At 68.3% G+C, this 115343-nt stretch carries 109 protein-coding genes, 1 tRNA gene and 1 pseudogene (1 of these 111 running past the window's edge); 42 read left to right on the top strand and 69 right to left on the bottom strand.

The window, feature by feature from the left end; translation table 11 throughout:
- A protein-coding gene (locus tag JVH1_RS32890) for an alpha/beta fold hydrolase (protein ID WP_009473629.1) crosses the window boundary here: on the top strand, window positions 1-552 show its 3' portion. It extends 195 nt beyond the left edge of the window; the window shows 552 of its 747 coding nt (coding positions 196-747); its start codon lies beyond the left edge, outside the window; it ends in the stop codon at window positions 550-552.
- A 6-nt stretch (window positions 553-558) separates the two neighbouring features.
- Here the strand turns inward: JVH1_RS32890 and uvrA are convergent, their stop codons facing one another.
- Window positions 559-3555 carry an excinuclease ABC subunit UvrA gene (gene uvrA, locus JVH1_RS32885; RefSeq protein WP_192817814.1) on the bottom strand — a complete coding sequence of 999 codons (2997 nt, stop codon included), beginning with the start codon at window positions 3553-3555 and terminating at the stop codon, window positions 559-561.
- Window positions 3556-3706: 151 nt separating this feature from the next.
- Between uvrA and JVH1_RS32880 the strand changes: the two genes are divergently transcribed.
- The 4 genes from JVH1_RS32880 to JVH1_RS32865 all read left to right on the top strand — a co-directional run bounded on the left by JVH1_RS32880 (window position 3707) and on the right by JVH1_RS32865 (window position 8351).
- Complete coding sequence (locus JVH1_RS32880) at window positions 3707-4396, top strand: MBL fold metallo-hydrolase (RefSeq protein WP_029537401.1); 690 nt, start codon at window positions 3707-3709, stop codon at window positions 4394-4396.
- 167 nt (window positions 4397-4563) lie between these two features.
- The gene (locus JVH1_RS32875; protein WP_009473632.1) at window positions 4564-5526 is read left to right on the top strand and encodes a DoxX family membrane protein; all 963 of its coding nucleotides are present in this window, start codon (window positions 4564-4566) and stop codon (window positions 5524-5526) included.
- A 159-nt stretch (window positions 5527-5685) separates the two neighbouring features.
- Window positions 5686-7968: an ATP-binding domain-containing protein gene (locus tag JVH1_RS32870; protein WP_009473633.1), complete on the top strand. Its 2283-nt coding sequence runs from the start codon at window positions 5686-5688 to the stop codon at window positions 7966-7968.
- Window positions 7965-8351 carry a DUF732 domain-containing protein gene (locus JVH1_RS32865; protein ID WP_009473634.1) on the top strand — a complete coding sequence of 129 codons (387 nt, stop codon included), beginning with the start codon at window positions 7965-7967 and terminating at the stop codon, window positions 8349-8351. The genes JVH1_RS32870 and JVH1_RS32865 overlap by 4 nt, the downstream gene beginning before the upstream one ends.
- 13 nt (window positions 8352-8364) lie before the next feature.
- On the opposite strand, the gene JVH1_RS32860 is transcribed toward JVH1_RS32865, so the two are convergent.
- The 3 genes from JVH1_RS32860 to uvrB form a co-directional block, all read right to left on the bottom strand.
- Window positions 8365-8817: a universal stress protein gene (locus tag JVH1_RS32860; RefSeq protein WP_005247414.1), complete on the bottom strand. Its 453-nt coding sequence runs from the start codon at window positions 8815-8817 to the stop codon at window positions 8365-8367.
- A 188-nt stretch (window positions 8818-9005) separates the two neighbouring features.
- Entirely contained in the window at window positions 9006-9878 is an 873-nt protein-coding gene (locus tag JVH1_RS32855) for a hypothetical protein (protein WP_009473635.1), read from the bottom strand.
- Between the two features lie 30 nt (window positions 9879-9908).
- Window positions 9909-12071 carry an excinuclease ABC subunit UvrB gene (gene uvrB / locus JVH1_RS32850; RefSeq protein ID WP_007295802.1) on the bottom strand — a complete coding sequence of 721 codons (2163 nt, stop codon included), beginning with the start codon at window positions 12069-12071 and terminating at the stop codon, window positions 9909-9911.
- 77 nt (window positions 12072-12148) lie between these two features.
- Here uvrB and JVH1_RS32845 point away from each other — a divergent pair, with 77 nt between their 5' ends.
- Complete coding sequence (locus JVH1_RS32845) at window positions 12149-12667, top strand: DUF402 domain-containing protein (protein WP_009473637.1); 519 nt, start codon at window positions 12149-12151, stop codon at window positions 12665-12667.
- A gap of 1 nt (window position 12668) precedes the next feature.
- On the opposite strand, the gene coaE is transcribed toward JVH1_RS32845, so the two are convergent.
- Window positions 12669-13883, bottom strand: a complete 1215-nt coding sequence (coaE, locus tag JVH1_RS32840) for a dephospho-CoA kinase (RefSeq protein WP_043778093.1) — start codon at window positions 13881-13883, stop codon at window positions 12669-12671.
- 170 nt (window positions 13884-14053) lie between these two features.
- Here coaE and JVH1_RS32835 point away from each other — a divergent pair, with 170 nt between their 5' ends.
- Complete coding sequence (locus JVH1_RS32835; RefSeq protein ID WP_009473639.1) at window positions 14054-14272, top strand: hypothetical protein; 219 nt, start codon at window positions 14054-14056, stop codon at window positions 14270-14272.
- Between the two features lie 147 nt (window positions 14273-14419).
- Here JVH1_RS32835 and rpsA read toward each other — a convergent pair whose 3' ends face one another.
- The gene (rpsA, locus tag JVH1_RS32830; RefSeq protein ID WP_009473640.1) at window positions 14420-15904 is read right to left on the bottom strand and encodes a 30S ribosomal protein S1; all 1485 of its coding nucleotides are present in this window, start codon (window positions 15902-15904) and stop codon (window positions 14420-14422) included.
- A 250-nt stretch (window positions 15905-16154) separates the two neighbouring features.
- Here rpsA and JVH1_RS32825 point away from each other — a divergent pair, with 250 nt between their 5' ends.
- Window positions 16155-17048 carry a class I SAM-dependent methyltransferase gene (locus JVH1_RS32825; protein WP_009473641.1) on the top strand — a complete coding sequence of 298 codons (894 nt, stop codon included), beginning with the start codon at window positions 16155-16157 and terminating at the stop codon, window positions 17046-17048.
- Between the two features lie 38 nt (window positions 17049-17086).
- Here JVH1_RS32825 and JVH1_RS32820 read toward each other — a convergent pair whose 3' ends face one another.
- The 4 genes from JVH1_RS32820 to JVH1_RS32805 all read right to left on the bottom strand — a co-directional run bounded on the left by JVH1_RS32820 (window position 17087) and on the right by JVH1_RS32805 (window position 21024).
- Window positions 17087-17848 carry an amino acid ABC transporter ATP-binding protein gene (locus JVH1_RS32820; protein ID WP_009473642.1) on the bottom strand — a complete coding sequence of 254 codons (762 nt, stop codon included), beginning with the start codon at window positions 17846-17848 and terminating at the stop codon, window positions 17087-17089.
- On the bottom strand, window positions 17845-18828 hold the full coding sequence (locus JVH1_RS32815) for an amino acid ABC transporter permease (RefSeq protein WP_005571114.1): 984 nt from the start codon (window positions 18826-18828) through the stop codon (window positions 17845-17847). The genes JVH1_RS32820 and JVH1_RS32815 overlap by 4 nt, the downstream gene beginning before the upstream one ends.
- Before the next feature lie 20 nt (window positions 18829-18848).
- A complete protein-coding gene (locus JVH1_RS32810; RefSeq protein WP_050787246.1) occupies window positions 18849-19778 on the bottom strand; it encodes an ABC transporter substrate-binding protein in 930 nt (309 codons plus the stop codon).
- A gap of 148 nt (window positions 19779-19926) precedes the next feature.
- Window positions 19927-21024 carry an isocitrate/isopropylmalate dehydrogenase family protein gene (locus tag JVH1_RS32805; protein WP_009473643.1) on the bottom strand — a complete coding sequence of 366 codons (1098 nt, stop codon included), beginning with the start codon at window positions 21022-21024 and terminating at the stop codon, window positions 19927-19929.
- Between the two features lie 19 nt (window positions 21025-21043).
- Here JVH1_RS32805 and JVH1_RS32800 point away from each other — a divergent pair, with 19 nt between their 5' ends.
- Window positions 21044-21565 (top strand): 2'-5' RNA ligase family protein, encoded by a 522-nt coding sequence (locus JVH1_RS32800; RefSeq protein WP_005571116.1) that lies wholly within the window; start codon window positions 21044-21046, stop codon window positions 21563-21565.
- Here the strand turns inward: JVH1_RS32800 and JVH1_RS32795 are convergent, their stop codons facing one another.
- Window positions 21566-22468 carry a DMT family transporter gene (locus JVH1_RS32795; RefSeq protein ID WP_009473644.1) on the bottom strand — a complete coding sequence of 301 codons (903 nt, stop codon included), beginning with the start codon at window positions 22466-22468 and terminating at the stop codon, window positions 21566-21568.
- Window positions 22469-22659: 191 nt separating this feature from the next.
- On the opposite strand from JVH1_RS32795, the gene JVH1_RS32790 reads away from it, so the two are divergent.
- Both JVH1_RS32790 and trxA read left to right on the top strand, forming a co-directional pair.
- The gene (locus JVH1_RS32790; RefSeq protein WP_009473645.1) at window positions 22660-23661 is read left to right on the top strand and encodes a helix-turn-helix domain-containing protein; all 1002 of its coding nucleotides are present in this window, start codon (window positions 22660-22662) and stop codon (window positions 23659-23661) included.
- Window positions 23662-23734: 73 nt separating this feature from the next.
- Window positions 23735-24103 (top strand): thioredoxin, encoded by a 369-nt coding sequence (trxA, locus tag JVH1_RS32785; RefSeq protein ID WP_005260388.1) that lies wholly within the window; start codon window positions 23735-23737, stop codon window positions 24101-24103.
- Window positions 24104-24122: 19 nt separating this feature from the next.
- Here trxA and polA read toward each other — a convergent pair whose 3' ends face one another.
- Entirely contained in the window at window positions 24123-26867 is a 2745-nt protein-coding gene (polA, locus tag JVH1_RS32780; RefSeq protein ID WP_011594168.1) for a DNA polymerase I, read from the bottom strand.
- A 227-nt stretch (window positions 26868-27094) separates the two neighbouring features.
- On the opposite strand from polA, the gene JVH1_RS32775 reads away from it, so the two are divergent.
- From JVH1_RS32775 to JVH1_RS32760, 4 genes are read left to right on the top strand one after another with little or no spacing between them, the layout of a single operon-like run.
- Window positions 27095-28465 carry a branched-chain amino acid ABC transporter permease gene (locus JVH1_RS32775; RefSeq protein WP_009473648.1) on the top strand — a complete coding sequence of 457 codons (1371 nt, stop codon included), beginning with the start codon at window positions 27095-27097 and terminating at the stop codon, window positions 28463-28465.
- Between the two features lie 4 nt (window positions 28466-28469).
- Window positions 28470-29459, top strand: coding sequence for a branched-chain amino acid ABC transporter permease (locus JVH1_RS32770; RefSeq protein WP_009473649.1), 990 nt, complete (start codon window positions 28470-28472; stop codon window positions 29457-29459).
- Window positions 29452-30471, top strand: coding sequence for an ABC transporter ATP-binding protein (locus JVH1_RS32765; protein ID WP_009473650.1), 1020 nt, complete (start codon window positions 29452-29454; stop codon window positions 30469-30471). Before JVH1_RS32770 ends, JVH1_RS32765 begins: the two co-directional genes overlap by 8 nt.
- Window positions 30468-31262 (top strand): ABC transporter ATP-binding protein, encoded by a 795-nt coding sequence (locus JVH1_RS32760; RefSeq protein WP_005247455.1) that lies wholly within the window; start codon window positions 30468-30470, stop codon window positions 31260-31262. The genes JVH1_RS32765 and JVH1_RS32760 overlap by 4 nt, the downstream gene beginning before the upstream one ends.
- Before the next feature lie 69 nt (window positions 31263-31331).
- Here the strand turns inward: JVH1_RS32760 and JVH1_RS32755 are convergent, their stop codons facing one another.
- Together JVH1_RS32755 and JVH1_RS32750 are read right to left on the bottom strand one after the other, a co-directional pair.
- Window positions 31332-32654, bottom strand: coding sequence for an ABC transporter substrate-binding protein (locus JVH1_RS32755; RefSeq protein ID WP_007295814.1), 1323 nt, complete (start codon window positions 32652-32654; stop codon window positions 31332-31334).
- 166 nt (window positions 32655-32820) lie between these two features.
- A complete protein-coding gene (locus JVH1_RS32750; protein ID WP_009473651.1) occupies window positions 32821-33381 on the bottom strand; it encodes a TetR family transcriptional regulator in 561 nt (186 codons plus the stop codon).
- 111 nt (window positions 33382-33492) lie between these two features.
- On the opposite strand from JVH1_RS32750, the gene JVH1_RS32745 reads away from it, so the two are divergent.
- A complete protein-coding gene (locus JVH1_RS32745; protein WP_009473652.1) occupies window positions 33493-34332 on the top strand; it encodes an oxidoreductase in 840 nt (279 codons plus the stop codon).
- Between the two features lie 42 nt (window positions 34333-34374).
- Here JVH1_RS32745 and JVH1_RS32740 read toward each other — a convergent pair whose 3' ends face one another.
- Entirely contained in the window at window positions 34375-35004 is a 630-nt protein-coding gene (locus tag JVH1_RS32740) for an ANTAR domain-containing response regulator (RefSeq protein ID WP_005260374.1), read from the bottom strand.
- Between the two features lie 100 nt (window positions 35005-35104).
- Here JVH1_RS32740 and JVH1_RS32735 point away from each other — a divergent pair.
- Window positions 35105-35178, top strand: a tRNA-Leu gene (locus JVH1_RS32735).
- 83 nt (window positions 35179-35261) lie between these two features.
- Here JVH1_RS32735 and JVH1_RS32730 read toward each other — a convergent pair.
- On the bottom strand, window positions 35262-35717 hold the full coding sequence (locus JVH1_RS32730; protein ID WP_009473654.1) for a carboxymuconolactone decarboxylase family protein: 456 nt from the start codon (window positions 35715-35717) through the stop codon (window positions 35262-35264).
- A gap of 97 nt (window positions 35718-35814) precedes the next feature.
- Between JVH1_RS32730 and JVH1_RS32725 the strand changes: the two are divergent.
- The 3 genes and pseudogenes from JVH1_RS32725 to JVH1_RS32715 all read left to right on the top strand — a co-directional run bounded on the left by JVH1_RS32725 (window position 35815) and on the right by JVH1_RS32715 (window position 38215).
- Window positions 35815-36545, top strand: a pseudogene (locus tag JVH1_RS32725) (sigma factor).
- A gap of 105 nt (window positions 36546-36650) precedes the next feature.
- Window positions 36651-37154, top strand: a complete 504-nt coding sequence (locus JVH1_RS32720) for an SRPBCC family protein (protein ID WP_005260370.1) — start codon at window positions 36651-36653, stop codon at window positions 37152-37154.
- A gap of 68 nt (window positions 37155-37222) precedes the next feature.
- On the top strand, window positions 37223-38215 hold the full coding sequence (locus JVH1_RS32715; protein WP_009473657.1) for a DUF4185 domain-containing protein: 993 nt from the start codon (window positions 37223-37225) through the stop codon (window positions 38213-38215).
- 13 nt (window positions 38216-38228) lie between these two features.
- Here the strand turns inward: JVH1_RS32715 and JVH1_RS32710 are convergent, their stop codons facing one another.
- The 13 genes from JVH1_RS32710 to JVH1_RS32650 form a co-directional block, all read right to left on the bottom strand.
- Window positions 38229-40016, bottom strand: coding sequence for an ABC transporter ATP-binding protein/permease (locus tag JVH1_RS32710; protein WP_009473658.1), 1788 nt, complete (start codon window positions 40014-40016; stop codon window positions 38229-38231).
- 198 nt (window positions 40017-40214) lie between these two features.
- Window positions 40215-40463, bottom strand: coding sequence for a hypothetical protein (locus JVH1_RS32705; protein WP_009473659.1), 249 nt, complete (start codon window positions 40461-40463; stop codon window positions 40215-40217).
- 105 nt (window positions 40464-40568) lie between these two features.
- Window positions 40569-41447 (bottom strand): acyl-CoA thioesterase II, encoded by an 879-nt coding sequence (locus tag JVH1_RS32700; protein WP_009473660.1) that lies wholly within the window; start codon window positions 41445-41447, stop codon window positions 40569-40571.
- Entirely contained in the window at window positions 41448-42866 is a 1419-nt protein-coding gene (gene pyk, locus JVH1_RS32695; protein WP_009473661.1) for a pyruvate kinase, read from the bottom strand.
- Window positions 42867-42903: 37 nt separating this feature from the next.
- A complete protein-coding gene (locus JVH1_RS32690) occupies window positions 42904-44406 on the bottom strand; it encodes a glutamate synthase subunit beta (protein ID WP_009473662.1) in 1503 nt (500 codons plus the stop codon).
- Entirely contained in the window at window positions 44399-48982 is a 4584-nt protein-coding gene (gltB, locus tag JVH1_RS32685) for a glutamate synthase large subunit (RefSeq protein WP_009473663.1), read from the bottom strand. Before gltB ends, JVH1_RS32690 begins: the two co-directional genes overlap by 8 nt.
- 275 nt (window positions 48983-49257) lie before the next feature.
- Complete coding sequence (locus JVH1_RS32680; protein WP_009473664.1) at window positions 49258-50100, bottom strand: TM2 domain-containing protein; 843 nt, start codon at window positions 50098-50100, stop codon at window positions 49258-49260.
- A complete protein-coding gene (lgt, locus tag JVH1_RS32675) occupies window positions 50093-51172 on the bottom strand; it encodes a prolipoprotein diacylglyceryl transferase (protein WP_016880084.1) in 1080 nt (359 codons plus the stop codon). Before lgt ends, JVH1_RS32680 begins: the two co-directional genes overlap by 8 nt.
- Entirely contained in the window at window positions 51169-51972 is an 804-nt protein-coding gene (gene trpA / locus JVH1_RS32670) for a tryptophan synthase subunit alpha (RefSeq protein ID WP_009473666.1), read from the bottom strand. The genes lgt and trpA overlap by 4 nt, the downstream gene beginning before the upstream one ends.
- The gene (gene trpB, locus JVH1_RS32665; RefSeq protein ID WP_005247488.1) at window positions 51969-53288 is read right to left on the bottom strand and encodes a tryptophan synthase subunit beta; all 1320 of its coding nucleotides are present in this window, start codon (window positions 53286-53288) and stop codon (window positions 51969-51971) included. The genes trpA and trpB overlap by 4 nt, the downstream gene beginning before the upstream one ends.
- A gap of 62 nt (window positions 53289-53350) precedes the next feature.
- Window positions 53351-54160, bottom strand: coding sequence for an indole-3-glycerol phosphate synthase TrpC (gene trpC, locus JVH1_RS32660; RefSeq protein ID WP_005247490.1), 810 nt, complete (start codon window positions 54158-54160; stop codon window positions 53351-53353).
- Window positions 54161-54248: 88 nt separating this feature from the next.
- Complete coding sequence (locus JVH1_RS32655) at window positions 54249-54953, bottom strand: TIGR02234 family membrane protein (protein ID WP_009473667.1); 705 nt, start codon at window positions 54951-54953, stop codon at window positions 54249-54251.
- Complete coding sequence (locus JVH1_RS32650) at window positions 54950-56536, bottom strand: anthranilate synthase component I (RefSeq protein WP_037195478.1); 1587 nt, start codon at window positions 56534-56536, stop codon at window positions 54950-54952. Before JVH1_RS32650 ends, JVH1_RS32655 begins: the two co-directional genes overlap by 4 nt.
- Window positions 56537-56595: 59 nt before the next feature.
- Between JVH1_RS32650 and JVH1_RS32645 the strand changes: the two genes are divergently transcribed.
- A complete protein-coding gene (locus tag JVH1_RS32645) occupies window positions 56596-57060 on the top strand; it encodes a peroxiredoxin (RefSeq protein ID WP_009473669.1) in 465 nt (154 codons plus the stop codon).
- Here the strand turns inward: JVH1_RS32645 and JVH1_RS32640 are convergent.
- The gene (locus tag JVH1_RS32640) at window positions 57048-57827 is read right to left on the bottom strand and encodes a dioxygenase (protein WP_009473670.1); all 780 of its coding nucleotides are present in this window, start codon (window positions 57825-57827) and stop codon (window positions 57048-57050) included. The two genes, JVH1_RS32645 and JVH1_RS32640, sit on opposite strands and share 13 nt — an antisense overlap.
- A 179-nt stretch (window positions 57828-58006) precedes the next feature.
- On the opposite strand from JVH1_RS32640, the gene JVH1_RS32635 reads away from it, so the two are divergent.
- Window positions 58007-58516: a MarR family winged helix-turn-helix transcriptional regulator gene (locus JVH1_RS32635; protein ID WP_009473671.1), complete on the top strand. Its 510-nt coding sequence runs from the start codon at window positions 58007-58009 to the stop codon at window positions 58514-58516.
- Between the two features lie 7 nt (window positions 58517-58523).
- Here JVH1_RS32635 and JVH1_RS32630 read toward each other — a convergent pair whose 3' ends face one another.
- From JVH1_RS32630 to JVH1_RS32565, 14 genes are all read right to left on the bottom strand, one after another.
- A complete protein-coding gene (locus JVH1_RS32630; protein ID WP_005260336.1) occupies window positions 58524-58703 on the bottom strand; it encodes a 2-hydroxymuconate tautomerase family protein in 180 nt (59 codons plus the stop codon).
- Window positions 58704-58802: 99 nt separating this feature from the next.
- Window positions 58803-59147, bottom strand: a complete 345-nt coding sequence (hisI, locus tag JVH1_RS32625) for a phosphoribosyl-AMP cyclohydrolase (RefSeq protein ID WP_009473672.1) — start codon at window positions 59145-59147, stop codon at window positions 58803-58805.
- Complete coding sequence (gene hisF, locus JVH1_RS32620; RefSeq protein ID WP_005247506.1) at window positions 59144-59917, bottom strand: imidazole glycerol phosphate synthase subunit HisF; 774 nt, start codon at window positions 59915-59917, stop codon at window positions 59144-59146. Before hisF ends, hisI begins: the two co-directional genes overlap by 4 nt.
- Window positions 59914-60747, bottom strand: coding sequence for an inositol monophosphatase family protein (locus tag JVH1_RS32615; protein WP_009473673.1), 834 nt, complete (start codon window positions 60745-60747; stop codon window positions 59914-59916). Before JVH1_RS32615 ends, hisF begins: the two co-directional genes overlap by 4 nt.
- Before the next feature lie 9 nt (window positions 60748-60756).
- Window positions 60757-61491: a bifunctional 1-(5-phosphoribosyl)-5-((5-phosphoribosylamino)methylideneamino)imidazole-4-carboxamide isomerase/phosphoribosylanthranilate isomerase PriA gene (priA, locus tag JVH1_RS32610; RefSeq protein ID WP_005247511.1), complete on the bottom strand. Its 735-nt coding sequence runs from the start codon at window positions 61489-61491 to the stop codon at window positions 60757-60759.
- A gap of 19 nt (window positions 61492-61510) precedes the next feature.
- Complete coding sequence (locus tag JVH1_RS32605) at window positions 61511-61768, bottom strand: membrane protein (protein WP_009473676.1); 258 nt, start codon at window positions 61766-61768, stop codon at window positions 61511-61513.
- Window positions 61765-62400 (bottom strand): imidazole glycerol phosphate synthase subunit HisH, encoded by a 636-nt coding sequence (gene hisH / locus JVH1_RS32600; protein ID WP_009473677.1) that lies wholly within the window; start codon window positions 62398-62400, stop codon window positions 61765-61767. The genes JVH1_RS32605 and hisH overlap by 4 nt, the downstream gene beginning before the upstream one ends.
- 9 nt (window positions 62401-62409) lie before the next feature.
- A complete protein-coding gene (locus JVH1_RS32595) occupies window positions 62410-63591 on the bottom strand; it encodes an MFS transporter (protein ID WP_009473678.1) in 1182 nt (393 codons plus the stop codon).
- Window positions 63591-63743: a hypothetical protein gene (locus JVH1_RS32590; RefSeq protein WP_007297398.1), complete on the bottom strand. Its 153-nt coding sequence runs from the start codon at window positions 63741-63743 to the stop codon at window positions 63591-63593. Before JVH1_RS32590 ends, JVH1_RS32595 begins: the two co-directional genes overlap by 1 nt.
- A gap of 13 nt (window positions 63744-63756) precedes the next feature.
- The gene (gene hisB / locus JVH1_RS32585; protein ID WP_009473679.1) at window positions 63757-64371 is read right to left on the bottom strand and encodes an imidazoleglycerol-phosphate dehydratase HisB; all 615 of its coding nucleotides are present in this window, start codon (window positions 64369-64371) and stop codon (window positions 63757-63759) included.
- Window positions 64368-65510: a histidinol-phosphate transaminase gene (locus JVH1_RS32580; protein WP_009473680.1), complete on the bottom strand. Its 1143-nt coding sequence runs from the start codon at window positions 65508-65510 to the stop codon at window positions 64368-64370. Before JVH1_RS32580 ends, hisB begins: the two co-directional genes overlap by 4 nt.
- Complete coding sequence (hisD, locus tag JVH1_RS32575; protein WP_009473681.1) at window positions 65507-66829, bottom strand: histidinol dehydrogenase; 1323 nt, start codon at window positions 66827-66829, stop codon at window positions 65507-65509. Before hisD ends, JVH1_RS32580 begins: the two co-directional genes overlap by 4 nt.
- 106 nt (window positions 66830-66935) lie before the next feature.
- Window positions 66936-67997, bottom strand: a complete 1062-nt coding sequence (locus JVH1_RS32570) for a putative zinc-binding metallopeptidase (protein WP_009473682.1) — start codon at window positions 67995-67997, stop codon at window positions 66936-66938.
- Window positions 67998-68108: 111 nt separating this feature from the next.
- Window positions 68109-70052: an acyl-CoA dehydrogenase family protein gene (locus JVH1_RS32565; RefSeq protein WP_009473683.1), complete on the bottom strand. Its 1944-nt coding sequence runs from the start codon at window positions 70050-70052 to the stop codon at window positions 68109-68111.
- 87 nt (window positions 70053-70139) lie between these two features.
- Between JVH1_RS32565 and JVH1_RS32560 the strand changes: the two genes are divergently transcribed.
- Together JVH1_RS32560 and JVH1_RS32555 are read left to right on the top strand one after the other, a co-directional pair.
- On the top strand, window positions 70140-71417 hold the full coding sequence (locus JVH1_RS32560) for a glycoside hydrolase family 1 protein (RefSeq protein WP_009473684.1): 1278 nt from the start codon (window positions 70140-70142) through the stop codon (window positions 71415-71417).
- Between the two features lie 36 nt (window positions 71418-71453).
- On the top strand, window positions 71454-72083 hold the full coding sequence (locus JVH1_RS32555) for a LysE family transporter (RefSeq protein WP_016880075.1): 630 nt from the start codon (window positions 71454-71456) through the stop codon (window positions 72081-72083).
- A gap of 51 nt (window positions 72084-72134) precedes the next feature.
- Here the strand turns inward: JVH1_RS32555 and nadC are convergent, their stop codons facing one another.
- Genes nadC through nadA form a run of 3 tightly spaced genes read right to left on the bottom strand, consistent with a single transcriptional unit; the run spans window position 72135 to window position 75606 of the window.
- Entirely contained in the window at window positions 72135-73004 is an 870-nt protein-coding gene (nadC, locus tag JVH1_RS32550; RefSeq protein ID WP_009473686.1) for a carboxylating nicotinate-nucleotide diphosphorylase, read from the bottom strand.
- Window positions 73004-74572, bottom strand: a complete 1569-nt coding sequence (locus JVH1_RS32545) for an L-aspartate oxidase (RefSeq protein WP_043778116.1) — start codon at window positions 74570-74572, stop codon at window positions 73004-73006. Before JVH1_RS32545 ends, nadC begins: the two co-directional genes overlap by 1 nt.
- Entirely contained in the window at window positions 74569-75606 is a 1038-nt protein-coding gene (gene nadA / locus JVH1_RS32540; RefSeq protein ID WP_009473688.1) for a quinolinate synthase NadA, read from the bottom strand. Before nadA ends, JVH1_RS32545 begins: the two co-directional genes overlap by 4 nt.
- A 78-nt stretch (window positions 75607-75684) precedes the next feature.
- Here nadA and JVH1_RS32535 point away from each other — a divergent pair, with 78 nt between their 5' ends.
- Entirely contained in the window at window positions 75685-76410 is a 726-nt protein-coding gene (locus tag JVH1_RS32535) for an NUDIX domain-containing protein (protein ID WP_009473689.1), read from the top strand.
- A gap of 19 nt (window positions 76411-76429) precedes the next feature.
- Here JVH1_RS32535 and JVH1_RS32530 read toward each other — a convergent pair whose 3' ends face one another.
- Complete coding sequence (locus JVH1_RS32530) at window positions 76430-77029, bottom strand: TetR/AcrR family transcriptional regulator (protein ID WP_011594193.1); 600 nt, start codon at window positions 77027-77029, stop codon at window positions 76430-76432.
- Window positions 77030-77112: 83 nt separating this feature from the next.
- Here JVH1_RS32530 and JVH1_RS32525 point away from each other — a divergent pair, with 83 nt between their 5' ends.
- Window positions 77113-77925, top strand: coding sequence for an SDR family oxidoreductase (locus JVH1_RS32525; RefSeq protein ID WP_009473691.1), 813 nt, complete (start codon window positions 77113-77115; stop codon window positions 77923-77925).
- On the opposite strand, the gene JVH1_RS32520 is transcribed toward JVH1_RS32525, so the two are convergent.
- The 3 genes from JVH1_RS32520 to bioB are packed head-to-tail and all read right to left on the bottom strand — an operon-like array spanning window position 77915 to window position 79801.
- Entirely contained in the window at window positions 77915-78472 is a 558-nt protein-coding gene (locus JVH1_RS32520; protein ID WP_009473692.1) for a DUF2567 domain-containing protein, read from the bottom strand. The genes JVH1_RS32525 and JVH1_RS32520 overlap by 11 nt on opposite strands.
- 10 nt (window positions 78473-78482) lie before the next feature.
- Window positions 78483-78791 (bottom strand): hypothetical protein, encoded by a 309-nt coding sequence (locus JVH1_RS32515; protein WP_009473693.1) that lies wholly within the window; start codon window positions 78789-78791, stop codon window positions 78483-78485.
- The gene (bioB, locus tag JVH1_RS32510) at window positions 78788-79801 is read right to left on the bottom strand and encodes a biotin synthase BioB (protein WP_005260291.1); all 1014 of its coding nucleotides are present in this window, start codon (window positions 79799-79801) and stop codon (window positions 78788-78790) included. The genes JVH1_RS32515 and bioB overlap by 4 nt, the downstream gene beginning before the upstream one ends.
- A gap of 154 nt (window positions 79802-79955) precedes the next feature.
- Between bioB and JVH1_RS32505 the strand changes: the two genes are divergently transcribed.
- The 4 genes from JVH1_RS32505 (at window position 79956) to JVH1_RS32490 (ending at window position 83260) form a co-directional block, all read left to right on the top strand.
- On the top strand, window positions 79956-80585 hold the full coding sequence (locus JVH1_RS32505) for a TetR/AcrR family transcriptional regulator C-terminal domain-containing protein (protein WP_005260290.1): 630 nt from the start codon (window positions 79956-79958) through the stop codon (window positions 80583-80585).
- A 76-nt stretch (window positions 80586-80661) separates the two neighbouring features.
- Window positions 80662-81795, top strand: a complete 1134-nt coding sequence (locus JVH1_RS32500) for a lipase family protein (protein ID WP_009473694.1) — start codon at window positions 80662-80664, stop codon at window positions 81793-81795.
- 59 nt (window positions 81796-81854) lie between these two features.
- Entirely contained in the window at window positions 81855-82592 is a 738-nt protein-coding gene (locus JVH1_RS32495; RefSeq protein ID WP_192817815.1) for a FadR/GntR family transcriptional regulator, read from the top strand.
- Window positions 82589-83260 (top strand): sterol desaturase family protein, encoded by a 672-nt coding sequence (locus JVH1_RS32490; RefSeq protein WP_009473696.1) that lies wholly within the window; start codon window positions 82589-82591, stop codon window positions 83258-83260. The genes JVH1_RS32495 and JVH1_RS32490 overlap by 4 nt, the downstream gene beginning before the upstream one ends.
- Before the next feature lie 61 nt (window positions 83261-83321).
- On the opposite strand, the gene JVH1_RS32485 is transcribed toward JVH1_RS32490, so the two are convergent.
- The 4 genes from JVH1_RS32485 to JVH1_RS32470 are packed head-to-tail and all read right to left on the bottom strand — an operon-like array spanning window position 83322 to window position 87134.
- Window positions 83322-84071 carry a succinate dehydrogenase/fumarate reductase iron-sulfur subunit gene (locus tag JVH1_RS32485; protein WP_009473697.1) on the bottom strand — a complete coding sequence of 250 codons (750 nt, stop codon included), beginning with the start codon at window positions 84069-84071 and terminating at the stop codon, window positions 83322-83324.
- Between the two features lies 1 nt (window position 84072).
- The gene (locus JVH1_RS32480) at window positions 84073-86007 is read right to left on the bottom strand and encodes a fumarate reductase/succinate dehydrogenase flavoprotein subunit (protein WP_009473698.1); all 1935 of its coding nucleotides are present in this window, start codon (window positions 86005-86007) and stop codon (window positions 84073-84075) included.
- Window positions 86008-86028: 21 nt separating this feature from the next.
- The gene (locus tag JVH1_RS32475) at window positions 86029-86853 is read right to left on the bottom strand and encodes a hypothetical protein (protein ID WP_009473699.1); all 825 of its coding nucleotides are present in this window, start codon (window positions 86851-86853) and stop codon (window positions 86029-86031) included.
- On the bottom strand, window positions 86850-87134 hold the full coding sequence (locus tag JVH1_RS32470; RefSeq protein WP_009473700.1) for a hypothetical protein: 285 nt from the start codon (window positions 87132-87134) through the stop codon (window positions 86850-86852). The genes JVH1_RS32475 and JVH1_RS32470 overlap by 4 nt, the downstream gene beginning before the upstream one ends.
- A gap of 173 nt (window positions 87135-87307) precedes the next feature.
- On the opposite strand from JVH1_RS32470, the gene JVH1_RS32465 reads away from it, so the two are divergent.
- Window positions 87308-87694, top strand: coding sequence for a VOC family protein (locus tag JVH1_RS32465; protein WP_009473701.1), 387 nt, complete (start codon window positions 87308-87310; stop codon window positions 87692-87694).
- Between the two features lie 25 nt (window positions 87695-87719).
- Window positions 87720-88094 (top strand): VOC family protein, encoded by a 375-nt coding sequence (locus tag JVH1_RS32460; protein ID WP_009473702.1) that lies wholly within the window; start codon window positions 87720-87722, stop codon window positions 88092-88094.
- Window positions 88095-88104: 10 nt separating this feature from the next.
- Here the strand turns inward: JVH1_RS32460 and bioD are convergent, their stop codons facing one another.
- Together bioD and JVH1_RS32450 are read right to left on the bottom strand one after the other, a co-directional pair.
- A complete protein-coding gene (gene bioD, locus JVH1_RS32455; protein ID WP_009473703.1) occupies window positions 88105-88800 on the bottom strand; it encodes a dethiobiotin synthase in 696 nt (231 codons plus the stop codon).
- On the bottom strand, window positions 88797-89948 hold the full coding sequence (locus JVH1_RS32450) for an 8-amino-7-oxononanoate synthase (RefSeq protein ID WP_009473704.1): 1152 nt from the start codon (window positions 89946-89948) through the stop codon (window positions 88797-88799). Before JVH1_RS32450 ends, bioD begins: the two co-directional genes overlap by 4 nt.
- Window positions 89949-90016: 68 nt before the next feature.
- On the opposite strand from JVH1_RS32450, the gene JVH1_RS32445 reads away from it, so the two are divergent.
- The 4 genes from JVH1_RS32445 to JVH1_RS32430 are packed head-to-tail and all read left to right on the top strand — an operon-like array spanning window position 90017 to window position 96992.
- Window positions 90017-91312 carry an adenosylmethionine--8-amino-7-oxononanoate transaminase gene (locus JVH1_RS32445; RefSeq protein ID WP_009473705.1) on the top strand — a complete coding sequence of 432 codons (1296 nt, stop codon included), beginning with the start codon at window positions 90017-90019 and terminating at the stop codon, window positions 91310-91312.
- A 51-nt stretch (window positions 91313-91363) separates the two neighbouring features.
- Complete coding sequence (glgX, locus tag JVH1_RS32440) at window positions 91364-93625, top strand: glycogen debranching protein GlgX (RefSeq protein ID WP_009473706.1); 2262 nt, start codon at window positions 91364-91366, stop codon at window positions 93623-93625.
- 13 nt (window positions 93626-93638) lie between these two features.
- Window positions 93639-95996 carry a malto-oligosyltrehalose synthase gene (gene treY, locus JVH1_RS32435; RefSeq protein ID WP_009473707.1) on the top strand — a complete coding sequence of 786 codons (2358 nt, stop codon included), beginning with the start codon at window positions 93639-93641 and terminating at the stop codon, window positions 95994-95996.
- Between the two features lie 54 nt (window positions 95997-96050).
- Window positions 96051-96992 carry an NADP-dependent oxidoreductase gene (locus JVH1_RS32430; RefSeq protein WP_009473708.1) on the top strand — a complete coding sequence of 314 codons (942 nt, stop codon included), beginning with the start codon at window positions 96051-96053 and terminating at the stop codon, window positions 96990-96992.
- Between the two features lie 17 nt (window positions 96993-97009).
- Here JVH1_RS32430 and JVH1_RS32425 read toward each other — a convergent pair whose 3' ends face one another.
- The gene (locus tag JVH1_RS32425) at window positions 97010-97636 is read right to left on the bottom strand and encodes a TetR/AcrR family transcriptional regulator (protein ID WP_009473709.1); all 627 of its coding nucleotides are present in this window, start codon (window positions 97634-97636) and stop codon (window positions 97010-97012) included.
- A gap of 91 nt (window positions 97637-97727) precedes the next feature.
- Window positions 97728-97916 (bottom strand): DUF1918 domain-containing protein, encoded by a 189-nt coding sequence (locus tag JVH1_RS32420; protein WP_005563004.1) that lies wholly within the window; start codon window positions 97914-97916, stop codon window positions 97728-97730.
- Window positions 97917-98025: 109 nt separating this feature from the next.
- Here JVH1_RS32420 and JVH1_RS32415 point away from each other — a divergent pair, with 109 nt between their 5' ends.
- A complete protein-coding gene (locus JVH1_RS32415; protein ID WP_005260252.1) occupies window positions 98026-98175 on the top strand; it encodes a hypothetical protein in 150 nt (49 codons plus the stop codon).
- Window positions 98176-98215: 40 nt separating this feature from the next.
- Entirely contained in the window at window positions 98216-99949 is a 1734-nt protein-coding gene (gene treZ, locus JVH1_RS32410) for a malto-oligosyltrehalose trehalohydrolase (RefSeq protein WP_043778123.1), read from the top strand.
- Here treZ and JVH1_RS32405 read toward each other — a convergent pair.
- On the bottom strand, window positions 99916-101478 hold the full coding sequence (locus JVH1_RS32405) for an MFS transporter (protein WP_009473712.1): 1563 nt from the start codon (window positions 101476-101478) through the stop codon (window positions 99916-99918). The genes treZ and JVH1_RS32405 overlap by 34 nt on opposite strands.
- 125 nt (window positions 101479-101603) lie before the next feature.
- Between JVH1_RS32405 and JVH1_RS32400 the strand changes: the two genes are divergently transcribed.
- Window positions 101604-102128 (top strand): TetR/AcrR family transcriptional regulator, encoded by a 525-nt coding sequence (locus JVH1_RS32400; protein ID WP_009473713.1) that lies wholly within the window; start codon window positions 101604-101606, stop codon window positions 102126-102128.
- Window positions 102129-102132: 4 nt separating this feature from the next.
- Here the strand turns inward: JVH1_RS32400 and ilvA are convergent, their stop codons facing one another.
- From ilvA to JVH1_RS32385, 3 genes are read right to left on the bottom strand one after another with little or no spacing between them, the layout of a single operon-like run.
- The gene (ilvA, locus tag JVH1_RS32395) at window positions 102133-103485 is read right to left on the bottom strand and encodes a threonine ammonia-lyase IlvA (protein WP_009473714.1); all 1353 of its coding nucleotides are present in this window, start codon (window positions 103483-103485) and stop codon (window positions 102133-102135) included.
- A gap of 43 nt (window positions 103486-103528) precedes the next feature.
- Entirely contained in the window at window positions 103529-105304 is a 1776-nt protein-coding gene (locus JVH1_RS32390; protein ID WP_009473715.1) for a pyruvate dehydrogenase, read from the bottom strand.
- A 51-nt stretch (window positions 105305-105355) separates the two neighbouring features.
- The gene (locus JVH1_RS32385; protein ID WP_009473716.1) at window positions 105356-105790 is read right to left on the bottom strand and encodes a nitroreductase family deazaflavin-dependent oxidoreductase; all 435 of its coding nucleotides are present in this window, start codon (window positions 105788-105790) and stop codon (window positions 105356-105358) included.
- Window positions 105791-105959: 169 nt separating this feature from the next.
- On the opposite strand from JVH1_RS32385, the gene JVH1_RS32380 reads away from it, so the two are divergent.
- On the top strand, window positions 105960-106196 hold the full coding sequence (locus JVH1_RS32380; protein WP_009473717.1) for a hypothetical protein: 237 nt from the start codon (window positions 105960-105962) through the stop codon (window positions 106194-106196).
- A gap of 3 nt (window positions 106197-106199) precedes the next feature.
- Here JVH1_RS32380 and dnaE read toward each other — a convergent pair whose 3' ends face one another.
- The 5 genes from dnaE to lspA all read right to left on the bottom strand — a co-directional run bounded on the left by dnaE (window position 106200) and on the right by lspA (window position 112947).
- A complete protein-coding gene (gene dnaE, locus JVH1_RS32375) occupies window positions 106200-109736 on the bottom strand; it encodes a DNA polymerase III subunit alpha (protein WP_009473718.1) in 3537 nt (1178 codons plus the stop codon).
- Window positions 109737-109834: 98 nt separating this feature from the next.
- Window positions 109835-110752, bottom strand: a complete 918-nt coding sequence (rarD, locus tag JVH1_RS32370; RefSeq protein WP_009473719.1) for an EamA family transporter RarD — start codon at window positions 110750-110752, stop codon at window positions 109835-109837.
- Window positions 110749-111426, bottom strand: coding sequence for a hypothetical protein (locus JVH1_RS32365; RefSeq protein ID WP_011594213.1), 678 nt, complete (start codon window positions 111424-111426; stop codon window positions 110749-110751). Before JVH1_RS32365 ends, rarD begins: the two co-directional genes overlap by 4 nt.
- Before the next feature lies 1 nt (window position 111427).
- Complete coding sequence (locus JVH1_RS32360; protein WP_029537355.1) at window positions 111428-112354, bottom strand: RluA family pseudouridine synthase; 927 nt, start codon at window positions 112352-112354, stop codon at window positions 111428-111430.
- Window positions 112351-112947: a signal peptidase II gene (gene lspA / locus JVH1_RS32355; protein ID WP_009473722.1), complete on the bottom strand. Its 597-nt coding sequence runs from the start codon at window positions 112945-112947 to the stop codon at window positions 112351-112353. The genes JVH1_RS32360 and lspA overlap by 4 nt, the downstream gene beginning before the upstream one ends.
- A 51-nt stretch (window positions 112948-112998) precedes the next feature.
- On the opposite strand from lspA, the gene JVH1_RS32350 reads away from it, so the two are divergent.
- Together JVH1_RS32350 and JVH1_RS32345 are read left to right on the top strand one after the other, a co-directional pair.
- Window positions 112999-113952 (top strand): hypothetical protein, encoded by a 954-nt coding sequence (locus tag JVH1_RS32350; protein ID WP_009473723.1) that lies wholly within the window; start codon window positions 112999-113001, stop codon window positions 113950-113952.
- Complete coding sequence (locus JVH1_RS32345) at window positions 113952-114692, top strand: sensor domain-containing protein (protein WP_043778204.1); 741 nt, start codon at window positions 113952-113954, stop codon at window positions 114690-114692. Before JVH1_RS32350 ends, JVH1_RS32345 begins: the two co-directional genes overlap by 1 nt.
- Before the next feature lie 99 nt (window positions 114693-114791).
- On the opposite strand, the gene JVH1_RS32340 is transcribed toward JVH1_RS32345, so the two are convergent.
- On the bottom strand, window positions 114792-115292 hold the full coding sequence (locus tag JVH1_RS32340; protein ID WP_005247603.1) for a hypothetical protein: 501 nt from the start codon (window positions 115290-115292) through the stop codon (window positions 114792-114794).
- Between the last annotated feature and the right edge of the window lie 51 nt (window positions 115293-115343).

Here is a 115343-nt window from a genome sequence, read left to right as displayed (position 1 = left end):
ATCTCCGCCATCGCGGACGTCGTCGCGAACACACCGTCGTCGGAGCGGGTTGTGCTCGTCGCGCACAGCGGTGCGGGACCGGTGGCCTACGCTGCGAGCGATCGGGTGCCCGACCGACTGGCCCGCATCGTCTACGTCGACTCGGGACCATTGCAGAACGGCACCGCACTTCGTGACGATCTCGATGCTTCGGTCACCGAGATCCCGCTCCCGTCGTGGTCCGAACTCGAGGCCGAGGGCAGCAGTCTCGACGGACTCGACGACGTCGCGCTCGAGACGTTCCGCAGCCGCGCGGTGCCGGAACCGGCCGGTCCCGCGAGGGACAGGCTCGAACTCCGCGACAGCGGCCGTCTGGACGTGCCGACCACGGTGATCTGCACCAGTTTCCCGTCGGAGGTCATCCAGCAGATGGCCGGCGCGGGCCATCCGATGGCCGCCGAACTCGCGCAGATCGCGAAGGTCGACTACGTCGATCTGCCGACCGGCCACTGGCCGATGTGGTCGCGGCCCGCAGACCTCGCGACCGCGATCGACACGGCCGCGAGGGACTGACCGAACTCAGCCGACTGCTGCGGCCTTCTTCGGCGCGCGCTTGCGCGGCGTCGCCGTGGCGGCCGCGGCAGTCTTCTTCGCCGACGCAGACTTCCGCGTCGACGACGACTTGGCCGCCTTCGACTTCGCCGCGGCGGGCGGCGCCGGCGCTTCGAGGACGTTTTCGAGGAACCGACCCGTGTAACTCTCCGGAACCTGCGCCACCTCCTCCGGGGTGCCCTGCGCGACGACGGTGCCGCCGCCGGACCCGCCCTCGGGCCCCATGTCGATCACCCAGTCGGACGTCTTGATCACGTCGAGGTTGTGCTCGATCACGATCACCGTGTTGCCCTTGTCGACCAACCCGTTGACGACCCCCAGCAGCTTGCGGATGTCCTCGAAGTGCAGACCCGTGGTGGGCTCGTCGAGGATGTACACCGTGCGGCCCGTCGAACGTTTCTGCAGTTCGGCGGCGAGTTTCACGCGCTGCGCCTCACCACCGGACAGCGTGGGCGCGGGCTGACCGAGCCGCACGTACCCGAGACCGACCTCGACCAGGGTCTTGAGGTAGCGGTGGATCGAGGTGATGGGCTCGAAGAACTCCGCGGCCTCCTCGATCGGCATGTCCAGGACCTCGGCGATGGTCTTGCCCTTGTAGTGGACCTCGAGCGTCTCGCGGTTGTACCGGGCGCCGTGGCAGACCTCGCACGGCACGTACACGTCGGGCAGGAAGTTCATCTCGATCTTCAACGTGCCGTCTCCGGAGCAGGCCTCGCAGCGGCCGCCCTTGACGTTGAACGAGAACCGGCCCGGCTGGTAGCCGCGCACCTTCGACTCGGTGGTGGCGGCGAACAGGGTCCGGATCTTGTCGAACACCCCGGTGTAGGTGGCCGCGTTGGACCGCGGGGTGCGGCCGATCGGCGACTGGTCGACCTGGACGAGCTTGTCCAGCTGGTCGAGCCCGTTGATGCGGGTGTGCCTGCCCGGCACCTGGCGGGCGCCGTTGAGCTTGTTCGCCATCACGGTCGCGAGGATGTCGTTGACGAGCGTCGACTTACCGGACCCGGACACACCGGTGACCGAGGTGAGCACGCCCAGCGGGAAGCTGACGTCGATGCCTCCGAGGTTGTGTTCGCGCGCACCGATGACCGTGACCTGCCGTTTGCGGTCGACCGGCCGGCGGATGGCCGGGATCTCGATGTGACTGCGGCCCGACAGGTAGGCGCCGGTGAGGGATTCCTCGCAGTCGAGCAGTTCCTCGTACGGCCCGCTGTGGACGACCTTGCCTCCGTGCTCGCCTGCGAGCGGTCCGATGTCGACCACCCAGTCGGACGTGCGGATGGTGTCTTCGTCGTGTTCGACCACGATGAGCGTGTTCCCGAGGTCGCGCAGGCGCGTCAGGGTCTCGATGAGACGCCGGTTGTCGCGCTGATGCAGACCGATCGACGGCTCGTCGAGCACGTACAGGACGCCCACCAGGCCCGAGCCGATCTGGGTGGCGAGGCGGATACGCTGCGCCTCACCACCGGACAAGGTGCCGGCGGCGCGGGCGAGCGACAGGTATTCGAGGCCGACGTCGAGCAGGAAGCCGAGACGTGCCTGGACCTCCTTGAGCACCTGGCCGGCGATGGCCTCCTCGCGGCTGCCCAGCGTGAGGCTGTTCAGGAAGTCGGCGCAATCGGAGATCGAGAGTTCGCAGACCTCGGCGATCGACTTCATGCCGAACTTTTCGCTCGCGATCGTGACCGACAGGATCTCGGGGCGCAGCCGCGCACCACCACACGCGGGACAGGGGGTGTCACGCATGTAGCCGTCGTAGCGTTCCTTCATCTGGTCCGACTCGGTCTGCTCGAGGCGGCGGTGCAGGAACGGCATGACGCCCTCGAACTCGGCGTAGTAGGAACGAGTACGCCCGTACCGGTTCTTGTACCGCACGTGGACCTGTTCCTCACTGCCCTCGAGGATCGCGCGGCGTGCCTTCGCGGGCAGCTTGTTCCACGGCGTCTTCATGTCGAAGCCGAGAATGTCGCCGAGACCGGACAGCAGGCGGCCGAAGTATTCGGAACTCTGCCCCATCGACCACGGCGCGATGGCTCCGTCCTCGAGGGACAGCTCGGGGTCGGGGACAACGAGGTCGGGGTCGACCTCCTTACGGATTCCGAGACCGGTGCACTCGGGGCAGGCACCGTACGGGGAGTTGAACGAGAACGACCGCGGTTCGAGGTCGTCGATGGAGAGCGCGTGGCCGTTCGGACACGCCAGCTTCTCCGAGAATCGGCGTTCCCGGTCTGTGGCGTTCTCTTCGCGGTCGACGAAGTCGAGGACGACGATGCCCTCCGCCAACCGCAGCGCGGTCTCGACGGAATCGGTGAGTCGCTGCTTGGAGCTGGCCTTGACGGTGAGGCGGTCGACGACGACCTCGATGTCGTGCTTCTCCTGCTTCTTGAGCTTGGGCGGATCGGAGAGCGGATGCACCACGCCGTCGACTCGCACACGCGAATAGCCCTGCATGTTGAGCTGGTCGAACAGGTCGACGAATTCACCCTTGCGGGTCCGCACGACGGGAGCGAGCACCTGGAAGCGGGTGCCTTCCTCCATGTCGAGGACCTGGTCGACGATCTGCTGCGGCGTCTGCCGCGCGATCTGCTCGCCACACACCGGGCAGTGGGCGGTGCCCGCCCGGGCGTACAGCAGACGGAGGTAGTCGTATACCTCCGTGATGGTGCCGACCGTCGACCGCGGGTTGCGGTTGGTCGACTTCTGGTCGATGGACACCGCCGGCGACAGACCTTCGATGAAGTCGACGTCGGGCTTGTCCATCTGGCCGAGGAATTGGCGCGCGTACGCCGACAGCGACTCGACGTAACGTCGCTGGCCCTCGGCGAAGATCGTGTCGAATGCCAGACTCGACTTGCCCGAGCCCGACAGCCCGGTGAACACGATCAGGCTGTCGCGGGGCAGATCGAGATCGACCCCTCGCAGATTGTGCTCACGGGCACCCCGCACGATAAGGCGATCCGCCACTCCAAGTCCCTTCATTGTTCGACAGCCGAGGGCGCGCATGAACGCTGAGCCCTCTGGCCGTGCCATGGTAAGCCGGGGCACCGACACGTTCTGTGGGACGGATGGCCGCCCTGCCACTCACCTGCCTGTATTCGACGGTAGCCTCCCCATCATGACCGAGCAGCCCATGGTGATAGAAGACTCGTACACCGGCCACGTCTCCCCCGGTTCGGCGCCGCAGCGCCGGACGGTTCCGGGAGCCACGATCACGAAGATGTCCGTCGGCCCCATGGACAACAACGTGTACCTGGTCGTCTGTTCCGCAACCGGAAAATCCGTCCTCATCGACGCCGCCAACGAGGCGGACCGCGTCAACCAACTGATCACCGAACACGCTCCGTCCCTCGAGCTGATCGTCACCACTCACCAGCACGGCGACCACTGGCTGGCACTCGAGGACGTCGCGGCCGCTACCCGCGTGGAGACCGCCGCGCATCCACTCGACGCCGACGCTCTGCCCGTCCGGCCCGACCGTCTCCTCGAAGACGGTGACACGGTCACCGTCGGCGACGTCACCCTCGACGTGATCCATCTCGCAGGCCACACCCCCGGCTCCGTCGCCCTCGCGCTCACCGAGGCCGGCGGCACACGCGTCCACCTCTTCACCGGCGACTCCCTCTTCCCCGGCGGGGTGGGCAAGACCGCCGACGAAGGCAAGTTCGCATCACTGCTCACCGACGTCGAAACCAAGGTCTTCGACCGCTACGGCGACGACACGGTCGTCTATCCCGGCCACGGTGACGACACCACCCTCGGCGCCGAGCGCCCCCACCTCGGGAAGTGGCGCGAGCGCGGCTGGTGAACCGCACCCGATCGCCGATTGCGCGCCGAACGGTCCGCGATTGGCGATCGGCCTCCCTGGGTACTGGTGAATGGGCAGCCCGTCGGTGCGGCAACAGTCGTACGCCGACGACTGCCCAGAACTCTCGTTAGTGTGAGACGGGAGAACTAGAGATTGGGAGGCCAGGAATGCTTGTCCGTCGTATCGCTCGCCCACTGCTGTCCGCAGTCTTCATCAGCGGAGGGATCGATGCACTTCGAAATCCGGCGCAGAGAGCACAGGCCGCCGCACCACTGATCGACAAGTCCACCGAGGCGCTTCCCGGGTCCGTCACGCAGAAGATTCCGTCCGACCCGGAGACGTTGATCAAGATCAATGCCGCCGTGCAGATCGGCGGCGGAGTGCTCCTCGCCACCGGGAAGGCGCCGCGACTCGCATCGCTCGCGCTGGCCGGCAGCCTCGTGCCCACTACCCTTGCCGGGCACGACTTCTGGAACGAGACCGACCCGGCGAAGAAGGCAGCTCAGCGCACTCAGTTCCTCAAGAACGTCAGCCTGCTCGGCGGGCTGCTGATCGCCGCCGTCGACACCGAGGGCAAGCCGTCCCTCGGCTGGCGTGGACGCCGCGCCGCCCGGCACGCCCAGGAGGCCGTGGCCGCAGCTCTGCCGATCGGGTCAGGTCACGACCACCACGGCCCCGAGCTCGGGGAGGCATTGGCCGCGGCGTCGGAGCGTGCACGCATCCTCTCCGGTGAGGCCGCCGAGCGCGGATCCGGTCTCCTCGAGATCGCGAAAGATCGTGGCGCCGAATTCGCGAAGGTCGCGGCGGATCGCGGCCCCGAGTGGGCGGACGTCGCGAAGGAACACGGCACCGAGTGGGCCGAGGTCGCCAAGGAACACGGCACCGAGTGGGCCGAGGTCGCCAAGGAGCGCGGCGCGGAACTCGTCGAACTGGCGAAGGAGCGCGGCGCGGAACTCGTCGACGTCGCGAAGGAACGCGGCCCGGAGTTGGCCGAGGTCGCCCGTGAGAAGGGCGAGGAATGGGCCGGCACCGCCGCGGAACGCGGCGAGGTGCTGAGCAAGCGGGCCCGCAAGCAGGCGGAAGCCGCGCTCGAGAAGGCCCGAGCGAAGCGGGACGAACTGTCCCACTGACCCGAGGCGCGGCGCAGGCAGGCGCCGGATAATCGATCTGATCGGCCCCGGAGATCGCCCCTGACCTGCAATGTCAGCGGGCCGTCTCCGGGGCCGACTAGACTGTCCAGGCACTTTTGCAGCCGATCCGGTTGCAGCCGAACCAGTCAAGGAGACCTCTTGCCCGACGAGGACACGTCACGCGACGAGCGCGAGCTCGAGCAGCAGTACGTGACGATGCTCTACACCCGACTGGACGGCCTTCGCCAGTACGCGGCGAACCGGCTGAGCCGTGTACTGCTCGAAACCGGCGGGACCCCGCAGGCCCGCAGCGAGCGGGAGTCGTTCAACCAGCTCTACACCGAAGACCTCGCCAAGTACGACGCCGCCGAGAACGGACTGTGCTTCGGGCGCATCGATCTCGACGGCGAGCACCGCTACATCGGCCGACTCGGCATCCTCGACGAGGAGAACGACTACGAGACGATGCTCCTCGATTGGCGTGCACCCCTTGCCCGCCCGTTCTACCTTGCCACCCCCGCCGCCCCCGACGGCGTCTCCCGTCGGCGGCACATCCGGACGCGGAGCCGCCGCGTGACGGCCGTCAACGACGAGTATCTGGATCTGGCGGCGGCGGAGGCCGCGGGCACGATCACCGGTTCGGACGGCGTCGCGGGTGAGAGTGCGTTGCTCGCGGCGCTCAACGCGGCCCGCACGGGTCAGATGAACGACATCGTCGAGACGATCCAAGGCGAGCAGGACGCCATCATCCGGTCGGAGCACAAGAGTGTGCTGGTGGTCCAGGGAGGACCGGGAACCGGCAAGACCGCGGTCGCTCTGCACCGCGCCGCCTACCTGCTCTACACCTACCGGCAGCAGCTCGCGAAGGCCGGCGTCCTGATCATCGGCCCCAACGCCACGTTCCTCGACTACATCGGCCAGGTGCTGCCGTCGCTCGGCGAGACCGGTGTGCTGCTCTCGACCATCGGCGACCTCTACCCCGGCGTCCGCGCCACCGTCGAGGACACTCTCGACGCCGGCGAGATCAAGGGCTCGCTCGACATGCTGGACGTCCTCAAGAAGGCGGTCCGGGATCGGCAGGAAGTGCCGTCGCGTCCCGTCGAGCTGACGTTCGACACCTATCGGATCACCCTCGACCGCAAGGTCGTCACCCGCGCACGTGGCCGGGCGAGGTCGTCACGGCGCCCGCACAACCTGGCGCGGCCCATCTTCGTCTCGTCGGTCATCGAGGCACTCGCCCAGCAACTCGCGGACACACTGGGCGCCAACGTCGTCGACGGCGGAAACCTGCTGAGCCGGGACGACATCGCCGACATGCGGGACGAGATGCGTGAAGACCCGGAGATCATGACGGCGATCAGCGCGCTGTGGCCCGAACTGTCGCCGCAGCAGGTCCTCGCCGAGCTGTACGCCTCGCCGAAGCGTCTGACCGATGCCGCGCCGAATCTGACCGAAACGCAACGTGAGTCGCTGCGACGCCCCGTCATGCGCGGCTTCAGTGCCGCCGACGCGCCACTCCTCGACGAGTTGGCGGAACTGCTCGGCGTCGACGACGCCGCCGAACGGGAGCGCGCCCGCCGCCAGTGGCGAGCGCAGATCGCGGATGCCCAGGGCGCTCTGGACATCCTGACCGGTTCGGCGCCACAGGATCTCGAGGACGAGCTGGACCCGGAAATTCTGATGGCCTACGACCTGATCGACGCCAGCCAGCTCGCCGAACGCCACGACGTCGGACAGCACCAGACCACCGCGGAGCGCGCAGCGGGCGACCGAACCTGGACCTACGGCCACGTGATCGTCGACGAGGCGCAGGAGCTCTCGGAGATGGCCTGGCGAATGCTGATGCGGCGCATACCGAATCGCTGGATGACACTCGTCGGCGACACGGCGCAGACCGGCGACCCGGCGGGAACATCGTCGTGGCAGCGGATCCTCGAGCCGTACGTGGCCACCCGGTGGAAGCTCACGGAACTGACCGTCAACTACCGCACTCCGGCGGAGATCATGACGTCGGCACGACGAGTTCTCGCCGAGATCGACGCCGAACAGACCGTGCCGCGGTCGGTGCGCGAATCCGGTTTCGCGCCGTGGGCACTGCAGGTGTCCGAACCTGAGCTGGCGGACACCGTGCGCACGTGTGTGTCGCGGGAAACCGGACCGGGCACGACTGTGGTGATCGGGGGCCACGACCTCGTCGCCGCACTGGCCGATCTGAATTCGGACACCGTCAGCGTCCTGACGGTGCGGGACGTCAAGGGGCTGGAGTTCGACTCGGTGCTCATCGCCGAGCCACAGGACATTCTCGACGAGTCGCCGCGGGGGATGAACGACCTCTACGTCGCCCTGACCCGCGCGACACAACGACTCGGTGTGGTGCACACGAAAACGTTGCCCGCAGTGCTGTCCGAACTCGGTCCGGCTGAGGTCGGGATCCTGTCGTGACACCGGGCGGACGCGGTCGCCTGATCGGGTGTGGTCTCGTCCTCACCACGATCGTGCTGACCGCGTGCTCGGAGGCCACCGTCTCCGACCCGCCGTCGACGGCCTCTGTCGCCTCCACCACTGCCGCATCACACCTCGACGCCCGTGGCCTGCGCTACAAGGAGTCGCTGACCGGGGCCGGCATACCGGCGCTGCCCGACGACACGGTCATGGCTCTCGCCAACGGGATCTGTGGTCAGCTGTCCGAGGGGACGGACGAGGTCACGATCCTCGCGCATCTGACCCCGATGGCGCAGTTCGCCTCGGCGACGTCGGATATCGGCCTCACCACCGAACAGGTGGCGCAGGTCTATCTCGATGCCGCCGAGGCGAATTACTGCTGATCCGACTGGTGCGTCAGCGCACCGTGTGGACAATGAGGACGTCGGACGTCGACTTGCGTGCGGCATCCGACGGAACGGAGCCGAGGAGACGCCCGGTAAGGGTGTTGAGTCCGCGGTTGCCGATCACCAGAAGACCGGCCTCGACCTCGTCGACCAGGTTCAGCAGCGACTCGACGGGCGCACCGACGACGGCGCGTTCCACGACCTCCTTGGCGCCGGCGGCGTGGGCCCGCTCCTTCGCGGTGCGGAGGATCTCGTACGTCGGGGCCGAACCGGTGATCTGGTAGGCCTCGTCACCGAGCGCGTCGGCGGCCTGCCCGACGTCCTTCGGATCGGCCGGGTAGTACGCGCAGGCGATGATCAGCTTGGCACCGGCGTCCCCCGCGATGGCAGCAGCCTTCTCGACGGCCAGAAACGACGACTCGGAGCCATCGGTTCCGACGACAACGGTCCGGTAGGCGCTCATTCATTCCTCCATGTCTGCGGTGGTCAATTGGCTGGGGTCCGGACATACGTCTTGACTGGACCCAGCAGCCACTGCGCTGACCCTAGCTGTATCGGTGCCCGCATAGGTGCATTTGCAACACATGCCACAGGGGATATCCCCAGTGCATGACGGATCACATTCCGGAGGCGCTTCGGCTGTGATCAGCGTCAGCGCGACGTGCCGACCTTGGGACCGAACACGCCGGCGGGGAACACCCCCGCCGCGACGATCGCGTCGCGCCACGGGGTTGCGAGTTCGACGAGCCGGGCCGCCCCGTCCTCCCCCAGCGCGGCCCACGGAGCCAGCGCGAGATCGTCGGTGAGATCCTCGACCAGTTCGCGCAATTCCTTGCCGTCGGCGGTGAGTTCGCCCCGCGCATCCAGGATCTCCCGGTCACGGAGACTCTCGCATGCCGAGTCCCACTGGTCCTGGGTCCAGGCGCGGCGCGTGATCGCGAACTTCTTCTGGAATCCGAACCCGGTCGCGGTGTGCGTGATCAGCGATTCGAGTCCGCTCAGTCCCGCCGTCTGCAGGGCGGCGACGTGACCGTCGCCGCGGTACTCCCGCAGCAATGTGAGGGCATGCCAGAACGCGAGGTGCGGTGCGTCCGGCCACGCCACCTCCGCGTACCCCGCATACAGCGGCCTGCCCTCGACACCCGGGATCCCGCGGGCCGCGATCGACGCGAGTTCGGCGGCCTCGGCCATCTCCGGCGAATTCGCCACCGATTCGCCGAGAAGTCGCACATACGCCTCCCCGACCGCCCGGTACCGCGCGTCGACGACGGCCGCGGGCGTGGCCAGACCCCACGCACGCGGAATGACCGACTCGATCACGGCCGGACTGAAGTTGAAGAAGGTCGCAGTGACGACGCCCGCACCGACCGCGCCCATCGGCGCGGAGCGGCCCGCGAAGTAGCCCATCCGACCCGGCTCGAGGCCCGCCTCGACCAGGCGATCCTCGACCTCGGGAACGAAATAGCTGAGGGAATGAAGCAGCTCCAAGGACCGGGCGGTACGACCTGCGTTGTGTGCATCCATGCTTCAGACCGTACTGCCTCGGCGCGCCCGCTATTTCAGGCCCGCGGCGTCCATCCCGCGCAGTTCCTTCTTCAAGTCGGCGATCTCGTCGCGTAGTCGTCCGGCGAGCTCGAACTGCAGGTCACGGGCGGCGTTCATCATCTGATTGGTCAATTCCTTGACCAGATCTGCCAACTCCGCCCTCGGCATCGACTTCGTGTCGCGGCCCTCGTACACCCCGGCGCTGACCGAGCGCCCGGCCTCGCCCTGGGCGCGGCGCCCGCGGGTGGCGTTGCGGCCCGAACCGCCGACGTCGACTCCGCTGGCCGTGTCCTCGGCTTCCTCGTAGACCTGGTCGAGGATGTCAGCGATCTTCTTCCGCAGCGGCTGCGGATCGACGCCCATCTTCTCGTTGTAGGCGATCTGCTTCTCCCGACGCCGCTCGGTCTCCTCGATCGCGTGCTGCATCGAGTCGGTGATCTTGTCGGCGTACATGTGGACCTGGCCGGAGACGTTACGAGCCGCGCGGCCGATCGTCTGGATGAGACTGGTCGAGCTTCGGAGGAAGCCCTCCTTGTCGGCGTCGAGGATCGCCACCAGCGACACCTCGGGAAGGTCGAGGCCCTCACGCAGCAGGTTGATACCGACCAGCACGTCGTACTCCCCCAACCGGAGTTGCCGGAGCAACTCGACCCGTCGCAGGGTGTCGATGTCCGAGTGGAGATACCGGACCCGGATACCGAGCTCGAGGAGATAGTCGGTGAGATCTTCCGCCATCTTCTTCGTCAGCGTGGTGACGAGGACGCGCTCGTCCCGGTCGGCACGTTCGCGGATCTCGTGCACGAGGTCGTCGATCTGCCCCTTGGTCGGTTTGACGACCACCTGGGGGTCGACCAGACCGGTGGGGCGGATGACCTGCTCGACGAACTCGCCGCCTGCCTGCCCCAGCTCGTACTTGCCGGGTGTGGCCGACAGGTACACCGTCTGCCCGATGCGCTGGGTGAACTCCTCCCACGTCAGCGGACGGTTGTCGGTGGCGGACGGCAACCGGAACCCGAACTCGACGAGATTCCGTTTGCGCGACATATCGCCCTCGTACATCGCGCCGATCTGCGGGACCGTCACGTGGGACTCGTCGATGACGAGGAGGAAGTCCTCCGGGAAGTAGTCGATCAGCGTGGCGGGCGCCGTACCCGGCCCGCGACCGTCGATGTGACGCGAGTAGTTCTCGATGCCGGAGCAGAACCCGACCTGCTTGATCATCTCGAGGTCGTACTGGGTGCGCATCCGCAGCCGCTGCGCCTCGAGCAGCTTGCCCTTGCCCTCGAGGTCGGCGAGCCGTTCCTCGAGTTCGGCCTCGATGTCCTTGACGGCACGTTCCATCCGCTCGGGACCCGCGACATAGTGCGTGGCGGGGAAGATGCGCACCGAGTCGACCTTCCGCACCACGTCCCCGGTGAGGGGGTGCAGGTAGTACAGCGCCTCGATCTCGTCGCCGAAGAACTCGATCCGGACCGCCAACTCCTCGTACGAGGGGATGATCTCGACGGTGTCGCCGCGCACCCGGAAGGATCCGCGGGTGAACGCCAGATCGTTGCGGGTGTACTGCACGTCCACCAGCAGTCGCAGCAGAGCGTCGCGCGGGACCTCCACCCCGACCTCGAGCTGCACTGAGCGGTCGAGGTACGACTGCGGGGTGCCGAGACCGTAGATGCACGACACGGACGCCACCACCACCACGTCGCGCCGCGACAGCAGGCTCGACGTCGCCGAGTGGCGCAGTCGCTCGACGTCGTCGTTGATCGACGAGTCCTTCTCGATGTAGGTGTCGGTCTGCGCGATGTACGCCTCGGGCTGGTAGTAGTCGTAGTACGAGACGAAGTACTCGACAGAGTTGTTGGGCAGCATGTCGCGCAGCTCGTTGGCCAACTGCGCGGCGAGCGTCTTGTTGGGCGCCATCACCAGGGTGGGCCGCTGCACCTTCTCGATCAGCCACGCCGTGGTGGCGGACTTACCGGTACCGGTGGCGCCGAGCAGGACCACGTCCTTCTCGCCGGCGTTGATGCGGCGTTCCAGATCGGCGATCGCGGTGGGCTGATCGCCGGCCGGCTTGTGGTCGCTGACGACCTCGAACCGCGCTTCCGACCGCTCGATCTCCCCGATGGGACGGAACTCGGAATGTGCCACCACGGGGTGCTCGGATGCAAACGCCATGCAACCAGGGTAGGCGCAGGTACCGACAAATTCCCCGACGATCTCCGTCAGCTGAAAAACCCGGTAGGTTCCCCACCATGGCAGGCGCGAGTCACGACATCCACCCACCGAAGGTCGAATACTTCGACCTACGAGATCACACCAACACCGACCCCAAGGGGTTCGTCCGCCACGTCGATCATTACCGCGTCGAACCGTGGGGGCTTTACATGGCGCGCACCTCCGACCACCCGCAATTCCACTACCTGGAGTCGTGGCTGCTCCCCGACCTCGGCCTGCGGGCGTCGATCTTCCACTACCACCCCTACCACCAGCGCGATCAGGACCACTACGTCGACATCGGCACCTTCACCCGGGGTGACGACGTGTGGAAGTCCGAGGACCACTACCTGGACCTGGTCGTCCGCACCGGCCGCGACACCGAACTCCTCGACGTCGACGAGCTGATGGAGGCGCACACCACCGGCCTGCTCGACACCGCGACGGCCGAGCAGGCGATCCTCACCGCCACCACGGCGATCGACGGCATCGCCGCGCACGGCCACGACCTCGGCCGCTGGCTGGCGTCCATCGGGATGCCGATCGACTGGCGGTGACCTACCCGCTCCAGCCGATCCGCTCGGCCCATTCCCACGCCCGGTGATAGGCGCGGTCGAACCACGGGGTCTTCGCGTCCACGTAGGCGGTGATCGCGTCCCGGTAGTCCGTGTGACCGGCCGCCTTCTCCGCCGCACCTTCCTTGACCGCGAGGTACTCGGTCCGGGCCTCGGTGTCGGCGCGGAGCCAGTCGCGGAAGACGAGCGCGAACTGCTGTCCGGGCCACCCGTCGACGCGAAGGTGGATGTTGACGGGCCGTCCCGGATCGGCACCGCCGTGGATTCGCTTGCCCCACAGCGCCGGGTCGGTCTCTCCACCCTGGTACGAGGGCTTCGGGTCGTCGGCGGTGATGTGCTCGATGCGGGGGAACCCGGCGTCGGCGAGTGATTCGGCGAGGTCGTCCGCGGTCTCGAGGTTCGCGACGGTCACCTGGACGTCGATGACGTCCTTGGCGGGCAATCCCTCGACGGCCGTCGACCCGATGTGGTCGACCCGGACGGCGCGGTCGCCGCACACCAGTTTCACGCGAGCGATCAGCCGGTCGGCCTGCGCCGGCCACTGCGAATTCGGCGGAGCGAGTTCGGGCAGGACCCGGACGACGGTCCCCGTGCGGATGTTGGACTCGAAGGGCACGAGACGCTCCGACCACAGTGCCCGGATCTCCGGCTCGAGCGCGCCCGGGGCACCGCTGTTGTCGAGCCAGACGTCCGCCGCCGCCCGCCGCTGATCGTCGTCGGCCTGGGCTGCGATCCGCGCACGCGCATCGGCCTCGGGCATCCCCCGCGATCCGACGAGCCGCTGCACCCGCTCCTCGGCATCGACGAACACGACGACGACCAGGTGGAAGGCCGCGCCCATTCCGCCCTCGACCAGCAACGGAATGTCCTGGACGAGGATGGCGTTCTTGGGCGCCGATTCGATCGTCTCGGCGGTGCGCGCCCCCACGAGCGGGTGAACGATCGCATTCAGCGCGAGCCGCGATTCGTCGTCGGCGAAGGCGCGGGCAGCCAGGGCGGGCCGGTCGAGTGCGCCGTCCTCCGTCAGGATCTCCTCGCCGAACCGGTCGACGAGCGCGGCGAGGCCGGGTGTTCCGGGTTCGACGACCTCCCGCGCAATCAGATCGGCGTCGACGATCACTCCCCCGAGTTCGGCGAGGACCTTCGACACGGTGGACTTACCGGCTCCTATGCCTCCAGTGAGGCCGATTCTCAACACGCCTCCCAGTGTTGCACCCGCCGCGCACCGAGTACGCACGTCCCTCGCCGATCTCCACCCCCTTCTCCCTCTGCAGACTCACCTGCCCCAAATACCACAGATGTCCGACACGGTCGGTTATGTTCTAGCGAACGCACCCGACCTGCACCTTCTCGAAGAAGAGGAACGCCATGCGCGATCACCGCAACCAGTTCGGTCGGCACCGTCTCGGCATTGCGGGCGGGGTGCATTGCATCGAGATCCCCGAGGTGGCCTTCGCGCTCGCCGACCACCGCCGGACCTGGCTCACGGCACTCATCAGCCAGGGCAGGCACAGCTTCGCAACGATGCGCAGGCGCGCCGACGTACAGCCGTCGTCCGGTTACTGGATTCCCGCCACCGCGAACTGAGCACCGGCCTCACCCCCACACCACCGTGGCCCGACCTCCGGAGAGGTTGGGCCACAGTCATGTTCGGACGTCCTGCAACGACGAGACCCCGCCCCTGCAATGCAGGAGCGGGGTCTTCGGCTTTGCCTGACGAGTCAGGCGGACTTGCTAGGCGTTGCCCGACAGCTTCTCGCGCAGAGCGGCGAGCTGTGCGTCGCTGGCCAGCGATCCGCCGGCAGACTCGGACGACGAGGTGCTGGCAGCCGAAGCGGCGTCGGCGTCGCCGGCACCCGACTCGGAGGAGTAGCCGGCAGCAGCGGTGGCAGCCTCGGCGGCCTCGTCTGCAGCGGTCTTCTCCATCTGAGCGGTGTGCATCTTGTGACGACGCTCAGCCTCGGCGTAGCGGTTCTCCCACTCTTCACGCTGCTTGTCGAAGCCCTCGAGCCATTCGTTGGTCTCGGGATCGAAGCCCTCGGGGAAGATGTAGTTGCCCTGCTCGTCGTAGCTGTCCGCCATGCCGTACTTGGACGGATCGAACTCGGCGTTGTAGTCCTCGTTGGCCTGCTTCAGCGACAGCGAGATGCGACGACGCTCGAGGTCGATGTCGATGACCTTGACGAGCGCATCGTCGTTGACGCCGACAACCTGGTCCGGGACCTCCACGTGGCGCTCGGCCAGCTCGGAGATGTGGACGAGGCCTTCGATTCCCTCTTCGACGCGCACGAAGGCACCGAACGGAACCAGCTTCGTGACCTTGCCGGGCACGATCTGGCCGATGGCGTGCGTGCGGGCGAACTGACGCCACGGGTCTTCCTGCGTCGCCTTGAGCGACAGGGAGACGCGCTCGCGGTCCAGGTCGACGTCGAGAACCTCGACGGTGACCTCGGTGCCGACCTCGACAACCTCGGACGGGTGGTCGATGTGCTTCCAGGACAGCTCGGACACGTGCACCAGGCCGTCGACGCCGCCCAGGTCCACGAAGGCACCGAAGTTGACGATGGAGGACACGATGCCCTTGCGGACCTGGCCCTTCTGCAGCTGGTGCAGGAACTCGCTGCGAACCTCGGACTGCGTCTGCTCGAGCCATGCACGGCGCGAGAGGACGACGTTGTTGCGGTTCTTGTCGAGCTCGATGATCTTGGCCTCGATCTCCTTGCCGACATACGGCTGCAGATCGCGGACACGGCGCATCTCGACGAGCGAAGCGGGAAGGAAGCCGCGCAGGCCGATGTCGAGGATCAGGCCGCCCTTGACGACCTCGATGACGGTGCCCTTGACGGCCTCGTCCTTCTCCTTGAGCTCCTCGATGGTGCCCCAGGCACGCTCGTACTGAGCGCGCTTCTTCGACAGGATCAGTCGGCCTTCCTTGTCCTCCTTGGTGAGGACGAGAGCTTCGACCTCATCGCCCACGGAGACAACCTCGTTGGGGTCGACGTCGTGCTTGATGGAGAGCTCACGGGAAGGGATGACGCCTTCGGTCTTGTAACCGATGTCGAGCAGGACCTCGTCGCGATCGACCTTGACGATGGTGCCTTCGACGATGTCGCCATCGTTGAAGTACTTGATCGTTGCGTCGATGGCGGCGAGGAAGTCCTCGGCGGAGCCGATGTCGTTTACGGCTACCTGCGGCGAGGTCACGGTGGTGGAGGGCATGTGTTGAGTTGCTCCGGACGGGTTGTGGTCGGTTGATGGTGTTCTGTCGGACAAAGCAACCTGAACCGACGGAGCATTCCGCCGAATCAGATCACCGCAAGCGCAGTGAACGACACCCGACTGGAACCGAACAAACTCGAACTGAACCGAATCCGATGCCGCACACATAGACACTCGCGTGCAATAGGCTACGCGCCCGTGGGCAAGCTGGGCAAACCCGGGCACGTTCCCACGCTCTACTCTGTTGCCCATGCCCGATCCTCGCCCGTCCGATTCTCCTCTCTCTCCGGAAGACGACCGTCACGGCACCGCCAACAGCGTGCTCGGAACGTCCGGAGTGAGCCGCGTCCGCGTCGATTCCGAGTCCAGCGAACGCGCGAGCCGTGCCTGGTGGGACGCCGATGCGGACGACTACCACCGCACCCACGGCGAGTTCCTCGGCGTGGACTCGTCCGAGGGTGAGTTCGTCTGGTGCCCGGAGGGACTCCACGAAGGCGACTACCACCTTCTCGGTGACGTGGCGGGCAAGGACGTCCTCGAGGTGGGCTGCGGTTCCGCGCCATGCGCGCGGTGGCTCGCCGGCCGGGGCGCCCGGGCAGTCGGGCTCGATCTGTCGATGTCGATGCTGACCCGCGGGGTCGAGGCCATGCGGGCGGGCGGCGCGACCGTGCCGCTCGTTCATGCGGGAGCCGAGCACCTCCCCTTCGCCGACGCGAGCTTCGACATCGCATGTTCGGCTTTTGGGGCGGTTCCGTTCGTGGCGGACTCCCAGCAGGTGATGAGTGAGGTGGCCCGGGTTCTCCGCCCGGGTGGTTTGTGGGTGTTCGCCGTCAACCATCCGATCCGCTGGATCTTCCCGGACGACCCGGGCCCACGAGGGCTCACCGCGTCGCTCCCCTACTTCGACCGCACCCCCTACGTGGAGGTCGACGGCGACGGCGTCCCCACCTACGTCGAGCACCACCGGACCATCGGCGACCGGGTGCGCGAGATCGTGGCGGCGGGACTGGAAGTGCGCGACATCATCGAGCCGGAGTGGCCCGAATGGCTCGACCGGGAATGGGGGCAGTGGAGCCCGCTGCGGGGACAGATCTTCCCCGGCACCGCCATCTTCAGCTGCCGCAAACCCGTGAGTACTTCTTAACCGCCCGCGGTTAAGAAGTACTCACGGGCCGGAGGCCACTACAGCAGCTTCGACAAGAACAACTTGGTGCGGTCGTGTTGCGGATTGGCGAGCAGCTCGCGGGGGTTCCCCGATTCGACGACGACGCCGGCGTCCATGAACACGAGCTGGTCGGCCACCTCGCGTGCGAAGCCCATCTCGTGCGTGACGACGACCATCGTCATGCCGCCGGCCGCGAGATCCTTCATGACGGTCAGCACCTCCCCGACCAGCTCCGGGTCGAGGGCGGACGTCGGCTCGTCGAACAGCATCAGTTTGGGGTCCATCGCCAGCGCGCGGGCGATCGCGACGCGCTGCTGCTGACCACCCGACAGTTGCGCCGGGTACGCGTCCGCCTTCTCGCTCAGGCCCACCTGCTCGAGGAGATCGCGTCCTCGCTCGAGCGCCTTCTTCTTGCTCAGCTTCTTCACCTGGATGGGCGCCTCGATGATGTTCTCGAGAGCAGTCCGGTGCGGGAAGAGGTTGAAGTGCTGGAAGACCATCCCGATGTCGCGGCGCTGCTTCGCGGCCGCCCTGGGATGGAGTTCGTAGAGCTTGCCGCCCCGCTCGGAGTACCCGACGATCTCGCCGTCGACGTACAGCCGCCCGGCGTTGACCTGCTCGAGGTGGTTGATGCACCGCAGGAAGGTCGACTTCCCCGAGCCCGACGGCCCGACCAGGCACAGGACCTGGCCGGGGTCGATCTCCAGAGATACACCCTTGAGTACCTTCAGCGCCCCGAAGTTCTTGCAGACCCGGTCCGCCTTGACCATCGGCGTCATCGTCGTTCCCCTCCGGGTGTGTCGGGCAAGGTCTCGGGCCCGGGTTCGATCACCAGCGGCTTGCCCTGCGCGTCGGCGAGCGCCTGCAGTTGCCGCGGGGTGAGCTTGCGGGACGCACCCTTCGAGTAGTACCGCTCCAGGTAGAACTGGCCGATCATGAGCAGGCTGGTGATCGCGAGGTACCAGGTGGCGGCAACCATCAGCAGCGGGATGGGCTGGAAGTTCGCACCCGAGATGTCTCTGGCACGTCCGTACAACTCCAGGCTGTACGGCACCGCGGTGACCAGCGATGTCGTCTTCAGCATGCTGATCAGCTCGTTGCCCGTGGGCGGGATGATCACCCGCATGGCCTGCGGCAGGACCGTGCGGCGCATGGTCTGCGACCACGTCATGCCGAGCGCCACCGACGCCTCGGTCTGCCCCTCGGCCACCGAGTTCACGCCGGCCCGGACGATCTCGGCCATGTACGCGGCCTCGTTGAGTCCCAGACCGATCACCGCGAACAGGAACGCCGCGTTGATCCCCTGCAGGTCGATGTGCACGAACTGGTGGACGAACGGGATGCCCAGATCCAGCTGCTTGTAGATGGACGGGAACAGTCCCCAGAACACCAACTGCACGTAGACCGGGGTCCCGCGGAAGATCCACAGGTAACCCCACGACGCCGCCTTCAGCACCGGGTTCGGCGACAGCCGCATGACGGCGAGGACGACACCCAGGATGATGGCGATCGCCATCGACAGGATCGTCAGCTGGATGGTGTTCCACGCCGCGGCCGAGATCCGCGCATCGAACAGATAGCGGGCGTAGACGTCCCAGCGGTACGCCTCGTTGGTGCGCGCACCGTTGACGAACAGCGCCAGCAGCAGACCCACGACGATCGCGGCGATCCAGCGGCCGGGCCGCCGCAGCGGGATCGCCTTGATCGGTTCCGGTTCCTGTCCCGTCTCGGTGCCGGACCGGTCCGGAGCCTTCTCCACGTCAGACACTCGTCAACCGCTCAGCTCGTGGCGCCGTTGATCTGGGACGTGGTGATGACGCCCGCCTCGACACCCCAGTTCTCCGCGATCGTCCGGTAGGTGCCGTCGTCGATGAGGTGCTGCAGCGCCTGCTGGAGGGTCTGCGCGAGCGGCGAACCCTTCGCGACGGGCCAGCCGTACGGCGCGGCGTCGAAGACCTCGCCGGCGGCCTCGATCTTGCCGTCGCTCTGCTTGATTGCGTACGCGGTGACGGGCGAGTCGGCGGACATCGCGTCGACCTTGCCGAGTGCGACGGCGTTGGCGGCGTCGTCCTGGCTGTCGAACTTCACGATCTCGATGGGTGGCTTCCCGGCCGCGACGCACGCCGCGCTCTTGGCGGGCACCTCCTCGAGATCCTCGATGGTGGTGGTCTGCACGCCGACCCGCAGGCCGCACGCGTTGGTGGGGTCGACGGACTTACCGGCGGGCTGCGCCCACTGCACTCCGGCACTGAAGTAGGTGGTGAAGTCGACCGACTGCTCGCGTTCCTTGGTGTCCGTGAACGACGACATACCCATGTCGTAGCTGCCGGCCTGGATGGACGGGATGATCTTGTCGAAGTCCGCCTCGGTGTACTCGGGAGTCACGCCGAGCACCTTGCTCACGGCGTCCACGAGGTCGACGTCGAAGCCGACGATCTTGCCGCTCGGATCCTTGAACTCGTTGGGCGAGTAGGGAATATTGACACCGACGATGATCTTGCCGGACGAGGCGATCTTCTCGGGCAGTGTCGCCGCGATGGCATCCACCTTGTCGACTTCCACGGCGACGGTCTCTTCTCCGGAAGGCGTACCGCCGCCCTCGGTATTGCTGGCGCATCCGGCGAGCAGCAGAGCACTGCCGCCCGCCAGTGCACAGATGGTGCGGGCCACTCGGCCTCGCGCGAAGACGGATCGACCAGACACTGGCATGTCCTCCAAGGAAATCGTGGTACACCGAGCGAGCTACGGCGACGGAGAACTCTCGAACTCCGAATAGTCGAACGGTAGGTTACGGCACCCGCATCTGCGGGTGTCGTTACCGAACATTAACGGCCTGTCCCGGCCCGTGGCGGCAGTTTCAGCGACGCAGTGTCCGGGCGAGGACCGTCTCGGTGAATTCACTGGTCGACGCGAGTCCACCCAGGTCAGCCGTGGCGACTCCGGACGCGATCGTCGCACGGACCGCGTCGCGGATCCGGTGTGCCGCGCCGCCCAGATGCCGGTCCGCGCGGCGGTCCCCGAGCCATTCGAGCATCATCGCGGCCGACAGCATCAGCGCCGTGGGATTGGCCCGGTTGTGCCCGGCGATGTCGGGCGCGGCTCCGTGCGCCGCCTGCGCCATCACCTTGGTCTCGGAACTGTTGATCGACGGGGCCGTGCCGAGCGAGCCGGACAGCTCACCCGTCAGGTCCGACAGGATGTCGCCGAACATGTTCTCCGTCACCACGACGTCGAAGTCGCGTCCCCTGCGAACGAGGTGCGCGGTCATGGCGTCGACGTGCTCGTCGTCGATCCGCACGTCCGGGTAGTCGCGCTGCCCCACCTCCCGGCAGACGTCGCGGAACAGTCCGGTCGTCATCGACAGGACGTTGGCCTTGTGCACGATCGTGACGTGCCGGCCGCGCGTGCGCGCCAGCGCGAATGCGGTGTGCGCGATGCGCTCACAGGCCTTCCTCGTCACGACGCCGACCGCCAGTGCCACGTCGGGGGTCGGCATGAACTCGCCGCTGCCGGCGAACATGTTCCGGTCCGCGTACAAGCCTTCGGTGTTCTCCCGGACGATCACCAGGTCCATGTCCGGGACCGTCGAGGCGACGCCCTCGAGCGAGCGGGCGGGGCGGATGTTCGCGAAGAGGTCGAATCTCTTGCGCACCACCCCGCCGGGGGTCAACCGGCCGCGGAACGGTTCCGGGTAGGCGGCGCTGTCGTGCGGACCCAGGATCCACGCGTCGAGTGCGTCCAGCGCGGAGAGCGTGGAGTCGGGGATCGGCGTTCCGTGCGACTCGATGGCGCCCAGGCCGAGGGGCAGTTCCACCCAGTCGACGGCGCCGCCTCCCGCCGCGACCACCGCGGCCGAGACCACCCGCTGGGTTGCCGGGACGATCTCGTGACCGATGCCGTCGCCGAGGAGCATCCCGATCCGGGTATCGGAAATGTTTGCCGTAGCACCGCTCATGAGGCCATCATTGCCTACCATGGTCCAGTCGGTGGAACTGCTGTTCGACGAAGCGACCGACGTTGCCGTGCGCGCGGAGTGGCAACGCCTGTGGGATGCGGGGATGCCCAGCCGCACTCGCGTTCGCGCCGAATCGAATCGGCCCCACATCACCTTGTTCGTGGCACGCCACATCCCACCCGAGATCGACGAACTGCTGGGCCGCCGGATCGCGACGCCCTCGTTCCACATCCGGCTGGGCGGGCTCGTGATGTTCGGCGGCAGGCACGTCACGCTGTCCCGGTTGGTGGTGCCGTCGAAGGCCCTGCTGTCCCTGCACCGCAGCGTGTTCGATCTCGCGGCGCACGCCACGGAGATCACGCCGCACATCCGCCCGGGCGAGTGGACGCCGCACGTGACTCTCGCGCGGCGACTGCCCGCCGATCAGATCGCGGAGGCCGCGCGGCTGCTCGACGGCGGCGACATCATCGGCCGGGCGTCGGTGGTGCGCCGGTGGGACGGGGACGCCAAACGCGAGTGGGTGGTCACGGCACCACCGTGATCACCGTGGTGCCGTGACCGTCTCGGCGGCCTTGCGCGAAGACCGTTGGGTGACGACGATTCCCGCGATCACCGCGAGTGCCCCGACGGGCTGGTTCCAGGAGATCTGCTCGTCGAGTGCGACCGCACCGAGCACGACCCCGACCACCGGCGTCAGGTAGGTGACGGTGGAGGCCGCGGTGGGCCCCCAGCTGCGCACCACGTTCGTGTTCCACACGAACGCCAGCCCGGTGCCGAACGCCCCGAGCCCGATCATCGAGGCGACGATCGCGGGGGTCAGGTGCATCGGCGTGCTCGCGACCCACGGGGCGGCGAGGAGCATGGCGGCCGCGGCGATCGACACCTGCATGAACGCGATGGTGGGTGTTCCGACGCCCCGCGGGAGGATGAACCGCCTCAGGTAGACCAGTGCCACGCCGTACGACGCGGTGGCACCGAGGCACGCGAGCTGGGCGGGGACGCTGCCGATGATCCCCGCCTGCCATGGCGCCAGCACCACGACCACCCCGGTGAATCCGAGCAGGAGGCCGAACAGCTTTGCGTCCGTGAGCTTCTCCCCTGGCAGGAACGCCAGCGCCACCGACATCGTCATGAGCGGTGTGGTCGCGTTGTAGATGCTGGCCAGGCCCGAACTGATGCTCTGCTCGGCCCAGCTGAACAGCAACCACGGCACCACACACTGGGCGACCGCCAATACCGACAGGTGCGCCCATGTCGCCGCTTCGCGCGGCAACCGCGTCCGGGTGAGTCCGAGGACGGCACCGAGGGTAACCGCCCCGAACAAGAGTCGCCACAGCACGACCTGTGTGAAGGACAGGCCCTCGAGCCCGACCTTGATGAAGAGGAAACTCGCGCCCCAGGCGAGCGCCGTGCCCGCGTACTGGACCGCCAGATTCCCCCTCAAAACCGGAAGTCCCCGTGCTGGATGACTTCGTTGTGCGTGTCGGGCGTGCGGCCGGCGAGCGCCAGCGCGTCGAGCGCCAGGAACACGAGGAGTACCACGACCAGGATTGTCATGTCTTCAGCCTCGTAGCACCGGCGTCCGAGAGAAAGTGGCAGAAACGACATTGTTGAGCGTATTTCTGCCATACTGGGATGGTGCTGAAAAAGGTCGTCGTCCCGCTCATGCCGCTCACCGAAGCGTTCGAGCTCGGAGTCGCCTGCGAGGTGTTCGGTTTCGACCGATCCGACGACGGACTCCCCACCTACGACTTCTCCCTCGTCGCCGGCTCACGGGAACCCATCCGCACCCGATTCGGTTACGGCATCGACGTCCCGTACGACCTCGACCGGCTCGACGACGCCGACCTCATCGTGGTTCCCGCGGGCGGAACCTACGCCGAGGCGGACGGCACCTTCGTCTGCGCGAAGGACCCCGACCCGTGCATGGACCCGCTTCTCGACAAACTCCGGGCCGCGGTGGACCGGGGCGCCAAGGTCGCCAGCCTCTGCAGCGGCGCCTTCGTGCTCGGCGCGGCCGGACTGCTGGACGGACGCAAGTGCACCACCCACTGGCGGCACGCCCAGCGGCTCGCCGACCTCCACCCGGCTGCGACGGTCGACCCGAACGTCCTGTACGTCGACGACGATCCCGTCCTGACCAGCGCGGGCACCGCCGCGGGTATCGACCTGTGCCTGCACATCGTGCGCAAGGAACAGGGCAGCCGGGTGGCCAACGGAATCGCACGGCGCATGGTCGTCCCGCCGCACCGGGACGGCGGTCAGGCGCAGTACGTGGCGATGCCGCTGCCGTCGACGACGATCGACACCCTCGGCCCGCTGCTCGACTGGATGACCGAGCACCTCGCCCTCGACCTGTCCGTGACCGCGGTCGCGGCCAAGGCCAACATGTCGCCCCGCACGTTCGCGCGGCGGTTCCAGGCCGAGACCGGGACCACCCCCGCCCGATGGCTCAGCGATCAGCGGGTGCTGGCCGCGCAGCACCTGCTGGAGAACTCGGACCTGTCGGTGGACGTGATCGCCGAACGGGTCGGTTTCGGCGGCGGCGCCGTGCTGCGGCAGCATTTCCTGCGGCTGCGGCACACCACCCCGCAGGCGTACCGCCGCACGTTCCGGGACACGGAGCGCACCGGCTGAGGAAGCCGCAGGGAAGAATCGACAGCGGCGCGGCGTTGCACACGCAAAGCAGTCACCGAACGAAAGGACCCTTGTGGCAACCAAGACTCTGACTCAGCAGAACTTCGACGAGACCGTGACCGGCAACGACGTCGTTCTGGTCGACTTCTGGGCATCGTGGTGCGGTCCGTGCCGCTCCTTCGCCCCCACCTTCGAGGCCTCGTCGGAGCAGCACCCCGACGTCGTGCACGCCAAGGTCGACACCGAAGCGGAACAGGGCATCGCCGCTGCCGCGAACATCCGGTCGATCCCGACCATCATGGCGTTCCGCGAGGGTGTGCTGGTGTTCAGCCAGCCGGGTGCGCTGCCGCCCGCGGCGCTCGAGGATCTTCTCACGCAGGTCAAGGCTCTCGACATGGACGAGGTGCGCAAGCAGATCGCCGAGCAGGCGCCGGCCGAATAGGGCGGAGGACCGCCGCCGCCTAGTGTGCGGCGGCGTCCCAGCTGCGACCGGTGCCGACGGACACGTCGAGCGGCACCGACAGTTCGATAGCCGAGGACATCTTGTCGCGGACCAGCTGTTCGACCTGTTCCCGTTCCGAATCGACGACCTCGAGCACCAGCTCGTCGTGGACCTGCAGCAGCATCCGCGACTTCAGGCCCGCGTCGCGCAGTGACCGCTGCACGTTGATCATCGCGACCTTGATGATGTCGGCGGCCGTGCCCTGGATGGGGGCGTTGAGCGCGGCGCGCTCGGCGACCTCCCGCCGCTGGCGGTTGTCGCTGGTGAGGTCGGGCAGGTAGCGGCGACGCCCGTACAGCGTCGACGTGTAGCCGTCCTTGCGGGCCTGTTCCACGACCTCGTGCAGGTAGTCGCGTACCCCGCCGAACCGGGCGAAGTACGCCTCCATCTGCGATTTGGCCTCTTCGGTCGAGATTTTGAGCTGGGCGGCCAGACCGAACGCGCTCAGCCCGTACGCCAGCCCGTACGACATCGCCTTCACCCGGCGGCGCAGCTCCGGTGTGACCTCCTCGATCGGGACGCCGAACGCACGCGCGCCGACGAAGCTGTGCAGGTCTTCGCCGGTGTTGAACGCCTCGATCAGGCCCTCGTCACCGGACACGTGGGCCATGATCCGCATCTCGATCTGGCTGTAGTCGGCCGTGAGCAGCGAATCGTAGCCCTCGCCGACGACGAAGCCGTCCCGGATCTGCCGGCCCGCATCCGTGCGCACCGGGATGTTCTGGAGGTTCGGCTCGGTCGACGACAGCCGGCCGGTGGCCGCGACGGTCTGGTTGAACGTCGTGTGGATCCGCCCGTCCTCGGCGACCGTCTTCAGCAGACCGTCGACGGTGACCTTCAGCCGCGTCGCGTCGCGGTGCGCGAGCAGGTGCTCGAGGAACGGGTGCGACGTCTTCTCGAACAGGTTCTGCAACGCCTCGGCGTCCGTGGTGTACCCGGTCTTCGTCTTCTTCGTCTTGGGCATCTCCAGCTCGTCGAACAGCACGACCTGCAGCTGCTTGGGCGACCCGAGGTTGATCTGCTTGCCGATGACCCCGTAGGCCGCCTCCGCCGCCGCGGAGACCTCGGCCGCGAACCGGCTCTGCAAGTCGTGCAGGTGGGTGCCGTCGACGGCGATACCGGACGCCTCGATGTCGGCCAGCACCTCCAGCAGCGGCAACTCCATCTCGGACAGCAGCGCCGTCGATTCGATGTTGTCGAGTTCGGTGTCGAGCGCGGCCGCGAGGTCGAGGACGGCGCGGGCGCTGAGAATTTCGGTCTCGGCGGCTTCTGCGTCGACCTGGTCGGCGTCGTCGAGCAGCGACAGCTGCTCTTCGCCGGTCTCCTCCACCCGCAGCTCCCTGCGCAGGTACCGCAGCGACAGGTCGTCGAGGTTGAACGTCCGCTGCCCGGGACGCACCAGGTAGGCCGCCAGCGCGGTGTCGCTGGTGAGACCACCGAGCACCCAGCCGCGTCCGCGCAGTGCGTGCATCGCCCATTTGGCCTCGTGCAGGGCCTTCGGCTGATCGGCGTCCGCGAGCCAGTCGCCGAGCGCCTTCTCGTCCTCCGGGGTGGCGGACGCGGTGGCGATGTAGGCGCCCTCGCCGTCTGCGGCGGCGACGGCGATCGCCGTCACGTCACCGCCGTACGGGGTGCGGGTGCCGACCACCGACACGCCGGATCGCTCGCCCGTCGACGCGTGCGCCGACAGCCAGTCCGCGACCGCCCCGGGATCGAGCGCGCTCCCCCGCACCTCGAAGCCCTCCTCGGCCTCCGCTTCGACGGGGGCCAATGTGGCGAACAGCCGGTCGCGCAGCACCTTGAACTCGAGGTCGTCGAACAGCGCGTGGATCTTCTCCCGATCCCACTGCGCGAGCATCAGCTGGTCCGGGGTGTACGGCAACGGGACGTCGCGCACCATCTCGGTCAGTTCCCGGTTGAGCAGCACGTTCGGCAGGTTCTCCCGCAGCGCGTCACCGACCTTGCCGCGGACCTTGTCGACGTTGTCGACCAGGCCGACGAGATCGCCGTACTCCTTGATCCACTTGGTGGCGGTCTTCTCCCCCACCCCCGGGATGCCCGGCAGGTTGTCGCTCGGGTCGCCGCGCAGCGCCGCGAAGTCGGGGTACTGCGCAGGTGTGAGCCCGTACTTCTCCTCGACGGCCGCCGGCGTGAACCGGGTGAGGTCCGAGACGCCCTTCTTCGGGTAGAGCACCGTGACCCCGTCGGTGACCAACTGGAGCGAGTCCCGGTCGCCGGTCACCACGAGGACGCGGTACCCGAGCGCCTCGGCCTGGGTGGTGAGCGTGGCGATGATGTCGTCGGCCTCGAAGCCTTCCTCGGCCATCACCGGGATGCCGAGGGCCCCGAGGACGTCCTTGGTGATCTCGACCTGCCCCTTGAACTCGTCCGGCGCCTTGCTGCGATTGGCCTTGTACTCCGGGAACTTCTCGGCCCGGAACGTCTGCCTGGACACGTCGAACGCCGCCGCCACGTGGCTGGGCTGTTCGTCGCGCAGCAGGTTGATCAACATCGACGTGAACCCGTAGACGGCGTTGGTGACCTGACCGCTGTGTGTCTTGAAGTTCTCGGCGGGCAGGGCGTAGAACGCACGGAAGGCCAGCGAGTGGCCGTCGAGCAGCATCAGGGTGGGGCGATCGTCGGACGACGCTGCTGCGCCGGACGCGGGGGACGTGGTGGACCGGGGGGTGGTTGCAGGGCTCACGGTTGCCCAGTCTAGGGAGCGGATCCGACACCGATCAGCCGGATGGTTCGATACCCAACCGAAACGTGCCGGAAATCCGAGAACCCCATTTCGCGCGACCGGAGCCGTTAGAGTCCGGAAATTGCGGCACGGGCGGTAGTCGAGTCCGTCGCAAGCACGTTCCTGACCGATCTACACGTCCCCGGAGGACCTGCGTGGCCCCAACCGTGAGGAAGCGACTCCCAGCAGTGAAGACGCGACCGAAATCCGCGAGGAAACGCACGAGGCGAGGGTCGGTCACCCGGCAACTCGGCCGTGCGTTCGTCCTCGTCCTGCTCGGCCTCGTCGCGGCGATCGCCTTCGGCGGTCCCGCTTCGGCGCAGGAACCCACCCCACCGCCCCCACCGCCCGCGACGAGCGGGCAACCGGTGCCCCCGGAGAACGCGGTCCGGGTCAGCGGCAATCTGAACAACGCCGGCGAACGGCTCGCGGACGTCGAGGTGCGCGCTCTCGATTCGTCGGGCAACGAGGTGGCGAAGGCGACGTCGGAGTCCAACGGCCGCTGGGAACTCCAGGTCGCGCCCGGCACGTACACGTTCGAGATCGTGGCGGACTCGCTTCCCGACGACGTCAGCGTGCAGGCCACGGTGCAGCGGGAAGTGGTGGCCGGTCGCACCAACACGGTGATCTTCTCGTTCGGCGAGGCCCGCACCGGTTCCGCGGTCCCGTTCTACGAGAAGCTGATTCGCCAGACCATCGACGGACTCCGATTCGGTCTCGTGATCGCCATCGCCGGCGTCGGGCTGAGCCTGATCTACGGCACCACCGGCCTGACGAACTTCGCGCACGGCGAACTCGTCACCCTCGGCGCGGTGGCGGCGTGGGTGATCAACGTGACGTTCGGTGTGCAACTGATCCCGGCCACGATCCTCGCGGTCTTCGTGGGAATCCTGATCGGACTGCTGAACAATGCCGGGATCTGGAAACCGCTGCGGCGACGCAAGACCGGCCTGATAGCGCAGCTGGTGGTGTCGATCGGGCTCGCGATCTCCCTGCGCTACCTGATCCTGATCTTCTTCTCCGATCGCGCGGAACCGTTCGTCGACTACCAGGCCCAGGTGGAGAGGCACTGGGGTCCGATCGCGATCACCGACGCCAACCTCGTGAGCATCGGCATCAGTCTCGTCGTTCTCGTCGGAGTGGCCCTGCTGCTGCAGAAGACGCGCATCGGCAAGGCCATGCGCGCGGTGTCCGACAACCGTGACCTGGCCGCGTCGTCCGGCATCGACGTCGAACGGGTGATCCGCTTCGTGTGGGGTCTCGGCGGCGGTCTCGCCGCGCTCGGCGGCGTCCTGTTCGGCATCTCCGAACTCGGCGGCCGCGTGCAGTGGGAGATGGGCTTCAAGCTCCTGCTGCTGATGTTCGCCGGCATCACGCTCGGCGGACTCGGCACCGCCTACGGCGCGCTGCTCGGCTGCGTGATCGTCGGTCTGCTCGTCCAGCTGTCGACGCTGGTGATCAACCCCGACCTCAAGTACATCGGAGGACTGCTCATCTTGATCGTCATCCTGGTGGTCCGGCCTCAGGGCATTCTCGGCAGCCGGCAAAGGATCGGGTGAGGGCATGGACATCGCAGGAGCACTCCAGGTCTCGCTCGCCCAGCTGATCGGCCCGTCCGCAATCTTCTACGCGCTGCTGGCGATCGGCCTCAACCTGCACTTCGGCTACGCCGGACTGCTCAACTTCGGTCAGATCGGTTTCGCCCTCCTCGGCGGCTACGGCGTCGGGATCATGACCGTCACCTACCAGCAGCCGCTGTGGGTCGGCATCCTCGTCGGTCTCGCCGCGGCCGGACTGCTGGCCGTCGTCCTCGGTATCCCGACGCTGCGGTTGCGGGCCGACTATCTCGCCATCGTCACGATCGCCGCATCCGAGATCCTGCGGCTGATCTTCCGCTCCACCGCATCGGATTCCATCACCGGATCCACCAACGGGCTGTTCGGCTTCGCGGACCCGTTCACGACGCTCAGCCCGTTCGACTCGGGTAAGCAGTACAACTTCCTCGGCGTCAAGTTCTACGGCGACGACCTCTGGTCGATGGTCGTGGGGTGGACTCTCGTCCTGGTGCTGTGCGGGTTCGTGTTTCTCCTGACGCACAGCCCGTGGGGCCGTGTCCTCAAGGCCGTCCGCGAGGACGAGGACGCCGCACGCGCCCTCGGCAAGAACGTGTTCGTCTACAAGATGCAGGCGCTGGTCCTCGGCGGCATGATCGGCGGGCTCGGCGGCGTGTTCAACGCACTGCAGACCAAGTCGATCAACCCCGACTTCTACTCCACCGCACAGACGTTCTTCGCGTTCGGCGCCCTCATCCTCGGCGGCGCGGCCACGGTCTTCGGACCGGTGGTCGGCGCGATGCTGTTCTGGTTCCTGCTGGCCATCCCGGACGCCCTGTTGCGACAGGCGATCTCCGGGCCGGAGCCGCTGCTGCCGCTGACGGAACAGCAGGTCGGGGCCATGCGGTTCGTCCTGCTCGGCATCATGATCGCGGTGCTGATGGTCTTCCGGCCACAGGGCATACTGGGCAACAAGCGGGAGGTGCAGCTCAATGCCTGACCACAGACTGCCGGATCATCTGCAGACCGACACCGTGCTCACCGCCGAGGAACGGGCCTCGATCTTCACCGACGTCCCGCACTCCCCCGGCGCACCGAAACCCGACCCGATCCTCGTGGTCGACAACGTGTCCCGGACGTTCGGCGGGCTCAAGGCCGTCGACGTGGCGCATCTGGAGATCCAGCGCGGCTGCATCACCGGACTGATCGGGCCGAACGGCGCAGGCAAGACCACCCTGTTCAACCTGCTCACCGGTTTCGACCGGCCGGACAGCGGTTCGTGGTCGATGGATGGCCAGTCCCTGGGCCGGATGTATCCGCACCAGGTGGCCCGCCGCGGCGTCGTCCGCACGTTCCAGCTCACCAAGGCGCTGTCGAAGCTGACGGTGCTCGACAACGTGCGGCTCGGCGCCACCGGGCAGCGCGGTGAGCGGATCTTCAACACGCTCCTGCCGTGGACGTGGAAGGCGCAGGAACGGGCCGTCACCGAACGAGCCAACGAACTACTCGCGCGGTTCAAGCTCGACACCAAGTCCGACGATCTAGCCGGCTCGCTGTCCGGTGGTCAGCGCAAGTTGCTCGAGATGGCGCGGGCGCTGATGACCGAGCCGACCGTGGTGATGCTCGACGAGCCGATGGCCGGCGTGAACCCGGCGCTCACCCAGAGCCTGCTGGGCCACATCAAGTCGCTTCGGGACGAGGGCATGACCGTCGTGTTCGTCGAACACGACATGGACGTCATCCGCGACATCAGCGACTGGGTGGTGGTGATGGCGCAGGGCAGTGTGATCGCCGAGTCCACACCGGGACACCTCTCGTCCAACAACGCGGTGGTCGACGCCTACCTGGGCAGCCACCACGATCAGGCGCTCGAGTTCGACGACGAGGGAAATCCGGTGGGCGCGACGGCCGTTCTGGCCGAGGCACTCGAGAACGCCGAGGCCGAAACCCTCGAGACCGGCGGCGACCTCTCCGAACCCGACATCACCGAGCTGAGGCGTGAGAACACATGACCGAACTGACCCCAGCGGAATTCGCGGCCACACCCGAGGAGCACGCCCGGCTCGCCGAGGGTGCCCTCGTCCGCGCGGACGGTGTGGTGGCCGGGTACATCCCCGGCGTCAACATCCTCCGCGAGTGCAATTTCTTCCTGCGCGAGGGTGAGATCGTCGGCATCATCGGTCCCAACGGCGCCGGGAAGTCCACGCTCCTGAAGTCGCTGTTCGGGCTGATACCGGTGCGTGAGGGTTCGGTGACCCTGCGCGGTGAGGACATCACGTCCAAACCCGCCCACGTTCTCGTGCAGAAGGGTGTCGGCTACGTCCCGCAGACGCAGAACGTCTTTCCGTCGCTCACCATCGAGGAGAACCTCGAGATGGGGATGTATCTGCGGCCCAAGCTCTTCGCGGAGAGATTCGCATTCGTCGGCGACCTCTTCCCGCTGCTCGTCGAACGGAAGAAGGTGAAGGCGGGCGCCCTGTCCGGCGGTGAACGGCAGATGGTCGCCATGGGACGGGCACTGATGATGGAACCGTCCGTGCTGCTGCTCGACGAGCCGTCCGCCGGACTGTCCCCGATGTTCCAGGACGAGGTGTTCATCCGCTGCAAGCGGATCAACGCGGCGGGCGTCTCGGTGATTATGGTCGAGCAGAACGCCCGCCGGTGCCTGCAGATCTGCGACCGCGGCTACGTCCTCGACCAGGGCCGCAACGCCTACACCGACTCGGGACCCAACCTGATGCACGACCCGAAGGTGATCGAGCTGTACCTCGGGACCCTCGCGGGAAGTCAGGAGAAGAAGTAGGTCCGGTGGTTTCGGACACGACTGTGGGCCAGGTTTCCCTGGCCCACAGTCCGTTTCAGGTGAGTGCGATCATCCGCCGACGACGATGTATCCGTCCGTCGTCAGCTTGTTGTCGGCACCGAACTTCAGCTTGCCGTACGAACCGATGGACGGCTCGCCTGCGGCGGTGAAGTCGAGCTTGCCGGTGATGCCGTTGTAGTCGACGTCCGTGCCGGCCTGCACGAGCGGCAGGCACTCCTGGTACGACGTGCACGGGGTTCCGCCCTCGGTGACGGCGTTGATGTTCGCGGCGATGTCGCGACCTGCCGTCGACTTCGCGGCTTCCGCGGCGAGCGCGGAAACGACGACGGCGTCGTAGGACTCACCGGCGTAGTTGAAGTCGATCAGCCCCGGGTTGATGCCCTTGAGACGATCCTGGAAGGCCGGACCGACGTCGGTGAGCGGCGTGGTGCCCTGCATGCCGTCGAGCAGCGGTGCGGCCACCGACTCGCCGAGCGCGTTACCCATGTTGCCGTCCACGCCGTAGACCTTCATGCCGTCGGACGGGCCGATGCCGACCTCGTGCATACGGGTGATGATCTTCGCCGACTCCTCGAATCCGACCACCGCGACGGCGTCGGGGGCGAAGTCCTTGACCTGGTCGATCTCGGAGTTGAACGACTGCGCGTTGGGGTCGTAGATGATCTTCTGGATCTGATCCTCGGGGATGCCCGCGTCGACGAGGTTCTTCTGGATGTTGTCGGCGAGCCCGGTTCCGTACGGGTCGTTGAGGGCCAGGATGGACACGCGCTGGCCGCCGTCGTCCGAGATGAGCTGCGACACAGCCTGAGCCTGCAACACGTCGGTGGGCGCGGTGCGGAAGTACTGGCCCTTGTCCGGGTAGCAGACGAACTGGTCGGACGTGTTGGCCGGGGAGAACATCACGACGCCGGCGCTGGACACCTTGTCGATGACCTTCAGCGACACCGAGGACGACGCCGCGCCGATGATCACCTGGGTGCCGGCGGCCAGTTCCCGGTCCACGGTGGTGTTCGCCGTGTCGGTGGTGGTGTCGCCCGAGTCGCCGGGAATCAGCTGGACCGGCTGGCCGAGAACACCACCGGCCGCATTGACGTCGTTGACGCCGAGCTGGGTGCCCGCCACCATCGGCGGTCCGAGGAAGGAGAGGCTTCCCGTGTCGGGAAGCAGAGTGCCGATCTTCAGCGGCGCCGTGGACGGGGCACCCGCTGCCGCCGCCTCTTCGGGCGTGCAGTCGGTGGAAACAGTGGTGGCCGAGGCAGAGCTGTCACTCCCACTCGCGGAGTCGTCGCCACTGTCCGAACTACAACCTGCCAGTGCGAGTGATGCCGCGCCGAGAACCGCGGCCGCCCGCACGAGGGTCCGTTTAGCCATCCAAACTCTCCTTAGATCACCTGAGTGCGGGCGCCACCCGAGTTGGCGTCCGCTGTGGGATCAGACGCTAGCGGTCCGGCGGCGTTCGCGATCCGTCCAGAAAGGCTCGTGACCTTACTGTGATCTGAATACGACGAGTGTTTACGCGGCCGTAGCGTGGCCGGCCTCAGGCGCCGACGAGAAGGCGCACGGAGTCGACGACCACCTGGCGCCGGCGGGCCCGGTCCGCGGGGGCCGAGGCACCGAGTTCCGGTGTCTGCGTGTGCCAGGACATCGCGACGGATCGAACGACGGTGAGCAGTTCCACGGGCTCGAATCGGGTTGGCAGCACACCACTTCTCTGCGCTCGCTCGATGTCGGCGAGCTTGGACCGATTGGACGCGACCACCACCTGGAGTGGGTCACCGTCGGGGCGCTCGAGTTGGTACCAGGTGGCGAGCCGGAGCGTCGCCGGGTTGTCCTCGTACAGGTCGAACGAGCGCCCCGCGTACCCGGGGAGGTCGGCGGCGTCGAACCGCACCTGCTCGGTGAACGCCACCACGTGGGCGGAGAAGACCGCGTCGAAGAGTTGCCCCTTGTCGCCGAAGTACGCGTAGATCATCGACTTGTTCGCCTTGGCGGCCAGGGCGATGCGGTCGACCCGCGCCCCGGCGATGCCGAATTCGGCGAACTCGGCCGCCGCCGCGTCGAGTAGTCGCTTCTTCGTTGCCTCTGCGTCGCGCACCATGCGCCCAGGCTAGCAACCAAATAGTTGGTTGACAGCGTGCTTCGGCAGGTGTTCCATGGATTTCATAAACATCCAACCAGTCAGTTGCAAGCATGCGGGATGGAGTACACCATGGCGAAGACGTGGCTCGTCACCGGAAGCTCACGCGGTTTCGGCAGGGAACTCGCGACAGCAGTCCTGGGCAGTGGCGACAACCTGGTCGCCACCGCCCGGCAGCCCGAACAGCTCACCGACCTGGTCGACACGTACGGCGACCGGGTCCGGGCGGTCGCCCTGGACGTCACCGACGCCGCGGCCGCCCGCGCGGCAGTCGCCACCGCGGTCGGCGAGTTCGGGGGCCTCGACGTGGTGGTGAACAACGCCGGCTACGCCAACAGCGTCCCGATCGAAGAAATGGATGACGAGGATTTCCGGCAGCAGATCGACGCCAACTTCTTCGGCGTCGTCAACGTCACCCGGGCCGCACTGCCGATCCTGCGCGAACAGCGTAGGGGCTGCTTCGTGCAGTTCTCCTCCGTCGGAGGCCGTGTCGGTGGCACGCCGGGGTTGAGTGCCTATCAGGCAGCGAAGTTCGCCGTCGAGGGATTCTCCGAAGTCCTGGCGGCCGAGGTGAAACCGTTCGGCGTGACGGTGCTCATCGTGGAACCCGGGGCGTTTCGCACCGACTGGCAGGGTTCGTCGATGAAACGCAGCTCGGTCGGCCCCGACTACGAGGCGACGGTCGGCGCGATGAACCGCTATCGGCAGGACACGGACGGCACTCAGCCCGGCGACCCGGCCCGGGCCGCTCGGATCATCATGGATGTGGTTGCCGCCGAGGACGCCCCGCTGCGTCTGCTGCTCGGGGCCGGCGCCGTCGAGATGACCGAGAAGTCGTCCCGCGAGCGCGCTGTCGAGACCCTCCGGTGGGCGGACGTCAGCCGATCCGCGGACTTCCCCACCGGCGCCTGACGCCTCCGGCGAAAACGCATCGCCTGTCGCCGATCTCGCGGGTCAGCTGGTGGGAGCTTCCCCACCGAGGGTCTCGAGCACCACCTGCGCGACCGCCTTCATCGTCGACCGGCGGTCCATCGCGGCCCGCTGGATCCACTTGAATGCTTCGGGCTCGGTCAGGGACTGTTTCTCCATCAACACGCCCTTCGCCCGCTCGACGATCTTGCGGGTCTCCAGACGCTCCGACAGATCGGAGATCTCCCGCTCGAGCGCGGTCACCTCCTTGAAGCGGCTGGCCGCCAACTCGACCGCAGGAACCAGGTCGGCCGTGGAGAACGGCTTGACGAGGTAGGCCATCGCCCCGGCGTCGCGAGCCCGCTCCACCAGCTCGCGCTGACTGAACGCTGTGAGAATGACCACGGGCGCAATACGTTTCGCCGCGATCTCCGAGGCCGCATCGATGCCGTCACGACGGGGCATCTTCACGTCCATGATCACGAGGTCGGGTTTGAGCTCCACCGCCAGGTCGACGGCGGCCTGCCCGTCACCCGCCTCACCGACCACGTCGTAGCCCTCTTCCCGCAGCATCTCGACCAGATCGAGCCTGATCAGCGCCTCGTCCTCGGCCACCACGACCCGTCGCGGCTGCGACGGCACACCTTGCTGCTGGGGAGCGTTCATGGCCACCATTCTCCTCTGCTCGGACGACCCCGGCGCGGGGAGCGAACGTTAGAAGGGTACCGGTGGTTGACTCCCGACGGCGATCTTCTACAGTGGTACAGCGCAACACGCCCTCGTATCCCAATTGGCAGAGGAAACGGATTCAAAACCCGTCCAGTGTGAGTTCGAGTCTCACCGAGGGCACTGCCAGAAATTTTCGCGAATCGCAGGTCAGATGCATTATCTGGCCTGCGATTCGCATCTCGTCCCCCGTCATGGTGTTTCCGTCACCACTGTCCGCCCGCGACCTGCCGGGTGGCGGCGTTGAGCCGGTTCCACAGGTTCACGGTGGCGATCGACAGGACCAGCGACGCGAGCGCCTGCTCGTCGTAGTGCCGGGCGGCCTCGTTCCACACGTCGTCGGGCACCGGGTCCGAACGGTCGCTCAACCGGGTCATCGACTCGGCCAGCGCCAGGGCCGCGCGTTCGGCGTCGCTGAAATACGGAGCCTCCCGCCACGCCGCCACCGCGAAGATCCGCTCGTTGGTCTCGCCCTCCTTCTCCAGTTCACGCGAATGCATGTCCACGCACACGCTGCAGCCGTTGATCTGGCTCGACCGCAGATGCACGAGAGCGTGGGTCACCGGCGGCACGTCCGCCTTCGACGCTGCCTTTCCCAGAGTCAGCAGAGACTTCATGGCGTCGGGAACGATCATCGCGGGGTTGGTCATCCGGGCTTTCATGATTGCCTGCCTCCAAAGGTATTCGGGTGATCTTCTGTCACACCGGGTGATTTTCGTTGTCACTGACATGACGAACCGCGACGGCAGAATGTGACAGATGAACGACGACGAAGTTCTGGCACACCGCTTCGAGGAGAACCGGACGCATCTGTCGGCGGTCGCCTACCGGATGCTCGGCTCGATCAGCGAAGCGGAGGACGCCGTGCAGGAGGGCTGGCTCCGCCTCAGCCGTGCCGAGACCTCGGATGTGGAGAATCTGCCGGGTTGGCTGACGACGGTCGTCGCCCGGGTGTCGTGCTCGACACGCTGACGCCCGCCGAGCGGCTCGCATTCGTGTTGCACGACATGTTCGCCCTGTCCTTCGACGAGATCGCCCCGATCGCCGGACGCACCGCCGCCGCGTCCCGTCAGCTGGCGAGCCGCGCGCGCCGCCGCGTCCAGGGTTCGGGGCCGGTTCCGGATACCGACCTGACCCGGCAGCGCGAGATCGTCGAGGCATTCATGGCCGCCTCGCGGGGCGGCCGGATCGACGACCTCCTCGCGTTGCTCGACCCGGACATCGTCCTGCGGGCCGACGGCGGCGCGGACGGATCCTCTCTCGTGCGCGGAGCCCGCGCCGTCGGCGAGCAGGCCCTCACCTTCTCGCGCTTCGCTCCTTTCGCCCGGCTCGCCCTGGTGAACGGCGCCGCCGGGGTCGTGACCGCGCCCGAGGGAAAGGCCATGTCGGTCATGGCCTTCGGCGTCGCAGGTGGAAAGATCGCCCGAATCGACATCCTCGCCGACCCGCACCGTCTGCTGCATCTGGGGCTCTCTTCCGCCGTCGACTGACGACCCCGCAGGTAGCGGCGGTTTTTTGTGCCCGATCCTGGGGATCTGCGCCGTCCTGCCAGTACCATGGTGGGACAGGTACGCCCTCGAGCACGGAGGTCACCCATGGAGCTCGGCACCGTCACTTTCACCTACGACGGGCGGGTAGCCCTTCGATTCCAGCAAGCGCTCTCGCACTCGCCGGAGAAGGTGTGGCGAGTTCTCACCGACCCGCAGTACCTGAAGGCCTGGTTCCCCGCCGACGTCGAGTTCGACCTCACCCCGGGCGCCGAACTCGTCTTCCGCGTGACGCCGGAGCAGGTGCGCCGATTCGGATTGCCCGCAGATCAGACCACCACCGGGACGGTCATCTCGGTGCATCCCGCGCACATCCTCGAGTACCTGTGGGACGCCGAGACCCTGCACTGGGAACTCGTCCCCGACGGCAGCGGAGGCTGCTGGCTGACGCTCACCCACACCGTGGAAGAAGAAGAATCCGCCTACGCCCACGCCGCCGGCTGGCACGCGGGACTCGAGGTGGTCGAAGCGCAACTGGACGGCCGCGAGGTCGACTGGTCCCCGTGGGATCGGGCCGACGAACTCGCCGCGTCCTACCGCAAGACGTCCTGACCACCGGATTCACCGACACGGGAGAAACGCGTATCGCGGGCAGCACGACCACACCCGCAGCGACCTTCGTGAAGGAGGTCACCGGCGAGGCGACGCGCCGCTGGGGTGTGCACGGCACCGACCTCGGCTGTCCCGCGCGCCTGCCCGACGGGAGAGTCGCGTTCTTCTTCGGCGACACGTTCAGCTCGCACGGCCGGCACGGCCGGCACGGCAGGCGGTGGCGCAGCCCCGTGATGTTGCGCTCCACCACCACCGATCTCCGCGGCGGCATCGAGTTCGACTCCGCGGCCGGCGGCCGGACGGCGGCGGAGATCCTGCCGAACGCGCACGACGACCGCGAACTCCCCGACCGGGAATCGGCGGGCACCGAGTTCACCGTCGTTCCCGCTGACGCCGTCACGATCGGTGATCGGACCTACCTGTCCGTCGTCAGCGTGCACTCGTGGAGGTCACGTGCGTGGCCGACGAACTTCACGTATCTCGCCTGGTCGGACGACGGTGGCGAGAACTGGCACCGCTCGCCCGCCCGCTGGGACAACCGTGGCCGGTCGCTCGATCAGCTGTGGACCATGGAGCGGCACGACGGCTACGTCTACGTCGTCTCGAGCGCGTTCGACCGCACCACTCCTGGTGGGATGATTCTCCGGCGGGTCCCGGAATCGTGCATCCTCGAGCCCGCAGCGTACGAAGAATGGGGCTGGGACCGCGGCACGGAGTGGTCGTGGGGGCAGCCCGCGACCCCGATCCTGCCGGGCCCCGTCGGCGAGATGTGCCTGCGACGGATCGACGGCACCTGGGTCCTCGCGTACTTCGATCCCACCGCGTACGCGATCGTCACACGCACGGCGGAGCGCATCGACGGAGCGTGGTCGGAACCGACCGTCCAGATCGCGGGCGGCGACTGGGGAGCGGCGGACGGCACGTGGGCGCAGATCTACGGCGGATTCATCCACCCGGCGTCCACACTGGACGATCTGCATCTGTTTGTGTCGCAATGGAACACGACGACCGGCGACCCTTATCGCGTCCTGCAGTTCACCACTCGACTGGACGCCGGGTAGCCCGCAGCACGAGTCACCCGACGAGTTCCGACTCCGTCCACCGCCCCTCGCCCTCGAGTTCCACACCGCGGGAATGGAACTGGTTGAGGGTGCTGCGGTGGCCCACACTCACCACGATGCTGTCCGGGAGTTCGGTCCGGAGCAGCGTGTAGAGCGTGTATTCGAGGCCCTCGTCGATGGCCGACGTGGCCTCGTCGAGGAAGATCACCGCGGGCCGTGCGATCAGCACCCGCGCGAACGCGAGACGCTGCTGCTCACCCGGCGACAGGATCCGCGTCCAGTCGGCGGTCTCGTCGAGCCGATCCCCGAGATTGCCGAGCGACACCTCCGACAGCGCAGCGCGCACGACGTCGTCGGCCGCCGTCGGCTCCTTCGGGTACGCCAGTGCGGTTCGCAGCGAACCGAGCGGCAGGTACGGCCGCTGGGACAGGAAGATGGCCTCCCCCGCGGGCCGCGACACGGTGCCGTCTGCGTACGGCCACAGATCGGCGAGTGTGCGGAGCAGGGTGGTCTTGCCCGAGCCGGAGGGGCCCTTGACCAGCAACGACTGCCCCGGGTTCACGGTCAGGTCGAGGCCCTCGATGAGAGTCTGGCCCGTGGGGATGCGCACATCCAGCTTCTCGACCTGGAGGTCGTCGCCCGACTTGCCGGTCTTCAGGATCGGAAGTTCGGCGGCGTGCTGGTTGTCGTTGGCCAGCCCGTTGAGTCGGATGAGGGTGGCGCGGAAACTCGCGAAGTCGGCGTACGACTCGCGGAAGAAGGACAGGGAGTCGTGGACCTGCCCGAACGCCTGCGACGTCTGCATCACGTCACCGAGCGACACCTGACCGGTGAACAGTCGCGGACCCTGCACGAGGAACGGGAAGATGACGGCCGTCTGGTTGACCGTGAGGTTCCATCCACTGAACTTCAACGTCCGGAAGACGATCTGCCACATGTTCCGGATGACGTCCGCAAACCGTCCGGCAAGCGTGCGGCGCTCGACGTTCTCGCCGCGGTAGAACGCGATGCTCTCGCCGTACTCCCGCACCCGGATCAGCGCGTAGCGGAAGTTGGCGCCCAGTTTCTCGTTGAGGAAGTTCAGCTTGATGAGGGGCTTGCCGATCCAGAACGCGACCACCGTGGTCACCAGCACGTAGATGTAGACGAGGAAGATCATCGCCCGCGAGATCTCGACGCCGAACACCGTCATCGGGCCGGACAGATCCCACAGGATTCCCGTGAACGACACGATCGACAGCACGGCCGTCACCGCGCCCATCGACAGCGAGCGGGACGTGGTCACGAAGTTGGTGATGTCGGCCTGGACGCGCTGGTCCGGGTTGTCGATCGCGTCGTCCAGGAATCGGTCACGGTAATAGGCGCGGCTGTCGAGCCAGTCGTCGACGAGATGGTGGTTGAGCCACGTCCGCCAGTCGATGTCGAGGGTCTGCCCGATCAGGTACTCGATCAGGGCCCGAACCACGTGGACGGTCGCCAGAATGGCGAAGACGCGGAGGAAGTGCCAGAACGCCGACTCGTCCAGGTTCTGGATCGAATCGTAGAAGTCGTTGTACCAGTAGGAGAACAGCACCGTCATCCGCACCGCGAAGACCGTCGACAGCAGCAGCACCGCCAGGATCGTCAACGGCTTGAGGCTGCGCCGCGGATCGAAGTACGGCGCGGCGAAGCGCCAGAACTGCCTCCCCCATTTGGTGAACCGCGCGAGCAGTATCACTACGACGACGAACGCGACGACAGTCATGACGTAGGCCTTGAGCAGCCACATTGCGCTGTCCCAGACGACGTTGTTCCAGTCCACGACCCATATCCCCGATCACGAGGTGAAACTCACCAGAAAAGATGGCGAAGTCTAACCCCGGACCTCGGTCATCGGCGAGAGATACACGCAGGACACCCGTCGACGCGCACCCACACGTCGCCCGATGTCCCATTTGCGCAGTTTCGACCGCACAAGCGGGACATCGGGCAGGCAGAACGGGCGCCCGTCGACGGGAGTCTACGAGTCCTTCTCGGGCTCAGGCTTTTTCAGGTTTCCCTCGTCGTCGACGTAGTCGTCGAAGGCGGTACCGGACACCGTGCCGTCGGAGCCGGGCAGGACGACCGTCTCGCGGGCGCCCGGCTCGTAGCGGGCGTCGATCTCCTCCACCTTCTTCTTGGCTGCGGCGAGCGCCTCGTCGTCGGGAAGGGGAACTTCGGTCTCGGCCGGCCGGCCGGTGTTCTTCTGCTCGGGTGCGTCTGCGCTCATAGTGCACGTCCGTTCCGTTTCGGAGATTCCAGACCGACCATACGCCGCGGCCACCAGTTGAACTACCGTTCAAACTCGTTCGGTGGCAAAGGAATGGCGGGGCCGCTACTTCCGCGGCGGGAAGTGGCGGATCAGGCCCTCCTGGACCACGGTCGCCAGCAACTCGCCTTCCAGGGAGAAGAACCGCCCCGTCGCGAGACCGCGGGACCCCGCCGCGACCGGCGATTCGGTGGCGTAGAGCGTCCAGTCGTCGAACCGGAACGGCCGGTGGAACCAGATGGAATGGTTGACGGTGGCCGCGACGATCCGGTCCAGCCCCCACGACAGTCCGTGGGTGGTGATGATGGAATCCAGGACCGTGGTGTCCGACGAGTAGCCCATGACGGCCACGTGAATCAGCGGATCGTCGGGAAGGTCGCCGTCCGATTTCATCCAGACCCGGTTGTGGGTGAGCTTCTCCCCGGTGCCCTTCATGATCCACGACGGGTCGTTCGCGTAACGCATGTCGATCGGCTTGAGCGCGTCGACGAACATCTTCAGTCGATCCTCGTACCCGAGGAAGTGGTCGCCCAGTGGCGGCAGCGTGTCCGGGAACGGCACATCGGGCACCTCGACCGCGTGCTCGAGACCCTTGCCCCAGTCCTGGAACGCCGCCAGCATGACGAACAGTTCCTCACCGTTCTGCAGCGCCGTGACCTGACGGTTCGCGAAGGCCCGTCCGTCACGGTGCCGCTCGACGCGGTATTCGATGGGTTCCTTGACGTCGCCGCCGCGGATGAAGTGAGCGTTGATCGCGTGCACGGCACGCTCGCCGCTCACGGTGCGGCCGGCGGCGACCAGTGCCTGGGAAATCAACTGGCCGCCGAACGTCCGGCTACCCACCTGCGCGGGATGCCGACCTCGGTACGTGTCCTCCCCGGTCTTCTCGAGATCGAGAAGTTCGAGCAGGGTCTGGAGATCGGTCTTCGCCGCGACTTCGCTCACCTAGTGGTCCTCTTCGCCGATTCTGTGGACGTGGATCAGGTTGGTCGAGCCAACGGTGCCGGGCGGCGACCCGGCCACGATGACCACCAGTTCCCCCTTCTGGTACCGGCCCAACCCGAGCAGCGCGTGGTCGACCTGCCGCACCATCGCGTCGGTGCTCTCGACCGGATCGACGATGAACGTCTCGGTACCCCACGTCAGCGACAACTGGCTGCGCACCTCCGGCAGCGGGGTGAACGCCAACAACGGCAACGGCGTGTGCAGCCGCGCCAACCGGCGCACCGTGTCCCCGGACTGGGTGAACGCGACCAGCGCCTTCGCATCCAGCCGCTCCCCGATGTCGCGGGCCGCGTACGAGATGACACCGCGCTTGGTCCGCGGCACATGCGTGAGCGGCGGCACCTGAGTGGACTCGTTCTCCACCGCCTCGACGATCCGCGCCATCGTGCGCACCGTCTCCATCACGTACTTGCCCACCGACGTCTCACCCGACAGCATGACCGCGTCCGCACCGTCGAGGACCGCGTTCGCGACGTCGGACGCCTCGGCGCGGGTGGGCCGCGAGTTCTCGATCATCGACTCCAGCATCTGCGTCGCGACGATGACCGGCTTCGCGTTCTCCCGGGCTATCTGGATCGCCCGCTTCTGCACCAGCGGCACCTGCTCGAGCGGCAACTCCACCCCCAGGTCACCACGGGCGACCATCACCGCGTCGAACGCCAGCACGATCGCCTCGAGGTTGTCGATCGCCTCCGGCTTCTCGAGCTTCGCGATCACCGGGATCCGGCGACCGACCCGATCCATCACGGCGTGAACCAGTTCCACATCGGCCGGCGACCGCACGAACGACAGGGCGATGAAGTCGACACCGAGACCGAGCGCGAACTCGAGGTCGGCGATGTCCTTCTCCGACAGCGCCGGGACCGACACGTTCATCCCCGGCAGGGACACACCCTTGTTGTTGCTGACCGGGCCGCCCTCGGTGACCCGGCAGATCACGTCGTTGCCGTCCACCCCGGAGACGACGAGACCGACCTTGCCGTCGTCGACCAGGAGCCGGTCACCGGCCTTGGCGTCCTCGGCGAGCTGCTTGTAGGTGGTCGACACCCGGTCGTGGGTGCCCTCGACCTCGTCGACGGTGATCCGCACTTCCTCACCGTTGGCCCACGTGGTGCGCCCCTCGGCGAACCGGCCGAGCCGGATCTTCGGGCCCTGCAGGTCGGCGAGGACACCGACCGCCTTCCCCGTCGCGTCCGAGGCCGCCCGGACGCGTTTGTAGTTCTCCTCGTGGTCGGCGTGTTCGCCGTGGCTGAAATTCAGCCGCGCCACGTCCATACCGCTTTCGACGAGCTCGCGAATACGGTCACCGGTGGCGGTAGCAGGTCCAAGTGTGCATACGATCTTCGTGCGTCGGTTCACGGCCTCGAGCCTAGTCGCCCCGCGCGCCCTTCTCCATTTAGACGACTGCCAGCGGGAGCGCCGTCGGATGCACCGGCGACGGGAGGTCCGACGCCCCGGTCAGATACACGTCGACGGCGTGCGCCGCGGACCTGCCCTCCGCGATCGCCCACACCACCAGCGACGCGCCGCGGTGCGCGTCCCCGCAGACGAAGACCCCGGGTGCGGTGGTCTGCCAGTCCGGTCCGCAGGAGAGCGATCCCCGCCGATTGGGTGACAGCCCGTAGTCGTCTAGCAGCGGACCGAGATCGACACCCTCGAATCCGATCGCGAAAAGCGCCAGCTCGCACGGTAATTCGATCTCCTCGCCGACCGGCGTGATGATACGTTTGCCGTCCTCGCGGGTGACCCGGACCTCGGCGAGCACCATCGATCGCACGTTCCCGTTCTCGTCACCGAGGAAACGCTGCACCGCGACCTGATAGCGGCGGACACCGCCCTCGGCGTGCGCGGGCGACGTACGAAGCACCATCGGCCACGCAGGCCACGGCGTCGCGGCCTCGTCCCGTTCCGTCGGCAACTCCGGCTTGTAGTCCAGTTGGGTCACCGACAACGCGCCCTGGCGGTGCGCCGTTCCGAGGCAGTCGGCCCCGGTGTCGCCGCCGCCGATGATGACGACGTGCTTGCCCTTCGCGGTGATCGTCGCGGGACCGTCACCCTCGCATTCCTTGTTCGAGGTGACCAGGTGTTCCATCGCGAGGTGGATCCCGTTCAGCTCCCGGCCTTCGACGGTCGTGTTGTCGCGGCCCCGGAGCGCGCCGATCGCGAGCACGACGGCGTCGAAGTTCTCGCGCATCTGCTCCACGGTGAGGTCGACGCCGACCTCGCAGTCGGTGACGAAGTGCGTTCCCTCCGCGCGCATCTGCATCAGGCGCTGATCGAGGATCGCCTTCTCCATCTTGAATTCCGGGATGCCGTACCGCAGCAGTCCCCCGAGCCGGTCGTCGCGCTCGTAGACGGTGACGTCGTGCCCCGCCCGGGTCAGCTGCTGCGCCGCCGCGAGGCCGGCCGGGCCGGAACCGACCACCGCAACCTTGCGGCCCGTGGCGATCATCGGCGGCTTGGGCACCACCGTGCCGGACTCCCACGCGACGTCGGCGATGGCCTGCTCGATCCGCTTGATGGTGACGCTGCCGGTCGTGTGTGTGTCGGCGAGGGCGAGCACACACGCCGACTCGCACGGCGCCGGACACACCCGCCCCGTGAACTCCGGAAAGTTGTTGGTGGCGTGCAGCCGTTCACTGGCCGCCGACCAGCGGCCGCGCCGCACCAGGTCGTTCCACTCCGGGATCAGATTGCCCAGTGGGCAACCCGCACTTCCCGAGTGGCAGAACGGGATTCCGCAGTCCATGCACCGGGCGGCCTGCTCGGACACCTCGGCGGCCCGCTCGGCCGGACTCTGCGGCGCATACACCTCGTGCCAGTCGTGCACCCGCTCCGCGACCGGACGCTTGCGCGCCTCCTTCTTGACGATGTGCAGAAAGCCCTGCGGATCAGCCACGTGCCGCCTCCATGATCGCAGTGTCCACGTCGAGTCCCTCGGCCTTGGCCATCCGGGTCGCGTCCAGCACCCGCTGGTAGTCCACCGGCATCACCTTGGTGAACAACGCGGACCGCCGGGGCCAGTCGGCGAGCACCGACGCCGCCACCGCGGAACCGGTCCACCGGTGGTGCCGGGTGACCGCGCCGCACAACCAGTCGAGGTCGTCCGGGTCGGGTTGCAGGAGCTTCACCATCGCCCGGTTCACGTCCTCGGGGTCCAGGTCGAGGACGTACGCGATGCCGCCGGACATGCCGGCCGCCATGTTCCGGCCGGTCGGTCCGAGGATCACGACCCGACCGCCCGTCATGTACTCGCAGGCGTGGTCGCCGACACCCTCCACGACGGCCGACGCACCGGAGTTGCGCACCGAGAAACGCTCGCCGACGCGGCCCCGGAGATACAGCTCGCCCGAGGTGGCGCCGTAGAGGAGGGTGTTGCCCGCGATCACCTGCGTTTCGGGGACGAACAGGACGTCGTCGGCGGGACGGACCACGATCCGTCCGCCCGACAATCCCTTGCCGACGTAGTCGTTGGCGTCACCGGTCAGGTCGATGGTGATGCCCGGTGGCAGGAACGCGCCGAGCGACTGCCCGGCGGAACCGGTGAACGTGAGCCGGATCGTGTCGTCCGGCAGCCCGGCGGCGCCGTACCGGCGGGTGACCTCCGCGCCGAGCAGCGTCCCGACGGTCCGGTTGACGTTGCGCACCGGCATCTCGATCTCCACGGCGTGCGCGTCCTCGAGGGCACCCTCGGCCAGCTGGATGAGCGTGCGATCCAGCGCCCGGTCCAGTCCGTGGTCCTGATCGCGGTCCCGGCGCCGCTGCGGCAGCGGCACCCCGTCCGGCCCGGTGGCCACGGCGAAGATCGGAGTGAGGTCGAGTCCCCGGTTCTTCCAGTGCGCGATCCCCTGCGCGGTCTCGAGGACGTCCGCGTGACCGACGGCCTCGTCGATGCTGCGGAACCCGAGGTCCGCCAGGTACTGGCGCACGTCCTCGGCGACGAAGCGGAAGAATTCCTCCACGAACTCCGGTTTGCCGGTGTACCGCTTGCGCAGCTCCGGGTTCTGGGTGGCGACACCGACCGGGCAGGTGTCGAGGTGGCAGACCCGCATCATGATGCAACCCGCCACGATCAGCGGGGCCGTCGAGAACCCGAACTCCTCCGCACCCAGCAGCGCCGCGACCACGACGTCCCGCGCGGTGCGCATCCCGCCGTCGCACTGGACGGTGATGCGGTCGCGGAGTCCGTTGAGCACCAGCGTCTGCTGGGCGTCGGCCAGCCCGATCTCCCACGGCGCCCCGGCATGCTTCATCGACGTCAACGGGGTGGCGCCGGTCCCGCCGTCGTTCCCGGAGATCAGGACCACGTCGGCGTGCGCCTTGCTGACGCCGGCGGCGACCGTTCCCACACCCACCGAGCTGACCAGCTTCACGTGGACCCGGGCCCGGTCGTTGGCGTTCTTCAGGTCGTGGATCAGCTGCGCGAGATCCTCGATCGAGTAGATGTCGTGGTGCGGCGGCGGCGAGATGAGCCCGACCCCCGGCGTCGAATGCCGGGTCTCCGCGACCCACGGGTACACCTTGTACGCCGGCAGCTGACCGCCCTCACCGGGCTTCGCCCCCTGCGCCATCTTGATCTGGATGTCGCTGGCGTTGATCAGATAGTCGCTGGTGACGCCGAACCGCCCGCTCGCCACCTGCTTGACGGCGCTGCGGCGCGACGGATCGTAGAGACGGTCGACGTTCTCGCCACCCTCGCCCGTATTGGAGCGTCCGCCGAGATTGTTCATCGCGACGGCCATCGTCTCGTGGGCCTCGGCGGAGATCGAGCCGTAGCTCATCGCGCCGGTGTTGAACCGGGTGACGATCCGCTCGACCGGTTCCACCTCGTCCAGCGGCACCGGCGGGCGTACGCCCTCGCGGAACGTGAACAGGCCGCGCAGTGCCCCACCGGCCTCGGCCAGCCGGTTCACCTCCTCGCTGTACTTCGCGAACACCTCGTGCTGACCGGTGCGGGTGGCGTGCTGCAGCAGGAACACCGTCTCCGGGGTGAACAGGTGCAGTTCGCCGTCGCGGCGGAACTGGTACTCTCCGCCGTCCTCGAGCCGCCGGTGGGCGAACTCGGCCGGGTTGTCCGGGTACGCCTGCCGGTGGCGGACGGTGACCTCGCGGGCGATCTCGTCGAGACCGGCGCCGCCCAGCTTGCTGACGGTGCCTGTGAAGTACTCGTGGACGAGGTCGCGGTCCAGGCCGATCGCCTCGAACACCTGCGCCGCGGTGTACGAGCCGACGGTGGAGATGCCCATCTTCGACATCACCTTGAGCACACCCTTGCCGAGAGCGGTGAGATAGTTCCGCACGGCGATCGTGTGCTCGACGCCGGTGAGTTCGCCCTCGGACACGAGGTCCTCGATCGACTCCATCGCGAGGTACGGGTTGACCGCCGCGGCCCCGTACCCGATGAGCAGCGCCAGGTGGTGGACCTCGCGGGCGTCACCGGATTCGACGACCAGCGCCACTTTGGTGCGTTCCTTGGTCCGCACCAGGTGATGGTGCACCGCGGCGACCGCGAGCAGCGACGGGATCGGCGCGCGGGTGTGGTCGGAGTCGCGGTCCGAGATCACCAGCGTCCGGTAGCCGTCCGCGATCGCGGCGCTCGCCTGAGCCCGCAATTCCTCGATCGCCTCGGCCATCCCCGCACCGCCGCGTTCCACGTCGTACAGCGCGCGCAGCACCGCCGCGGCCAGCCCCGGATGGTTGCCGTCCGCGTTGACGTTGATGATCTTGTTCAGCTCTTCGTTGTCGAGCACCGGCCACGGCAGCACGATCTGCCTGCACGACGCCGCGGTCGGCTCGAGCAGGTTCTGCTCCGGTCCCATGACCCGCGACAGCGACGTCACGATCTCTTCACGGATCGCGTCGAGCGGCGGGTTCGTGACCTGCGCGAACAGTTCGACGAAGTAGTCGTAGAGCAGCCGCGAACGCTGCGACATGACGGCGATCGGGGTGTCCGTCCCCATCGAGCCGAGGGGCTCGCCGCCGGACGCGGCCATCGGCGCGAGCAGGATCCGCAGATCCTCCTCGGTGTACCCGAACGCCACCTGCCGTCGCACCACCGACTCGTGGTTGTGCTGCGCGTGCGGGCGATCCGGCAGCGTCTTCAGTTCGAGCAGACCGGCGTACAGCCACTCTGCGTACGGCCGCTCCGCCGCGAGCCGCATCTTGATCTCCTCGTCGGGCACGATCCGGCCCTCGGACGTGTCGACCAGGAACATCTGCCCCGGTTCGAGGCGGCCCTTCGCCACGACCTCCGCCTGCGGGACGTCCAGGACACCGCTCTCGCTCGCGAGGACCACCCGCCCGTCGACGGTCTGCCACCAGCGTCCCGGACGCAGGCCGTTGCGGTCCAGCACGGCGCCGACCACGGTCCCGTCGGTGAACGTCACACACGCCGGTCCGTCCCACGCCTCCATCAGCGACGCGTGGAACTGATAGAACGCCCGGCGGTCGGGGCACATCGACGTGTCGTTCTCCCACGCCTCCGGCACCATCATCATCACCGCGTGCGCCACGCTGCGGCCGGCGAGGTGCAGCAATTCGAGGACCTCGTCGAACGACGCCGAATCCGACGCGTCGGGGGTGCAGATCGGATACAGCCTGCGCAGGTCGCCCGGGATCACCGAACTCGACAGCAACGCCTCGCGGGCGCGCATGCGGTTCCGGTTGCCGCGGACCGTGTTGATCTCACCGTTGTGCGCCACGAACCGGAACGGATGCGCGAGCGGCCAGGACGGGAACGTGTTGGTCGAGAACCGGCTGTGCACGATCGCGATCGCACTCGCCATCCGCGGATCGCGCAGGTCCGGGAAGTACCGGGACAGCTGCGACGTGGTCAGCATTCCCTTGTAGACGACGGTCCGGCTCGACAGGGACGGGAAGTACACGCCGCTGCCCTCGGACTCGACCTCGGGAGTGACCTGCTCGGCCCGCTTGCGCAGCGCGTAGACCAGGCGGTCGAGTGCCAGCCCGCCGGGCCGGATCCCGCCGACGGCGGGTGCGGTGACGAACAACTGGCTCATGTGCGGCGCGCAGGCCCGGGCCGTGGAGCCGACGTCCGCGCCGTCCGGATCGACGGGCACCCGGCGCCAGCCGAGGATTTCGAGCCCCTCCTCGGCAGCGAGGCCCGAGACGCGTCGTTGCGCGGCCGCCCGCGCATGCGGGTCCTGCGGGAGGAAGCAGATTCCCGCCGCGTACGTGCTGCCGCCGTCGTCGAGCGGCGCCGGGAGATCGAAGTCGACGACGTCCCCGAAGAATTCGGTGGGCAGCTGGAGGAGGATCCCGGCGCCGTCTCCGCTGTTCGGTTCCGATCCTGCCGCACCGCGGTGCTCGAGATTCTCGAGGGCGCGGAGTCCATCGGAGACGATGGAGTGTGAGCGGCGGCCGTGCACGTCCGCCACCATGGCGACACCGCAGGAATCGACTTCCTGGTCCGGGTCGTACAAGCCCTGGGGACCGGGCAACTGAGAGAACAGCACCGATATACCTCCACATCGGCCAGGAAGACCACCAGTGTGTGCGCTCCGCACGTGCTGTCGGCGGCCTCCGCTAGCGGGGTCGCCACGACGGGCGCTAACTGCTTTTCGGGGGTCTACCGGGACAGCATCGGCCCGTGAAGGTTGTAACCGGACATACACCCGGCGTGCTCAGCTTACCAGGACCGATACCTCGCAAGATATGCCGAATCCGGCCCCGGAAAGCACCGTGGCCCGTGTCGCATCAGCAACACGGGCCACAGTTCCTTCAGGGATCGTCACTGCTCCCGCAGAGGTCGTCCGTACTTGTCCTTCACGCTTCCGGTCAGCATCATGATGCCGTCGACCAGCGGCCAGATTCCGCCGATTCCACAGGTGAGCCACGTGACGGCGATCTGCGCCACGGCAATGCCGGGCTGGTTCAGGTAGAACCGTCCGACTCCGAAACCGCCGAGGAAGATCTGCAGCAGGCCGGCGGTCAGCTTGGACTTGTCGGAGTACGGCTCACCCGTCAGCGGGTGCCTGCCGAACGGCGCCGACGGATCGGCGTACGCGTTGTAGCCGCCGGGGGCGTATCCGGGCGGCGGGAACCCCTGCTGGGGGTAACCCGGCTGATGTCCGTACCCCGGCTGCTGGTACCCGGGCTGCTGGTAGTCCTGCGGCGACTGCGGAGCCGCCCCGTACTGCGCACCGTAGTTGGGGTCGGGTGCGCCGTAGGTGGGACCGTCCGGTTGCTGGGGGTTCTCGTACCCGGTGTAGGGCGCGGTCGGCGACGTCGGCTCGCCCACGTTCGGGAACGGGGCCGTCGGCTCGGTGCCGCTCGGCGACGGGTAGGTGGGCGTGGACCCCCAGCCCGGGCCGTTGCCGACACCGGAGTACGTGTCCCACCCCGGTCCGGTGCCGGTCGAACCCGGTGACGGCGTCGCGTCCGACGTGGCAGGCGGCTGGGACAGCGAGGCCTCGGCGGTGGCGTCGTAATCGAAGGGTGAGCCGAACTCCGGCGGCAGGCTCGACTCGGTGCTGTTCTCGGTGCCGTCGCTGCTCTTCCCCAGGTCGACCTTGTGTGCGTCCTCGGATGCACCCTTGCCGGAATCGTCGGATGCTTTCCCCGGTTCAGTCATTCGCGTCATCCTTCTTGCTGTCGATGGTCTTCGTGCCCGCCTCGCCGCCGGTACTCGCGGTACTCGCGGCCTTGTCGTCCGATACCGGCTCCGACGCGGACGTGCCCTCGTCCTTGCCCGCGTCCTCGACGTTCTTCTCGGGCTCCTTCTGCGCGATCTCGCCGTCGACCGGTTCGCCGCCGCCCTCGACCGGGCCGCCGTCGGCAGGCCGCAATTCGGCCGGGTCCTCGCGGCCCTTCGTGGCGGCGAAGAAGTACACCAGTGCCGCGACGAACACCAGGGCGGAGGTGAACGAGTTCACGCGGACGCCGGCGATGAGGCTCGCGTGATCGCTGCGCATCAGTTCGATCCAGAAGCGGCCGGCGCAGTAACCGGCCACGTACAGGGCGAACAGTCGGCCGTGACCGATGCGGAAGCGGCGATCGACCCACACGAGCAGGAGGACGATCAGCACGTTCCACAGGGCCTCGTACAGGAACGTCGGGTGCACCACGAACGCGACCTCGCCGGTGGACACCCCGTCGATCAGCTGCGGTGACACCTGACCCACGTCGTTGCGCCGCTCGAAGATCTCGAGACCCCACGGCACCTCGGTCTCACGACCGTAGAGTTCCTGGTTGAAGTAGTTTCCGAGCCGGCCGATCGCCTGCGCCAGCAGGATCGCGGGCGCGACCGCGTCGCCGAGCGCCGGCAGCGGGATGCCGCGGCGGCGACACCCGATCCAGGCGCCGACACCGCCGAGCGCCACGGCGCCCCAGATGCCGAGACCGCCCTGCCACACCTTCAGGGCGTCGACGGGGTCGCCGCCCTCCCCGAAGTACGTCGGCCAGTCGGTCATCACGTGGTACAGACGGCCGCCGATCAGGCCGAACGGCACCGCCCAGATGGCGATGTCGAGGACGGTGCCCTTCTCGCCGCCGCGGGCGACCCAGCGACGGTCACCCCACACGATCGCGACGACGATCCCGACGATGATGAACAGCGCGTACGCGCGCAGGGCCACCGGTCCGACATACCAGACACCTTGGGGCGGACTCGGAATGTAGGCCAGTACGTCCACAGTGGAAGTCACGACGCCACGGTAGCGGAGCGAACGCCCTCGGCGAGTTCCTTCGTGAGCGAGCGCACCGCGTCGAGACCGCTCTCCGCGGCCGTGACCAGCGCAGATCCGACGATGACCGCATCGGCGTACGCGGCGATCTCGGCGGCCTGCGCGCCGGAGCGGACACCCAGTCCGACACCCACCGGAATGTCCGAGTGGGCGCGGATACGGGCGGTCAGCTCGGGTGCCATCGACGACACCGCGTCACGGGCACCGGTGACACCCATCGTCGACGCGGCGTACACGAAGCCGCTGCTCGCGTCGAGGGTCATCGAGAGACGTTCCTCGGTCGACGACGGCGCCACGAGGAAGATCCGGTCGAGGTCGTGTTCCTTCGACGCGGCGATCCACTCGCCGGCTTCCTCGGGGATGAGGTTGGGCGTGATCAGGCCGAGGCCGCCCGCGCTCGCCAGGTCGCGGGCGAACTTGTCGACGCCGTACTGCAGGACCGGATTCCAGTAGGTCATCACGACGGCCTTGCCGCCGACGGAGGCGATCGCCTCGACGACGGTGAACACGTCACGCACGCGGACACCGTTCCGCAGCGCCGTCTCGGCCGCCGCCTGGATGGTGGGCCCGTCCATCACCGGGTCGGAGTAGGCGATGCCGACCTCGACGATGTCGCAACCGGATTCGACCATCGCCTTGAACACGTCGATGGACTCCTGCACGGTGGGGAAACCGGCCGGGAGGTACCCGACGAGCGCGGCGCGCTTCTCCTCGCGGCACTGCGCGAACGTCGGGGCGAGGCGCGAGAGTCGTTCGCTCACTTGGCCGAACCTTCCTTGTCAGTCGTGGTGGTCTCGGTCGAGTCGTCGGGATCGAACAGTCCGAACCACTTGGCGGCCGTGTCCATGTCCTTGTCGCCGCGCCCGGACAGGCTGATGACGATGATGGCGCCCTCCCCCAGTTCGCGGCCCAGTCGCAGCGACCCGGCGACGGCGTGGGCGGACTCGATGGCCGGGATGATGCCCTCCCGCTCGGACAGCAGACGGAGCGCGTCCATGGCCTCCGTGTCGGTGACCGGCTCGTAGGTGGCGCGGCCGATGTCCTTGAGGAGTGCGTGCTCGGGTCCGACACCGGGGTAGTCGAGGCCCGCGGAGATCGAGTGCGACTCGATGGTCTGGCCGTCCTCGTCCTGCAGCAGGTACGAGTACGCACCCTGGAACGCGCCCGGGGTGCCCGCGGCGAACGTGGCGGCGTGCCGCCCGGTCTCGACGCCGTCACCGGCGGCCTCGTAGCCGACCAGCCGCACGGCGGGGTCGTCGAGGAACGCGTGGAAGATGCCGATGGCGTTGGAACCGCCGCCGACACACGCCGTCACAGCGTCGGGCAGCCGACCGGTCAGCGCCTGCACCTGGGCACGCGCCTCCAGACCGACGACGCGCTGGAAGTCGCGGACGATGGTCGGGAACGGGTGCGGCCCGGCAGCGGTGCCGAAGCAGTAATACGTGTTGTGGGCGTTGGTGACCCAGTCGCGCAGCGCCTCGTTGATGGCGTCCTTCAGGGTCCTCGACCCCGACTCGACCGACACCACCGACGAGCCCAGCAAGCGCATGCGGGCGACGTTCAGCGCCTGCCGCTCGGTGTCGACGGCACCCATGTAGATGACGCATTCCAGGCCGAGGAGCGCGCAGGCGGTCGCGGTGGCCACACCGTGCTGGCCGGCCCCGGTCTCCGCGATGATGCGGGTCTTGCCCATCCGCTTGGCGAGCAGCACCTGGCCGAGCACGTTGTTGATCTTGTGCGAGCCCGTGTGGTTGAGGTCTTCGCGCTTGAGGATGAGCCGCGCCCCACCGGCGAACTCGCTCATCCGTTTCGCCTCGAAGATCGGGGACGGACGGCCGGTGTAGTCGCGCTGGAGACGATCGAGTTCGTTCAGGAACGCGTCGTCGGCGCGGGCCTTCTCGTACTCGGCGGTGACCTCCTCGATCACTGCCATCAGGGCCTCGGGCACGTGCCGTCCGCCGTACACGCCGAAGTGTCCTCCGGCGTCGGGGTCGTGCGTCGTGCGCTCGGCGATCCCGGCGCTGGCAGTCGGCAGATTGCCACCCTTGAAGACGGTTTCCTGATTACGTGAAGTCACAGGTCCAGTCTGCCCCAACGCCGGGTTCGGCCGCCGTCCGGGTCAGTTCCGCTGACGCAGCGTCAGCGTGACGGCTTGGGGCAGGACGGGTGAGCGCCTGCGTTGACCAGATCGGCCACCGCCTTGCGCGGATCCCCGCTGGTGACGAGGCCTTCGCCGACCAGCACCGCGTCGGCTCCCGCACCGGCGTAGGCCAGCAGGTCGGCTGTGCCGCGCACACCGGACTCGGCGATCTTGATGATCTCGGTCGGCAGCCCGGGAGCGATCTCGCCGAACGTGTTCTTGTCGACCTCGAGCGTCTTGAGATTGCGGGCATTGACGCCGATGACCTTGGCACCGGCCTCGAGCGCCCGGTTGGCCTCTTCCTCGGTGTGGACCTCGACGAGGGCCGTCATGCCCAGCGACTCCGTGCGGTCGATCAGCGACGCAAGCGCGTCCTGTTCGAGGGCGGCGACGATGAGCAGCACGACGTCGGCGCCGTGCGCGCGGGCCTCGTGGATCTGATACGGCCCCACGATGAAGTCCTTGCGGAGGATCGGGATGCTCACCGCGCGGCGGACCGCGTCGAGGTCCGCGAGGGACCCCTGGAACCGGCGCTCCTCGGTGAGCACGCTGATCACGCGGGCGCCACCGGCCTGGTAGGCGGCGGCCAACTCGGCGGGATCGGTGATGTCGGCGAGCGCGCCCTTCGAGGGGCTCGCGCGCTTGACCTCGGCGATGACTCCGATGCCCGGCTCGAGCAGGGCGGCCGCGGCATCGAGGGCCGGCGGTGCGGCAGCGGCGGCAGCCTTGACTGCGGCGAAGTCAAGGACGGCTTCGCGGGCGGCGACGTCGGCGCGCACCCCGTCGAGAATCGAGTCGAGAACGGTCATCGTGGCCCGAGTCCTTTCTGGGCAGAAAAACCCGATGTGAGGAACATCATCAGGGGTGAAGTCAGCCTAGATGGCACTCTGATTCTGTTTACGTTCGGGTCCCCGGGTCTTTGTCCGGTCCGTCAACTTGGTCGACAGGTTCGGCTTTCTTGTCTTCCACCGTGGGGTCCTCCCCCGCGTCCAGGGCGTCCCAGAGCATGCGCTGGTTGACGGGCCCCTCGGCCGCATCGGCGCCGGCCTTCTTCGCCGCGTCACGCCGCGCACCGGGGCTGTCGTACTTGGAGGAGAGCCCGGCCCGCACACGCGGACGGCGCACGAGTTCCACCGCGGCGGCGAGCGCCGCCACGCCGCCCACCAGCGCGAGCACGGCGGGTCCGACGTGCACGGACACCGACTGAACCTCGGCGCGGCCCGGCAACTCGGCCAGCCTGCCCGCCTCCTCGTCGGAGGCGCCGGACACGATCAACCCCACCGCCGGAACCGCGGCCGCGACGGCCACGACCGCGACGAGGACGCCGAGCACACGCAGCGCCCAGCCCTTCACGGCGAACGACGCGGCGATCGCGGCGACCAGGGTCAGCGCCAACGGCGTGAGGGCCGCCGCCCACGTGCCGCCGACGAGCGCGGACGTGCGCTCCTCCCCGAGTCCGTCGGAGGAGGTGACCTCCACCCACGTCATCCGGGAGGCACCCCACAGGCACAGCGCGGCGACCGCGAGCAGCAGCACCGAGATCATCGACCGGCGACGTCCCGCCTGCCCGGGTTCCCGGGCCGTCTCCGACGCGTCACTCACTGCGTGTCGCCTCCCAGGGTCTTCAGCGTGTGCGCCGCCGCGATCGCGCTCAGCACCGCCATCGCCTTGTTCCGCGCCTCCGTGTCCTCGTACTCGGGGTTCGAGTCGGCGACGACGCCCGCACCCGCCTGGACGTACCCGATGCCGTCCTTGATCAGCGCGGTCCGGATCGCGATGGCCGTGTCGGCGTCGCCGGCGAAGTCGAGGTACCCGATGATGCCGCCGTAGATGCCCCGGCGCGTGGGTTCGAGTTCCTCGATCAGCTGCATCGCCCGGACCTTCGGCGCACCCGACAGCGTGCCCGCCGGGAAACACGCGGTGACGGCGTCCAAGGCATGCTTACCGTCCGCGAGGTGACCCGTGACGGTGGAGACGAGATGCATCACGTGGCTGTACCGCTCGATGTGGCGGTAGTCGTGGACCTTCACCGTGCCCGGTTCGCACACGCGCCCGAGGTCGTTGCGGCCCAGGTCCACGAGCATGAGGTGCTCCGCGTTCTCCTTCTCGTCGGCGAGCAGGTCCTTCTCGAGCAGGATGTCCTCCTCCTCGGTGTGCCCGCGCCACCGGGTTCCCGCGATCGGGTGCGTGGTGGCGACGCCTTCCGACACGGTCACCAGGGCCTCCGGGCTCGAACCGACGATCGAGAACGCGGTCTCGCCGTCGCCGTTCGGCACGTTGAGCAGGTACATGTACGGGCTGGGGTTGGAGGCGCGCAGCATCCGGTAGACGTCGATCGGGTCCGCGGTGCAGTCGATCTCGAAGCGCTGCGACAGCACCACCTGAAATGCCTCGCCCGCCTCGATGTCTCCCACGAGCTTCTGCACGTCGGCGCCGAATCCTTCGGTGGTGCGCTGACGCCGGTAGTCGGGGGCGGGCTTCGCGAACGTGGACACTGTGGACGACGCCGGCGCCGACAGGGCGTGCGTCATCCGGTCCAGCCGCTCCACTGCGGAGTCGTAGGCCTCGTCGACACGTTCGTCGGTGCCGTCCCAGTTGACCGCGTTGGCGATCAGGGTGATGGCGCCCTCGTGGTGGTCGACGGCCGCGAGATCCGTCGCCAGCAACATGACCATCTCGGGGATCTGCAGATCGTCGGTGGCGTGCTCGCCGATGCGCTCGATCCGGCGCACCGCGTCGTAGCCGAGGAAGCCCACCATGCCGCCGGTCAGCGGCGGCAGGTCGGGCAGCCGCTCGGTGCGGAGCAGTTCCAGCGTCCGGCCGAGGGCCGCGATCGGATCGCCGCCGGACGGGACGCCCGCCGGGACGTTGCCGTACCAGGCCGCTTCACCGTCGACGACGGTGAGCGCGGCGGGACTGCCCGCGCCGATGAACGACCATCGCGACCACGATCGGCCGTTCTCCGCCGACTCGAGCAGGAAGGTCCCCGGCCGGTTCGCCGCCAGCTTGGTGTACGCCGACAGCGGAGTTTCCGCGTCTGCCAACACCTTGCGCGTCACCGGGACCACCCGGTGTTCGGCGGCGAGAGCGTGGAACTGCTCGCGCGTCGTAGTCGAGTCGGACCCGTCGTCGGCCGGGGTGGCGGCGGACTCGGGTGCGGGAATCGTGGTGGGCTCGCCGTGCATGCCGACCATCATCCCAGGCGCACTCGTCGTGTCTGCGTGCGCGGGTAGCCTCGGCTCTCATGAAGCCAGGTCAGCTCGCACCGGAATTCACCCTGCCCGATCAGGACGGCATCGCGCGGTCCCTGTCGAGCCTCCTCGAGGACGGCCCTCTGGTGCTGTTCTTCTACCCCGCGGCGTCGACGCCGGTCTGCACCGCCGAGGCCTGCCATTTCCGCGACCTCGGAATCGAGTTCTCCGCGGTGGGCGCGTCCCGCGCCGGGATCAGCACCGACGCGGTGGAGAAGCAGGCGTCGTTCGCGCAGGCGCAGTCGTTCGACTACCCGCTGCTGTCGGACGCCGACGGAGCCGTCGCGGAGAAGTTCGGCGTCCGCCGCGGACTGCTCGGCAAACTCGCCCCGGTCAAGCGGTCGACGTTCGTCATCGACACCGACCGCACCGTGCTCGAGGTCATCTCGAGCGAGTTCCGCGCCAACACGCACGGCGATCAGGCGCTCGCCTTCCTCCGGACACGTCAGTCCACCTGAATCGACCGTTTGGCCAGCCCCATCCAGAAGCCGTCGATCACCTGCCGAGGGATCTGCTCCGGATCGCTCGAGGCGCCCAGCGTGACGAACAGCGGCGCGAAGTGCTCGATCGTCGGGTGGGCGTACGGCATGCCCGGCGCGAGCGAGCGGAAGTCGATGAGCGAATCGACGTCGCCAGCGGCGAGGCGCTCGTCCGCCCAGGCGTCGAACTCCGACGACCAGCCGGGCGCCTTCGCGTCGGGTGACGGGTCGCGCAGGAACGGCAGGCCGTGTGTGGTGAATCCCGAACCGACGATCAGCACACCCTGCTCGCGCAGGGGACGCAGCCGCTCACCGAGGTGCAGCAGTCGCTGCGGGTCGAGCGTGGGCAGCGAGATCTGCAGGACCGGGATGTCGGCGTCGGGGTACATGACCGTCAACGGCACGTAGGCGCCGTGGTCCAGGCCGCGGTGCGGCTGGTGCGACACGGTCTCGTCGTCCGGCATCAGCGCCACGATCTGCGCCGCGAGGTCGGGGGCACCGGGCGACTCGTACGTGGTCCGGTAGAAGCGCTCGGGGAAGCCACCGAAGTCGTAGACGAGGGGCGTGCCGGTGGTGGTGGATCCGATCGTGAGCGGCGCCGATTCCCAGTGCGCCGACACCATGAGGATGGCCTTCGGCCGCGGCAGGTCGCCTGCCCACTTCGCCAGCTGCGACACCCACAGTTCGCTGTCGACCAGTGGAGGCGCACCATGGCTGAGGAACAGTGCGGGCATCGTGGCGGTCATCGCGACTCCTTCAGATCCGAGATCCAACATCGACGGCCAATGTTGAACCTTCAAGTTACTATAAGAGTCAACCGATGGGCGCGGCAACTAATTCCCCGGGCACGATCCGGCCCGCGACGTGCTAACTATGTTGAACACGCTGCACGCGTGGATCGACGTACAGATGGAGGACACCACTGATGAGTGGGAACGACGAGGGCAAGCCCGCAGAACCCGGCACCCGATGGCTCGACGCAGAGCAGCAGGAGGCCTGGCTCACCCTCATCGCCCTGGTCACCCGGCTCCCCGCCGCACTGGACACCCAGCTCCAACGCGACTCGGCACTCACCCACTTCGAGTACTTCGTCCTCGCCTCGCTGTCCGGCGAAACCAACCGGCGCCTCCAGCTGTCCCTGCTCGCCCAGCGCGCCAACGCATCACTGTCCCGGCTGTCCCACGTCATCACCAAGATGGAAAAAGCCGGCTGGGTGCGCCGCGAGAGCATCCGCGGCAGCCGCGGCTCCGACGCCGTCCTCACGGACGAAGGCATGGCCAAAGTCGTCGAGGCCGCGCCCCCGCACGTCGAATCCGTCCGCTCACTGATCTTCGACGGACTGTCCGCCGAACAAGTCCGTCAGCTGTCCGAACTGTCCGGCGCCATGCTCACCCAACTCGACAAGAGCATCGCGTCGGGAACCGGCAGAGCCTGACAGCAACTCACCCCAGCGGCGTCCCGCCGACACCCCAGCTGTCGCGCGGGACCTCGGTGATCGTCACCCACACCTTCGCGGGATCCTTGCCCGTCGCATCGGCGTAGGCCTGGGTGACCGCCTCGATCGTCGCGCGCTTCTGCTCCGCGGTGAGCCCCGGTGTCTGACTGATCTGAATCAATGGCATGCGGGCATTCTGCCCGAGGGCATGCGGGCATTCTGCCCGAGGGCATGCGGGCATTCTGCCCGAGGGCATGCGGGCATTCTGCCCGAGCGTCGTGGCGCCCTACTCGACGGCGAGAAGAACGTCGGTGTCGAAGCAGGTGTGCGTGCCCGTGTGGCACGCCGCCCCCTCCTGATCGACGACGAGCAGCACGGTGTCGCCGTCGCAGTCGAGCCGCACCTCGTGGACGTACTGCGTGTGACCGGACGTCTCGCCCTTCACCCAGTACTGCTGACGGGACCGGGAGTAGTACGTGCCCTTGCGGGTGTCGAGGGTGCGGGCGAGGGCCTCGTCGTCCATCCACGCCACCATCAGGACGTCGCCCGTCGACCGTTCCTGCGCGACAGCACTGAACAGTCCCGCCTCGTTGCGCTTGAGCCGTGACGCGATAGCGGGGTCGAGACTCATCGGACGGTGATCCCTTCTTCACGCATGGACTTCTTCACGTCGCCGATCGTCATGTCGCCGAAGTGGAAGACACTGGCGGCCAGGACGGCGTCCGCGCCGGCGCCGACCGCGGGTGCGAAATGCTCGACGGCGCCCGCTCCCCCGCTGGCGATCACCGGCACGTGCACGGCCGCGCGCACCGCCCGGATCATCGGCAGGTCGAAACCGGCCTTCGTGCCGTCGGCGTCCATCGAGTTGAGCAGGATCTCCCCGACGCCCAGTTCGGCGCCGCGGACCGCCCACTCCACCGCGTCGATACCGGTGCCGCGCTTGCCGCCGTGCGTCGTGACCTCCCACCCCGACGGGGTGTCGGGCTGACCCTGCGGCACGGTCCGTGCATCGACCGACAGGACGATGCACTGGGAGCCGAAGCGTTCGCTGAGTTCGCGGAGCAACTCGGGCCGGGCGATCGCGGCGGTGTTGACGCTGACCTTGTCGGCGCCTGCGCGCAGCAGCCGGTCGACGTCCTCGACGGTGCGGACACCGCCGCCGACCGTCAGCGGGATGAAGACCTGCTCCGCCGTCCGGCTCACCACGTCGAGCATGGTGCCCCGGTCCGCGGTGGACGCGGTGACGTCGAGGAACGTGAGCTCGTCGGCTCCCTGGGCGTCGTATGCGGCAGCCAGCTCGACGGGGTCACCCGCATCCCGCAGGTTCTCGAAATTGACGCCCTTGACGACGCGTCCCGCATCGACGTCCAGACACGGGATCACTCGAACCGCCAGAGTCATTGCGTACGCCCTCCTGAAGGCTCGGAACGAGGATCACCCAGTGATCCGAGGATATCGAGAATTTCGCCGTGCACTCCGGGCGCTCCGGCGAGCACCGAGTCGGACGTCACGGTCCAGGGTTTGCCGCCCAGATCCGTGACCACACCACCCGCGGCGCGCACCAGCGCGACACCGGCGGCGTTGTCCCACGCATTGTGGCCGAACACCACCGCGCCGCCGAGTATTCCGGCCGCGGTGAACGCGAGGTCGACGCCGGTGGATCCGTGAATCCGGATCCGGGAGGACACCCGGCTGAGCTGTGCAAGGACCTGCAGCCGGTACGCGCCGGGGATGCGACCGCGACTGTCGATGTTCAGTGCGCCCAAGCCCACGATCGACGACGCCAGCGACGTGCGACCGAGCGCAGGCAGGGGCTTGCCCCCTTCGAGCAGCGGGCCGTCCGCGACGGCCGCATACCGCCGCCCGACGAGCGGCAGCCACGTCAGACCGAGGACGGGAACCCCGTCGTCGAGCAGCGCGAGCAGCGTGCCCGCCGTGGGCAGACCGGCCGAATAGTTGAACGTGCCGTCGATGGGGTCGAGCACCCACACGGGTCCGCTGCCCAGGTCGGGGCCGCCGAACTCCTCGCCGTGCACGTCGATGCCGGTCCGGTCACGCAATTCGCCGGTCAGCCGCTTCTCGAGTTCGAGGTCGACGGCGGTCGCGAAGTCGTCGGGACCCTTGTGGACGGCGCTGGGCGCACCCACACCCGAGACGAACCGGTCGTGCACGCCGTCGAGCAGCTCGCTGGCGACGGCGAGGAGCTCCCGGGGATCACGGGACAGGGCCATGGCGGGAACTCAGCCCGAGACCGCGGCGAGCGCCTCGGGGAGGGTGAACCGCCCCGCGTACAGCGCCTTGCCGACGATGGATCCCTCCACCCCCTGATCGACGAGCCCGGCGATCGCCCGGAGGTCGTCGATGGTGGACACGCCGCCCGAGGCCACGACGGGGGCGTCGGTGGCCGCGCAGACCTGCGCGAGAAGTTCGAGATTGGGGCCGGTGAGGGTGCCGTCCTTGCTCACGTCGGTGACGACGTACCGGGAGCAGCCGTCCTTGTCGAGCCGGGCGAGCGTCTCCCACAGGTTTCCGCCCTCGGTGACCCAGCCGCGACCGCGGAGCTGGTATTCACCGTCGACGAGGCGCACGTCGAGACCGACGGCGATCTTCTCGCCGTACTTGGCGATGGCGCGGGCACACCACTCGGGGTTCTCGATGGCGGCGGTACCGAGGTTGACACGGCCGCAGCCCGTCGCCAGTGCGGCCTCGAGCGACGCGTCGTCGCGGATCCCACCGGACAGTTCCACCTGGACGTCGAGCTCGCCCACCACGTCGGCGAGGAGTTCACGGTTCGAGCCGCGACCGAACGCGGCGTCGAGGTCGACGATATGCACCCACTCGGCACCGTCGTTCTGCCATGCGAGGGCGGCATCACGAGGCGAGCCGTATCCGGTCTCGCTTCCTGCCTCCCCCTGGACGAGGCGAACAGCTTCACCGTTGACGACATCTACAGCAGGCAAAAGGACCAGGCTCACGTGCGACAACCCTAGTCGCTCAGCGGTCGGAACCCGGCTCCGGGTCCTCGGGATCGGGACCGTAGGCGTTGCGGGTCATGCGTTTCGACACGAAGCCCATGGCCGCGATCGCACCTGCGACGCCGAGCAGTCCGACGATCAGCCCGAGGACGGGGCCCGGTTTCACCACCAGAATGATGGCGGTGGCGAGTACCAGCACTGCGGTGGCTGCGCCCATCGCGTACACCGCGAGCCTGCCGATCGACAGGTCGCCGCGCCCGTCCCCGGGCTCGGTCACAGACTGCGAACCCAGTTCCGGAGCAGCTCCGCGCCCGCGTCACCGGACTTCTCGGGGTGGAACTGGGTGGCGGACAGCGCGCCGTTCTCGACGGCGGCGAGGAACTTGCCGCCGTGGTCGGCCCACGTCAGGGCGGGGGGCGCGAGCCGCTCCGGTGTCGGCATGTCCCAGGACTGGGCCGCATACGAGTGGACGAAGTAGAACCGGGTGTCGGGATCGATGCCGGCGAACAGCGTGCTGTTGTCGGGGGCCTCGACCGTGTTCCATCCCATGTGCGGCAGCACGTCGGCCTGGAGCCGTTCGACGGTGCCGGGCCATTCGCCGCAGCCTTCCGCCTCGACGCCGAACTCGACTCCGCGTTCGAAGAGGATCTGCATGCCGACGCAGATCCCGAGGACCGGCCGTCCGCCGGCCAGACGCTGACCGATGATCCGCTCCCCGCGGACCGCGCGTAGTCCCTCCATGCACGCGGCGAAGGCGCCGACGCCGGGAACGACCAGACCGTCGGCCGCGAGTGCGACCTTGTGATCGGATGTGACCTCGACGCGCGCGCCGGTCCGGGCCAGAGCGCGGGTGGCCGAATGCAGGTTGCCGGAGCCGTAGTCGAGGACGGCAATCGTGGAGACGGTCATGACACAACCTTATCCGGCGGCTGCACGACGCCCGAGGGCGCGGCCGACGACCATCCCGGCGGCCGGAACCACCGCGACGGCCGTCGCCGCGACCGCGAACACCCAGGAGTACCCGGCCGCCGACGCGACGGCCCCGAGCGCGAGGGAACCGAAACCGGTTCCGGCGTCGAACCCGATGTTCCATCCGGCGCTCGCCGAGCCGAATCGGGCCGGTCCCGCGGCGGTGAAGATCATGACGAGGGTTTCGTTCTGCACCGCGCCGAATCCGAATCCGAAGGCCAGGGCCGCACACACCAGCAGCGGCACCGGCGCACTCGTCGCCGCGGCGACGGCGAACAGCACCAGGCCGAGGCACACGAACGCCAGGGCGGGAACCAGGGCGTGGCCCACCCCCAGCCGGTCGGAGCACGATCCTGCGGCGTATCGCCCGATCAGCGTCGCACCGCTCGAGACGGCGAGGATCACCCCGGCGAGCGAGGCTCGTTCCGAGATCGCGATCGGCAGCAGGCTGGAGAGGCCGCCGAATGCGGCCGCGGAGATCGCGATCGCGAGCCACGGGGTGAGTAGGACGGCGAACGGGATGCGGCCCTGCGAGGTGCGGTCCGCGGGGGCGTGAATCGCGGGGAGCCGCGTGATCGCGAGCACCGCGAGGGCGGGAATGAGGGCACCGATCACGAAGACGGGGGTCGCGGACCACTGCTGCATGATCGCGAGCCCCGCGGGCAGACCGACCATCTGCGCGGCGGCCACCGCGATTCCCTGCGCACCCGTCGCCCGGCCGAGCATCTCGCGGGGAACGAGTTCGGCGACCAGCGCACTGCTGGCGACGGTGAGCATGCCGAAGCCCGATCCCCGGACGGCCGACACGGCCAGCACCGGGATCGCCTCGGTCGACAGGAGAAGGAGCAGCGACGGCGGCCCGAGCAGCATGCAGCCGGCGGCGAGCACCCAGCGATGCCCCCACCTGCGTAGGAGCCGGGGCACACCGAGTTGGGTGACGACGGTCGCGGCCATGAACACGGCCGTCACGCTGCCGGCGAGCGTGTCCGAGCCACCGGACAGCGAGACGATCAGCGGCACCACGGGCAGCAGCACCGCCCAGCCGCCGAACGCCGCCGCGCCCATCACCATCGCGGCGGGCATGCCGCGGGTGCGGAGCAGGCCGCGGCGCGGCTCCACTGCGACGGGCATTACATCAACCTGAGAACGCCTGCCACGGCTGCCAGCACCGCCAGTGCCAGCAGCACGCCCGAGGCCAGTTTGTTGAACTTCCACATGGAATACGCCCCGCCCGCCGCGATCCCCGCGGCGATGAACAGGACGTAGACGAGGACGACACTCACGAATGCGCCCGGATCACAGGCTGCCCTTGGTGGAGGGCACACCCGTGACGCGGGGGTCCGGTTCGACGGCCTCGCGCAGTGCCCGGGCGACGGCCTTGAACTCGGCCTCGGTGATGTGGTGCTGATCGCGCCCGTAGAGCACGCGCACGTGCAGGGCGATGCGCGCGTTGAGCGCGATCGACTCGAACACGTGCCGGTTGATCACCGTCGCGTACGGCACGCCCGGGTAGCCGCCGATGACGGAGTGCAGCAGGTGTTCGGGTTCGCCGGTGTGAACGCAGTACGGACGCCCCGACACGTCGACCGACGCGTGCGCGAGCGTCTCGTCCATGGGGATGAACGCGTCACCGAACCGGCGGATACCCTTCTTGTCGCCGAGCGCCTGACCGAGCGCCTGACCGAGCACGATCGACGTGTCCTCCACCGTGTGGTGCGCCTCGATCTCGATGTCGCCCTTCGCGTGGACGGTGAGGTCGAAACTCGCGTGGGAGCCGAGCGCGGTCAGCATGTGATCGAAGAACGGGACCCCGGTGGAGACGTCGACGATGCCGGTGCCGTCGAGGTTCAGTTCGACGGTGATGCTGGATTCCTTGGTGGCGCGCTCCACGCGGGCGATGCGGTCGGTCATCCTCGGTCTCCTGAGCTGGTGAGTTCGGTGGCGGCGATCTCGTCGCTCGCCACGATGAAGGCGTCGTTCTCGGAGGCCAGCCCGACGGTGGCGCGCAGGTATCCGGGGATGCCGACGTCCCGGATGAGCACTCCGCGGTCGAGGTAGGCCCGCCAGGCGTGGGCACTGTCGGTGAACTCACCGAACAGGATGAAGTTCGCGTCGCTGGGGATGACGCGGAACCCCGTGTCCTCCAATGCCTTCGACACCCGCACCCGCTCCGTGGCGAGCGCGTGCACGCTGGCGAGCGTCTCGTTCGCGTGCCGCAGCGCCGCCCGGGCAGCGGCCTGCGTGACCACCGACAGGTGATACGGCAGCCGGACCAGGAGCAGCGCCTCGATGAATGCCGGTGCGGCCGCAAGGTATCCGAGCCGGCCACCGGCGAACGCGAACGCCTTGCTCATCGTCCGCGACACCACCAGCTTCGACGGGTACTCGTCGATCAACGTCAGAGCGCTGGGCGCGTCGGAGAATTCGGCGTACGCCTCGTCGACGATCACGATGCCCGGTGCGGCGTCGAGGACCCGGCGCAGTTCCGCGATGCCGACGCTGTGCCCGGTCGGGTTGTTGGGACTGGTGACGAACACGACGTCGGGCCTGCGCTCGGTGATCGCCGCGGTCGCGGCGTCCACGTCGAGCGCGAAGTCGGCGCGCCGGAAGATCGGCAGCCACTCGGTCTCGGTGCCGTCCGCGATGATCGGGTGCATCGAATACGACGGCACGAAGCCCATCGCGCTGCGACCGGGACCGCCGAACGCCTGCAGCAGCTGCTGCAGGATCTCGTTGGACCCGTTGGCCGCCCACACGTTGTCGACCGTCACCGGCACCCCCGTCTGGCGGACGAGGTACGCGGCGAGGTCGGTGCGCAGTGCCACCGCATCCCGATCCGGGTAGCGGTGCAGTTCCCGCGCGGCCTCCCGCACGGACTCGGCGACGTCGTCGACGAGCGCCTTCGTGGGCGGGTGCGGGTTCTCGTTGGTGTTCAGCTGGACCGGGACGGTCAGCTGCGGCGCCCCGTACGCCGACTTGCCGCGCAAGTTCTCCCGGATCGGCAGGGCGTCCACCCCGATCGACGAACCCGGCACGTTCGCCGCGGTCACCGCAGCGCCTCGAACCGCAGCCGCACGGCCTCACCGTGCGCGGGCAGGTCCTCGGCGTTCGCGAGGGTGATGACGTGGCCGGAGACCTCCTTCAGCGCGGATTCGGAGTAGTCGACCACATGGATGCCGCGCAGGAACGTCTGCACGCTCAGACCTGAGGAGTGCCGGGCGCAGCCCGCAGTGGGCAGGACGTGGTTGGACCCGGCGCAGTAGTCGCCGAGGCTGACCGGCGCCCACGGGCCGACGAACACCGCGCCCGCACTGGTCACCTTCGCGGCGACGGCGGTGGCGTTCTCGGTCTGGATCTCGAGGTGCTCGGCGGCGTACGCGTTGACCACCCGCAGTCCCGCCTCGACGTCGGAGACCAGGACGGTGCCCGACTGCGTGCCGGACAGCGCGGCGGTGACGCGCTCCTTGTGCTTGGTGATCGCGAGTTGCGCGGCCAGCGCCGTGTCGACGGCGTCGGCGAGTTCGACGCTGGATGTGACGAGCACGCTCGCGGCCATCACGTCGTGCTCGGCCTGGCTGATCATGTCTGCGGCGACGTGCACCGGGTCGGCCGTGTGGTCGGCGAGGATCGCGATCTCGGTGGGGCCCGCCTCGGCGTCGATGCCGACGAGGCCGCGGCAGAGGCGCTTGGCGGCGGTGACGTAGATGTTGCCGGGGCCGGTGATGAGGTCGACGGGGGCGAGTTCGGCGCCGTTCGTGTCGGTGCCGCCGTAGGTGAGCAGGGCGACAGCCTGACCGCCGCCGACGGCCCACACCTCGTCGACCCCCAGCAGGGCGGCCGCGGCGAGGATCGTCGGGTGCGGCAGACCACCGAAGTCGGACTGCGGCGGCGACGCCACCACGAGAGACCGGACACCGGCGGCCTGCGCCGGGACCACGTTCATCACGACGCTGGACGGGTAGACGGCGTTGCCGCCGGGAACGTACAGCCCGACGCGGTCGACGGGAACCCACCGTTCGGTGACGGTGCCTCCCGGGACGACCTCGGTGGTGGTGTCGGTGCGGCGCTGGTCGGCGTGGACCTTGCGGGTGCGTTCGATCGCGACCTCGAGGGCGGCCCGGACGGCCGGATCGAGTTCGCCGAGCGCGCGGTCCAACTCGGACTGCGGCACCCGCACCTGCGCGGGACTGACGCCGTCGAACTTCTCGCTGAACTCGAGCGCCGCGTCGGCGCCGCGCTCACGGACCGCCTCGACGACCGGGCGAACCTGATGCAGGACCGCGTCCACATCCACTCCACCTCGAGGAAGTGCGGCGCGAAGTTCGGCCGTGGAAGGGGTACGACCACGAAGGTCGGTGCGGGCGAGCATGAGAGGTCCTCTCTGCGAATGTCGGGACACGGTGTCTCGGACGAGCGGACTGTTCTGCGAAGAACAGGGCTCGACACCGATTATCCAGGATAGGCGCACCCCATTTTCACCGGTCGGCGGCCGACCGGGTTTCCGTCGACACCGGTGCCGACTCGTCCCACACCGGGGCGGGCTGGATCAGCGAGTGGATGAACCGCATCTTCTCCAGCACCGCGGCCGGAAGCACGAACGGATACAGGTCGTGGTGGCCCATCGACCTGTTCAGCTGGTTGAGCGCCCACGACAGCGGCAGCCACCAGTCGATGATCTGGTCGAACCCCACGTCACCACTGAGTTCGCTGCTCGTCGTCGCTCCGGCGGGTGCCATCGCGAAGGCCGCCGCGGTGTCCAGGGCGTCGCGGATGTGCAGGTAGTGAGCGAACGTCTCCGCCCAGTCCTCGGCGGGGTGCATCGTGGCGTAGGACGACACGTAGAGCCGGCCCCAGCCCTTCGGCGCACCCTCGCGGTAGTGGCGTTTCAGCGCGGCCTGGTAGTCGACGTCCGGATCCCCGAACAGGTCCTCGAATCGGGCGCGTTCGGCGTCGCCCCGGATCAGCATCACCTGGTAGTAGTGCCCGATCTCGTGCCGGAAATGGCCGACGAGCGTGCGATACGGCTCGTCCATCTCGACGCGCAGCTGTTCCCGGTGCACGTCGTCGCCCTCGGCCAGGTCGAGGGTGATCACCCCGCCGGCGTGCCCGGTCACCACCCGGGTCCGTGCGCTCGACAGCAGGTCGAAGGCCAGCCCGGTGCCCGGGTCCTCGAACTTGGGGACGATCGGGAGACCGAGCTCGTCGAGTTCGAGAACGACCCGCCTCTTGTTGGTCTCGGCGGTCGCGAACGCGGCCATGCCCTCGTCGTCACCGTCCGCAGGACGCGTCCGCGTCAGCCGGCACGACGTGCACAGGCTCTGGACGTCGTCGTTCCGGACGAGCCAATTGCACTTCGCCGTGCCGGCATTCCCGCACCGCACCCAGGTCTCGCCGTCCACGTCCGCCCGGTCCCCGCCGTCGAGGACGACGATGGACCGGCTCGGCAGGTGGAATCCCAGGGCGCTGTCACATTTCAGGCAGAGACTGTTCTCGAACGACAGTCGTTGGCCGCATTTTCGACACATGAAGCTGCGCACTGGTGTTCCCTCGGCTCGTCCCGCCCGCGTCCGAGAACGCAGGCGGGTGCCACGCTGATGTGCGCGTCTCCTCGGAGGGTACCGCCGAGCCGGGGCGCGGAACCCGACGGCCTAGAGGCGGGTCGAGTGCAGGAACCTCCTCGCCAGGTTTTCCTCGGTGGACGCGCCGGGGGTCCACTCGGTGATCCACGGACCGGTGCCTTCGCTGGGGTCGACCACTCCCCGCTCCAGCCACGCATACCGTCCCTCGAGGATCGAGTGCGCGACCTGCTTGTCCACGTCGTCGGTGTTGTGCCACAGACCGTCGAACAGTTTCTCGACCCGCAACGCTGCCTGCCGGCAGAACACGTCGGCGAGTTCGTAGGCGGCCGCGCCCTCGGCCTCGTTCTCCTCGCGCTGCATCTCCGCCTTGACGCACGTGGCGGACATCGCGAACAGCTCGGCGCCGATGTCCACGACCCGGCCGAGGAAGCCCTGCTGCTTCTCCAGCGCCGCCTGCCACCGGGCCATCCCGTAAAACGTGGAGCGGGCCAGCTTGCGGGAGTGCCGTTCGACGAACCGCAGGTGCTTGGCCAGGACACCGAATTCGCTGAACGACGTCGGCACCTGCCCCTTGCCTGCCACGAGTTGCGGCAGCCACTTCGCGTAGAAACCACTCGCCTTGGCGGCCGCGCGGGCCTTCGCACCGGTGTCGGCGTGCGGGTCCGCGAGATCGCCCGCCGCCGTGAGGTGCGCGTCCACGGCCTCGCGCGCGACCAGCAGCCGCATGATCTCGCTCGAGCCCTCGAAGATCCGGTTGATGCGCAGGTCGCGGTCCAGCTGCTCCACCGGCACCGCACGTTCACCGCGGGCCGCCAGCGACGCCGCCGTCTCGTATCCACGGCCGCCGCGGACCTGGATCAGCTCGTCGGAGATGACGCAGGCCATCTCGGACGACCACAACTTGGCGAGCGCCGCCTCGATCCGGATGTCGTTGCGACCCTCGTCGTTCATCTGCGCCGACAGGTCCACCACGGCCTCGAGGGCATAGGTGGTCGCGGCCATGAACGACAGTTTGTTGGCGACGGCAGTGTGCTCGGCGATCGGCTTGCCCCACTGGACGCGGACGCCCGACCATTCGCGGGCGATCTTCAGCGACCACTTCCCGGCCCCGGCGCACATCGCCGGAATCGCCAGCCTGCCGGCGTTGAGTGTGGTGAGCGCGATCTTGAGTCCGTCACCTTCCCGGCCGATCAGGTTCTCGGCCGGAACGCGGACCTTGTACATGCGGGTGACGCCGTTCTCGATCCCCCGCAGTCCCATGAACGCGTTGCGCCGTTCGACGGTGATGCCCGGGGTGTCGGCCTCGACGACGAAGGCGGAGATTCCGCCGCGGTGGCCTTCGCTCTTGGGCACCCGCGCCATGACGACGAGCAGTTCGGCGACGACGCCGTTGGTCGTCCACAGCTTCACGCCGTCCAGTTCGTAGGCGGCACCGCCCTCGATGGGGGTCGCGGAGGACGCCAGCCGCGCGGGGTCGGAACCGACGTCCGGTTCGGTGAGGAGGAAGGCGGAGATGGCGCCGCGGGCGCAGCGCGGCAGGAACTCGCGTTTCTGCTCGGGGGTGCCGGCCAGCTTGAGCGGTTCGGGGACGCCGATCGATTGATGCGCGGACAGCAGCGCGCCCAGGCTCGGATGCACCGACGCGACGAGCATCAAGGCCCGGTTGTACGCGACCTGCGAGAGTCCGAGGCCGCCGTACTCCTCCGAGATCTTCAGGCCGAAGCACCCGAGGCCGGCGAGGCCGCGGACGTATTCGTCGGGAATGCGCGACTGGGACTCGATGACGCTGCCGTCCATCTCCTCGCAGTAGGCGCGGAGGCGAACGAGGAATTCCTCGGCCTTGGCGGCGTCCTCGGTCGCCGGCCGGGGGAAGGGATGAACCAGATCCAGCCGGAACCGTCCCAGAAACAGTTCTTTCGCGAACGAGGGTTTGTCCCAGCCGGATTCCCTCGCCTCCTCCGCGACCGCTCGTGCTTCTTCCTCGGTGACCTTCGGAGCTGAGGTGTCGACCATGACGCGCCTCCTACTGGCGGGTAGTCCTACTCACCAGTATCACCCAATCGGCGCACTCGGGACAGCGTTTCCGCTACTCTTCGGCCGATGCGGACTCCCTCGCGACTCCTGGGCGCCGGCGCGGTCCTGCTGTGCTTGCTGGCGCCCGCGACCGCGGCGCACGCCGCCCCTCTCCCCGACGACTTCCTGTGGGGCGTCGCGACGTCCGGGTTCCAATCGGAGGGTTCCTCACCAGACAGCAACTGGCGGCGGTATTCCGACTCCGGACGGACCCACGACGCGATCGGCAGCTCCGTCGACTTCCGTCACCGGTACACCGAGGACATCACCCGCGCCGCGGACCTGGGTGTCGACGTCTTCCGGTTCGGCGTCGAATGGGCCCGCCTGCAACCCGCCCCGGGCGTGTGGGACGAGACCGAACTGCGGTACTACGACGACGTCGTCCACGAGATCACCAGCCGCGGAATGACCCCGATGATCACCCTCGACCACTGGGTGTATCCGGGGTGGGTCGCCGATCGGGGCGGCTGGGCGAACCCGGACACGGTCGACGACTGGCTCGCGAACGCGCAGAACGTGATCGAGCGCTATTCCGGTCTCGGTGCGCTCTGGATCACGATCAACGAACCGACCGTCTACGTGCAGAAGGAGCTGACGTTCGGTGGCATCACCCCCGACCGGGCCCCGCAGATGCTCGACCGGCTCGTCGAGGTCCACCGCCGCGCCTACGACCTGATCCACGAGAACGACCCGGGCGCCCGGGTGAGCAGCAACCTCGCGTACGTCCCGGCCGCGGTGGATGCGCTCGACGCCACCTTCGTCGACCGGATCCGCGACAAGCTCGACTTCCTCGGCGTCGACTACTACTACGGCCTCTCCCCCGACAACCTCACCGCGGCACACGCGGTCACCGACGCCTTCTACGACATCAACCCTCAACCGGACGGCATCTACCACGCCCTGATGCGGTACACCGGAAAATTTCCGGGACTACCGCTGTACGTCGTGGAGAACGGCATGCCCACCGACGACGGGAAACCGCGCCCGGACGGCTACACCCGGTCCGATCATCTCCGCGATCACGTCTTCTGGCTGGAGCGGGCACGGGCGGACGGCGCCCCGGTGATCGGATACAACTACTGGTCGATCACCGACAACTACGAGTGGGGCACGTACCGTCCCCGGTTCGGCCTGTTCACCGTCGACGCGCTGACCGATCCCACCCTCACCCGCCGACCGACCGATGCGGTGACCACCTACCGGGACCTCGTCGCGAACGGGCTCCCGCCCGGCTACGAACCCGAACGCCCTGCCGCACTCTGTTCCCTCGTGAATCCGCCGCTCAGCTGCATCGATCCCCCGTAGATCGGGTGCAGCAGAGGCGCGACGTACCATCACCTCGTGTCGTGGCAGATGTGGTGTGCAGTGCTCGGGGCTTCGTGCGTGATCAGTCTGTCCCCGGGGGCCGGCGCGATCGCATCGATGGCCACGGGGATGCGGTTCGGGTTGCGTCGCGGCTATTGGAACATCGCGGGTCTCCAGCTGGGGTTGCTGCTGCAGATCGCGGTGGTCGCCGCCGGACTCGGGGCACTGCTCGCGAATTCGACACTCGCGTTCACGGTGATCAAGTGGTTCGGCGTCGCCTACCTGGTGTATCTCGGCGTCCGTCAGTGGCGGGCGAGCGCGACCGACGTGTCGGGCGTCGACGGCGAGGTCGCCGAGACCAGCGGGCCCGCGATGACCCTGCGCGGCTTCCTGGTCAATGCCAGCAACCCGAAGGCCGTCGTCTTCATGCTGGCGGTGCTCCCACAGTTCATCACCCCGTCGGCGCCGCTGCTCCCCCAATACCTGGTCATCGCCGCCACCATGGTCGCGGTCGACGTCGTCGTCATGACCGGCTACACCGGGCTGGCGTCGAAGGTCCTGCGGCTGATGCGGTCACCACGCCAGCAGCGCGCGACCAACCGGACGTTCTCCGGATTGTTCTTCGTCGCGGCCACGTTCCTGGCGACGGTGCGCCGCGCCGTCTGACCCGTGAGTACTTGTTAACCGCGGGCGGTTAACAAGTACTCACGGGTGGGGTCACATGTCGAGGCCGAGATCCAGCACGGTGACGGAATGGGTGAGCGCACCGACCGCGAGGTAGTCGACTCCGGTGCCGGCGTACTCGGCCGCGACGTCCAGCGTGAGACCGCCCGACGACTCCAGCTTGGTGCCGGGGGCGTTCGCGTCACGACGTTGCACGGCGATCTGCGTCTGCCACAGCGGGAAGTTGTCGAGCAGCACCAGTTCGACGTTCTCGGCCAGCACCTCGTCGAGTTGCTCGAGGCTGTCGACCTCTACCTCGCACTCGATGTCCGGTGCCGCCGCGCGCACGGCCCGCAGCGCCGCCACGACCGAACCGGCGGCCGCGACGTGGTTGTCCTTGATCAGTGCCGCGTCGCCGAGCCCCATGCGGTGATTGACGCCGCCGCCCACCCGGACGGCGTACTTCTGCAGGCCGCGCAGTCCCGGCAGCGTCTTGCGACTGTCGCGGATCTTCGCCCCGGTGCCCTCGACCGCGTCCACCCAGGCGGATGTCGCCGTGGCGATGCCGGACAGGTGGCACACCAGGTTGAGCATCGTCCGCTCCGCGGTGAGCAGCCCCTGTGTGGGCGCGGTGACCGTCAGCACGGCCTGGCCGGGCGCGACCCGGGTGCCGTCGGCGACCCGGTCGAGAACCTGGTAGCGGCCCGCCCCGATCACTTCGTCGAGCACCAGCAGTCCCACGTCGAGGCCGGCGACGGTGCCGTGCGCGCGGGAGACCACGGACGCCTTGGCCACCGCGTCGGCCGGGACCGTGGACGACGACGTCACGTCCGGTCCGTACCGCAGGTCCTCGTCCAGGGCGAGACGCACGAGCGCACGCACCTCGTCCGCGTCCAGACCGTCGGGAAGGACATGGTCGGACATCACAGCACTCCTGTCAGTTGGGGTTCGAGAAGCTCGAGTTCGCTGTCGCGCAGACGCACGTGCGTGCTGCGGCGCCACTCGTCGGATGTCTGCGGGTAGTCGCTGCGGGTGTGGCATCCACGACTTTCGGTCCGCGCCGCGGCGGCGAGCACCAGTGCGGACGCCGTCAGGGTCAGCGCGGCGTCTTCGAGCGCGGTCTGCCCCTCGGGCACCGTGTGTGGCGCGGCGGCCAGGGCGGCGGCCACCGCATCGAGGCCGGCACCGTCCCGGACGACGGAGGCGTTGCCGGTCATCAACTGCTGCACCAGTTCCCGCGGTGCGGACGGCAGGGCACGCTGCTCGGGTTCGGTTGCCTCGACGCGGAGGCCGGCGCGTTCGACGGCCGCGGCGCCGACCCGCTCGCCGACCACCAGGCCTTCGAGAAGACTGTTGGAGGCCAGCCGGTTCGCTCCGTGCAGCCCGGTGCGGGCCACCTCGCCCGCGGCGTAGAGGCCGGGGACGGCGGTGCGTCCGTCGACGTCGGTGACCACTCCGCCGCACGAGTAGTGCGCGGCGGGCGCGACCGGGATCAGCTGTTCACGCGGATCGATCCCGGCGTCCAGGCACGAGGCCGTCACGGTCGGGAAGCGCTGCACGAAGCCGGACAGGTGACGCGCGTCGAGGTAGACGTGGTCGTGACCCAGTTCCCGAAGCCTCGACGCGATCGCCCGCGACACGACGTCGCGGGGGGCGAGGTCGCCGCGCGGGTGCACACCCGCGGTCACCGATTCGCCGTTGGCGTCGACGAGGATCGCACCCTCGCCGCGGACGGCCTCGCTGATCAGCGGACGCCGTCCGAGACCGCCGGGGGTGAACAGGACGGTCGGGTGGAACTGCACGAACTCGAGATCGGCGACGGCCGCGCCTGCGTCCAGCGCGAGAGCGACGCCGTCGGCGGTGGCTCCGGGCGGATTGGTGCTGCAGGCGTACAGCTGCCCGAGCCCGCCGGTGGCCAGGAGGACGGCCGGTGTGTGGACGACGCCGAGTCCGCGCGGCGAATCCACGAGCACGCCGGTGACACCGCGCGCGTCGGTGAGTACCCGTAGGGCGACGCTGTCGAACAGGACGGGAAGCCCGGCGGCACCCAGGGCTCGCTGCACCTCGGCGCCCGTGGCGTCCCCGCCGGCGTGAATGATCCGCCGGGTGCTGTGCCCGCCCTCGCGGGTGCGCGAGACGGCGCCGTCGCGGCCACGGTCGAACACCGCGCCCAGATCGGTCAACGCGGCCACGGCATCACGGCCGCCCGCCACGATCGATCGCACCGCGTCGTCGTCGCACAGGCCCACCCCGGCCTCGCACGTGTCGGCGACATGCGACTCCACCGAATCGGTGACGGCGTCACCCACCACCGCGATGCCGCCCTGCGCGTACTGCGTCGCGGTGTCCGTCGCCCCGCCCTTGCTGACGGTGAGCACGGTCAGTCCGCGCAGCGAGGCGGTGCGTGCGGCCGTCAGTCCGGCCACACCACCGCCCACCACCACGAGGTCGGCGTGCTCTTCCCAGGAAATCCCCCGGGCCGGGCTGCTCACTCGCCGCCGCCCGGGTTTCCGATCTCGATCATGCGCTGCACCGATTTGCGGGCACGCTCCGCGGTCGCGAGATCGACGTGAACCTCGTCTTTGCCCTCGAGCAGGCAGCGGAGCAGGGCCGCGGGGGTGATCATCTTCATGTACGGGCAGGACGCGCGGTCGTTGACGGCCTGGAAATCGACCTGCGGCGCGGCCTTGCGCAGCTGGTGCAGCATGCCGACCTCGGTGGCCACGAGAACCTGCTTCGCCCCGGTCGCGCGGGCGGCGTCGAGCATGCCGCCCGTCGACAGGATCTTCACCTTGTCCTCGGGCACGAACCCTTCACCGGCCAGGTAGAGAGCCGAGGTGGCGCAGCCGCATTCGGGGTGCACGAACAGTTCGGCACCGGGGTGCGCCTTGGCCTGCGCGGTGAGCTCGTCGCCGTTGATGCCGGCGTGGACGTGGCACTCACCCGCCCAGATCTGCATGTTCTTGCGGCCGGTGACGCGCTTGACGTGTGCGCCGAGGAACTGGTCGGGCAGGAACAGGACCTCACGGTCGGGGTCGATCGACGCGACCACGTCGACGGCGTTGGACGACGTGCAGCAGATGTCCGTCAGACCCTTCACCTCGGCGGTGGTGTTGACGTACGACACGACGACGGCGTCGGGGAACTCCGCCTTCCACTCCCGCAGCTGATCGGCGTTGATCGAGTCGGCCAGCGAGCAGCCGGCACGCTCGTCCGGGATCAGCACGGTCTTGGCGGGGCTGAGGATCTTCGCGGTCTCGGCCATGAAGTGCACGCCGCAGAACACGATGGTGTCCTCGGGCGCTTCGGCCGCGATGCGCGAGAGCGCGAGGGAGTCGCCGACGTGGTCGGCCACGTCCTGGATGGCGGGCAACTGATAGTTGTGCGCAAGGAGCGTCGCTCCCCGCTCACGCGCCAGCCGTTTGATCTCGGCAGCCCACTCTTCGCTCGCCTCGACGCCCGCGTAACCGCCGGGACCGTCCTGAATCTGCGGGTTGGTACCCGCCCACAACGTCGTGGTCGTCATGGCTTGCTCCTTCACCGTGAACTCGGGCGGGGTGGCCCGAATTTCCGCAATCGAGGTTTTCGACTTAGGATCGAAAACATGCCCAATAGTAACACCACGCACGAAGTGCTTACCGCGGTGTTCCAGGTTCGCCACTTCCCCGACCACATCACCGCAGGTCAAGGCGGTGATGCGCGTCACGCCGGTGAGCTCGCCGTGCTGCTGTGGCAACGGGCCCTCGATCCCCAGGCGGGCGCCTGGTCCCTGCCCGGTGGACTGCTCCACGAGGACGAGGACCTCACCACCTCCGCGCGACGCCAGCTGGCCGAGAAGGTGGACGTGCAGGAGGTCTCCCACCTCGAGCAGCTGTCGGTGTTCAGCGACCCGCATCGAGTGCCCGGCCCGCGCACCATCGCGTCGACCTTCCTCGGACTCGTCCCCCTCCCCGCCGACCCGCAGCTGCCGCCGGACACCGCGTGGCACCCGGTGTCCGCGCTCCCCGAGACGGCGTTCGACCACGGCACCGTCGTCCGGCACGCCCGGACCCGCCTCGCGGCCAAGCTCTCCTACACCAACATCGCGTTCGGCTTGGCCCCCGACGAGTTCTCCATGTCGACGCTGCGCGAGATCTACTGTGCCGCACTCGGATACCAGGTGGACGCGACCAACCTCCAGCGCGTCCTCGGACGACGTGGGGTGCTCACTCCCACCGGGAACACGGCGCCGTCGGGCCGTGCCGGCGGGCGCCCGGCCGCCCTCTACCGGTTCACCGACTCCACGCTGCGGGTGACGGACGAGTTCGCGGCGCTTCGACCGCCGAGCTGACCCCGCTCGTCAGGCGGCCTCACGCCTGCGCGAGACCCCGCCAGAACGTGTCCGATGCGGCGGTGACGACTTCGTCCACCGGAGCGCCGTCGAGCATCCCGCCTGCAGCGAGGGTGGCGATCCCGTGAAACGTCGCGAACGCGACGAGGGCGATGCGCGACGCGTCCCCGGGTCCGATGTCGCCCGCGGCCTGGGCTTCGGTGACGATCCGGACCGTCAGGTCCATCGAGGCGTGGCCGGCCTCCACGACCTGGGAAGCGGCTCCGGGCGCGTGCTTGTTGCCGTACATCAGGGCCAGCAACTCCCGGTGTGCGAGTGCGAAGCTCACGTAGGCGCCTGCGAGCGCGGCGAAACGGGCCCGGGCATGCGATTCCGCCTCCTCGACCGCGCGTTCGAGGGCGGCGGTGAGACGCAGGAAGCCGGACTCCGCGAGTGCGTCGAGCAGCGCCTGACGATCCCGGAAGTGCTTGCTGGGTGCGGCGTGGCTGACCCCGGCCTCACGCGCGAGTTGCCGCAGGGAGAGTCCGTCGACGCCGTCCTTCTCGAGCGTGCTCTCGGCGCGCGCGAGCAACACCCGGCGAAGACTCCCGTGGTGGTAGGGCTGTTCGGCGACGGGCATGCCGCCAGCCTAGCAAGATGTTGTCATTGACTACATAGATGGCACTGACTACATTCGAGGACACCCCACCGCTAGGAGCACACATGTCCTTCGACGTATCCGGAACCACCGTCCTCATCACCGGCGCCAGCGCGGGCCTCGGTGCCGAATTCGCCCGCCGGTTCGCCGAGCGGGGTGCAGATCTCGTCCTCGTCGCCCGCCGCGCCGACCGGCTCGAACAACTCGCCACCGAACTCCGCGCCGCGCACCACGTGTCGGTCACCGTGCTCCCGTTCGACCTCGCGACACACGGCGCCGGGGAGCGGTTGCGCGGCGAACTCACCGCCCGCGACATCCGCGTCGACTCGCTGATCAACAACGCGGGATTCGGGACGCACGGAGATTTCGCGTCCGCCGACCTGGAGCGCCTCACCTCCGAGATCCAGCTCAACGTCACCACCCTCATCGAGCTGTCGCACGCTTTCCTGCCCGACCTGCTCCGGGGACGCGGCGCACTCGTGAACGTGGCGAGCACCGCCGCGTTCCAGCCGACTCCCGGCATGGCCGTCTACGGGGCGACCAAGGCGTTCGTCCTCAACTTCACAGAGGCGTTGTGGGCCGAGGCGCGAGGCACCGGCCTCACCGTGCTCGCGGTCTGCCCGGGCCCTACCCGCACCGAGTTCTTCGACGTCGTCGGTTCCGAGGACGCCGCCGTCGGCCGCATGCAGACCGCGGATCAGGTGGTGACGACAGCGCTGCGCGCACTCGACCGGCGCAGCACCCCGCCGAGCGTCGTCTCCGGGCTGATGAACTGGGTGTCGTCGGTCAGCACCCGGTTCGCGACTCGCCGCATCGGCGCTCTCGCCAGCGGGCGCCTCCTCGGGAACGTGCGGATGCGGACGTCGGTCACGAGGTAAAGGTCGCGTCGCGCTCTTCCGGCTCGTCGAGTTCGACCGGGGGATCGCTGACGCCGAGATCGTCGTACGGGTTGAGCGCGGCGAGCACCAACGTCACGACGCAGGCGACGAGGGGCTGGAAGATCAGCACCAGCGGGGTCCCGATCCCCGGCGCGACCGCCACGACCGTACCGGCGGTCGAGGTATCGGGGTCGGGAAAACGCAGCGCGGCCACGCCGATTCCACCGAGCGCCATCACACCGGCCCCGACCACACTGCCTGCGAGAACCGCACCCAGCGCCACCGGGCCGCGACTTCTCCGCGCCGTCCACGCCGCGACCGCGGTGAGGATCCCGACGACCAGGCCCGCGCACGCGAACATCCCGATCGCATCGAACCGGTGCACACTCTCCCCCGTCAGCGACATCCCGCGGTCGGGGGCGACCACCAGCAGGTGCTCGGGCGGTGCGAGGACTCCCCACAACACTCCGGCGAGCGCGCTCGCCACCACCGTCCCGCAGAAGATTCCGGCGGCAGATCGAAGCCTGAAGCGCGGGAGCGTGGTCACCCGTCCGACGCTACCGCCGTCCGCCGCAGATCGAGTCGAACACACCGTGGCGGGAACATTTCGCCCACCAGCCGTCCGGGCTGATCTGCACCACCATCCGGCGGCCGCACGCCTCGCAGAAGCGGGGCGGCTCGAGACCCAACTGCGCGGCGGCGGGCACGGTGTCGTCCACACCGGCCACCACGCGGCGGCCGGTGTACGGGTTGTAGCGCTCCTCGAGGCCGTCGACCCGGCCTTCGGGGCGGTCGACCCGGCCTTCGGGGCCGTCGACCCGGCCTTCGGGGCGGTCGCCCATGGTCGCCTCTGCCATGATCGTCACAGGGTGTCGTTCAGGGCCTTGATCGGCATCTGCAGATCGACGAGCAGGTCGAGATCCTGTTCGGCCGGGCGGCCGAGGGTCGTGAGGTAGTTGCCGACGATGACGGCGTTGATGCCGCCGAGGATGCCCTGCTTGGCGCCGAGGTCGCCGAGCGTGATCTCGCGCCCGCCCGCGAAGCGGAGGATGGTGCGGGGCAGCGCGAGGCGGAACGCGGCGACCGACTTGAGGGCCTCGCTCGCAGGCAGGACCTCGAGGTCGCCGAACGGGGTTCCGGGCCGCGGGTTGAGGAAGTTCAGCGGCACCTCGTCGGGTTCGAGTTCGGCCAGGTTGGCCGCGAACTCGGCGCGCTGTTCGAGGCTCTCGCCCATGCCGAGGATGCCGCCGCAGCACACCTCCATGCCCGCCTCGCGCACCATGCGGAGCGTGTTCCAGCGCTCGTCCCACGTGTGGGTGGTGACGACGTTCGGGAAGTGGGACTTCGACGTCTCCAGGTTGTGGTTGTAGCGGTGCACACCCATCGCGGCGAGCTGGTCGACCTGCTCCTGGGTGAGCATGCCCAGCGAGCAGGCGATCTGGATGTCGACCTCGTTGCGGATCGCCTCGATGCCGGCAGCGACCTGGGCGAGCAGCCGCTCGTCGGGGCCGCGGACGGCGGCGACGATGCAGAACTCGCTGGCGCCGGACTTCGCGGTCTGCTTGGCGGCCTCCACGAGCGACGGGATGTCGAGCCACGCCGCGCGCACCGGCGACTGGAACAGGCCGGACTGCGAGCAGAAGTGGCAGTCCTCGGGGCAGCCGCCGGTCTTGAGGCTGATGATGCCCTCGACCTCGACCTCGGGACCGCACCACTTCATGCGCACGTCGTGCGCGAGGGCGAGCAGTTCCTCGAGCCGGTCGTCGGGAAGTTGCAGGACCTCGAGCACCTGACTCTCGTTCAGCGCGTCACCGCGCTCGAGAACCTGCTCACGCGCGAGGGCGAGGATGTCTGTCTGTACCGGGGCCGATGTCACACGTATCTCCTGGAAAACGGGCCGATCACGTGCCGTGAATCGACGGAACCGAAAAATTGAACACCGTACAAGTTGAACGGTGTTCACGTTAGATCCGTGGTGGAATACTGTCAAAGCCGGAGCGGGCTCTTCGACGAGATTGGGAGATCACACAGTGCAGTTGCGACGCGGCGACGTACTCGACGGCGCAATGGCCATCCTCGACGAGTTCGGCCTCGCCGACCTCACGATGCGCAGACTCGCGACGGCTCTCGGCGTGCAGCCGGGTGCCCTGTACTGGCATTTCCCCAACAAGCAGACCCTGCTCGGGGCGCTCGCCGACAAGATCCTCGAAGACGTCGACGCCCCGGTCACGGCCCCCGGCTGGGACGCGGAGTTCACCGAACTGGCCCACCGGCTCCGCACCGCGCTGCTCGCTCACCGCGACGGCGCCGAACTGGTTTCCGCCACGTACGCGTCGCGCATGACCAACTCCCGGGTCCGGGAAAGCTTCGCAGCAGTCGGCCTGCGGTCCGGACTGTCCCGCGAACACGCGGAACTGTCGTCGTACTCGCTGCTGTACTACGTCCTCGGCCACACGGTCGACGAGCAGTCGCGGGCGCAGATGGAGTCGGCAGGCGCCCTCACCCGGGCCGCCCTCTCCCCCGATGCGCCGCAGTCCCCGATCGCGGCGTACGACGAGGACCTCCTCGACGGCGATCCGGCGGTCCGGTTCGACTTCGGCCTGTCGCTGTTCGTCGACGGAATTCGCGCACGCTTGAAAGACTCCGCCCACCGCCCCTGAGCGCGCACAATTGGGTGACGCCGCGTCGGCCACTCCAGGACCGCGCGGCGCCTCCGACGGCCCAGGGACGGACGCGATGACGTCTTCGCTCGGCCGCCGCACCGGAACGGTTCTCGCGGCGGCACTCCTACTGTCGCTCCTCGGCGCGCCCACCCCGGCGGCGGCACAGACTGCGGGCGGCGATCCGGGTGCGGTCGTCGCCGCGACGCCGCTGGCACCGGACGCGCGGCCGCCGGGCGTCGCCGACGCCACGTACGTCACCTATTGGACGACGGGGCCGATGGACGAACCCGCACTCAGCACCGGTGCGGTTCTCCTGCCCCCCGGTGAGGCGCCGCCCGGCGGGTGGCCCGTCGTGTCCTGGGCCCACGGGACGGTCGGCATCGCCGACAAGTGTGCGCCGACGGTGACGGGAAAGCTCGTCGGACCGTATGTCCAGCACTGGCTCGACGAGGGTTACGCCGTCGTCGCAACGGATTACGTCGGCCTCGGCACACCCGGTGTGCACCCGTACCTGGACGGCCCGACGGAGGCGCACAGCGTGATCGACATGGTGCGCGCGGCGCGGACCGTCACGCCGTCCCTGTCCGATCGGTGGGTCGCCCTCGGTCAATCGCAAGGCGGCCATGCCGCCCTCGTCGCCGCGTCGATGGCAACCACGTACGCACCGGAACTCGACTTCCGCGGCACTGTCGCCACCGGCGCCCCGTCCAATCTGGAGAATCTCGCGCCACTCGTCGGCCCGGGTTTCCCGGAGGTGCCCCTCACCGGGAGCACGGTGTTCGTGGCGTACGCGCTCGCCGGATTGCGGGCGTCACGGCCCGACCTCGACGTCGACAGCTACCTCACACCGCTCGGCGTCGACGTCCTGAATCGCGTCGAATCGCTCTGCTACGAGGAGGCGGCCCCGCAACTCGACGGCATCTCGATCGGACAGTTGATGTCCCGTCCCCTCGACGACCCGGCGGTCCTGGCGGCGCTGCGCACCACTCTGGGTGTGCCCGTGCGGGGCTACGACCGGCCGCTGTTCATCGGGCAGGGACTGTTCGACGACGTCGTCCCCATTCCTCTTGCCTGGAAACTGACGGCGGACCTCGCCGCGAACGGGCAGCAGCAGTTCGTGTTCCGGACGTATCCGACCGGCCATCTCTACACCATGCCCGCGTCCCTGCCCGACACCAGTGTGTTCGTCCGAAGCCTCTTCGGCTAGCAAAATTCAGTGGTAAGACCACTTGACCTCTTACCTATTGCCGACCTACTGTCATGGTCATGATGTTCTCGCCGATCGCGCGGAAATCCGCCTCCACCGAAGTCTTCGACCAGATCACCGCGCGTGTGCTGGGCGGCGACCTCGCCGCCGGCGATGCCCTGCCGAGCGAACGACGACTCGCCGAAGCGTTCGGGGTGTCCCGGCCCGCGGTCCGAGAAGCGATCCAGAAGCTGGCCCAGGCCGGACTCGTCGAGGTCCGGCAGGGCGACGCCACCTCGGTCCGCGACTTCCGGCAGCACGGCGGGCCCGAACTGCTGTCCCAGCTGCTGGTCCGCGACGGCGTACCCGACTGGGCGGTGGTCCGCAGCGTTCTCGAGGCGCGGCGGATGATCGGTGTGCAGGTCGCCCGGCTCGCCGCGGGCCGGGCCACCGACGAGTCGGGTGCCGCTCTCCGCGACGCCGTGGATCATCTCGCCTCCGACAGCGACCCCGTCGCGCAGCAGGTCGGCGCCCTGGCCTTCTGGGAGCGCGTCGTCGACACGGCCGATTCCATCGCATTCCGGCTCATCTTCAACAGCCTCCGTAACGCTTACGAACCGACCATGACGGCGATGGCCGCCGTCATGGTCGCGGAAGTCGGCCGCACCGACCTGTACCACCAGCTGGCCGAGGCGATCTCCGCCCACGACGAAGTCGCCGCGGCACAGACCGCCACCACACTCCTCGACCTCGGCACGGCCGCCGTCACGTCCGTGATCGACGCACTGCACCAGAACGATTCGGAGAAGGACACATGACCACGAAACCTCCCGCAGATCGCCGCCAACGCAGGTCGATCACCCTCCGCGACGCCGCAGACCAGTTCCGTCGACACCCGTCCCCGTGGATGATCGGCGGCATGCTGGTCGCCGCGGTGGCCGCCCGCCTGATCGTCGGCGACTGGCAGCTGACCGATGCCGTGCTTCCGCTGGTGATGCTGGCCGTGTTCCCGTTCGCCGAATGGGTCATCCACGTCGGCATCCTGCACTGGAAACCCCGAAAGGTCCTGGGCCTGACCGTCGATTCGCTGCTCGCCCGGAAGCATCGCGAGCATCACGTCGACCCCCGGGACGTACCGCTGGTCTTCATCCCGTGGCAGACGCTGACGTGGCTGATTCCGGTTCTCGTGGCCATCTCGCTGCTCGCGTTCCCGCGCACCGGACTCGGACTGACGTTCCTGGTGGTGCTGAGCATTCTGGGCGTCCTCTACGAATGGACGCACTACCTCATCCACAGCGACTACAAGCCGAACTCCCGCCTGTACCGTGCGATCTGGCGCAACCACCGCCATCACCACTACAAGAACGAGCACTACTGGTTCACCGTCACCACGTCGGGAACCGCCGACCGGATCCTGGGCACCGACCCGGACCCCGAATCGGTCGAGAAGTCGCCCACCGCCCGCAACCTCCACGCCGTGCGCTGACGCACCCGTGAGTACTTCTCAACCGCCCGCGGTTAACAAGTACTCACGGGTGCCGGAGGCGCTAACCGCGGCGAAAAAGCTTGTTGCCCAACCAGACGATGGGGTCGTACCGGCGGTCGACCACCCGCTCCTTCATCGGGATGATGGCGTTGTCGGTGATCTTTATCCCCTCGGGGCACACCTCGGTGCAGCACTTGGTGATGTTGCAGAGCCCGAGACCGAACTCTTCCTGCGCCGCGTCACGACGGTCGGCCGTGTCGAGTGGATGCATCTCCAGTTCGGCGACGCGGATGAAGAAGCGGGGGCCGGAGAACGCCGGCTTGTTGTCGTCGTGGTCACGGATCACGTGACAGGTGTTCTGGCAGAGGAAGCACTCGATGCACTTGCGGAATTCCTGCGACCGCTCGACGTCGATCTGCTGCATCCGGTACTCACCCGGTCCGAGCCCCGGCGGCGGGGTGAACGACGGGATCTCCCGCGCCTTCGCATAGTTGAACGACACGTCGGTGACGAGATCCCGGATGACCGGGAACGCACGCAACGGCGTGACCGTCACCACCTCGTCTTCCGTGAACGTCGACATCCGTGTCATGCACAGCAGCCGTGGCTGGCCGTTGATCTCGGCGGAACACGAACCGCACTTGCCCGCCTTGCAGTTCCATCGCACCGCCAGGTCCGGCGTCTGCGTCGCCTGCAACCGGTGGATGATGTCGAGCACCACCTCACCTTCGTTGACGGGGATGGAGTAGTCCTGGAGCGCGCCGCCGTCGGCGTCGCCGCGCCAGACCCGGAACCGCGCGTCGTAACCCATCTCAGGCCTTCCTTCCCGGGTGTTCCGCGAGTTCGGCGTCGGTGTAGTACTTCGCCAGTTCGTCGATGTCGAAGAGCTCCAACAGCTCTGCGCGCATCGGGAGCTGGGGTTCGCGGGTGACGGTGACGTCCGGCACCACCGAATCGGGATGCGCGGACATGTCGCCGACCACGCTGCACACCAGCAGGGTGTTGCGCCACTCCGCCTCCATGCTCGGGTGGTCGTCTCGGGTGTGCCCGCCGCGACTTTCCGTGCGCAGCAGCGCCGCCTGGGCCACGCATTCGCTGACCAGCACCATGTTCCGCAGGTCGACGGCGAGGTGCCATCCCGGGTTGAACTGGCGGTGCCCCTCCACCTCCACGCCCCCGATGCGGCCCTTGATCTCCGTGAGCTTCTCCAGGGCACGGACGATCTCGTCTTCCTTCCGGATGATGCCGACGAGGTCGTTCATGGTCTGCTGCAACTCGGTGTGCAGCGTGTACGGGTTCTCGGTGGTGCCACCCTCCCCGACCGCGGGATCGAACGGCGACAACAACATCCGCGCAGCCGCATCGACGGCGTCCGCGGACACGACCGGCCGGTCCTGCAGCGACTTCACATACTCCGCCGCCCCCAGTCCGGCGCGGCGCCCGAACACCAGGAGGTCGGACAGCGAGTTGCCGCCGAGCCGGTTGGAACCGTGCATCCCACCCGAACACTCCCCCGCGGCGAACAGACCCGCGACGCTGGACGATCCGCTGTCGGGGTCGACTTCGATGCCCCCCATCACGTAGTGGCAGGTGGGCCCGACCTCCATCTGCTCCTTGGTGATGTCGACGTCGGCGAGTTCCTTGAACTGGTGGTACATCGAGGGCAGCCGCCGGACGATCTCGTCGGCGGGCATCCGTGAGGCGATGTCGAGGTACACGCCGCCGTGCGGGGTCTGCCGTCCGGCCTTGACCTCGGAGTTGATGGCCCGGGCCACCTCGTCGCGGGGCAGGAGATCCGGTGTGCGGCGGTTGTTGTCGGAATCCTTGTACCAGCCGTCGGCCTCTTCCTCGGTCTCCGCGTACTGGCCTTTGAAGACCGGCGGGATGTACGAGAACATGAACCGCTCGCCCTCGGAGTTCTTCAGGACCCCGCCGTCGCCGCGGACGCCTTCCGTCACGAGGATGCCCTTGACACTGGGCGGCCACACCATGCCGGTGGGGTGGAACTGCACGAACTCCATGTTGATGAGGTTGGCGCCCGCGCGCAGGGCGAGGGCGTGACCGTCGCCGGTGTACTCCCACGAATTCGACGTCACCTTGAACGACTTGCCGATCCCGCCGGTGGCCATCACGACGGCCGGTGCCTCGAACAGGACGAAACGTCCACTCTCGCGCCAGTATCCGAAGGCACCCGAGATCCGGTCGCCGTCCTTGGTCAGCTCGGAGATGGTGCATTCGGCGAAGATCTTGATCCGGGCCTCGTAGTCGCCGGTGGCGGCGAAATCTTCCTGCTGCAGCGACACGATCTTCTGCTGCATGGTGCGGATCAGTTCGAGTCCGGTGCGGTCACCGACGTGCGCGAGCCGCGGATACGTGTGACCGCCGAAGTTACGCTGGCTGATCCGGCCGTCGGGGGTCCGGTCGAACAGGGCCCCGTACGTCTCGAGTTCCCACACCCGGTCGGGAGCCTCGCGGGCGTGCAGTTCGGCCATTCGCCAGTTGTTGAGGAACTTGCCGCCGCGCATCGTGTCCTGGAAATGGGTCTGCCACGTGTCCTTCTCGTTGGCGTTTCCCATCGCGGCGGCGCAGCCACCCTCCGCCATGACCGTGTGCGCCTTGCCGAACAGCGACTTGCAGACGACGGCGACGGACAGGCCCTGTTCCCGGGCCTCGATGACCGCTCGCAGTCCGGCGCCGCCGGCACCGATGACCACGACGTCGTACTGGTGCCGTTCGACTTCCGTCATTCCACTCCCTCTTCGATGAAGTCAGTTGATGAGGCGCAGGTCGGAGATGGTGCCGCTGGCCACGAGCATCACGTAGAAGTCGGTGATGATCAGTGTGGCGAGGGTGGTCCAGGCGAGCTGCATGTGCCGGGTGTTCAGTGTGCTGACCCAGGTCCAGAGCCGGTACCGGATCGGGTGCTTGGAGAAGTGGGTGAGCCTGCCGCCCATGACGTGCCTGCAGGAATGGCAGGAGACGGTGTACGCCCAGAGCAGGATCACGTTGCAGACCATGACGAGTGTGCCGAGCCCGATTCCGAATCCGCCGTCGGCGCCGTGGAACGCGCGGATCGCGTCGTACGTGTTGATCAGCGAGACGACGACTGCGACGTAGAAGAAGTAGCGGTGTGCGTTCTGGACGATCAGCGGCAGGCGCGTCTCACCCGTGTAGGTGCTGTGGGGCTCCGCAACCGCGCACGCGGGCGGCGAGAACCACACCGACCGGTAGTAGGCCTTGCGGTAGTAGTAGCAGGTGAGCCGGAAGCCGAGCAGGAACGGCAGCACCAGGAACCCGAGCGGGATGATCATCGGCAACTCGCCGATGGGTGTCCCGAAGTCGCTCGAACCGGGCACACACGAATCGCTCAGGCACGGCGAGTAGAACGGCGTCAGGTAGTGATAGTCCTCGACGAAGTACGCGGTGCGGACCCACGAGCGGACCGATGCGTACACCACGAAGACGGACAGGCCGAGCACCGTCAGCAGCGGGGCCACCCACCACCGGTCGGTGCGGAGCGTGCGTTCCGCTATCCGGGCACGGGTCGGCGCCCCCACACCGGCACTTTCGGAATCCTTCGGCGGCGCGCTCATCCGCGCTCGTAGTGGAGCCCGCCCAGCCCCTCGTCATCGATACCGAGCCACATCGACGCGTCGTACGGGGTGTCTGACACCTTGATTCGCTCCACCGGTTCGCGGTGGACGACGTTCGGCGGCGAGGAGTCGAGTTCCCGCGCGTCTATCTCGAGCCGCTCCAGATCGTTGCTCAGCCGCCGCACGGATGCGGCGTCGCCGTACATCGATCGCAACGAACCGACAGCGCGCCGAAGGCGGTCGATGGTGCGATTCAGTTCGAGCATTTCGGAGGTCGACATGTGACCCCTCCCAACCCAGCCGGATGTAGCCGTGACATGAATCACACTACCGATATTCGGAGGGGACGGTGCCGCTTTCGGCACCTCGGAAACTCCGTTGCGATGAATTTCGCGGGGCGGCCGAGTCCATATCTGCAGGACCACCGACAAGGCACACCCACCGGGAGGACATCATGGCCGACGCCACGATCGGAAGCATCCTGCTCGCCAGCACTCACCCCGACCGACTACGGGACTGGTACACCGCCGCGTTCTCGCCGAAGGTCGAACGCACCCCCGGCGAACCGGGCTACGACGTCCTCGACTTCGACGGCTTCTACATCATGCTCGACCGGCGCGACGACGTCGGCGACACGAACCCCGAACCCGGCCGCATACTCCTCAACGTCGAGGTCGCCGACGCCCGCGCCGCAGCAGACCGGATCGACGAACTCGGCGCGACGTGGCTGTCCCCGCTCGAGGATCGTGACGGCAGCTGGTTCGGCACCGCCGTGGACCCCGACGGCAACTACGTCCAGATCATCCAGCTCAGCGCGCAGGCGCGGGCCGAGATGTCGTGACCGACAGCACGGAAAGAGAACAGACATGTTGAGCAATGCGCGAGCATTCAGCGGTTTCGCCGTCGACGACATCGCCGCGGCCAAGTCCTTCTACACCGACACCCTGGGCCTCGAGGTCACCGAAGAGGAGATGGGACTGCTGGGCCTGCATCTCCCGAAGGGGCCGGTGGTGCTGATCTATCCCAAGCCCGACCACACGCCGGCGACGTTCACGATCCTGAATTTCGCCGTGGACGACGTCGAGAAGGCCGTCGACGCACTCACCGAACGTGGGGTCCGGTTCCTGCGGTACGACGGTTTCGATCAGGACGACAAGGCAATCATGCGCGGCAACGGTCCCGACATCGCGTGGTTCACCGACCCCGCGGGCAACGTGCTGTCGGTGCTCGCCGACTCCTGACGGCCCCAGCTCAGAGCCGCGTGAGCGTCGACTTCAGCCAGGTGCTGTCGAACCACGTGGATGCGGCCGCGCCGAACGACGCGGAGGCGAGGCGTCCGCTGCCCGCGGGCACCGAGCCGACGACGTCGACTCCCGTCACGGCGGGCAGGTCGTCGAGATTGCACCGCTCGGCGAGCCCGGGCTCGTCCGGCCACGACCCGATCACCGTTCCGGCGCAGGCGAGACCGGCCGCCGACAGTGCCCGGATCGTGAGCTCGGTGTGGTTGAGCGTGCCGAGGCCTGCCGCGGCGACCACCACAGCCGGTGCGTCGAGGGCGCGCGCGAGATCGACGAGCGTGAAGCCCTCGGCGCCCAGCCGCACCAGCAGGCCGCCTGCACCCTCGACGAGCACCAGATCGTGCCCGTCATCGAGCGCACGGACCGTCTCGACGACGTCGGCGCACCGCAGCATCGGCAGGCCACTGCGCCGGGCCGCGGTGTCGGGGGCGAGTGGTTCGGGATAGCGGGCCAGCTCCACCACCGCCGTGACACCGGACAGTCTGGTCACCTCGGCCAGATCACCCGGCTCGCCCGGGGCGACGCCGGTCTGCGCGGGCTTGCACACCGCCACGGACAGGCCCGCCTCACGTGCAATCGCCGCCAGCGCCGCCGTGACCACCGTCTTGCCGACGTCCGTCGACGTGCCGGTGACCACCAGGATGCTCACGCCGACGCTCCCGCCAGGACGTCCGCCAGCACGGCTTCGATCCGCGACAGTTCGCCCTCATCGAGCGTCGCTCGGGCGGTGAGCCGCAGACGCGAGGTGCCTTCGGGCACCGACGGGGGCCGGAAGCAGCCGACGTGCAAGCCCTGTTCCCGGCAGGCGGCGGCCGCGTCGACGGCGCGTTGCGGGTCGCCGAGAATGACGGAGACGACGGCGGACTCGGGTGTCCCGGCGCCGGTGAACCGGGCGAGATCCCGCGCACGGTCCAGGACGGACTCCGCACGGTGGGGTTCACGCCGCAGAACGGCGAGCGCCGACCGTGCCGCACCGACGGCCGCGGGGGCGAGGCCGGTATCGAAGATGAACGTGCGCGCGGCGTCGACGAGATGCGCGCGCACCTTCTCCGACGCCAGCACCGCACCACCCTGGCTGGCCAGCGACTTCGACAGCGTGGCCGTGACGACGATGTCGGGTTCGCCCGCGAGACCCACCTCGTGCACGAGTCCGCGGCCCCCTGCGCCGCGGACTCCGACACCGTGCGCCTCGTCCACGACGAGGAACGCGCCGTGGTCGCGGCACACCCGGTGGAGGTCGACGAGGGGTGCGAGATCCCCGTCCGCGCTGAACACCGAGTCGGTGACGACCAGCGCCCGCTCCTCCGGCCGGGTGGCCAGTGCGCTGCGGACGAAGTCGAGATCGGAGTGCGGTGCGACGGCCACGCGGGCCCGGGACAGCCGGCACGCGTCGACCAGCGACGCGTGGCTGCCCGCGTCGGAGACGATCAGCGATCCGGCGCCGGACAGTGCGGTGACGGCACCGAGATTCGCCGTGTACCCGGACGAGAACACCAGCCCGGCCTCGGCGCCGACGAACTCGGCCAGTTCGGTTTCGAGGAGTTCGTGTTCGGTGGTCGATCCCGTGACCAGACGCGAGCCGGTGGCCCCCGCGCCCCAGCGGCGCAGCGCGGTCATCGCGCCGTGCAGCACCTCCGGGTGCCGTACGAGTCCGAGGTAGTCGTTGGACGCCAGATCGATCAGCGCGTTGCCGGGCGTGCGTGGACGCAACTCGCGGCGCAGTCCCGCGGCGCGCCGCTGGTCCTCGACGTCGTCGAGCCAGGTGGTGAAGGTGCGGTCGGTACTCACCCACGGCACGATACGCGACTTGAACGGTGTTCAACCCGGGTGGGCCCGGTTTTCTTCGAGTGGCTAGGGTCGAGACCGTGACCTCCCCGAGCCTGTCCGTCGACGACATCACGTCCCTCGATGCCTCGCTGCTCTGGCATCCGTACGGCGCCTTCCCCGCCTCGACCACCCCGCTCGTGGTGGCCGAGGCGAGCGGGACGCGCCTCACTCTCGCCGACGGACGCGAACTCGTCGACGGCATGAGTTCGTGGTGGGCCGCGGTCCACGGCTACCGGCATCCCGTCCTGGACGCGGCGGCGACGGCGCAGCTCGGGCGGATGAGTCACGTGATGTTCGGCGGGCTCACCCACGAACCGGCCGCGCGGCTCGCCCAGCTGCTCGTCGAGATCACCCCGGACGGACTCGACAAGGTGTTCCTCGCCGATTCCGGTTCGGTGTCCGTCGAGGTCGCCGTCAAGATGTGCCTGCAGTACTGGCGCAGTCGCGGCAGGCCGGAGCGGCACCGGCTGCTCACCTGGCGCGGCGGGTATCACGGCGACACGTTCGCCCCGATGAGCGTCTGCGACCCGGACGGCGGCATGCACTCCCTGTGGACGGACGTCCTGGCACGGCAGGTCTTCGCCGGACCCCCGCCCCGCGAATTCGACCCGCGGTACGTCGCGGAGTTCGAGCACCTGGTGGCCTCGCACACCGACGAACTGGCGGCCGTCATCGTCGAACCGGTGGTGCAGGGAGCCGGTGGCATGCGCTTCCACGACCCCCGGTACCTGTCGGAGCTGCGGCGGATCTGCGACGAGCACGGGCTCCTGCTGGTGTTCGACGAGATCGCGACCGGTTTCGGCCGCACCGGCGAACTGTTCGCCGCGGACCACGCCGGCGCCCGCCCCGACATCATGTGCGTCGGCAAGGCCCTCACCGGCGGGTATATGACCCTCGCCGCGACGCTCTGTTCCACCGACGTCGCCGAGACCATCAGCGCCGGGGACGCCGGCGGGCTGATGCACGGTCCCACGTTCATGGCCAACCCGCTCGCCTGCGCCGTCGCTGTGGCGTCGATCGAACTCCTGCTGTCGCGCGACTGGCGAGCCGAGGTCGAGGGTGTGCGCCGCGAGCTCGAATCGGGGCTCGCGCCGGCCCGGGAACTCCCCGGCGTCCGGGACGTCCGGGTGCTCGGCGCGATCGGTGTGATCGAACTCGCCGAACCCGTCGACATGCGGGCCGCCACCGACGCCGCGGTGGCCGCCGGGGTCTGGTTGCGACCGTTCCGGAACCTGATCTACGCGATGCCGCCGTACGTGTGCACCACCGGCGACGTGCGGAAGATCACAGCCGGAATGCTTGCTGCCGCACGGAGCTCCACCCCGGGCCGATAGCCCGATCACGTCGAGCTGAGAGCAACGCCGACGCGGGCTAGTGTTCTCGATATGGAAGCAAGCGAGTCGACCGGCACCACGCCCATTCCCGTGTGGCCCGGCAGCGCCTACCCACTGGGCGCCACCTACGACGGAGCCGGGACGAACTTCTCGTTGTTCTCCGAGGTCGCCGAGGCGGTCGATCTGTGCCTGATCGCGAAGGACGGCACGGAGACGCGGATTCGCCTCGACGAGGTCGACGGTTACGTGTGGCACGCGTACCTGCCGACCGTCGTTCCCGGTCAGCGGTACGGGTACCGGATCCACGGCCCCTGGGATCCCTCTGCCGGGCACCGCTGCGACCCCAGCAAGCTCCTCCTCGACCCCTACGGCAAGGCGTTCGACGGCGAGTTCGACGGAGACCGGTCCCTGTTCTCCTACGACATCGACGCGCCCGCCGAGGCCGCCCCCGACGAATCGGAGGACGCCGCCCTGCTCGTCGGCACGGACGACGACATCGAGGCAGAGGACGAGGCGGGGGCCGAGCTCGCGGCGGAACCCGAGGAGACCTCGGCGCCCGGACTGCCCGGACACGACTCGCTCGGCCACACGATGACGACGGTGGTGATCAACCCGTTCTTCGACTGGGCTGCCGACCGCGCACCGAAGCACCCGTACCACGACACCGTGATCTACGAGGCCCACGTCAAGGGCATGACGGCGACGCATCCCGGTGTGCCGGAAGAGCTCCGCGGCACGTATGCGGGCCTCGCGCATCCGGTGATCATCGACCACCTCGTCGACCTCGGGGTCACCGCGATCGAACTGATGCCGGTGCATCAGTTCATGCACGATCAGACGCTGCTGGACAAGGGGCTGCGGAACTACTGGGGTTACAACACGTTCGGCTTCCTCGCCCCGCACACCGGGTATTCGTCGGCGGAGAAGCCGGGCGCCGCGGTGTCGGAGTTCAAGGCGATGGTCCGCTCGTTCCACGAAGCGGGCATCGAGGTCATCCTCGACGTCGTCTACAACCACACCGCCGAGGGCAACCACCTCGGTCCGACCATCTCGTTCCGCGGCATCGACAACGCCGCCTACTACCGGCTCGTCGACGGCGACGCCGAGCACTACATGGACTACACCGGCACCGGGAACAGCCTCAACGCCCGGCACCCGCACACGCTGCAACTCATCATGGACTCGCTGCGGTACTGGGTCACCGAGATGCACGTCGACGGATTCCGGTTCGACCTCGCGTCCACGCTCGCCCGTGAACTGCACGACGTCGACCGGCTCTCCGCGTTCTTCGACCTCGTCCAGCAGGATCCGATCGTCAGCCAGGTCAAGCTCATCGCCGAACCGTGGGACATCGGCGAAGGCGGGTACCAGGTGGGCAACTTCCCGGGCCTGTGGACGGAGTGGAACGGCAAGTACCGGGACACGGTCCGCGACTACTGGCGCGGCGAACCCGCGACGCTCGGCGAGTTCGCGTCCCGGCTGACCGGGTCCTCCGACCTCTACGAGGCCACCGGGCGCCGCCCCGGCGCGAGCATCAACTTCGTCATCGCCCACGACGGGTTCACCCTGCACGACCTGGTGTCGTACAACGAGAAGCACAACGAGGCCAACGGCGAGGGCAACAACGACGGCGAGAGCCACAACCGGTCCTGGAACTGCGGTGTCGAGGGGCCGACGGACGATCCGGAGATCCTCGATCTGCGCGGGCGGCAGAGCCGCAACATCCTGGCCACCCTGCTGCTCAGCCAGGGGACGCCGATGCTGGCGCACGGCGACGAGATGGGCCGCACCCAGCAGGGCAACAACAACGTGTACTGCCAGGACTCGGAACTGTCGTGGATGGACTGGTCGCTGGCGGACGCCAACGCCGACCTGGTCGAGTTCACCAAACGGGTGATCGCCTTGCGGATGAAGAATCCGGTGTTCCGTCGCCGCCGGTTCTTCGAGGGCACCCCCATCCGCAGCGGTGACCAGACCCGCGACATCGCGTGGCTCACCCCGGCCGGTGAGGAGATGACCCCCGAGGACTGGGACAGCGGTTTCGGGAAGTCCCTCGCGGTCTTCCTCAACGGCGAGGGCATCCCCGAACCCAACCACCGCGGCGAGCGGGTGGTCGGCGACTCGTTCCTGCTGTGTTTCAACGCGCACGACGAGGAGATCGAGTTCTCCACGCCGAATTCCGATTATGCCGACGAATGGGCGGTCGTGCTCGACACCGCAGTCCCGACGGGGGCGAAGGAAGCGGTGATCAAGGCCGGGGATCCGCTGCAGGTCGAGGCCCGGTCGCTGGTCGTGCTGCGCCGGACAGCCTGAGCCGGGGACGACGATGTCGATCACGGCCACCTACCGGCTGCAACTGCGCGGTGACTGCTTCACCCTGGCGGACGCCGCCGCGGTCGCCGACTACCTGGACGACCTCGGGATCTCCCACGCCTATCTGTCGCCGATCCTGACGGCCACCACCGGATCGACCCACGGTTACGACGTCACCGACGTGACCCGCGTGTCCCCCGCGCTCGGCGGGCGGGAGGCGCTGGCCGCGCTGTCCCGGGAGGTGCGGGGCCGCGGCATGGGTCTCGTCGTCGACCTCGTCCCCAATCATGTGGGTGTCGCGAATCCGCGTGAGAACCCGTGGTGGTGGGATGTTCTCACGCACGGTCGCCGCTCCGAGTACGCCGAGTTCTTCGACATCGACTGGAGCGACGACAACGGCGCAGGCGGCCGGCTCGCGCTGCCCGTCCTCGGATCGGACGCCGATCTCGAGTCGCTGACCGTCGACCGCTCGGGACCCGAGCCTCTGCTCGCGTTCTACGAGCACCGGTTCCCGATCTCCCCCGGCACCGACACCGCCGAGCCGACGGCGGTGCACGACGCGCAGTCCTACCGCCTGGTCCCGTGGGACTCCGGGCTCATCGGGTACCGGCGATTCTTCGCGGTCAGCGAACTGGCCGGTATCCGTCAGGAAGACCCGCGCGTGTTCGAGGCCTCGCACCGCGAACTGCGGAGCTGGGTGACGGACGAGTTGATCGACGGCGTGCGAATCGACCATCCCGACGGGTTGTCCGATCCGGCCGAGTATCTCGACCGGCTGCGCGGCGTGATCGGCGCGGACCGGTGGCTGGTGATCGAGAAGATCCTCGGCCACACCGAACCATTGGACGACCACCTGCCGATCGCGGGCACCACCGGCTACGACGCGCTGGCCGAAGTCGGCGGCGTCTTCGTCGACGCGTCGGGAGCTCCCGCGCTCACCGCCCTGTCGTCGTCCCGCACGGGTGACCGGGGTGACGCGCCGTGGATTCACGAACACGAAACCGCGATCAAACGCGACGTCGCCGGAACCATTCTCGCCCCGGAGGTCCGGCGCCTCGTCCGGGCGATCCGCGCGGAGACCGGCACCGACTGCAGCGATGCGGACCTGCGTGACGCCGTCGTGGACGTCGTCGCCGCCATGCCCGTGTACCGGTCCGACTACAGTCCGCTGGCCGGGCTGGCGAAACGGGTGATCGGCGACGTCCTCCGGCGTGAACCGCACTGGTCCGACGCGCTGTCCGCCCTCGGCGCCGCCCTGATCGCCGGCGGTGAGGCGGCCACCCGCTTCCAGCAGGTGTGCGGCGCAGTGATGGCGAAGTCCGTGGAGGACTGCCTGTTCTACCGCACCGCCCGGCTGGTGTCGTTGCAGGAGGTCGGCGGCAATCCGGCGAACGTCGGCGTCTCCCCCGCCGAATTCCACCTGGCCGCAGCCGAGCGAGCCGCCCGGTGGCCGCAGGCGATGACGACGCTGTCGACGCACGACACCAAGCGTGGGGAGGACGTCCGGGCCCGGATCGGCATCCTGTCGCAGGTGCCGGACCTGTGGGCCGAATGTGTCGATCAATGGGAACGCATCGCACCCAGCCCGGATCCCGTGACCGGACTGTTCCTGTGGCAGAACCTGTTCGGGGTGTGGCCGGTCGACGGCCGGGCCGCGGCCGACGTGCCCGACTTCCGCGACCGCGTCCACGCGTACGCGGAGAAGGCGGTCCGCGAGGCCGGGACCCGGACGTCGTGGCACGACGTGAACGAGGACTTCGAGCGCGACCTCCACCACTGGCTGGACACGGTGATCGACGGCACCGTCGGCAAGGCGCTCGGCTCCCTGTGCACCCAGCTGGCCCCGCACGCCTGGTCGGACTCGCTCGGTCAGAAGCTGCTGCAGCTGTGCGGACCCGGGATCCCGGACGTGTACCAGGGAACCGAGCTGTGGGAGGACTCGCTCGTCGACCCGGACAATCGCCGTCCCGTGGACTACGACAGACGACGGAGCCTGCTCGCGGGACTCGGCACCCCTCCGGTCGATGCGACGGGCGCGGCGAAGATGCACATCGTCCGCACGGCTCTGCGCCTGCGCCGGGAACGTCCGGACAGCTTCGTCGGCGGGACCTACACGCCGGTGTTCGCGTCGGGGACCGCGGCGGAACATCTGATCGGCTTCGCCCGCGGACGGCAAGGGTCGGCGCCGGACGTCGTGGCACTGGCCACCCGCCACACCGTCGGTCTGGAGCAACGTGGCTGGGGCGACACCACCGTGCCCCTCCCCGACGGCACCTGGACCGACCTGCTCACCTCCCAGACGTACACCGGCGGCGGCGTCGACACCGCGACCCTGTTCGCCCGCTATCCCGTGGCGCTTCTGGCCCCGTGAGTACTTATTAACCGCCCGCGGTTGACAAGTACTCACAGGGGTACTGGCTCTTGTATGTCGCGACGTGTGGTTGCCCGGGCATACGGAGGGCCGGAGGTCCTCGCGGTCGTCGACGCGGATCCGGTGAGTCCCGCCCCCGGCGAGGTGGTGATCGACGTTCGCGCCATCGGGGTCAATCCGATCGACTACAAGCTCTACAGCGGCGCGTTCGGTGCCGACCCGGACGTCTTGCCCATGGGCCTGGGCAGCGAGGCCGCGGGCATCGTCGGCGAGGTGGGTGACACCGCGGCGGGACCGGTGGGCCCGATCTCGGTGGGCGACGAGGTGATCGTGTACCCGGTGTCCGAGTCGTACGCGGACCGACTTGTCGTGTCCGGTGATTCGGTGATCCCGAAACCGGCGTCGTTGCCGTGGAACGAGGCGGCCGGACTTCTCGCCGTGGGTGCCACCGCGGTCGATACCCTCGACACGGCGAACGTCGGCGCCGGCGACCTCCTGCTCGTGCACGGAGCGTCCGGCGGCGTGGGGTCGTTCGTCGTGCAGTTGGGGCGGGCCCGCGGTGCCACGATCATCGGTACCGCGCGCCCCGAGCACCACGACTACGTCCGCTCGCTCGGAGCCACCCCCGTGTCCTACGGCGCCGGCCTGGACGATCGGGTCCGCGTCCTGGCACCGGACGGGGTGGACGCCGTGATCGATACCGCGGGCAGTGACGAGGCGATCGACGTCTCCGTGGACCTGGTGCGGGACCGGTCGCGGTTGGTGACGACCGTTCCCGGACCCCGGCCGGTCGAAGCCGGTTTCCGGATCGTGGGCGCGCTGGGGCCGGAAGGGATGGAGCCGCGTAAACGGGCCCGCGTCTTCCTCGTCGACCTCGCGGGCAACGGCGACGTGCGGGTGCGCGTGGCACGCACGTACGCGCTGACAGAGGCGGCGCGCGCTCATGCAGATCTTCGGACGCCGCACGCGGCGGGCAAGTTCATCCTGCTGCCGTAGCCGCGACGCACCTCGGATCAGTGGAGCAGACTCGACCGGATCGTCGCTTTCACCCAGTTCCGGTACTCGACGACATCCCACCCGCACTGCCGTCGCAGCATCGAGTACACCTGCGGCGACACGACGGTGAACAGCACGTCGGCGGCGCGCTGGACGGAGATCTCGGGACGCAGCAGTTCGTGCGCGGCGAGTCCCTCGGCGAGCGTCATCGCATTCTCGGCCGAGGCCCGCGCTCCCTCGTCGGCGAACCGCCGCATGTCGTCGTCCGCTCCCGAGGATTCGATCGACGTCGTCATCAGGGTTCCGGCCCGCTCCAGGACGTCGGTGCTGAATCCGACCATCTGGTCGAGGATCCGTTCGACGGGGTCGCCGTCCCGGGGTGCGGGCGTGTGGGTCGCGGCGGTATCGCCCTCGATGGCCGTGTGCAGGGCCTCGTGGAACAGTTCCGCCTTGCCGCCGGGGAACGCGGTGAACACCGTGCGGGTCGACACCCCGGCGGCCTCGGCCACGTTCCGCACCGTCGTGCTGACGTATCCACGGTCGACGAACAGCCGGGCCGCGGCGTCCCGGACGAGGAGACGGGTCCGGCGCGCCGATTCCGCACGCAGCGGCGAGCTGTAGGACCTCTTGGCGGATTCGGGCACGGTCTCACGATAGACACATTCGATACATCAATCGTGCAACCAATGTGGCACAGCGATTTGCCACACATCGACCAGGCGAAGCGCCCGATACCTACGACTTCGGGTGTTCCACCCAGGCGTCGGATCCGGGAAACACGAGCGCCTCGTGGCCGTCGTCGTACCGGACGAGATAGGGCGGTGCGCCGTTCTCTCCGTGTACCTCCACGACCTCGGCGGTAGTCTCGTGCACTCCGACCACCCTCCCCTGAACGTGCAACCGGTCTCCCACTGCTACGTGCATGACTGCTCCTCGCGACGTTCGAGTCCGTACTCTCAGCTTGCTACTTCCGGAACCGGGGCGAAAGGGCCGACTCGCCGCCATCTCTGCCGCCGTGTGCCATCGTAGGGACATGGCGACGTATCGATACCTCGACAAGGACCGTAACGTGCTCGAGGAGCAGGACTTCGGCACCGTGCAGGACGCCGAGGAACACCGCTTGTCCGTTCTCGGCGCGGAGATCATCGAGGAGGTCGAGGACTCCGGCACGCCCGAGAGCTGACTGTCCTGCGCGGCCCGCCGCATCGAGGCATGCTGATCGGGTGCACACATTCGAGGTATGGGCCCCGATTCCGGATTCCGTTTCTGTGGAGGTCGACGGCCGACGCCACGACATGACCCCGTCACCGGACGGATGGTGGCGAGCCGACGTCGACGCGTCGCCGGATTCGCGGTACGCGTTCGTCCTCGACGACAGCGACACCCCACTTCCCGATCCCCGGTCGCCGCGACAGCCCGACGGAGTGCACAGCGCGTCCCAACTCCACACTCTCGACGAGAGCCTCTGGACCGACTCGCGGTGGACCGGGCGGCAGCTCGCCGGCTCCGTCGTCTACGAACTGCACGTCGGCACGTTCACTCCGGAGGGCACGTTCGCGGCCGCCGTCGACCGGCTCGACCACCTCGTCGAACTCGGCGTCGACTTCGTGGAACTGATGCCCGTCAACGGTTTCAACGGGACCCACAACTGGGGATACGACGGCGTTCTCTGGTACACGGTGCATGAGGGTTACGGCGGGCCGGACGGGCTGCAGACTCTCGTCGACGCGTGCCACGCCCGCGGTCTCGGCGTGGTCCTCGACGCCGTGTACAACCACCTCGGACCGTCCGGCAACTACCTCGACCGGTACGGCCCGTACCTCGCGCAGGGCGCCAACACGTGGGGCCGGAGCATCAACCTGGACGGACCGGACAGCGGTGAGGTCCGCCGCTACATCATCGACAACGCGCTGCGGTGGTTCCGTGAGTTCCACATCGACGCGCTCCGCCTCGACGCGGTCCACGCGCTCGTCGACCACACCGCAACCCATCTTCTCGAGGACCTGGCCATCGAGACCCGCCGGCTGTCCGCGCACCTGAGACGGCCGCTGACGCTCATCGCCGAGAGCGACCTCAACGATCCGCGCCTGATCACGTCGCGGTCGGCAGGCGGCTGCGGCCTCGACGCGCAGTGGGACGACGACGTGCATCACGCCGTCCACGCCGCGGTGTCGGGCGAGAGGCAGGGCTATTACGGAGATTTCGGTTCGATGGCCTGCCTCGCCGACACCCTGCGCCAGGGGTGGTTCCACGCGGGCACCTTCTCGACGTTCCGCGGTCGCACCCACGGCAGGCCGCTGGATACCCGCCGGACCCCGGCCAGTTCGCTGGTCACGTACACGTGCACGCACGATCAGATCGGTAACCGGGCGATCGGCGACCGCCCCGGCACGTATCTCGATTCCGGGCAGCTCGCCGTGAAGGCGGCGCTCGTGCTGTGTTCGCCGTTCACGCCGATGCTGTTCATGGGTGAGGAGTGGGGTGCGAGCACCCCGTTCCAGTTCTTCACCTCCCACCCCGAACCGGAACTCGCGCGGGCGACGGCCGAGGGGCGCAAGGCCGAGTTCGCGGAGCACGGCTGGAGCACGGACGACGTTCCGGACCCACAGGACCCGGAAACGTTCGAGCGGTCCAAGCTCGACTGGGACGAACTGGTCCGCGAACCTCATGCGCGGCTGCTCGACTGCTATCGCTCGTTGCTGCGCCTACGCCGGGAGCGCGCCGAGTTGACCGATCCGTGGCTCGAGAACCTGTCCGTCGACTACGACGAGGCGGAGCAGTGGATCGTGGTGCACCGCGGTGCACTTCGTATCGCGTGCAACCTGAGTGCCGAACCGGTGACCGTCCCGGTCGGCGGCTCCCCCGTGTTGTGGTGGGAGCCGCCGACGCAGGACGAAACCGCGTCGGCGACGGTGCTACCGGGTCACTCGTTCGTGGTGCTCGACAGCTCGCCCTGACGGTCGCGCAGCATCCGCAGGACGAGGACTGCGGTCGCGAACAGGATCACGGCCGTCGCGCCGGCGGCGACGTGCATGCCGTCGACGAACGCCGACTGCGCGGACTCCAGGAACACCGTCCGGGCCGTCTCCGGGAGGTGCTGGGCCTCCGCGACGGCGGCACCGAGCGTGCCCTGGGCGGGCTCGACCTGTTCCGGCGGCAGCATCGAGGTGTCGAGGCCGTTCCGGAAGATCGCCATGACGACGCTGCCGAGCACGGCGACGCCGAGCGCGATACCGAGCTCGTATGCGGTCTCGGAGACTGCGGAGGCGGCGCCGGCCCGTTCGGGCTCGACGGCGCTGACCACGAGGTCGGAGGTCAGGGTCAGTGCGATACCGACACCGGCGCCTGCGAGGCCGAAGCCGATCACGAACATCGTCGGGGCACCGTCCACGCCGAGCGTGAGCATCAGTGCCGCGCCCACAGCCGCGATCGCGAGACCGCCGCCGAGCACGTGCGAGGTGGCCCACCGGCGCACCATCCAGGCCGCCGCGAGTGCGGTGACCGCGCTCATCAGCATGCCGGGCAGCATCAGCACACCCGATTCGAACGCGCTGTTACCCAGCACCAACTGCAGGTACTGCGAGCCGAAGAACAGCACACCGGCCAGCGCGAAGATCGACAGCAGGTTGGTGAGGACGGCGGTCGAGAACGCCGGCTTGGCGAACAGGCCGAGGTCGATCATCGGGTCCTTCATCGCCTTCTGCCTGCGCACGAACACCACACCGGACACGACGCCGACGAGTCCGACGGCGAGCAGCACCGGGTCGACACCGTGCACCACGGTCTCCTTGACCGCGTACACCAGCGGCAGCATCGTCGTCATCGACAGCGCGGCGCTGAGCAGGTCGAAGCGCCCCGGGGCGGGGTCCTTGGACTCGGGAATCACGAGCGGTCCCACGGCGATCAGAATCAGCATCACGGGGATGTTGATCAGGAACACCGAGCCCCACCAGAAGTGCTCGAGCAGCCAGCCGCCGATCAGCGGGCCGGCCGCGGTACCGCCACCGGCCATCGCACCCCACACGCCGATGGCGAGGGTCCGCTGGCGCGGGTCGACGAAGATCGTGCGGATCAGGCCGAGTGTCGCGGGCATCAGCGTCGCACCCGAGATTCCCTGCAGGACGCGGGCCGCGATCAGCATCTCGGGTGTCGGCGACCACGCTGCGATCAGCGAGGCGATGCCGAATCCGGCGGCGCCGAGGAGCAACAGGCGACGCCGCCCGATCCGGTCGCCGAGCGTGCCCATCGTGATGAGCAGGCCGGCGAGGACGAACGAGTAGACGTCGATGATCCACAGCAGCTGCGTGCTGCTGGGTTCGAGGTCGGCGCTGATGAACGGCAGTGCGAGGTCGAGCACGGTGCCGTCGACGGCGATCAGGAGGACGGCGAAGGCCAGGACGACCAATCCGAGCCAGTCTCGGCGTGATGCGGAGGACTGACCTGGCGCGTAGGCGTCGTTGATCCCGCGATCCGTGGAGACAGACATTTATCTTCCTGCGACTTTCCGATTCGAGAGCTGGCACGGTGAGAACCGTCCAGCCGGTACAGTTCCGTTACCTTATCGTGAACCGTCCGGACGGTAAAGTTATTTCCCGGGTACAGTCCCTCTCCATGGCTGCCGGTACGCGCGATCGAATACTCGACGCCCTCGAGAAGCTACTGCTCGACGTGGGGATAGCCCAGGTGACCCTCGAATCCGTCGCCGCGGAGGCCGGGGTGTCCAAAGGCGGACTGCTCTACCACTTCCCCAGCAAGGAAGCGCTTCTCGCCGCCATGGTGCGCCGGCTGGGCGAGCGGGCGGACGCCCAGCTCGCCGACGCCGTGTCCGGCGGCACCTCGCTGTCCGAGTGGTATCTGCAGGTTCCCGACGCGAGCACCACCGAGGAACTCGCCCTCTACCGTTCGACCATCGCCGCGCTACGGAGCGTCGACGGTCAGCACGACGAGATCCAGAAGGCCGTTACCGAAGTGATGCGCGGCTGGGACGAAGGTCTCCAGAGCGAGATCGACGACCCCGTGCAGGCCGAGATCGTGCGCCTCGTCGGGGACGGTATCTACCTGGCCGCTCTGCTCGGGCTCCCCATGCCGGAGCCCGAGCTGTACACGAAGGTCGTCGCGCGGCTGCTGCAGAAGTAGCGACTCAGGTGAGGTAGCGGTACGCGGGGCTCCCCGGCTCCAGGCGTTCGACCTGCATCCGGGACTGCTCCATCCGCTCGAGCAGCTCGCCGAGCCCCTCGGCCTTGCCGAGTTCGATACCCACCAGGGCGGCGCCGGTCTCCCGGTTGTTGCGCTTCACGTACTCGAACAGGGTGATGTCGTCCTCGGGGCCGAGCACCTCGTCCAGGAAGCGGCGCAGTGCGCCCGGCTCCTGCGGGAAGTCGACGAGGAAGTAGTGCTTCAGGCCGAGATTCACCAGCGAACGTTCCAGGATCTCGCCGTACCGCGAGACGTCGTTGTTGCCTCCGGAGATCAGGCACACCACCGTGGACCCCGGCTCGAACGTGATGTTCCCGAGTGCCGCCACCGACAGGGCGCCCGCGGGCTCGGCGATGATGCCCTCGTTCTGGTACAGCTCGAGCATCGTGGTGCACAGTGCGCCCTCGTCGAGGTTGGCCATCACGAAGCTCTCGGGATCGAGCCGGATCGTGGTGGACCGGTCGGACTGGCCCAGTGACGTGTGCGTCACCACCTCGGCGCCCAAGGCGGACACCACGGCGTACGGAAGGTCGCCGACCCGCTTCACCGAGGCACCGTCGACGAACGGGTCGATCTCCGTCAACGTCACGGGACCCCCGGCGACCAGGGCCGCCGTCATCGACGCCGCCCCCGTCGGCTCCACCCCGACGATGGCCGTGCGGGGTGCGTGCGCACGCAGATACGTGGCGATGCCGGCGATGCATCCGCCGCCACCGACCGGGACGAGCACGGTATCGGGAGCCGCACCGAGCTGCGCGAGGATCTCGGCGGCGATGGTGCCCTGCCCGGCCGCGGTACGGGCGTCGTCGAACGGCGCAACCATCGTCGCGCCCGTCCGCCGCACGTCGGCGGAAGCCGCAGCGGCAGCGGCGTCGTACGTCTCCCCCGTCAGGATCAGCTCGACGAACTCGCCGCCGTGCGCGCGGATGCGATCCCGCTTCTGCTTGGGGGTGTTCGACGGAACGTAGATGCGGCCGGTGATTTCCATTGTCCGGCAGGCGAACGCGACGCCCTGCGCATGATTGCCCGCACTGGCCGTCACCACGCCGGCCGCACGCTCACCGGCGTCGAGCTGGGCCATGAGGTTGTAGGCGCCGCGCAGCTTGTAGGAGCGGACGACCTGGAGGTCTTCGCGCTTGAGGTAGACGTTCGCGCCGGTGAGCGACGACAGGCGCTCGCTCCGCTGCAAGGGGGTCGCGTCGATCACGTGGGAAATTCGCTCGATGGCCGCGTCGATATCGCCCACTGTCAGAGGCGAGGTGATGTTCTGGGCTGCGGTATCGGGCGATGTGGACACCCGGATATGTTCCCACTCTCCAGCCATGGGATACCAGTCGGGTTCAGCCGCGCGGATCGAACTGGGACGGTCGCGGCACATTGCGGACGTTCGACTTCGCCATCTTCACGGCCTCGCCGACACCCCCGTTCATCACCATCTTCGACAACGCCAACGCGAAGCCGGTGACCTGCCCGCCCGTAATGGTCGGTGGCAGCGACAACGCCAGCGGGTCGGTGACCAGATCGACGAGCGCCGGTCCGTCGTGATCGAACGCCTGCCGCAGGCCCGATTCGATGTCGGCCGGATCCTCGATCCGGCGGGCGAAGATGCCCAGGGCCGACGCCACCGCGGCATAGTCGACGGGTGGCACGTCCACCCCGAAATCCGGCAGCCCGTCCACCAGCATCTCCAGCTTGACCATCCCCAGAGTGGAATTGTCGAACACCACGATCTTCACCGGGAGCCGGTACATCGCGACCGTCACCAGTTCCCCCAGCAGCATCGACAGCCCGCCGTCGCCCGACACGGACACCACCTGCCTGCCCGGCGCGCACACCTGGGCGCCGATCGCGTGAGGCAGGGCGTTCGCCATCGATCCGTGCAGAGCCGAGGACAGGAACCGCCGCGACCCGTTCGGCGTCAGGTAGCGCGCGGTCCAGACGTTCGACATTCCCGTGTCGGTCGTGAAGATCGCGTCGTCGTCAGCGAGGTCGTCGAGGATCGACGCCGCATATTCCGGGTGGATCGGGATTCGCTGCTTGGCGGGTTTCGTGTACGCACCGACCACCTTGTTCATCAGCGTCCGATGCTTGTCGAGCATGTCGCCCAGGAATCGGCGATCGTCCTTCCGCCGGATCAACGGGGCGAGGGCACGCAACGTGCTCGCCACGTCGCCGTGCACGGCCAGGTCGACGTTCGTTCTCCGGCCGATCCGCTGTGCAGCCCAGTCGATCTGCGCGGTGCGGACTCCGTCGGGCAGAAACTGGTTGTACGGGAAGTCCGTTCCGACGAGCAGCAGCAGGTCGGCGCCGTGCATCCCGTCGTGCGCCGCCCCGTACCCCAGCAGCCCCGTCATTCCGACGTCGAAGGGGTTGTCGTATTGGATCCATTCCTTGCCGCGGAGCGTGTGGCCGATCGGCGCACCGATCGTGTCGGCCAGGCTCAGCAACTCCTCGCGCGCCTCCCGCACACCCTCGCCGGCGAAGATCGCGACCTTTCCCGCCGCGTTCACGGCGTCGGCGAGCGCCTGCACGTCGGCCTGGTCGGGCACGATCGCCGGTGCGCCGGTCCGCGGCACCGACGGCGCCTTCCCTTCGGCGGGCCGGTCCGCAATGTCGCCGGGCAGCGTGATGACCGCGACACCGGACAGCGCGGTCGCGTGCGCGATCGCGGACGCCGTCACGCGTGGCGCCTGAGCGGGACTTCCGATCAGCTCTGCGTACCGGGAGCACTCGACGAACAGGCGGTCCGGGTGGGTCTCCTGAAAGAAGCCGAGTCCGATCTGTTCGCTCGGGATCTGCGCCGCGATCGCGAGCACCGGCGCGCCCGAGCGGTCCGCGTCGTAGAGACCGTTGATCAGGTGCAGATTCCCGGGGCCGCACGAACCGGCGCACACCGCCAGCTTGCCGGTGACCTGCGCCTCCGCGGCCGCGGCGAACGCGGCGGCCTCCTCGTGACGCACATGGATCCAGTCGATTCCGCCCTTCGCCGCGCCGCCCGACCGCCGGACCGCGTCGACGACGGGATTGAGGCTGTCTCCCACGATTCCGTAGATCCGCTGGACGCCGGCGTCCTGGAGTTGACGTACCAGCTGATCGGCAACGGTTTTCGCTCTCATCGGGCCTCCGGTCGGGGGACGGTCGAACGGCGAAGGGCAGCGGGGCGCGTGTCAGGCGGGTTCGAGCACGAACACCGGGATCTCCCGATCAGTCTTCTTCTGGTACTCGGCGTAGTCGGGGAACGCGGCGACGGCGCGGTCCCACCACGTGGCCCTCTCGTCGCCCGTCACCTCGCGGGCCACCATGTCCTGTGTCGCCGAGCCGTCGCGGAGTTCGACGTGCGGCTCGGCCTTCACGTTGTAGTACCAGACCGGATTCTTGGGGGCGCCGCCGAGCGAGGCGACGATCGCATACGTCCCGTCGTGTTCGACACGCATCAACGGCGTCTTGCGGATTTTGCCGGATTTCGCACCACGCGTGGTCAGCAGGACGACGGGCCTGCCGCCCAGCGTCGTGCCCTTCGCTCCATCGGTGGATTCCATCAACTCGGCCTGATCTGCTGCCCACTTGGACGGACTGGGCTCGTATTCACCTGTGAGTGGCATGCGTCCAGTCAACACCTGATCCGCGAGGACGCGCCACCGATTCCGCCGAACGAGTGCATGCGAAGAACCACATCCGTTTGTTCGTTGCGCCGAACTCCGGGTTCCGAGTACCCTGATCCCACGCGGGGGACCTCCGCTCCCCCGACCCGCGCCAGTGAGGTGACCTGCGATGACGACACACGACGCATGGGTGCGCCGCGAGATTCGCCGCAACAGCCCCGCCCGCACTGTCGATCTCGCCGGCACCGAGTGGCCCCTGTACAAACTGGAAGCGCTGGCCGTCGCACTACTGGTTTTCGTCACGATCCTCGTCGTCACCCAGACACTGCAGGTGGCCGTCCTCACCGCCGCCGCGGTGGCCGTCGTCGTGTGGTGGGCGCGGCGCCTCTACCCGCCGCGCCCCTAGCCGTCACACCGACAGGCAGCTCGGTCCGAGCAACGCCTTGAGATCACCCATCAACGCCGACGACGGTTCCACCCGGAGCACGTCGTCCACCTTCCACAACGTGACCTCGGTGCCGCCGATCAACCGCACGTGCACGTCCGAGGTGCCCGGATGGCGCGTGAGCACCTGACGCAGCGCACCGAGCTTGTCCTTGGTGCACTGACGCAGCGGAAGACTGACCGCCAGCGGCTTCGCGACCCCCACCGCCGAGAGATCCGGCACCGCAAGGTCGTTGGCGATGAGCGAGATCCGGTCGTCACGAATCGACACGCGCGCCTTGACGAGCACGACGGAGTCCTCCGTGACATCCATCCCGTAGACCGAGTAGGCCTGCGGGAAGAACAGCACCTCGATACCGCCGGTCAGATCCTCGAGCTGCGCGGACGCCCAGGTGAGACCGTTCTTGTTGATCCTCCGGTTCACCGACGCGAGGATGCCGCCGACGGTGACCTGGGTGCCGTCCTTGATGTCGCCTTCGAGGATGGTCGGGATCGCGGTGTCGGACTGCGCCGACAGCACGTGTTCGACGCCGTTGAGCGGGTGCCCGGACACGTACAGTCCCAGCATTTCCCGTTCCAGCGCCAACCGGTGCTTCGAGTCCCACTCCTCGTCCGGGATCTTCACGTTGAACACCGAGGAGATCGACTCGTCGGCGTCGTCGCCACCGAACAGGTCGAACTGTCCGATCGCCTCCGCCTTCTTGGTGCCCATCACCGCGTCGATGGCGTCGGCGTGGACGAGCATGAGTCCCTTGCGCGGATGACCCAGCGAGTCGAACCCGCCTGCCTTGATCAGCGACTCGGTGACCTTCTTGGAGCAGGCGGCGGCGTCGATCTTGTTGAGGTAGTCGGAGAAGTCGACGAACTTGGACTTCTCCTTGCGCGCCTTGATGATCGAGCCCACGACGTTGGCACCGACGTTGCGGACCGCGCCCATGCCGAACCGGATGTCCTCACCGACGGAGGCGAAGTTGACCTCCGATTCGTTGACGTCCGGCGGCAGCACGGTGATACCCATCTTGCGGCAGTCCGCCAGGTAGACGGCGGCCTTGTCCTTGTCGTCACCGACCGAGGTGAGCAGACCGGCCATGTACTCGGCCGGATAGTTGGCCTTGAGGTACCCGGTCCAGAACGACACCAGGCCGTACCCGGCCGCGTGCGACTTGTTGAACGCGTACCCGGCGAACGGAAGGATGGTGTCCCACAGCGCCTTGATGGCGGGCTCGGAGAATTCGTTGGCGAGCATGCCCTCACGGAAACCGGCGTACGCCTCCTCCAGCACCGAGAGCTTCTTCTTACCCATGGCTCGGCGGAGAATGTCGGCCTGTCCGAGCGAGTACCCGGCCACCTTCTGAGCGATCTGCATGATCTGCTCCTGGTAGACGATCAGGCCGTACGTGTCTGCCAGGATCTCTTTCAGGGGCTCCTCGAGCTCCGGGTGGATGGGTTTGACCTCTTGCCGCCCGTTCTTGCGGTCGGCGTAGTCGTTGTGCGCGTTCATGCCCATCGGACCGGGCCGGTACAGCGCGAGCACCGCGACGATGTCCTCGAAGCCGGTGGGCTGCATGCGGCGCAGCAGGTCGCGCATCGCGCTGCCGTCGAGCTGGAACACACCGAGAGTGTCTCCGCGGGAGAGCAGTTCGTACGTGGCTTGATCGTCGAGCGCGAGGGTGTCGAGATCGAGGTCGATCCCCCGGTTGGCCTTGATGTTGTCGATGGCGTCACCGATGACGGTGAGGTTCCGCAGTCCGAGGAAGTCCATCTTCAGCAGGCCGATGGCCTCGCACGACGGGTAGTCCCAGCCGGTGATGATGGCGCCGTCCTGGGCGCGCTTCCACACGGGAATCGCGTCCATCAGCGGTTCGGACGACATGATCACCGCGCAGGCGTGGACGCCGGCGTTACGGATCAGGCCCTCGAGTCCCTTGGCCGTCTGGTAGATCTTCGCGACGTCCGGGTTGGAGTCGATGAGGGCGCGAACCTCCACCGCTTCCTTGTAGCGCTCGTGGTTCGGGTCGGTGATGCCGGACACCGAGATGTCCTTGGCCATGATCGGCGGCGGCAACGCCTTCGTGATCTGGTCGGCGATCGCGAAACCGGGCTGGCCGAACTGGACTCGGGCGGAGTCCTTGATGGCCGCCTTCGTCTTGATGGTGCCGAACGTGATGACCTGGGCGACGCGGTCGCTGCCCCACTTGTCCGTCGCGTAGCGCACCATCTCGCCGCGACGGCGATCGTCGAAGTCGATATCGATATCGGGCATCGAGACGCGCTCGGGGTTCAGGAACCGCTCGAACAGCAGGCCGTGCGGGATGGGGTCGATGTTGGTGATGCCCATCGCGTAGGCGACGAGCGAACCGGCCGCCGAGCCTCGGCCGGGGCCGACGCGGATGCCGACCTCCCGGGCGTGGTTGATGAGGTCGCCGACGACGAGGAAGTAGGCGGGGAAACCCATTTCGAGGATGACGCCGATCTCGTAGTCGGCGCGGGCGAGGTACTCCTCGGGCGGACCGTCGGGGAACCGGCGGTCCAGTCCGCGCATGACCTCCTTGCGCAGCCAGGTGCCCTGCGTCTCGCCCTCGGGGACCGGGAAGATCGGCATCCGGTCGTGGTGCGCCCACACGTCGTCGTACGACTGAACCCGCTCGGCGATCAGCAGTGTGTTGTCGCACGCTCCGGGCACCTGGTCGTCCCACAGCGCCCGCATCTCCGCGGCCGGCTTCAGGTAATAGCCGTCGCCGTCGAACTTGAACCGGGTGGGGTCGGACAGTGTCTTACCGGTCTGGATGCAGAGGAGGGCCTCGTGGTTCTCCGCGGCTTCCTTGGTGACGTAGTGGCAGTCGTTGGTGGCGAGCGGCGGAATCTCGAGCTTCTTACTGATCTCGAGCAAGCCCTCGCGCACCCGTCGCTCGATCGACAGTCCGTGGTCCATCAGCTCGAGGAAGAAGTTGTCCTTGCCCCAGATCTCCTGCCACTTGGCGGCGGCCTCGAGCGCCTCGCGGTCGTGGCCGAGCCGAAGCCGGGTCTGGATCTCACCGGACGGGCAGCCCGTGGTCGCGATGATGCCCTCGTGGTGAGTGGCGATGAGCTCTTCGTCCATTCGTGCCCACTTGCCGAGCTGACCCTCGATGGACGCGAGAGAGGACAGCTTGAACAGGTTCCGCAGGCCGGTCGCGTTCTCCGCGACCATCGTCATGTGGGTGTACGCACCGCTACCGGAGACGTCGTCGGACTTCTGGCTGCGGTCGCCCCACAACACGCGCTTGGTGTTGAAGCGGGACTCGGGCGCGATGTACGCCTCGATGCCGATGATCGGCTTGATGCCCTGCTTCTTGGCCTCGTTGTAGAACTCGCTGGCGCCGTACATGTTGCCGTGGTCGGTCATGCCGACCGCCGACATCCCCAGTCGCTCGGCCTCTTCGAACAGGGGGCCGACCTTGGCCGCACCGTCGAGCATCGAGTACTCGGTGTGATTGTGCAGATGTACGAACGAGTCAGCCACGTGCGCCTCTCTGAAGGTCTGGGAGCCTCACGAGTGTAGGCCCTCGGACCGACAGCACCGGTCGCCGACGGCGGGTGTCGGCGAAGTCGTGACGCGAGTTACTGGACGGGCGCCTGGGACGGCTCGGTCCTTCGCCGCTCGCGCCGGACCCGTACCAGCGCATCGGTACTGAAGATCGCGAGTGCCACCCAGATCAGCGCGAAACCGATCCACCGCGACGCGGGCATGTCCTCGTGGAGAACCGCGACGCCCCACGCCATCTGCAGCGCCGGCGTCAGGTACTGCAGCATGCCGAGTGTGCGCAACGGCACCCGTTGCGCGGCCGCGCCGAACAGCAACAACGGCAGGGCCGTCACCGGTCCCGCGGCCATCAGCAGCAGGGTGTGACCGGACCCGAACCCGAGGAACGTGCCCGCCCCGGTGAGGGCCAGGAACACGAGATAGCCGACCGCGACGGGCGCGGCCACGATCCCCTCGGCGGTGAGGCTCGTCCGCGGATCGAGCGGCACCACCTTCTTGCACAGTCCGTACAGCGCGAACGACGCGGCCAGGGTCAGCGCGATGTACGGCGGATGCCCGTAATCGACCGTGATCACGATGACCGCGACGGCGGCGAGCGCGAGGGCGACGATCTGGGCGGGGACGAGCCGCTCCCGGAAGATCACGACCCCGAGCAGCACGCTCACCAACGGGTTGATGAAGTAGCCGAGCGCGGTCTCGACCACCCGGTCCGACGTGACCCCGTAGATGTAGGTGCCCCAGTTCACGGCGATGGCGGTCGACGCGGCGGTGACCAGCAGCCAGGTGCGCACGCTCAGCCCGCGCAGCGACCGGAGCCGGCCCGAGACCGCGAGAACGACGAACATGAGCGCGAGCGTCCACACCACCCGGTGCGCGAGGATCTCCACCGACCCGGCCGGGCCGAGCAATCCGAAGAACGCCGGGAACGCCCCCCACAGCACGTAGGCGCCGACTCCACATGCGGCACCCACGGTTTCCGCGTGCCTCGCCTTCACGAACCGCTCCCCGGGACGAGCCCGTCATCGGGGCCGGGCACGACGGTCTCGACCTGCTCGGGCAACAGCGGGCGCACGGCGAACCGCCCGGCGACGGCGTCGGCTCCGAGCGCCTCGACCGCCCGGACGTCCGGGGCGGACCGCAGCGCGGTGAGGGCTTCGTGATCACCGCGGACGACGACACCGATCACGCACGCGCAGTTCCGGGCCAGTACCGCCGACGACACCGCCGCGATCTGCGCCTGCCGCTCCGTTTCGCCCGTCATCGCCTGGGCGCGTCCGGCGGCCAGGACACTCGCCCGTGCGAGGGCCGCATCGCCTGCCGCGACGGACACGGGAACGAGGGGTGTCTGCACCCGGTCCAGGGGCACGCGGAAGAGCACCTGCGACACGCGGGTGCCGGACGCAACGTCCCCGACGACGTGCGTCGTCACCGGACGCGTGAACGACACCAGCGCCCAGCGCTCTCGGCGCCCGTCCGCCGCGTCGAGCGATCGGTCCGCCCGGGCCAGGTAGTCGGCCACCACTTCCCCGTTGTCCGGGCCCAGGCTGTCCGTCGACACGGGTGCGCGCCGGACGGGATGCAGTGCTCCGAGCACGACCGTCACCGCGATCAGGACGACGGCGGTGAGCGCTGCCGGCACCGCGGGACCGCTCGGGTGCGGGACCCTCACCTCAGCTCGCCCGCAGAACCCCGAGAGCGTCCTCGAGATCCTTCGGGTACTTGGACGTGATCTCGACCCACCGCCCGTCCGCGGGATGCGCGAACCCGAGCGACCGGGCGTGCAGCCACTGCCGCTCCAGCCCGAGACGTTCCGCCAGCCGCGGATCGGCCCCGTACGTGAGGTCGCCGCAGCACGGGTGCCGCAGTGCGGCGAAGTGGACGCGGATCTGATGGGTCCGGCCCGTTTCGAGGTGGATGTCCAGCAGGCTCGCCGCCTGGAACGCCTCGACCGTGTCGTAGTGCGTGATGCTGGGCTTGCCGTCCGCGGTGACGGCGAACTTCCAGTCGTTGCTGCGGTGCCTGCCGATCGGCGCGTCGATGGTTCCGCTGCTCGGATCCGGGTGCCCCTGCACCAGCGCGTGGTACCGCTTGTCGATGGTCCGCTGCTTGAATGCGCGCTTGAGGAGTGTGTAGGCGCGTTCCGACGTGGCCACCACCATCACTCCGGACGTGCCGACGTCCAGCCGGTGCACGATGCCCTGGCGCTCGTGCGCACCCGACGTCGAGATCCGGAAGCCTGCGGCGGCGAGACCGCCGATCACCGTCGGACCGGTCCAGCCCACGCTGGCGTGGGCGGCGACACCGACCGGTTTGTCGACGGCGACCACGTCGTCGTCGGCGTACAGGATTTCCATGCCCTCGACGGGCTCCGCCTCGATGGTCAGCGGACGCGGCGGTTCGGGCAGTTCCACCTCGAGCCAGGCGCCTGCGGACAGGCGATCGGACTTGCCGACGGGTGCGCCGTCGACGAGCACCGAACCTTCCTCGGTGAGCTGAGCCACCGCGGTGCGCGACAGACCGAGCAGTCGAGCGAGTCCGGCGTCGACCCTCATCGCTTCGAGCCCGTCCGGGACCGGCATCGACCGTGTTTCCCTCACTTCTCTACCCCCTTACGTGTTCCGTCCGGTTCCAGCCCGATCAGGGTGAGCACCACGAGCAGGATCGCACCGCACACGATGCCGGAATCCGCCACGTTGAACACCGGCCACCAGCCGACGGACACGAAATCGACGACGTGACCCTGCATCACTCCCGGTGCCCGGAAGAACCGGTCGACGAGGTTGCCGAGGGCGCCGCCGAGTACCAGCCCCAGACCGAGCGCCCACCACGGCGACCGCAGCGTGCGGCCGATGCGGACGACGCCGATCACCACACCCACGGCGACGAGCGTGAGCAGCCACGTCATGCCGGTGGCCATGGAGAACGCCGCGCCCGGGTTGCGCACGAGCCGCAGCGAGACGATGTCCCCGATCAACCAGACCGGCCGGCCGGGCTCGATGTTCGCGACGGCGAGGATCTTCGTCAGCAGGTCCGTGGCCAGGACGACACCTGCGATCACGAACAGCAGCAGCCTGCGCTGATGCGTCACCGGCTGCGGCGGTGCGCTGCCGGACGGGTCATCGTCGTTTCGGTCTTCGGCGTCGGTCTCGTTCTCTGCCGTGGGGTCTTGACTCACCCGTTCATCATCCACTACGGAGGCAAGCCTCCGTTCACGCGCTCCCGCGCGCACTAACCTGGGGGCGTGCCACTGTTCTCGAACGCTCTGCGACCCGGATTCTGCCTACTCGCCGCAACCCTCTCCCTGGTCGCGCTGACCGCCGGGTGCGGAGGTGACGGCGACTCCTCGGAGTCGAGCCCCGCAGGGTCCACGTCCACTCCCGCCGAAGTGACCGTCCCGATCTCCGCGACCACCGTCGAACTGATCCAGCCCGGCGAGGAGCCGCGCGAGGTGATCCAGCGCAGACCGCCGGTGGGGGTCACACAGCAAGTGCAGTTGATCACCGACGCGCAGGTGTTCCAGCAGATCGACGACCAGCCCGCCCAGGACTTCTCCTCACCCGAGATCACACTCCCCCTCACCGCCGCCGTCGGGCAGTCCACCGACGACACGGACGGCGGCACCACCGTCGACCTCACGCTCGGTGACGTCACCAGCCCCGACGACCGGCTCGGCAGCGCGCTCGAGGCCAGTGCCGGTTCGGGCGCCGGGTTCACCGTCGACCCCACCGGTGCGATCACCGCACTGCGACTGCGTCCGGACGCCGAAGCCCAGGACATCGCCCGCTCCGCGATAGAGCAGGCCTTCTACCAGGCCGTGTACCGCACGGTCCCGTTTCCGGCGGAGCCCGTCGGGGTGGGCGCCCAGTGGACGATCCGCCAGCAGGTGATGAGCGGCATCGCCCTCGACCAGACCACGGTGGCCACCCTGACCGCCCGGGACGGCAACCGCCTCACCGTCGACTACACGATCGACCAGAAGCCGAAGTCACCCGTCTGGGAGCTGCCCGGGGAGGCGGGCACGCTGAACGTCGACCAGTACGTGATGCAGGGCTCGGGCACCATGACCGTCGACCTCGGCCTGCCGCTGCCCGTCACCGGGACGGTGACCGTGGGCGGTGACCAGGAGTACAGCGACCCCGACGGCTCCACCCGCCTGCACCAGACCACCTCGAACTCGGTCCGGTGGGGTTCCTGATGCGCCGCGGAACCGTCGCCGCATCCTGTTCCCTGTTCGCGGTGCTCGCGCTGTCGGCGTGCTCGTCGAACGCGTCCGGCGACGCCTCACTGGCGCCGCTCGGACCGGTGGTGACCGCAGCGCCGGACGCGGCGGGCGCACCGTTCGCCGATCGGGCCGCGCTGAAGGCGGCCCTCCTCGACGTCGGGGACCTTCCCGTCGGCTTCACCCCGGTGCCCGATCCCGAGGAGGATCTGGGGCTGCCTCCGGCGTCGGAGTCGGCGGACTCCGACAAGTCGAGCACGAATCCGGCGGAATGCGGCGCCGTGCTGTCGCCCGTCGCGGATCAGCGTGCGGGCGCGGTGGCGGCGGCGTCCGGCTGGTTCACCGGCCCCGGCTTCGCGACCATCGACCAGGACGCGGCCAGTTACGGTACCGGCGCCGACGCCTCCGCGGCGTTCACGGCGGTGCAGGACCGGCTGGCGGGATGCACCGAGTACACCGGCACGGACGCCGACGGCGTGCAGGTGCAGTACCGGGTCGGCGGCCGCGAGCAGCAGCCCGCGGGCGACGCATCGGTGGCGTTCCGGCTCGTCACCACCAGCGAGGGCGTCAGTCTGGTCTCGGATGTGGTGGTGGTCGTCGTCGGGAGCACCGTCACGCAGCTGGTCGCGACGGGCCAGGACCCGATCGACGCCGGCGTCTTCGGCGACCTGACGAGCACCGCCGTCGCGAAGCTCGCACCCGCACCCGCCGGCTGAGACCAGGCCACGAACGACCGATGCCGGTGTCCCCGAGGGGACACCGGCATCGGTGCCAGAACGCGGCGATCCGTCAGGACCGCGCGGTTCGGCCTGAAATCAGGCAGGGCATGCAGGCGAGGTCAGCTGCGCGAGCGACACGATCTGGCATGCGGTGATCTTCGACAGCTTCCACGTTCCGTTCTCGCCGGGAACGAAGATGGCCGGAACGCCACCCTGCTGGACCTGGCCGTTGACGGTCAGCTGCAGCTGGCCGCTGGCGGTGCCGTCGCCGTTGTCGATGACCGGGTCGAGAACGGTGACCTCGGCGTTGTTCGCCTTGGCTGCGGCAGCGACCTGGTTGATGAGCTCCGGATCCTGCTCCGAGCCCTCGACCATCGCGGACTTGACCTCGAGCGGCGTGGCCGGATCGAGGCCCTGCACCAGAAGCGCGTTGAGATCGGCCGCGGTGGGCACCTCGATGGCTTCCGAGGTCTCGGCAGCTGCGGAAGTCGTCGTCGTGGTCTTGGTCGCCGTGTCGCTCTCGTCGGAGCCACACGCGGACATCGTGAGGGCTGCGGCGATTGCTACTCCGGCAACCGTGATCTTACGAAGCTTCAACTCAATAACCTCTTCATTCTCGGTGTTCGTTCTCGGACGATCTGAGCATCT

It is taken from the genome of Rhodococcus sp. JVH1 (assembly GCF_000280725.2).
GTDB lineage: Bacteria > Actinomycetota > Actinomycetes > Mycobacteriales > Mycobacteriaceae > Rhodococcus_F > Rhodococcus_F jostii_A.
Note: the sequence above shows the minus strand (reverse complement) of the source record. Positions and strands in the feature narration are given on the sequence as shown.

Bases quoted from the DNA above. Each gene is read 5' to 3' on its own strand.
- JVH1_RS32880 (WP_029537401.1), top strand. From the start codon at position 3,707: ATGACCGAGCAGCCCATGGTGATAGAAGACTCGTACACCGGCCACGTC.
- JVH1_RS32875 (WP_009473632.1), top strand. From the start codon at position 4,564: ATGCTTGTCCGTCGTATCGCTCGCCCACTGCTGTCCGCAGTCTTCATC.
- JVH1_RS32860 (WP_005247414.1), bottom strand. From the start codon at position 8,817: ATGAGCGCCTACCGGACCGTTGTCGTCGGAACCGATGGCTCCGAGTCG.
- JVH1_RS32855 (WP_009473635.1), bottom strand. From the start codon at position 9,878: ATGGATGCACACAACGCAGGTCGTACCGCCCGGTCCTTGGAGCTGCTT.
- uvrB (WP_007295802.1), bottom strand. From the start codon at position 12,071: ATGGCGTTTGCATCCGAGCACCCCGTGGTGGCACATTCCGAGTTCCGT.
- JVH1_RS32845 (WP_009473637.1), top strand. From the start codon at position 12,149: ATGGCAGGCGCGAGTCACGACATCCACCCACCGAAGGTCGAATACTTC.
- JVH1_RS32835 (WP_009473639.1), top strand. From the start codon at position 14,054: ATGCGCGATCACCGCAACCAGTTCGGTCGGCACCGTCTCGGCATTGCG.
- rpsA (WP_009473640.1), bottom strand. From the start codon at position 15,904: ATGCCCTCCACCACCGTGACCTCGCCGCAGGTAGCCGTAAACGACATC.
- JVH1_RS32825 (WP_009473641.1), top strand. From the start codon at position 16,155: ATGCCCGATCCTCGCCCGTCCGATTCTCCTCTCTCTCCGGAAGACGAC.
- JVH1_RS32820 (WP_009473642.1), bottom strand. From the start codon at position 17,848: ATGACGCCGATGGTCAAGGCGGACCGGGTCTGCAAGAACTTCGGGGCG.
- JVH1_RS32810 (WP_050787246.1), bottom strand. From the start codon at position 19,778: ATGCCAGTGTCTGGTCGATCCGTCTTCGCGCGAGGCCGAGTGGCCCGC.
- JVH1_RS32805 (WP_009473643.1), bottom strand. From the start codon at position 21,024: ATGAGCGGTGCTACGGCAAACATTTCCGATACCCGGATCGGGATGCTC.
- JVH1_RS32800 (WP_005571116.1), top strand. From the start codon at position 21,044: ATGGTCCAGTCGGTGGAACTGCTGTTCGACGAAGCGACCGACGTTGCC.
- JVH1_RS32790 (WP_009473645.1), top strand. From the start codon at position 22,660: ATGGTGCTGAAAAAGGTCGTCGTCCCGCTCATGCCGCTCACCGAAGCG.
- JVH1_RS32770 (WP_009473649.1), top strand. From the start codon at position 28,470: ATGGACATCGCAGGAGCACTCCAGGTCTCGCTCGCCCAGCTGATCGGC.
- JVH1_RS32765 (WP_009473650.1), top strand. From the start codon at position 29,452: ATGCCTGACCACAGACTGCCGGATCATCTGCAGACCGACACCGTGCTC.
- JVH1_RS32760 (WP_005247455.1), top strand. From the start codon at position 30,468: ATGACCGAACTGACCCCAGCGGAATTCGCGGCCACACCCGAGGAGCAC.
- JVH1_RS32755 (WP_007295814.1), bottom strand. From the start codon at position 32,654: ATGGCTAAACGGACCCTCGTGCGGGCGGCCGCGGTTCTCGGCGCGGCA.
- JVH1_RS32750 (WP_009473651.1), bottom strand. From the start codon at position 33,381: ATGGTGCGCGACGCAGAGGCAACGAAGAAGCGACTACTCGACGCGGCG.
- JVH1_RS32745 (WP_009473652.1), top strand. From the start codon at position 33,493: ATGGCGAAGACGTGGCTCGTCACCGGAAGCTCACGCGGTTTCGGCAGG.
- JVH1_RS32740 (WP_005260374.1), bottom strand. From the start codon at position 35,004: ATGGTGGCCATGAACGCTCCCCAGCAGCAAGGTGTGCCGTCGCAGCCG.
- JVH1_RS32730 (WP_009473654.1), bottom strand. From the start codon at position 35,717: ATGAAAGCCCGGATGACCAACCCCGCGATGATCGTTCCCGACGCCATG.
- JVH1_RS32720 (WP_005260370.1), top strand. From the start codon at position 36,651: ATGGAGCTCGGCACCGTCACTTTCACCTACGACGGGCGGGTAGCCCTT.
- JVH1_RS32705 (WP_009473659.1), bottom strand. From the start codon at position 40,463: ATGAGCGCAGACGCACCCGAGCAGAAGAACACCGGCCGGCCGGCCGAG.
- JVH1_RS32680 (WP_009473664.1), bottom strand. From the start codon at position 50,100: ATGACTGAACCGGGGAAAGCATCCGACGATTCCGGCAAGGGTGCATCC.
- trpC (WP_005247490.1), bottom strand. From the start codon at position 54,160: ATGACCGTTCTCGACTCGATTCTCGACGGGGTGCGCGCCGACGTCGCC.
- JVH1_RS32650 (WP_037195478.1), bottom strand. From the start codon at position 56,536: ATGCACGGCGAGCCCACCACGATTCCCGCACCCGAGTCCGCCGCCACC.
- JVH1_RS32645 (WP_009473669.1), top strand. From the start codon at position 56,596: ATGAAGCCAGGTCAGCTCGCACCGGAATTCACCCTGCCCGATCAGGAC.
- JVH1_RS32640 (WP_009473670.1), bottom strand. From the start codon at position 57,827: ATGACCGCCACGATGCCCGCACTGTTCCTCAGCCATGGTGCGCCTCCA.
- JVH1_RS32635 (WP_009473671.1), top strand. From the start codon at position 58,007: ATGAGTGGGAACGACGAGGGCAAGCCCGCAGAACCCGGCACCCGATGG.
- JVH1_RS32630 (WP_005260336.1), bottom strand. From the start codon at position 58,703: ATGCCATTGATTCAGATCAGTCAGACACCGGGGCTCACCGCGGAGCAG.
- hisI (WP_009473672.1), bottom strand. From the start codon at position 59,147: ATGAGTCTCGACCCCGCTATCGCGTCACGGCTCAAGCGCAACGAGGCG.
- hisF (WP_005247506.1), bottom strand. From the start codon at position 59,917: ATGACTCTGGCGGTTCGAGTGATCCCGTGTCTGGACGTCGATGCGGGA.
- JVH1_RS32615 (WP_009473673.1), bottom strand. From the start codon at position 60,747: ATGGCCCTGTCCCGTGATCCCCGGGAGCTCCTCGCCGTCGCCAGCGAG.
- hisH (WP_009473677.1), bottom strand. From the start codon at position 62,400: ATGACCGTCTCCACGATTGCCGTCCTCGACTACGGCTCCGGCAACCTG.
- JVH1_RS32595 (WP_009473678.1), bottom strand. From the start codon at position 63,591: ATGCCCGTCGCAGTGGAGCCGCGCCGCGGCCTGCTCCGCACCCGCGGC.
- hisB (WP_009473679.1), bottom strand. From the start codon at position 64,371: ATGACCGACCGCATCGCCCGCGTGGAGCGCGCCACCAAGGAATCCAGC.
- hisD (WP_009473681.1), bottom strand. From the start codon at position 66,829: ATGCTCGCCCGCACCGACCTTCGTGGTCGTACCCCTTCCACGGCCGAA.
- JVH1_RS32565 (WP_009473683.1), bottom strand. From the start codon at position 70,052: ATGGTCGACACCTCAGCTCCGAAGGTCACCGAGGAAGAAGCACGAGCG.
- JVH1_RS32560 (WP_009473684.1), top strand. From the start codon at position 70,140: ATGCGGACTCCCTCGCGACTCCTGGGCGCCGGCGCGGTCCTGCTGTGC.
- nadC (WP_009473686.1), bottom strand. From the start codon at position 73,004: ATGTCCGACCATGTCCTTCCCGACGGTCTGGACGCGGACGAGGTGCGT.
- nadA (WP_009473688.1), bottom strand. From the start codon at position 75,606: ATGACGACCACGACGTTGTGGGCGGGTACCAACCCGCAGATTCAGGAC.
- JVH1_RS32535 (WP_009473689.1), top strand. From the start codon at position 75,685: ATGCCCAATAGTAACACCACGCACGAAGTGCTTACCGCGGTGTTCCAG.
- JVH1_RS32530 (WP_011594193.1), bottom strand. From the start codon at position 77,029: ATGCCCGTCGCCGAACAGCCCTACCACCACGGGAGTCTTCGCCGGGTG.
- JVH1_RS32525 (WP_009473691.1), top strand. From the start codon at position 77,113: ATGTCCTTCGACGTATCCGGAACCACCGTCCTCATCACCGGCGCCAGC.
- JVH1_RS32500 (WP_009473694.1), top strand. From the start codon at position 80,662: ATGACGTCTTCGCTCGGCCGCCGCACCGGAACGGTTCTCGCGGCGGCA.
- JVH1_RS32495 (WP_192817815.1), top strand. From the start codon at position 81,855: ATGATGTTCTCGCCGATCGCGCGGAAATCCGCCTCCACCGAAGTCTTC.
- JVH1_RS32490 (WP_009473696.1), top strand. From the start codon at position 82,589: ATGACCACGAAACCTCCCGCAGATCGCCGCCAACGCAGGTCGATCACC.
- JVH1_RS32485 (WP_009473697.1), bottom strand. From the start codon at position 84,071: ATGGGTTACGACGCGCGGTTCCGGGTCTGGCGCGGCGACGCCGACGGC.
- JVH1_RS32480 (WP_009473698.1), bottom strand. From the start codon at position 86,007: ATGACGGAAGTCGAACGGCACCAGTACGACGTCGTGGTCATCGGTGCC.
- JVH1_RS32475 (WP_009473699.1), bottom strand. From the start codon at position 86,853: ATGAGCGCGCCGCCGAAGGATTCCGAAAGTGCCGGTGTGGGGGCGCCG.
- JVH1_RS32470 (WP_009473700.1), bottom strand. From the start codon at position 87,134: ATGTCGACCTCCGAAATGCTCGAACTGAATCGCACCATCGACCGCCTT.
- JVH1_RS32465 (WP_009473701.1), top strand. From the start codon at position 87,308: ATGGCCGACGCCACGATCGGAAGCATCCTGCTCGCCAGCACTCACCCC.
- JVH1_RS32460 (WP_009473702.1), top strand. From the start codon at position 87,720: ATGTTGAGCAATGCGCGAGCATTCAGCGGTTTCGCCGTCGACGACATC.
- glgX (WP_009473706.1), top strand. From the start codon at position 91,364: ATGGAAGCAAGCGAGTCGACCGGCACCACGCCCATTCCCGTGTGGCCC.
- treY (WP_009473707.1), top strand. From the start codon at position 93,639: ATGTCGATCACGGCCACCTACCGGCTGCAACTGCGCGGTGACTGCTTC.
- JVH1_RS32430 (WP_009473708.1), top strand. From the start codon at position 96,051: ATGTCGCGACGTGTGGTTGCCCGGGCATACGGAGGGCCGGAGGTCCTC.
- JVH1_RS32420 (WP_005563004.1), bottom strand. From the start codon at position 97,916: ATGCACGTAGCAGTGGGAGACCGGTTGCACGTTCAGGGGAGGGTGGTC.
- JVH1_RS32415 (WP_005260252.1), top strand. From the start codon at position 98,026: ATGGCGACGTATCGATACCTCGACAAGGACCGTAACGTGCTCGAGGAG.
- JVH1_RS32405 (WP_009473712.1), bottom strand. From the start codon at position 101,478: ATGTCTGTCTCCACGGATCGCGGGATCAACGACGCCTACGCGCCAGGT.
- JVH1_RS32400 (WP_009473713.1), top strand. From the start codon at position 101,604: ATGGCTGCCGGTACGCGCGATCGAATACTCGACGCCCTCGAGAAGCTA.
- JVH1_RS32390 (WP_009473715.1), bottom strand. From the start codon at position 105,304: ATGAGAGCGAAAACCGTTGCCGATCAGCTGGTACGTCAACTCCAGGAC.
- JVH1_RS32385 (WP_009473716.1), bottom strand. From the start codon at position 105,790: ATGCCACTCACAGGTGAATACGAGCCCAGTCCGTCCAAGTGGGCAGCA.
- JVH1_RS32380 (WP_009473717.1), top strand. From the start codon at position 105,960: ATGACGACACACGACGCATGGGTGCGCCGCGAGATTCGCCGCAACAGC.
- JVH1_RS32345 (WP_043778204.1), top strand. From the start codon at position 113,952: ATGCGCCGCGGAACCGTCGCCGCATCCTGTTCCCTGTTCGCGGTGCTC.